Raw genomic sequence first — 106,959 nt, 5'->3', positions numbered from 1 at the left:
GGCCGGCCGCTGAGCCCGCTAAGCCGGAGCCTCTGCTCGGGTCTCGCACCCTCTAACCCCGGCCTCAGACCCCGTTACTCGGACAGGCTCCTAGCCGCTGCTCGTCGCCGGCTCTCCGGCCAATTCGCACCACGATAGGGAACATGAAGAATGCTCCGGAGCATCTCCCAGTCCGAATACCGCTCCGGCGGAGGTCGAGAAGATCGGTTAAGTGGTGCTGCGCAACGCTGCATGCCGTCAGGGGATCAAGCGCCTTCAAGTTGGGTATCTTGCCCTGCCAGAGATAGTCGAGACTGGCCTCGCGATCGCCTGTTTCCACCAGTAGGCCGCCCCTCACGCGAACATCACTCTACCGGTGCTCGTGAACCGTGCCGGCAAGGATGGTTTGCTTAGGTCCCCTCCTGACTGGGAACCTCGGGGGCACAGTTCGAGGCCTTCCGACCTTGACTCGACAACCAAACAACCAGCTTCCGCACCACGTATCGAACGTGGGTTCGGACCTCGGCCTTTCTGAGGGAGCTGTCTGATGGCTGATCTTCGCCCGCTGGCACACTCGCATAGCCCATCGTCCAGAACTCCAAGCTGACGCCTCGATGAACCGAGGCCATTCGCTCCGAAGAAAAGATGGCTGCCTCACCGGACCGTACAGTGAAACTAATACCACACTTAACCCTGAAGAGTCATGCTGGCCAGCGTGCATCAACCGATGGGCTGGTTGACGACACATGGCGCCCTTCGACCAACTCCATCGCCTGGGTTTCCGATTCGTATCGCGGAGGCCGGAGACCAGATGATCGATGGTGCGGAGGTTTTATTTCGATCTAACGGATGGTCGAACTACTCTATTCGACACTGAGGGCGTGCTGGCTGCCGATCTGAATGAAGCCATCGTCGAGGCGCTGGAGGGTTTGCGAGAGATGCGGGCCAGCGGAGAAATCGATGAGAAGGGAGACAACTGGAAGCTCGTCATCCGAGATGAGAACGGCTCTACGCGGAGGACGTTCTCAGTTTGATAGTCCCTGCGGCACCAGCATCCAGAGCGCTCTGCGCCCATACCAGCCTCGCTCCGCTCGCGGCCATAGCTCCAGATTACTGAGCCTGCCTCTGGCCCCACTAGCCCCGAGAGCCGACCAGCTGGTGATCCTCCTTGTTGGCCTTGTGGTAAACCAACAGCACGGCCACCCGCCCCGTTCTCCAAGTCTCTCGCGCCTACTTCAGCAACTCGGCCGGCTTCGGCTCGGGTGCTGCCGGTCCCCGTTGGGCAGGCTGCGATGAGGCTGGCTGATCCGAGAGCTGCTGGCGGGTTTCAGCAAGCTTGCTCTGCGCATTCGCGAGTTCCTGGCGGGTGGACTTCAGGCGTTCCTCAACGGTTGCCAATTCTTTGTTCCGTGCAGCCATATTCTCCGTGAGTGTTGCGAGCTGAGCCTGTGCCTCTGCCTGCCGCTTCTGGAGCGCTTCCAGCTCAGACGCTTGGCGCTGGCGGTCACCGCTCAGCTTCTTGATGGTCTCCCCGGTCTGACCCCGTTCAGCAGCAAGACGGTCGCGCTCTGCCTGCACAGCAGCGACCTCCTTCTGCGCCGATGCGAGCCTGTCCTGGGCCTGCTGGATTTGCTGCTCGCGCTGCTTCAGGTCAGCAGTTCGCGCTGCCAACTCCTGACCTAGGGTCGTGAGATCGTTGCGCAGCTTCGCCTCCTGCTGGCGAACCTCTCCGAGCTGGTCCCGCGCCTGCTGGGTCTGCTGCTCAGCCTGTTTGCTCTCAGCCGTCAGTCTTTCCCGGCTGGCTGTCAGCAGGGTGATGGCTTGCTGAAGCTCAGTCCGCTGCTGCGACAGCCGCTCGGCCTCCGCTCGGGCTCCGGTGAGATCCCGCTGTGCCGCTTCCATCTCAGAGCGAGCTTGCCGCTGGCGCTGTTCGGCTTCCGAGATCGCAGTACCCTTGGTGCTCGCCTCTTGCGTGAGCGTCGCAATGTCTTTGCGCAGCTTGGCTTCCTGCTGACGGGCTTCCTCAAGGCGGCGCCCACTCGCCGCAAGGTCTTGCGTGTGGGTGCTCGCTGTCTGTTCCGCGAGGGCTGCAGCGGCTTGGAGGGCTTTCAGGCTTTGCTCCGCCTGTTGCCCCTGCGTCTCCAAGGCGGAGAGCCGCTGGCTCTGCGCTGCCGTTACCTGTTCGATCTCCACAGCCTTGCGCTCGGCCTCTGCCCGGCGCTCCTCTAGGCTGGATATCTGGGCGCGGGTCAGTGCGAGAGTTTGGCTGGCGTCTTGGATGTGCCGCTCCCCGGTGACGATGCGGGTCTGCACCTCCGTCGCCGTACCGGCCAGCGATTTCAGGCGATCAAAGTCGGCCTGAATGGCCGCCTGAACGCCGAGGAGACCCGCGACCTCATCCTGATGCTGGCGGCGGTCCTGAGATCGAACGACGGCTAAAACGATCGTGGTGAGGAGAAGCAGCCCGGCAAGAGCCGCAAGCGCCAGCGTGACCGGTCGCCTAAGTTCTGAGCGAACGTCCAGTGGCATGGCTTGTCTCGCAAGGCGGTGGGGAAGGCCTCGATCAACGCGATGCAGTGGCCGGAAGCTCCGCACTAAAGCGCATTTTCTTGAAGGGCGCTGCAGGAACAGATGTGTCGCCGCAGACGCCCAGCAAAGTTCCTCAGCCAAAACGCGCGTGCACGCTGAGGCGCATTGCTTAATCCAAGCCCTTGACGGACCGAGCTACTACTCCATCCGGCACAGCGAATGTCACGCTAGGTCTTGGTAGCCCGCGATAACTTTTTGGAACGGTTTCTCAGCACCCCGCATTGAGGGGGCGACTACTCTTGGAGGGAGCCTATGCGCCAGACACTCACCACTCTCGCGATGCTGACCATGCTCAGCGTCAGCCCAGCGCTTGCGCAGACGACTGTGACGGGCAAACCCGCATCCGGCGCCGAGACTAGCGAGAAGTCCGGTGGCCAGCAGGCCGTCACACGTCCGAACACCGACAGGCCGGATGCGAAGAACCCCGCCACCACCGGCGCTGCGTCCAGCGCCAAGCTCGAAGAGGGCTCCAACAGCTTCACCGAGGCGCAGACCCGAAAGCGCCTTGAGGACGCGGGCTACAAGGACGTGAAAGACCTCAAGAAAGACGACAAGGGCATCTGGCGCGGCACGGCGATGCTCGATGGCAAGTCCGTCAAGATCGGCGTGGACTTCAAGGGCAACGTCGCAGCGCAGTGACGCTCGACGCCGAGCACAGACCCAAAAACGAGAACACAGGAGGCCGCCTTGGCTCAGCAAACCATTACTGCTCTCTTCGATCGCTACGATGATGCGAGCGCCGCTGTCACAAAGCTCGAAGCAGCAGGCGTCCCGCACTCCGACATCAGCATCGTCGCCAACAATGAGGGAGATCGCCATTCAGGCCTGACCCGTCGCAGTGATGGAGATCGTCACGAGGCCAAGCAAGGCGCCGAGACCGGTGCGGGAACTGGGGCAACACTCGGTACGCTGGCGGGAGGTGCACTGGGCCTTCTGACCGGACTTGGTCTCATGGCCATCCCCGGCGTTGGGCCTGTGGTGGCAGCCGGTTGGCTCGTCACAACCCTGACGGGCGCAGGCATCGGTGCAGCTGCCGGCGGCCTCATCGGTGGTCTGACCGGAGCCGGCGTCAATGAGGCCGACGCTCACACCTATTCGGAGGGTGTGCGGCGGGGTGGCACCCTCGTCACCGTCCGGGCCGATGACGCTCGCTCTGTTGCGGTCATGGATATCCTGGAGCAGCACGGCTCGGTGGATGTGCATGAGCGGGCTCAAACCTGGCGATCGGAAGGCTGGACCGCACCGACTGTCGCGGAAGGCAGCGGGCCGACCGGTTCGACGTCTGGAGCGGGTCTGTCACCAGCCGGTGCTGTCGAGGGGCGGACGCGCGTCCGGTCTTATCCTACCATGCCCTGAGGCTTGTTGGCCGCAGGCAGTCAAGCGTCCTTCTAACGTGGTGACCGGGGTCACCTACCTGATGCTCCCGGCCATCCCCTTGCTCTATCCGCTGGTCGATCGACGGAAGACATCCAAGCTGATTGGCGCCCACTTGCCCAGACATCGGATGGAGATTTTGTGATTGTTCAGACCGAAGAGGTTCTCGCCCGGTTATAAGCATGGGCAAACCAGGCCGTTGCTTAGTCTGACGGCTTGTAGCGCATTCCGGTCAGGCCACCGAGTGCGAGCGTCCTCTGCACCGAGGAGACCGACGGGGTTCCGGTGCGGCCGCGGAAGCAAACCTGAGCGATAAGCGCCTTGGTTGCGCCGAACTAGGTTGGCATGAGGCCGGCATGAAAGCCAAAGTCCCTACCGTGTGCGAGGTGAAGGCAGATGGCGTCTGGAAGGCCGCAACTCTTGCCGAGGCGCACAGCACCTACCGGATGGTACCCAGGCGGTGCCCGGCATGCCACGGAGCGGTGGTCGTGTACGGCGCTTACGCGAGTGATCGACGCCTGACACTTGGCCATCGCAAGGGGCACAGCGGATGCCCGCGGACACCCAAGCTCTACTCGGGCACTCCATCGCCTCATCCGGACGCTCTAGCGTGATCCACAATGCCCTCGCCGAGCACCTGAAGGCGAGGGACGATCTCTGAAGTGAGGCGCCGAACTCAGCTACCTGTGCCATGCACTCTCCCGTCGGCAATCGACGTCTGGGCGCCTCGCTTGCTGCACGCAATCCGGTCGATCATATCCTCACGATCGTTGGTGAGAAACAAGTGTCCTCTGCCTGCCGAAAGCGGCATAAACCGGCAGAGAGCCCTCCCTGGAAAACATGCTAATCGTCGCTTCTGCGAGAGAGCTCTGCAATGCCGCTGGATCGGCAACACAGTGGATCATAATACAAAGCTCTCCGAAGGCCTCGCGAGGCGGTTTGTGCCAAGCAACTGAAATGATAAGGCCGGATCTGTCCGGCCGCATTGCATCCGGCAGCTCTCCTATCCGTCGCCACAAGCAAAACCACGTTCTGCACCCGCTCGGGCGGTCTCCGTGAATGCTACAGCCGCGCCCGGTATTATGCTTACACAAGACGCCGGCCTCCTTCTTCAGATCGTCCCAATCGATTTCCAAGGCCTCGCAGCATGCCACGCAGTCGCCGCACTCGCGGCCGGGTGCTAGGCCGGAAAACACTGATGTTCTTGCCGATATCTCTCTTCTCGTTTCTGATGGATGCACCAAAGAGCCTCATGTTTGAGCCGCGTTCGCGGATAGTGGGTGGCGCGGCTCGGGCAATCTGACCAGCCGACATGAATTCTTGAATCCGAGTGTCCGTCCAGCCTGTACGCCCTCGCGGCCGCTGCATGTGCGGGCCGCATCGCTGCCAGGGACAGGCTCGACGATACAGCCCGGAAGCCCGGTAAACGCCCCGGGAGCGCGATGCCGACCTGCTGGAGGAACGATAGGCGGCTGGATTTTGCCCCTGCGATGGGGTAGGTAGCTCGCGAGGTTGATGACCGGTTCGTAATAACGTTTCAGGACCCGGGGGCGGTACCCGGCGCCTCCACCATGAGCACATCGCGATGTGCTTTTGTTGGGGGCGAAATAGGATCGACTGGACGGTAAAAGGACCGCGAGTTCTATCTCGCTTCGGCGAGAGACGATGCGACTTTCGGTAAGGACTCGACCGGCCTGACGCAGGAGACCCCTGGTTCAGGTACCTGACCAAAACTCTAAATGCCAACGATAACGTTGTCATGGATGCCCGCCTCGCGGCGTAAGCATCTTGCGGTAGGGTAACCGTAGAAACAGAACCCGGAGCTTCGGCTCCGGGACCCACCACTTCTTCCTGTCTCGGCGCGCCTTCGGAGGCTGGCTCTTGGCTGCGAGGGCTGATTGCCACGTTGCCGTAGGCACCGGGTTGGCCCAAGCTGCCGTTATGACGGAAACTCTGACGACTGCAGCCCTGTGCGGACTCAAGCTCATCGGCGACACGGAGGTGGAGGCGGCCGTCGACGCCTTCCTGGCGGATCGGATGACCCCGCCGTTCGTGTTCAAGGAAGGCTACCGGCTGAGCCTCAGCAAAGCGGTTCGAAGGCATCCCGGTGCCAACGACCTCGTGACCCGCAATGCCGGCCCTTCCTTGACACGCCCCTTCGTGCGGGCGGCAATCCTGCAGGCCCGCCCAGCGAGAGGTTAGGCGCACGCGTCCGATCGCTGAATGCGGCGACCGACTCCTCCCGGCAACAGCCGGGGCGGCTCGGCGAGGGTGGCTTCCGGGGCGAGGATGCTCATCGGGCGGTCATCCCGGCCATGATCCGGCCCATCATGCGTACGCGGCCCGGCCGGGGCACCGGATTCAGGGCGCCCTCTAGCGCCTTTGCGAGGAAGCCCGGCCGCACCCTCGGTCGCCGCCCCAGCGCGTTCTGGCTGCTGGCCGCGATCGCGTCCGGCATCGCGCCGGAGCCCATCCGCATCGTCGCTCGCCGTCCGAAACCGGTCAGAATGGGGCCGGGCGCCGAGGACAGGACATCCCCTGCGTGGCCGCAACTCGGCGTGGAGGCCCTCGGCGAGGGTTTGCACGTAGGGGGCATGCCGGCGGCGTCGTTCGCCGCCCGCGGCACCCCTGGAACGCCACGAGCGAGTTCATCAGGACGATGCCGCCCCGTCTGGGCTCGCCGAAGCGCCGCGCGAAGGCCTGCGTCGCCTGCGCCAGCGCCCGGCAGTTCACCGAGCCAGGAGCCACCCAGGGCACGCAACGTCGTGCTCGTGCACGGCCTCGCTTGGAGAAGGATCCGCTGAAATCGCTCTGAGGTTCGCCTTCTTGGCGGCGGGGTGCAGGGGTAGCTCCAAAATCGAGCCGACTGATTTTCGAAGCGAGGACTACGGAGGAAGGATGCCGCCGGCATCCTCCTGCCACGAGAAGCGCAATATGCCCGCTGGTGCGCATAGTATGCGCGCAATCGGATTGCGCAATCTCCTCACCACAGCGTCCAAGAGAAATCATTTCGCCATTGCGCAAGTTCGTCTTTTGAAAAATCTAGATTAAAATTTCGATCGAATATATTCACCGACAGAATCAGACCTTAGACAGCAAACAAGCCAAATAAAAACCGTTAATACAAGCAGTACAGTCAGGATATTAGTCCGATATCAATCGGTACTGAAAATATACGTCATGGTGCTTCAGCCGAAATCATTGAGTCCCTCACACCCATCGGCTGGCTGCCAAGCTGAGATAATTCTCAGTCCATTGCCGTTCCGACGAAAGGGTCCGCGAAACCGACCGATGGACACTCTTCGTGACTGACGGGGCACCGCTATGCGGCGGCGTTCGGGACGGGACGAACGATGCTGTAGATCTCGATACCAGCGTCGAACCCTTTGAGAACACGCGGCCCGAGGGGGGCGGCATCGAAGAGTCCTTGGACCTGATCGGCCAGCGCTGAATCGATCAGGATCTGCCCGTCTTCGGCTGCAGCGCAGAGGCGCCCGGCCAGATTGACCACCGGCCCGATCGCCGTGTAGTCGAGCCGGTTCTCATACCCGATCTGCCCGACCGTCGCCGGTCCCATCGTCGCACCGACCCCGAAGCCGATGGCGTAGCCTCGGTGACGCCATTCGGCGACGAGGCTCTGCACAGCGTCCTGCATATCGATTGCCAGTCGCATCGCGGTCGGGCTGGCCTCCGGGCAGATAACGGGCGCATTGAGGAGAACCATCAGCCCGTCGCCGGTGAATTGTGTGAGGGTGGCACCGTGCTCGGTGATCACGCGACCCAGCGCCTCGAAATACGCAGCGAGGACGTGCATTACCTCGTCGGGAGCCGCTTTCGCCGAGAACGGCGTGAACCCGCGCAGATCGCAGAAGATCACCGCCACCTCCACGCGCCGCCCCTCGAGGAGGCTGTCGTCGCCCGTTCGGTCGACGAGTTCTGCGACCTGCGGCGCGAGGAAGCGCCGAAGGCGGGAGATGCGCTCCTGCCGCTCCTGCGAGAGGGCGAGTTCGCCCGCCATGGCGTTGAAGCGCTGGGCCAGCCGGCCGAGTTCGTCCGCCGAGGAGACCGGGATGCGATGGTCGAAATGCCCTGCGCCGATCTGCTCCGTGCCGTACTCGATCTGCCGTATCGGACCTGTCATCCGACGTGCCAGCCAGAAGGCGAGGATGCCGGCGAACGCGCTGCCGAGAAGGAGCAGGGCGCCGGTTCGCCGGAGCGCCTTGTCTATCGGCCCAAACGCTTCGAGCAGGGGCTGATGCACGATGACGGTCCAGTCGACGCCCGGAACCACGGCCATGGCAGCGACGACCGAAGCACCCGCCGTGTCACGACCGATCGCCGATCGGCCCTCGGCCCGGATCGCGTCGCGGAGCATCCGCAGCGGGCGCGCTGCGGCCGCGTCTCCGCCCCGGAGAACGAGGCTGATGTCGGGATGCGCGATGAGCCGGCCCTCTGCATCCAAAACAAACGCATGTCCGGTGCGGCCTACATGGATGGCCGAGATCACGTCCCAAATGAGTTTGAGATTGATCTCCGCGACCGCGACGCCGACGACGGCGCGATTGCCGGCGACCGCGATCCTCATGAAGGGCTCCGAGTCTCGAAAATAGGTCACCGGCCCGTACCAGATGCGGACCATGCGAGCTCCCGCAACCGCCGGATCGGCGGATCGGTCTACGAGGCTGCCCACTTGGTTGAGGCCGATGCGCGAGATGCGCAGCTGTTCCCTGCCAGCGCCGTCGACGAGCGTGAGGCTCACGATGGCCGGAACCTGACGCAGGAGCCGCAAGGCATCCAACCGTTGCCTCTCTTCAGCGCCCGCGCTCCAGGGAAGCTGGACCATCCAACCGAGCTGGTCGCCGATACCGTCGACGAAACTCTGGATCCGAGACGCGGCGGCCCGCGCCTCAACGCCCAGCAGCTCGTCCAGGCGTTCGCGCTGGTCTTGATAACCGAACCACGCCTCCATGCCCCCGCTCCCGAGGAGCGGCATCACGGCAGCCGCGAACAGCGCGAGGAAATACTTGCGCAGGAGGGACTGGCGAAAACCGGACGCGCCGGCCCGCCCGGGAGAGTCCGTCATGATCGGGAGAACGAGGCCCGCCTGCCGCTGCTGAGGGCACGCGTGTCACGCCTGCGTCTCCCCGGGAGAGTTGCACTCCGCTCCATGGGATGACCTCCCAGCGGCCCGAAAGCGTGCGCCGACTATGCCATGGGCGGAGCACCCCGTCAGTGCAGCGTTCGCGGACGGACCTTGTGGCGGACGCACGAGCTTTCCCGTCCGGAGGCTGAGTCGCGCAAGCGTGGGATCGACGGGCCGTACCTGCTCCGCCTCGATCGGCCTGCGCCGCGCGGAGGAAGCCCACAAGCCGAAGTGCTGCCGCTGTCGGATCGGAGTGTTAACCTGCCCCACGACCGCTATGCTGCGGATGCATGCGGTGGGCATCCCGCTGCGGGAAAGCGCCATCGTCGGCTGCGTGTCGGTTGTGCGCCTGAAGGCTCGCTCGACGTCGAGATCCTGATCGGACGATGGGGATCCCATGAGGCGGCGTGAGATCATCCTTGTGTTCGGGGCCGTGTCCGCCCTTCCGGTCTGGGCACGACAGCCGGCGATTCCGGTCGTCGGATATCTCGGCCTTGAGTCGCCTCAGATCTATGCCAGCCGTCTCGCAGCCTTCCGCCAGGGGCTGGCCGAGGCCGGGTTCCGTGAGGACCGCAACGTCGTGATCGCGTTCCGGTGGGCCGAGGGGCGTTACGACCGGCTGTCCGCGCTCGCGGCGGAACTCGTCCAGCAGCAAGTCTCGGTTCTGGCAGCACCGGGAGGTGCGCCCGTGGCCCTCGCGGCACAATCCGCCACGACGACGATCCCGATCGTGTTCGAGATGGGAGGCGATCCCGTCGCGCTCGGCGTCGTCGACAGCTTGTCGCGGCCGGGCGGGAATCTCACCGGCGTATCGAGCCTCAGCGTCGAGGTCTCACGCAAGCGACTGGAATTCCTGCATGAAATCCTGCCGGATGCTGGCATCGTCGCGGTTGTCGCCAACCCGACCAGCCCGACCGCAAACTCGCAGCTGCGCAACCTCCAGGCTGCCGCGGACACGATCGGGGTTCAGCTTCAGATTTTTCAGGCAAGCACCGAGGAAGAGTTGAGAGCGGTCTTTACAGACCTGCCGCGGGCGCAGGTGGGGGGTCTCGTCTTTACCTCCGATCCGTACTTCGCCAACCGCAGCAGCACCCTGGCGGATCTCGCGCTGCGCCACCGCATTCCAGCCATCACGCAGTCCCGCGATTTTCCCCTGGCGGGCGGTCTCATCAGCTACGGCGGTGACTTCGCGCAGTCGCACCGCAACGCCGGCATCTATGTCGGGCGGATCCTGAAGGGCGAGAAGGCCGCTGACCTGCCGGTTCAGCTCGTCACCAAGGTAGAGCTGTTCATCAACCTGAAGGCTGCAGCCGACCTGCGGATCAGCGTTCCGCCGGCTCTGATGATCAGTGCCGATCAAGTGATCGAGTGAAAATCTGAATTTTGGTCGATCACGGAAGCGGTCGAGCCTTTTTTGGCAAAGCTTGCTCACGAAACAATCTGCATGAACGGCTGAAATGCACCCATTCCTGCCATTCAGCCGATTCGGGCGATGTCTTCGAAGCGGATGTTCGCGGGCTGGGCGTCCTGTATGGTCCCGGCCTGCCGCTTGTCGCTGCCCGCAATCGGATTCAAAACGTGAAGTCGTGGCGAACCAAGATCGCGCGCCCAGCGGGCAATAGAATGAATGCGGTAGTCATCCGTGAGGATGAAGCTCGGCCGCGACTGTGGATTTGATCAAGCCACAGGGAGCTTGCGCCCCAACGCATTCAGCACATGCCGGGCCACTTGTTCAGACGATTGCGGGTTCTGACCTGTGATGAGGTTGCCGTCCTGAACCGAAAAGGACTGCCAGTCGGGACCGCGCTCGAAGCGGGCTCCGAGTTCCTTCAGCCGATCCTCCAGAAGGAAGGGCACGACGTTTGTCAGCCCGACCGCATCCTCTTCCGTGTTGGTGAAGGCACTCACTTGGCGGCCCTCCACGATCGAGCGCCCATCCGCACGCTGAGCGCGAACGAGGCCCGCTGGCCCGTGACAGACGGCTGCGACCACTTTGCCGCCCTCGAACATCGCTCCGATGACCTGCGCGAGCGTGTCGTCGGTGGCCGCATCCCACATCGGCCCGTGGCCGCCGGGCAGGAACACAGCATCGAAGGCGGCCGGGTTCACGCTGCCAAGGGCAGGCGAGTTCCGGGAGACTTGCAGCGCCTGCGCGTCAGCGATGAAGCGGCGTACCGAGGCTGGTGTTTCCTGCCGCTCGGCCGGTTCCTCACCGGGCCCATCGCCCGCCTCCGCCGGCAGGCTGCGCGGATCAAAGGGAATCTCTCCACCCCGTATGGAGACCAGCGTTATGTCGGCGCCTCCGTCAAGGAGCGCGTAGTAGGGTGTGGCAAGTTCCTCCAGCCAAACACCCGTCCGGTGACCGCTGGAGCCCAACTCGGCATGAGAGGTCGCAACAATCAGAACCTTATGACTGGGCATTGTGAGGCTCCGAGGCTGGGGATGTCGCAAATCAACCCCGGTGCGCACGGATGGGTTCTACGGGAGCCCAGTTGCGCCGTTCGTCAGTCCGACCGGCCGCATACGCTCACGACAGAGCTTTGGGCGCCTTCGCCACCCGCGCGAGCATCGTGAGCTGTTGCCTTCGAGGCGAGCCTGCCGCTTCGGCGGATTTGGGGACCTGTCGCAAACTCGGTTGCAATCCGCAGAAGAACCGTGTTGCCTCGCTTCCACGCTTTGTTCGTGACGGGACGTCCGAAGCTGCGTAAGAAACGAATGCCACATTTCCAATTCGGAGAAAGAGCTTCAGAGGTCAATTCCCGATTTGTTTGCTTCGTACCGTATGAGAGAGTGGAGCGATCTACTTTCGATCGACCCCGTTTAATTTGTACGCAATCAACTAACATAGTTGGTTGCGCTCCCTGCGGATCGAATTTACCGAGCTGGCCAACAATGGTGGCCACCGGTCCAAGTCTCGAATCTCCTGCGCCTCTCCAGCTTGGCAGAGTGCCGCCACTGAAGAAGGCCGATTCGAGGGTGCGCCAGGACATATCGCCCGAGCCTGATGACACGCTGCCCGGCGCGCGCCGGAACCAGCGAGCCTGCGAAGCGGCACAGGGGCTGCGATGGCGCGACCGCTCGATCCTCTGTTCGCGGCCGTCGTCTGCCCATGAGCAGGGATTCATCGGCATCGCCGACACACATCGCAGATCGGACTTCCTGAACGCGGCCGGGCGCAAGACGGTCGGACTCCAACCTGACGACGGCATCCCGGCCACCCCGATCTCGGCCTTCCTGCACCCGGCTGACCGAGCCGCCATCCGCGACGCGGCGCTGCCGAGACTGGTGGCGGGACGGCCGTTGGGACGACAAGTTCCGGTTCCGGCATTTCAGCGGTGCGCCCAGGACGAGAGTCTGCGGGCGCGGCTTCGAACTCTCCGATGAGTGCAGAGCCTTCAAGCCGTCTCTCAGACCCGCTGGCCGCCACTTCGACACGAGCCCGGACGGAGGAGACCGTGGAATCCGGGAATTTCCTCACGGGTGGCGGTCATATGTCCATCCGCATTCGACAGCAGGACTGGAGACCCACGCCGCTCGGCCCCATCGAGGCGTGGTCACACGCGTTGCGGCACACGTTGGGCAGCATGCTCAACTCGGCCTTTCCGACTTACCTCGCCTGGGGACCTGACCTCATCAGCTTCTACAACGACGCGTACCGGCCCATCCTCGGCATCAAGCCAGAGGCGCTCGGGCGTCCCTTTCGCGAGGTCTGGGGCGAGGCATGGGACCAGATCGGGCCGGTGGCGGAGCGCGCGCTCCGGGGAGAGGCGAGTTACCAGGAGGATTATACCGTTACGGTGGATCGCCATGGGTCTCAGGAGGAGACCCTCTGGACCTTCGCCTACTCGCCGGTCCGGGATGAAGGCGGCAGCGTGCAAGGCGTGCTCTGCCATGTGTACGAAACCACCGCGCGGGTCCGCACGGAGGAGCGGCTCCGATCCGCCTTGCGCGAGATCGAGGCGCAGCACGCGCGCTTTGGCGCACTGATCGAGCATCTCCCTTTCGCAGCCGGCCTGTTCGGGGCCGATGGAAGAGCACTGCTCACCAATCCGCTTTGCCGGCAGTTTCTTCCCGGCGGCAGGGCTCCCTCCATCGATCCGGACGTGCAGCCTCAGTGGACCGGCTTCGACACCGAGGGCCGGATCCTCAGCCCATACGAGTACCCCTTCGCGCGGGCGACGCGGGGCGAGATCGTGCAGGACGTCAGCTTCCTGCACCGGACCGAGGACGGCAACGAGCGCTGGATGCGAGTCAGCGCCATTCCGGTGCGGGAGCAGAGTGGCAGTATTCGGCAGGCCATCATGGTGGTGCAGGACGTCGATCGGGAGAAGCGCGCCGAGGTGGCCCTGCGCGAGAGCGAAGAGCGCTTCCGGCGGTTCGCCGCGCATTCGGCGAACGTGCTCTGGCTCGCCAACTTGGAGAGCGGGCAGCTCGATTATCTCAGCCCGGCCTTCGCGCAGGTTTGGGGCATGCCCACCGAGGATATGCCGGATGTCGCGAGTTGGCTCGCAAGCGTCCACCCGGAGGACCAAGACGGCGCGGCGCGAGCGCTGGAGCGGGTCGGTCGTGGCGAGACGCTGGTCCTGAAGTACCGCATCCTGCGTGGCTCGGACCGCGCCGTGCGCCGCATCCGGGACACCTTCTTCCCGATCCCAGCGGTCGACGGGCACGCTCGACTGGTGGGTGGGATTGCGCAGGACGTCACCATCGACACCGGCCTGCGCGCCTACGTGGTCGCGGTCGGAGATGACGCCCGGCGCGGCCTTGTTGCTGCCCTGCAGGCCGCCGGGTACGAGGTTCAGACGTTTGTGAGCGGTCAGGCCTTCCTCAAGATGGCGAACTCGCTGATGCCCGGCTGCGTCGTGCTCGACCTGGAGGAGGGCGGCAGCTTGGGTGTCGCGAGTGAGCTGAAACCCTCGCGCTCGCACCTGCCCGTGGTGGCGGTCGGTGCGAGCGCGGGCGACCTCGGCTTCGGGGTACGCGCCATGAAGGCGGGAGCGGTCGATTTCCTCGAAGCCCCCTGGACACCGGAGGTGCTGCTGTTCGCGGTCAAGACAGCGCTGGCCGAAATCCGCGACGCGGCGGAGCGGACACACGCGCGCGATGAGTCCCGTGATCGGATCGCCGCTCTGTCGGCACGCGAGCGTTCGGTGCTGGAGGGGTTGCTCGGGGGCGGCACCAACAAGAGCATCGCCCGGACGCTGGGCCTGAGTCCGCGCACGGTGGAGATCTACCGCGCCCGGGTGATGGAAGCGCTCGGAGCCCACACCCTGCCCGAGGCCGTTCTCATCGCGACCGAAGCTGGGGTGCGGCCCGCCCTCCAGGACGGCGACTAGAGCTGTTCCCGATCACATCGCGACGGTCGAATCGTCTTCTTATCCGGCTGCGCCGCGGTCGTTGCGGCACTCCTGCGGGGTGACGCAGGTGAAAGCCTGTCGGATCGCCGCCCAGAGATCCGGGATGATGCGAGTTGCCGCGCTGCGCAGCAGCGCCTTAAGTTTTGCGAAGACACGCTGAGGGGTCCCCAACCGACAGGCCGGTTGGGGGGGCCCCTGATCGGGTGGAGATCAGGGCTGTAGGACGGCAGGTCCATGAGCCTGGCTCCCGCGGCCTCGATCGCGTCCTGTACGCCCGCGATCTTGTGGGCTGGCAGGTCGTCCATGACGACGAGGTCGCCAGGCTGCAGCACCGGGATCAGGGTCTCGGTGACGTCGCTGCGGAAGCGCCTGCCGTTGGTAGGGCCATCCAACAGCGCGGTGGCACACAGCCCGCGGGTGCGCAGGACGGCTGTGACGGAGGTGGTTTTGTCGTGGCCATGCGGCGCTGCGAGCCGGCAGCGCTCGCCGCACGGAGCCCAGCCGTGGCGGCACGCCAGGTTGGTGTCTGCGGCCGTCTCGTCAAGGAACACCAGCCGGTCCGGGTCGAGCTCGCGCAGGAAGAGACGCGGCTCCTGCTGGGAGATCGCCAGGATCAGGCCGGCATGCGGCTTGATCCGCTGCAAGCTGTGATCGCAGCCCATCGGCTTGGTGACGCGTTGGCCCTCGTGGCGGAGCGCTCCGCCCAGGGGCTTGCGCTCGACACGCTGACCCCGAAGCGGGCTGCGGCGCGATGGCAGGAGGCCAGTTGCTGCCACCGCAGCAAAGACACGCTCGCGCAGGTTCACAGACAGCGGCGAAGGCAGGCGCAAGCTCCTTCAGCCGTCAACGCCCCGCCCGCAAACCCGTCTCAAGCGGCGCGGGACCTGCTCGAAAACCCGTCTGATGCCGGTCGCGATCCCGGCAGGGGCGGGCTCAACATCGCATACCTCTTGCGCGTCCACTCAAACGAAAAGGAAATCACCCGAGTTGAGATCAGCCTTGTGCACGCCGAGCAAAGTGACCGTGTTGCCTCCGCCAAGTTCGATAATGGCATCGTGTGCAGCGTTCTCGCTAATATGCGACTTGAGCGCAGTGTAGCTTTTTGTCCATGATGCGAGGGATTTTGCCAGCTCGATGTACTCACCATTCTGACGCGGGTTGAAATCTTCAATGATGTCTTTGCCCACTGGAGCAGGTCCAAAATGAAATATATCGGCGCCTGGCCCACCATTGAGGTGATCGTTGCCTGGACCTCCATCCATCCAATCGTTCCCCGTTCCCCCAAACAGCCAATCGTTTCCGCCACCGCCCGAGAGTTTGTCGTTCCCCGCCAAGCCAAACAGATGATTAGCGCCTGCTGTGCCCCTCAGCGTGTTGGCAGCAGCAGTGCCGGTGAAATCCAACGTGTCGAGGCTTTGCTGCGGAGTAAAATATGGTAAGAAGCTATTCTTTGCATCCTGGCCGATTACATCAGTGATACTTGACTCCTGCCCAAGGTACTCGATATTTAAGACGGTTTTGCCTGCTGATTTTGCTGTTTTGAGCAACCCTTCGCTGTAACTTACCATGGCCGGATCGTTATGAATGCCGAGACCAGGGACGCCATAATATAAGCTTTCCTTATTAATGCCATCAATAGCATTCAAAAATTGGGCTTGCGGGACAAGATCCTCGCCGCCGTTGCTATAAATATGGAAAGCAGGATTTATTTTCTTCGCATATGCGGAGATCTGGGCGACAAGATCAATCATGCGCTCTGCAGAGGTTTTGGTTGACCCGTCTGCAAACGCATAATTGTCGTACTGATGGAATATACTCACGTTGTCGAGGAAAACTCCGTCGAAACCTGCCTTTATGATACGGTCAAGATAGGCGGCTGGACTGCCGAAAAGGATGTTTTTCCATCCTTGTTCCCAATAATGCACGGAAAAACTTCCAGCCCAATTAGGATCATAACTGTCGAGCCAAGGCGGAGGCGCCGAATTCCAGGATGGATTCCAATAATCACGATAGCTTGATGCTTGTCCGACGCTCATATATGAGAGTATTTCACGATGGCCGACGCCGTTCGCGGGTGTTTCCATAAGTTTGACTTCTGAGGCGTAGTACGACCGGATAGACGTCCCGTCCCACCAATCGCGATCCACTACTGCCATCTCATATGGGGATGAAGCAATCTCGTTCGGTTGTGCGTTCTGCAGTTGGATAGCCCAACTCTTGAATGCCATGACCGCCTCCCGCTTATCTGTCTGGGCGCTCCCGTTACTTTCCCTCAAAGCGCATCAAGACACTTCGGGTGCAGATCAATCCGTGAGCAGGGCAGAAATCTCTGGCTGTATATGGCAGAATGGCAACCCATAGTACGGAGCACGACCAATCAACGGATTTTTCGGATCGTTGCCGAACTTTGGTATTCGGCCCCATGTTTTATCCCCGGCCTGTCCGAGGGCGCGCGTCCACGAACGGTTCCAGATCTGTAGAAAACCTTCCGGCAGACCTTCGCTCGCTTCACGGTCGATGAGTGCCGCAACAGCCTCGCCGCCACCGGCTACGATAACGACTTGGCCGTCGCTAAGATGAACGGTCATGGCTCTAGGTCGCAGCTTGGCGCCCGCGAAGGAAGCAGGCCGCAATGGCCCCGGAGACAGCCGGCGAACGCTTAAAGGTAGCCGGCCTCGAACTCCGCGAGCTGACGCAGCCGCTGCGGTTCGAGTATTCGCAGGCAGCTTCCCCGCAGCGAGATCAGCCCGTCGCGCCGCAGGACTTGCAGCACGCGGTTCACGTGCACGCTCGACAGGCCGAGCGTGTCGGCCAGATCCCCCTGCGTCAACGGCAGATCAAACTGACCGTCCGAGACTTGGCCAATCGAGCCCAGGCGCTCCAGCAATTCGCACAGGAGATGCGCGGTGCGCTCAGGACCCGAGCGCATGCCCATATTGGCGATCCACTCGCGGGCCGTCGCCTCTTCGGCAAGCCTTGCGCGCTGCAGCGCCAGCGCGATGCGGGGATGCCGGCCGAGCAGGTCGACATACGCCGGGCGCGGGACCTTGGCGATCCGGCAGTCGGTCAGAGCCTCGATCGCGTGGTCGAGCGGGTACCTGTGGAGCGCGCCTCGGTCACAAAGATCACCGGGGATGAGATAGGCCAAGATCTGGCGCCGGCCCGACAAGCGGCGCTTGAAGCGGCTGGCAAACCCGGCGAAGACGATGAGCGCGTGCTCGGCCACGCATTCCTGCTCCACGAGAACGGCGTGCCGCTCGACCGATCGGACGTAGCCGGTCAGCCCTTCAAGCGCCGCTCGATCCTGCACCGTGAGTGGGGCAAAGCCATCGAGCTTCCGAGCCAGCGTACAGACGGGGCCGCCCCCTTCCGGTACCGGAGCCAGGTGCCGTGGCACGCGAGCGGCTCCCGAGATGGTGGGATCCATCGCGGCGATTGGGGCGAATATCACTATCGGGCCTCCTCCTATGAGGGTGCCCTATTCACCCTTTGCCGACGGGCGAGTATATCCGGCCCATCCCTTAGGAGCCCTCCGATGCGCGGGCTTCGATGCCCTCTCCCCGGTAGGCCATCGCAGGGGAAGGCCGGCGCAGCTGCCCCCCCTCGCCCGACCGCGATGCCTGACTTGGAAAGGCGGGACGCGGCCCACTCCCGATGGGCGCGCCACCGCTGCCGTTTACAAGGTTCAATGCCCGCCCGGACCAGCGGATCACCCTGCAGGGAAGCTGTCTCAAGCGTGACAACCACCAACTGGGCCACGCGCTTCTCCGCCGAGGCGTTCAGCGACACGCGCTTTGCACCCTCTTCCCGCTCTCGGTTGGACGCGCTTGCGGCGCCGGATGCACACTGGGCGCGAGCGAGGTCTGGTCGTAGCGGCTGCGGGTTGCAACGTGCTTGGGAGTCGTTCTAGCCCGTTGCTTCGCAGGCCTGCAGCTCCGGCAGGCTGGTACAACCGTCAGCCTCGCCAGCGTGTTTCCAAAGGGGCGGAAGCAGGGCTTTGAGACCCTGCGCAACGCCGTTCTGGACCGGCCGAGATTCCTTCATGCTCATCGGAGATCCGGAAGGTGCCCGGTAGAGGAGATCCACGGCATTCCAAAAGGCGGCGCGCTCGGCGGGCGTCAGGCGGCTTAGGACGATCCGGATCTCGGCCATTGCGGTGGCAGCACAGGCGCCAAGGTCATCGGGAGTGAAGGGAGCCTGGGATTTGGCCATGTGAAGCCCTGCGGACGCTTCGAGTTCTCCGGGACATGAGTGTGGTGCTGCGGGCGACAATTCGGGCGGCTCCTAAGGCAACTTCCTGAGCAGCTTGCCCGTCCGGCATCTCACCGAGGCTGGATCGGGATGCCATGCCGGCTATCGGCGGCCGGGCGGCCACCCCTGTGGACGCAGAGGTGTTACTGCGCGTCTCACAGGGCGATCAGGGCCGGCCCCCAGGTCTCACGCGGATCCCGCCCACAGGCGAAGCAAGCCCGTTCCGGACCGGAGAAACCTGCTCACATAGGAGGCTTCCTAAGGCGTTGTCCTTAGGAACGAGGCGGCGCTCGGCCGGTTCGCACCATTGCAACCCCGACCGACGTCCCCGCGGGGGCTCCAGCCCTTTCGCGCCGTACAGCTTCGAAGTTGACTCTCGCACATCAGCTGATGGGAGAAGAATGCGATGCGAGCCTTGGTTTGGCACGGCAAAGAAGACATCCGGTGCGATACCGTTACTGACCCTGAAATCGAGCAGCCACGCGACGCCATCATCAAGGTAACCAGTTGTGCGATCTGCGGCTCGGACCTGCACCTGTTCCATAACTTCATCCCGGCGATGCTGCCCGGTGACGTCATGGGACACGAGATGATGGGGGAGGTCGTCGAGGTCGGGCCTGAGGCCAAGCACAAGCTCAAGGTCGGCGAGCGGGTGGTGGTTCCGTTCACCATCATCTGCGGCGAGTGCGACCAGTGCAAACGCGGCAATTTCTCGGTGTGCCAGACCACGAACCGCAAGAAGCACCTCGCCGACAAGGTGTTCGGCCACGCGACGGCTGGCCTATTCGGCTACACGCATCTGACCGGCGGCTATCCTGGCGGGCAGGCCGAATATCTTCGCGTTCCCTTTGCCGATGCGACGCACATCAAGGTGCCGGATGGCATCCCAGATGAGAAGGTCCTCTTCCTCGGTGACATCTTACCAACCGGATGGCAGGCCGCTGTCCAGTGCGACATCCAACCGACCGATACGGTCGCGATCTGGGGCTGCGGTCCCGTTGGTCAGATGGCCATCCGCAGCGCCGTCCTGCTCGGCGCCAAGCAGGTAGTCGCCATCGATCATTTGCCGGAGCGCCTGGAAATGGCGGAAGCCGGCGGCGCCATCACGATCAATTTCGATGACGAGAGCGTTATTGAGCGTCTGAACGAGCTCACGGGCGGCGAGGGCCCGGAGAAGTGCATCGACGCCATCGGGTTGGAAGCCCATGTCTCAGCCTCGCAGCCCGATACGGTCTACGACCGCGCCAAGCAGATATTGGGAGTGGAAAGCGACCGCCCGCACGTCCTTCGCGAGATGATCTACGTCTGCCGCCCGGCTGGGGTGATTTCGATCCCAGGTGTGTATGGCGGGTTGGTAGACAAGATGCCGATGGGCCAGTTGATGAACAAGGGGCTGACCATCCGGACTGGCCAAACGCACGTCAACCGTTGGACCGATGACCTTCTACGCCGCGTCCAAGAGGGGCAGATCGACCCATCGTTTGTCATCACTCACACCGTGGGCCTCGATGAGGGACCCGAGATGTACAAGGTGTTCCGCGATAAGCAGGACAGCTGCATCAAGGTGGTTTTGAAACCCTGAAGACCCGGGGGCAGAAGACATGGCTTACTACATCTCGAACATTGCCCGGTCCAAAGGCGATCCGAAAGTCATCCACTCGGGTCCCAGTTCGCTGGGGACTGCTGACCGCATGGCCAAAGCACTCGGCTGGTTCAGCATCGGGCTCGGCATGACGGAGCTGATTGCGGCTGAGCGCATCACCCGTGCACTCGGGATGGAGGGCAAAGAAGCGCTCGTGCGAGCGTTCGGCGTCCGTGAACTCGGGCACGGCTTCTTATCCCTCTCCCCAGACAAGCACGTTGGATTGTGGAGTCGCGTCGTCGGAGACGGGCTCGACATCGCCACCCTGATGAAGGCCATGCGGCATGACAATCCGAAGCGCGACAACGTCGGGATTGCTCTTGCAGCGGTTCTGGGGGTGACGCTGCTCGACATCATCAGCGCGCAGGGGGTGACGGCCCGCCACAGCCGTCCCCGTGGCCGGCTACGCTCCTACCGGGATCGGACAGGCTTCCCGCAGGGCACTCAAGCGGCGCGAGGCGCAGCCAAGGACTTCCAAGTGCCTCCGGACATGCGGGCCGTGCCAACCCTCGCAGCGGTCTCCCAACGTGCACCGCAAGAGAAGGCACGGCCTCACTGACCGATCGACGATACGGCTGCGTTCGAGCCGCGTTCACGCTGCAAGGTGGCAGCTGCATCCTGCACGAACATCGCCATGCGGTGGAGGCAAGCGTGATCAGGCTCAGAACAGTGACCCTGTTCTTTGGAACGCTCCTGACCCCCACATGCATGGCACAGCAGAGTGTAGCGCCGCCTCAGGGTCCAGCGCGATTGCGCCAGGTCGCCAGCTTCGACCGCCCAGTGACTGAAGTGCCCGTTTCGACGGAAGGGCGCATCGTCGTCAACTTTCCGCGTTGGACGGAGAATGTACCGATCTCGGTTGCCGAGGTAGCACGCGACAGCCAGATCAAGCCCTACCCGGATGACGATCAACGGCTCTCTCGTGAAAGGTGAGCGCGTCAAGCCATTCACAAACAACTGTGGAGAGTGCGCCTCGTGCAAGCGCGACTACTTCTGCGCCTGCGGACGCCAATAAGCCTACCGCCGACAAGGTTTTCGCGTGCTGACCAACGCCTGAGACTGGAAGGTTGGCTAGTCTGATGCTGCCTGTGCTCGAACGGGCGTTGGGCGCGCTCGTCATGGGCTTCGTCCTCGCCGACATCTTCCTGACAGTCCTTTACGCGCGCATCGGGACGGGCCTGATCGCGGACCGGGTCGCCCATCTCACATGGGCGATCTTCCGCCGTGCCGCCGATCAGTTCGGGCAGAAGCGGGACGTCGTGCTCTCGTTCTGCGGGCCGGTCATCCTGATCGCCTTCGTCCTGCTTTGGGCACTGGGACTGACCCTCGGGGCCGGCCTGATCATCCACCCCGCGCTCGGGACGGCCGTTCGAGCGAGCACCGGCGAGACCCCGGCTGACTTCATGACCGCCCTCTATGCCGGCGGCAGCAGCATGGCGATTGTGGGGGCCAGCGACTTCAAGCCGGTCACGGACGCCTACCGCCTCCTCTATCTGGTGAACTCGCTCGTCGGAATGTCGGCGACGTCGTTGGTCCTGACCTACGTCATGCAGGTCTACACCGCGCTTCGGCAGCGCAACGCGCTGGGACTGAAGCTCCATCTTTTGGCGGGTGAAACCGCGGATGCGGCCGAACTCCTGGCTCGGCTGGGGCCGCAGGGGCAGTTCACGTCAGGCTACACCCACTTGGCCGACGTTGCGGGGTCCATGGCCGAGATGAAGGAGGCGCACCACTTCTATCCCGTGCTGTTCTACTTCCGCTTCCGGCAGTCCTTCTATTCGGTCTCGGCACAGACCTTCATCGCCCTCGACGCAGTGTCACTGATCCGCAGCGGGATTGCAGACCGGCAGGCAGCATGGCTGAAGGAGACAGCCGCCGTCGATGCAATCTGGCGCGTTGCCATGCTGCTCGTCGTCACGCTCGAAACGACGTTTCTGCCCGGACATCTGCCGGCCCCGGCCGAGGTGAACAGCGCCGAGAGCGAGGCATGGCGCACCCGCTTCGCAGCGGCTGTCAGGCGGCTCTCAGCAGCCGGTGTCGAGACGATGCCGGGTGAGGCAGGGGCTGAGACTTATCTCGCGCTGAGAGCACAATGGCAGCCGCATATTGCGCGACTGGCACCCGCGATGGACTACCACATCGGCGAATTTGAACTGGCTGGAGAGAAGCGCCGCTGATCCGCTGCGTCGCTCCGGGACTGGTACTCCGGCCGTTTCAGGCTTCGAGAAGGGTGGTCCAAGCCTGCATGTCTGAGGCCGTGCGCTGAAGCGCTAACCTTGCAGGTCCTGGGAAGTAGCCACCTGCGCGCCACGCCGGAACTCGCTGGGCAGCATCCCGAACAAGGCTCTGAATCGACGTCCGAAGTGGCTCATGTCCGAGAACCCCCAGCCATACGCGATCTCGCTCACCGTCCGGTGCGCCTGCGCCGGATCTGCGAGCGCTTGGCGGCAACGCTCCAGACGCCGCGTCTGAAGGAGTTGCATGATCGACGTACCGTCATCCGCGAGCACGGCGTTGGCGTAGCGGACGCTGACGCCCGCTGCTTGTGCGGCGGCGGCAACCCCGAAGCTTCGATCGCAGAGGTTCGCCTCGACCGCCGAGCGCACCCTCGTGCGGACCAACGAGCGCGCCGAGGAGCCCTGCGCCGAACCCCCACCGGGTGCCCGGCTGAACGAGAGGGCGATGAGGTCCAGAATGTGCGGCTCGACGCATTCCCCTACCGCCGCGCTGAGGCCGTTCGCGTGGAAGGGTAGCAGGCTGAGATACGCGGATGTTAACCGGCCCTCGGCATTCGCCGGGAGGGCCCGCGCCGTCAACTCGCGCGCCCTCCCGACGCGGCCTTCCAAAGCGTTGCGCGCGACCTTGAACACAAGCAGTTCGGAGCCGCCCGAGAACTGGGCCGCGTAGGGAACAGCAGGGTCGAGCAACGTGACGTCCCCGGGCTCCAGCCCGACCTGATGGCCATCCTGCTCCAGCATCAATCGTCCGCTGAACTGACGGCAGACGAAGATCTCGTCGGTGGCGCCGCGCGCGATATGCCGCCTCGTGCGCGAGACGATCATGTCCGAACTCTTGAAAAAGGCGACACCGTTTGTGCCGATCGCGCCGACGTGAAGCTCCGCTTGGAATGATTTGCGGCAGGTCGGCTTGGCGTCGTGGTCGACGATGCCTTGCCGAGCGATGTCATGCCAATGGGCGAACCGATCGCGCACATGAATTCGGTCGGTCGTGAAGATGGTCCGCATTTTAGTCTCCCATCAGCCCTGGCAGTCGATGGTTTGTGCCGGCTCAGTCGATCCCGTTGCGTCGTGAGCATCATATAAGCCCTGCAGTTGAACCGCGGGTGCATACCGCCTCGCAACCGGACGAAGGCCCCGTGCCACGCTTTTTCTTCGACATCGACGATGGCGAAAGGATCCGGGATACCGAGGGATATGAGCTTCCCGACTTGAACGCGGTCCGTGCGCTTGCGCATCGGGCGGCCGGTGAACTGGTCGCACACGAGCTACAAAAGACAGGTGCGAGCCGTGTCCGTGTGGACGTTCGGAATGAAAATGGGGAGCGCATCCTCAGCGCTCTCGGTCATGGCGCTGTGGTGATTGCGGCACCGGCTGACGCGCTGGATGCCATTGGGGCAGGTGGTGAAGGCGGTGCTCCGAGCCCCCTGGATCGGACAACCCGGCCTACCATCGGGTCTCGTCTGGCCAGCGATGAAGACGGGAGAGCATCGCTGCGTCATCTCGTGAGCATGCTGTTGGACGAGATCAGGCGCAGGGTCGCGCGGAGTCTTGGCGCCGCTCAGCACAAGAAGATGAAAGTCAAAAAAGAGGAAGATCGTGTTTCAAAATTCCCACCTTCGGAACGCTGATCTCATTGAAATGACCGGCGAGATCGTGTCGGCCTATGTAACGCGCAACCATGTGTCCGCAGCAGAAATTCCGCCTTTGTTGAGCAGCGTCCACGCGGCGTTGACGGGCCTCGCCAGCGGGGCTGCGCCGACCGTTGCGAAACAGGAGGAGAAGCCGACACCTTCGCAGGTGCGCAGGTCGATCACGCCGGACGCGCTGATCTCGTTCATCGACGGCAAGCCCTACAAGACGCTCAAGCGCCACCTCGCGATGCATGGGCTCGATCCCTACAGCTACCGCCAGCGCTACGGCCTGCCGAGCGATTACCCGATGGTCGCTGCCGCTTACGCCGAGCAACGCTCTGAAATTGCCAAAGCGAGCGGCCTGGGGCGCCCGGGCAGGATGGCGGAGGCCGAGCGAGCAAGCAGCGGCGGAAGCCGGAAGGAACGGTGAGGCTCGGCACACGCGCCACACCTCAAGGTTTCTCGCGATGCGCTCGGCAACTGCGATCAGGGCGATGTGACGGCCAGCGCGAGAGGCGGGAGCGGAAGGTCGGCTTCCGCGCAAGGCCGTCGCTCATGAGGGAGTGGCCGGGCGAGTTCGGATGTTTCGCCTGATGTTCGCTGCGATCCTGGGCGGTGTGGGGACCATCACCCTGCTCTGGCCCCTGGGCGAATGCATCGCGCTTCTCAGCGTGCCGTTCGGCGGCAGCATCTCGGCCATCGGGGCGGCGGCCTATCCGGTCACCCAGCCGCAGGAGGGCGAACAGAACGCCGAGATCGCGCCGGAAGGCCGGCGGAAGCCGGCTCGCTCAACGGCAGAGACGCCTCGGGCACGGGCGGAATGAAGAACAATGCACTCCACGCGCGTCGAGGGAGGTCGTGCCTTGGCTAACGCCTTCATCCGCCGCCTCGAACAGGCGGGCACGCTGGCAGACCTTGAGCAGAAAGTGCTGCTGTCACTCGAGTTCGATACGCAAGAGCTGGCAGCCCATCAGGCCATCATCGGCCAGCAGGCTGAGCCTGTCCTTTGTCTGATGATGCGCGGCCTCGCCTGCCGCTACGCAACACTGCCGGACGGCACACGGCGGATTGCCGCTTTCCTCATCCCCGGAGATCTCTTCGGGCCGCCGGCGGGCTTCCCCTCCGAACTGGCCTGGCGCGTCGGCACCCTTACCAGATGCAGCGTTGCCGAACTGCCCCGACCAGATCTGTGCATGCTGAGCAGCTATCCCGGCATCAAACGCGCCCTTCGCTGGCTGATGCGGGACGAGCTCAACCGCGCCCGTGCATGGCTCTTGAACGACAGCCAGGCGTCCCTGCAACGCGTGGCCCACCTCCTGTGTGAGTTGCAGGCCCGCCTTGAGGCTGTCGGGCTCGCAGGACAAGACGGATGTGAGTTGAGCCTGTCTCAGGCGGATCTGGCTGACGCCGCGGCAACCTCCCATGTGCACATCAGCCGGATCCTGCAGACCCTCTGCAGTCACCAGCTTGTGTCTCTGGGACGCCAGAAGTTGACCATCACAGATGTCCGGCGACTGCGTGATCTGGCAGGGTTCGATCCCAGCTATCTCGCCGCTCGAAGGGCTGAGTTCGAGCCTGACGATCTGCTCGTCAGCGGCTTGACCTGACCGATATTTTGGACCGGTCCAATTGGGAGGCGACTGCACGGTCGTGACCATGAACAGCCGGAAGGCCAGGTCGCGTCGCGGAGATCGCGTCCCACGTACGGCAGCCTTCCGTCGGGCACCGGGCGCCGTCAATTCGTCCGACGATGCGTTCCGATTGCGACCGGACGGGTGGTCCAGCGAAGGCTGGATGCCCCGGATGCAGCTGTCGAAGCGTGCAATGCGTCCGGGCAATCCGGCCTCGTCGACGAGCAGTCGTCGCTTGGGCGGAGCCCCAGACCGGCAGCAGACGCAGTCAGGAATTGTAGGTGACGAGCGAGGTCACCAACGCGCCGTGCTCGCGGAGCAGAGCCTGCGCCTCCGCATCGCTCGCCGCGGCTCGACTGGGAGCGGAGGGCGGGATTTCGTAGACGTCGTAGTGTGCGGAATCGCTGTCGGGCTTGACGTAGCCGAAGCCGCGCGGAGCGCGGCCGGCGTGGCGGTCGAACAGGCAGACTGCGTCTGCCGGCGAGACCACGTTCCCGGCCGAGCCGAAACGGGCCGTGTCGCCGTAGACGCGGTCTGTACCTCTCTCAATCGCAACGAAGCGTGCCATACCGATCCTTCTCTATCCTCTGAGGGAGCTCTCATGCGGGAGGGCAGGCAGGAGCCGCGGCCCCCGCCGGAGCCGGGGTCAGGCGGCCGTCAACCGCTTGGTGTTCGCGGCGACATGCTCGCGGTAGCGCGCCACCACCGTCTCGCAGGAGCCGCCCGTCATCAGCGTACCGGATGCTTCGATGAAGGCGCTGACCTTCTCGCTCACCATCTGCTGGGCTTCGACACAGCCCTCCGAGCCGCCCCAGGCGAGTTTCACGAGCCGAAGCTCAACGACCTTCTGGGCCTCGAGGGCCAACAGGGCGACGGCAAAAGGGTTGTACATGCAGGCTCCGCGTTGCGCGGTTCCGGAGACACGCGCCTGAGAAAAAGAGAAGGGGCGGCCGAAGCGACCGCCCCTCTGACAGGGAGTGAACGCCGGACACTTGCCCGGGGTTCAGATGCTTTTCTCGCCTCAGCGAACCAGCGTCGGAGCCTGCGCGACGCTGGCGAAAGCCTTGCTGGCCTCCTCGACGGCGCGGGCGGAGGTCTCGGTGATCGCCCGGCTGTCCTGAACGATGTGCTGCAGGTTCTCGCGCGCCAACTCGCTCTGGATCGCGGCAAATTCCTGGACCGACTTGGCACGGGTCAGCTTGTTCAGCCCCTCGAGGTTGCGCTGCCACTGGCTCTGCGCCAGACCGAACCAGCTACGCGAGGCATCCTGGAAGGCTTGGGTCAGCACCGTGCCGCAGCGCGCGACCGCTTCCAGGTTCTGCTTCGACTGGCGGGCCAGACGCTCGCTGTCCTCGCCCGTGAAGCCCAGCGTCTTCGTGAAGCGCTCCGCGACCTCACGCGCCTGCTGCGAGGCCGTCTCGACACTCCGCTGCACGATCTGCTTGGTATTCTGAGCGGCCTGCTCCTGCAGATTGGCCAGCTTGTTCACGCCGTCGCGTGCCGCATCGGCGAATTGCCGGCCCTGCTCAGCGGTCTGGTCGACATTCGCCTTCGCAGCGTCCGCGGCTTGGCCGGTTTGCTCGGCCTGCTTGCCCTGATTGATCGCCATCATCGCTCCTTCGGCTAAAAGTTATGTATTCATAGCGACTGCAATAAGATTATAAGCACATATGCTTTGCTGACGAAGCATAGCAATGCTCTTACCGCACTGCACCTAAGTCACATTTTGGGGCTCTCGTTCAAGCCCGATCAATGCTTTTTGATCCGTATTAATTTCCAGCGTATTGCGTCAAATGTTATAGCCTTCCGCAAGCTTCTGACCGCATTGCACAATATCGACGCGGTTTTCGAAGGACGGAGCGGACGGATGCGGCCGGTGCCTGCACCGATGCTGCAGCCGGTCGTGCCGCATGGGGCCGCGCCAGCAGAAGGCCGCGAGAATGCTGTCCGCGTTGCTGCCTGTGTCGTGGTCCCGGTCAGGCGGTCACGCGCACGACCTTCGTCATTCGGACGGCAGCGATCTCCTCGACGGCTGGCAAGCAGCGCAGAGCCTTACGTCGTGCGTCCCGCCACACGCCGGTCGCAGCGTCCCACCAGCGGCCGTCACCCAGTGAACGGCACGATGTCCCGGTGCGCTCTCCTGGTTCTTGTTCAGGAGACGAGGGTGAGTTCGCCTTCGAGCACAGCGCGCTCGCCAGTGGCTGATTTGACCCGGTACGCCGGCTCGCCCGTCCGCTCTTCCGGCATGAGCCGAATGATCTCGAAGGTGCTGCTCGTCGCGCTCCCGCTATCCGCGGAACCGAACCGCCGAGCCTGACGCACCCGCTGGCCGATCTTGAACTTGTGAGACATCTTCGATCCTCCTGAATGGGCCACTCTGCGAATCGTGGCCGCTCTAACGTCGCGCTCTGGCCTTGCGCGCCGCAAAGCGCGCATCGCGTGCGGCCTTCTGCTCGGCAGCGAGCGCGGCTTGCCGCTCCGCCTTCTCGGCAGCCTGACGGGCATGCTGAGCGTCCTGTCGCTCCCGTTCAGCAAACTCCTCAGCCGCGCGCTGAACCTCGGCAGCGAGACGCGCAGCCTCCCGCTCGTTGAGCCGAACCTCCCGGGCCTGGATGACAGCTCGACGCGCTGACTGCCGCGCCAGAACGATCGGGTCATCGGCGGAGGGGCGGGCCCGGAATCGGGCGACCGTGGCCTGCCGCGCCTTCGAAGCGGCGACGAGGCGATCAACGAGCTGGTTGGCTGTGAACTGACCCACGTACGATCCTTATGCGCATCGCGGCGGGGCGCAGATGGCGAGAAACAGAAGAAGCCGCCCCGAAGGGAGCGGCTTCACAGCATGTCGTGGGGGTGTTGGGCTCACGCAGCCTTCAGGTTGCCGGCCGCCTGCTTCCCTGAGCGACGGTCCGTCTCCATCTCGTAGGAGACCTTCTGGCCTTCGACGAGGCTCTGCATGCCGGAGCGCTCGATGGCCGAGATGTGAACGAACACATCCTTGCTGCCATCCTCGGGCTGGATGAAGCCGAAGCCCTTGGTCTCGTTGAACCACTTCACAGTACCGGTATTCATAGGTATTTCCGTGTATCGAGTCAGCAAAAAGATAGGACAAGCGCATGCAAGCACGCGCTCAGTCGATCGTCGTCGAAAAAGGGGAGAAATGCAGAACGCGCGCCCATCGGGACGGCACGGCCGGATATCTGGCCGAAGTTCGATGTTTATGATGTAGGCCGTGATGCGGAAATTTACAAGCCGGCCGATGTATTTTTGGCAAAACGCACACAAACATTCTCTGTCCGTCGACGTGGAACGCTGCCTTCTTCTTGCGTTTCACATCTGCTCAGAGCTTGGAATCGCGAGGGCTCATTCCAGAAACGCGCCGCACGATCATTCACATCCCTTGAAAGGGTCCGCCCCTTGATGTGGCTCTCAAGCCCGAGAAGGTCGTTGCCCCCCGGCAGCAGGCCGGTGTTCCGGTCGATGCAGGTCACAGCGTAGCGGTGGCGATCCTGGCGAGGAGATTGTCGGATGACCTGGGACGACGTCGTGGCGCTCGGCCGGAAATTGCCGGAGGTGGAAGTCTCGACCTCCTATGGCACGCCTGCCCTCAAAGTCCGGGGCAAGCTTCTGACGCGCCTGCGCCCGGAAGACGATAGCTTGGTGCTGCCTGAAGTGCCGGCGGAGGAGTGCGAGATGCTGATCGACGCCGATCCGGACACCTTCCACACGACGCCGCACTACGACGGCTATGCGATCGTGCTGGCGCGGCTGGGCACCCTGGACGCGGCACGGCTGATGCCGTTCCTGGAGCGCCGGTGGCGCGCGATCGCGCCGAAACGACTGGCGGCCAGCTTCGTCGCGCGAGGTGCGCGCGGCTAGCGCACGGCCTCGATGCCGATCATCGACAGATGAACCTCCCGCGGCAATCCGGTGTCGACGCTCGCAGGGGAACGGCCCGTACAGCCCAGCCTTCGCCCATCGGATGGTCGAAGCGCTCGTTCGGGCCGCCCGGAAACCGTCGGTGGATCGTGCTGAACCTCGGCGCCGCCCCGCCAGGAGCCTTCACGCCTTGGCGTCCAGGGCGACGATGAGCGCGTCCAACTGCTCGAATTGCTCGCCCCACCCGCTTGTGCTGCCGGAGGCCATGGTGTCGTCGAGCGCTTCCTTCGAGGAATAGTGCTCGTGCACGTCGACACGTGTCGCGCCCTCCGTCTCCTGAAGGTCACCGTGGTGATTGCCCCACCCTCACCCCCTTCGTCATTGGTCCAGACGAGGCGCGAATGTGGCGTCACCTCGATGTATCGACCGAAGAACGCCATCGGCTGCTCGGAGGACGAATGGCCCATCGACAGACGGTATACGCCGCCCGCGCGAATATCGGCCTCGTAGGAGAGCAGGGAGAGGCCGAACGATTGGGGTACCCACCAGCGCTGGAACAGCTCCGGCTTGGACCATGCTTCGAAGCACTGGCGCTGCGCAAAAGCCATCCCGCATGCGGCCCTCTCCCGCCCGCCCCTCCCCGCAGAGCGCCGCATCGAACCAATTGGGAATGCGCTCTTGCGTGAAGCCTCTGACGCATGGATCGTTCGGTGCGGGCAGACGGGGCTGCACATGACACACGATGCCCCCGATGGGCTGACGATCCGGGTCATGACCCGGCATGACTTGGATCGAGCCATCGACTGGGCTGCAGGAGAGGGCTGGAACCCAGGCCTGAAGGATGCCGGCTGCTTCCGGGCTGCCGACCCGACCGGTTTTCTGGTCGGCGATCTTCGGAACGAGCCCGTCGCCGCGATCTCCGCAATCCGCTACGGCGATACCTTCGGCTTTCTAGGGCTCTACATCGTTCGATCGGACCTGCGCGGGCACGGCCTCGGCGTCTCCCTTTGGCAGGCCGGCATGGCCTATCTCGAGGACCGCGTCGTCGGACTCGACGGCGTCGTCGCGCAGCAGGCGAATTACACGCGATCCGGTTTCGTCCTCGCCCATCGCAACGTGCGCTTCGGCGGCATGCCTCAGGTCGAAGCGCCACGGGATGAGCGATTGCGGATCGTCGGCCCGGGTCTGATCGAGGCTGTCCTGGCCTACGACCGGCCGTACTTTCCCGCCCCGCGCGAGGCCTTCCTGCGCTGCTGGCTGACGCCGGATACGCGAACCGCCATCGCCTTCGTCGAGGACGGAACGATCAAGGGCTACGGCGTCATTCGAGCCTGCCGAAACGGGCACAAGATCGGACCCCTGTTCGCCCATGGAAGACGCGAGGCCGAAGCGCTCTTCCAGGCGCTCGCAGCCCGCGCTGCGGGTCAGCCCGTCTTCCTCGACCTACCCGAGGCGAACCGGGCCGCGATCGGACTGGCAGCCGATCATGGTCTATCCCCGGTGTTCGAGACCGCTCGCATGTACCGCGGCACGAGGCCCGACCTCCCTCTTGCCCAGACTTACGGGATAGGAACCTTCGAGCTGGGATAGCTGCGCACCTGGCCCCTTGCTCAGACAAGGGTCGCGAGCCAAGTCGCGTCGTCGAGATGGGAGATTTCCCCGCATTTGCGGGAGCGCGGCCCTTCCCTCGTCGGTTCGAGAAGCGGTCATTCGTGCAAGAGGGAGACCGCTCTCTGTGGGGACGCCTCCATCGATCCCACCTCTCAGCCCCGTCGCCTGAGAAGCGTGGTCGCCAGGATCAAGTCCCGCGCCGGCGCGACGCATCCTGCCGCCACTGAGCCGCGCGAACACCCGTCGCGCGGCCGATTTTGTCCGACGACAGCCGCTCGAGCCCGAAATGTTCGAGGTGAACGCTCGCCTGCAGGCGGTGGCGCAGATGCGCGATACCGTCACCGGCGCCCGCATCACGGTGGTGAACGAGGGGGCTTCCTTCAGGGCCGCCCTTGGTTCGGTGAAGCGTGCCGGTGTCGATGCCTTCAGGGCATCCTCCCTTCGATCCCGGCAGCCGCCCGTCTGAGGAGGGGAGCTGGGTGTTCCTCGATCATCTCGACCTGCCAGGGTGGCGGCAACGCAGGCGCGATCTGTCGATCGGTGGTCCGACACCGCCTCCAGACGTCGGCGCCGTGGGTCGGGTTCCGCTCACTTCGAGGCGGCCGCTTGACGTCGCCTGATCGTCCGTCCTGGATGACGTGTCCTGCGGCGCGACCGCTCCTCCGTCGTCGCGGCGCCGGGCACCCCGGGCAGAGCGCGAGGTCGACATGCTGTCATGCACGTCGGGCGACGAGGTTCTTCCAGGCCGCCCCATCGGTTGCCTCTGCCACCGGCCGGAGTTCCGGTCCCTCGCACGGCGGATCGGCACGGGCATGTCGCGTCGCGGCTTCGTGACCGGCATGGGCGCCATGCTCTCGGCGGCCGGCCTGTCCGGACCCGGCTTCGCACACCCGGCACCGGCACGGCCGCAACCGCCGATCCTGTTCACGAATGCACGCGTGTTCGATGGCCGCTCGGACACGCTGCGGGACGGTCTCCAAATCTTCGTCGAGGACGGCCGGATCAGGGCCCTGGCGAGCGGCAACGACCCGGCCCCGGACGGTGCACGCGTGATCGATTGCGGCCATCGGGTGCTCATGCCCGGCCTGATCGATGCCCATTGGCACTGCCTGTTCGCTGGCCTGCCGCTGGCAGCCGCGCTGACGGCGGACCTCGGCTACGTCTTCCTCGCCGCCGCAGCGGAAGCGCGGCGCACCTTGATGCGGGGCTTCACCACCGTCCGGGACCTCGGCGGTCCCGCCTTCCCGCTGCAGCAGGCGATCGACCAGGGCCTCGCGACGGGGCCGCGGATCTATCCGTCAGGCGCCATGCTGACCACGACCGGTGGGCACGGCGACATGCGGCCGTTGTCCGACCTGCCGAGGAGCCCCGGCGGGCCGGTGAGCGCGCTGGAGAGCACCGGTGCCGCCGCGGTTGCCGATGCCGCCGCCGAGTTGCGGCTTCGCGTACGCGAGCAACTCCTGCAGGGTGCCTCGCAGATCAAGGTCGTAGGCGGCGGCGGCGTCTCGACTCCGCGCAGCCCGCTGGACATGACGACGTTCGGCCTGGATGAGTTGCGCGCTGCAGTCGCGGTTGCCGAGGATTGGAACACCTACGTGACCGTGCACGCCTACACGCCGCGGACCGTCCAGCGGGCCATCGCGGCCGGCGCGCGCTGCATCGAACACGCCCAGCTGATGGATGAGGCGACCGCCGCGCTCATGGCGGAGAAGGATGTCTGGCTGAGCATCCAGCCCTTTCTCGGGGAGGAGGATTCGATCCCGCTGACCGGCCCGAGCCGAGACAAGATGCGGGAGGTCTTCGCCGGCACGGACAACGCGTATCGGCTGGCGAGGAAGCACGGCATCCGAACGGCGTTCGGGTCGGACCTCCTGTTCTCCGACACGCTGAGCGCGCGCCAGGGGACCATGTTGACCCATCTGACCCGCTGGTACGGCAACGCCGAGATCCTGCGCATGGCGACCAGCGGCAACGCCGAACTCCTCGCCTTGTCAGGTCCGCGCAACCCCTACCCCGGCAAGCTCGGGGTGGTCGAGGACGGCGCGCTCGCCGATCTGCTGCTCGTGGACGGCGATCCCACCGCAGACATCACGCTCCTGGCAGACCCAGGCAAGAACGTCCTCATGATCATGAAGGCCGGCGTTCCCTTCAAGGACAGCCTCAAATCGTAGTGGCTCTGCTTTGGAAACCGACTTCCCTTACCGGAGCCCGTTCAGGGGGCGCGGCGTGACGATCATCGATGGACGCCTCGGCGCGATCGAGGGCGAGCGCTCCCGCACGAAGAGGCGGTCGAGGCTGTCCCTCGCGGGCGAACTGCGCGCGGAGGTCAGCCTTCCGCGGTGACGCTGCTGAGGGCGAGGAGGATCGCAAGCGCTCCGATCGGAGCTTTCATCTCCGCCTCCCTCGTCGCCCCGGCCTCATGACAGGCGCGGGGCCGGCAGGGATGTCGCTCGACATTGTGGGCGAACCTTGCAAGTTGGGAGCAATAGATCAGTGCGGTTCTGATCACATACCGGCCCAATCCTGCCGCTCTGTAATGGTACAGTGTGTTCTCTTGCGCTCAAGTGCTCCCGCTTCATCTTGACGGCACCCCGGCACAGGCGCAGGGTTTGGCCACAAATCGCCCCGAGAGGCGCATCCTTCGCCCCTGACGCAACCCTCGAATTCTGACAGGCGGCGGATCGGGGTGGGTTTCATCGGTCCTGAAGCGCGTGTTGCTCGCGCTTTCGAGAAGGTCAGGCAGGCCCCGATCCGAAGCAAGGGAGTTCTCCATGACAGAACTCGATCGCCGCGCGGTGCTCCAGGGAATGTCGTCCGGAATCCTCTCTGCACTCGCTGCATCTGTCGGCTTGGTTGCCATGCCGAAGGCCACGGAGGCCATGGTGTTGTCACCCGGCACGTCCGATCTCGCCGCCGCGGATCGAGCGATCCCCGACAACCTCGTCGAGGAGGCCCAGGTCGTGGTCGTGCATCCTCGCCGTCGTCGCCGCAGCCGCCGACGCCGCCGCCGGGTTTGTTGGTGGCGCCGTGGACGCCGAGTGTGCGAGTGGCGCTGGTAGACAGGCCGCCGTTCCCCGGCGTCGAGGTGTTGATCTGAGGCGGCCTGCGCAACGGCATCCGCGTGATGGCGCCCCTCAAAACGAGCCGAACATCGAGCCGAGCAGGATCACGACCAGCAGCGCGGCGATCGGACCGGCGATGCCGACCACGACGATGTCGCGATAGCTGTCGCGATGGGTCGCGCCGCAGACCGAGAGCAGGCTGATCACGGCGCCGTTGTGCGGCAGACTGTCGAGGGTTCCGGCCCCGATGACCGCGACGCGATGAAGAAGGTCGGGGCTCAGCCCGATCGCCGTCGCCCGTTCGAGATATGTCGGGCCCAGGGTGTCGAGCGCGATGGTGAGGCCGCCGGAGGCCGAGCCGGTCAGGGCCGACAGCACGTTGGTCGACGCCGCCAGCGAGACCAGAGGACCGCCGCCGATCCCGAGCACGGCGTCGCGGACGACAGCGAACGCGGGCATCGCCGCCACGACCGCGCCGAACCCGACGAGGCTCGCCACGCTGAGAACCGGGAGCACCGACGCGTTGGCGCCGGCATCCATCGTCTCGCGCAAGCTCGGCAACCGGGTCCGGTTGAGCGCGACAACGGCGGCGCAGGCGCTGGCGAGGGCCACGGCCACCGACCACACGCCCGCAACCGCCGCGAAGGAGGTGCCGCCCCAGCCGGCATCGCCGAGATAGGAGAAATCCATGCGCGGCAGCACGATCAGGGACAGCGTGAGGTTGACCAGGATCACCAGGGCAAGGGGCAACGCTGCGATGAGGACGTGAGGCTCGGAAGCAGGCCGGCCATGGCCGATCTCGGCCGGGTCGAACTCACGGGCGACGATGGCCCGCTCGCGCAACGTGTCGTCGGCGGCAAGCTCCCGTGCGGAGGCGAGCGTACCCGCGCCGAAGGCTTCACCGGCTCGGCGGGCCACGCTCTCTTCTCGCATCAGCCACCAGAGTCCGAAGACCAGCATGACGGCCGAGGCGATCAGCCCCAGGCCGGGAGCGGCAAAGGGCGTCGTGCCGAAGAACGGCATCGGAATCGCGTTCTGGATCGACGGCGTCCCGGGCATCGCCGACATCGTGAAGGTCGACGTGCCGAGGACGATCGCCGCCGGCATCAGGCGCCGTGGAATGCCGGACGCCTGGAATATCGTCTGCGCCATCGGCGCCAGCACGAAAAACGCGACGAAGAGGCTGACCCCGCCATAGGTGACGAGCGCTCCAGCCAGGATCACGGCGAGCATCGTGCGACTCGGCCCCAACCCAGCGGTGATCGCGTTCGCTACGGCCGTCACCGAGCCGCTATCCTCCATCAGCTTCCCGAACAGGGCGCCGAGAAGGAAGAGCGGGAAGTATTGCCCGACGAAGCGGGCGGCCGCGCCCATGAAGGTCTGCGTCCAGTGCGCGAGCAGCGGCTCTCCCGCGAAGAGTGCCGCGACGAGCGAGGCCGCCGGCGCGAGGAGCAGGATGCTCCATCCGCGATATGCCAGGCCCACCAGCAGCCCGAGACCGACCAGGATGCCGAGCAGCCCCATCGATCAGATCCCGTGGAGAAAGCCATCGAGGTCGAGAGACGAGCGCCGACCGAGGTCGACGTGATGCCGGCCCAGGAAATCGGAGGCTGCCCGTCGCCCCTCGTCGCGAAGCAGGACGAGAAACGGCCATTCGGCATTGAGCTTGGATGAGGAGCCGAGCTCCAGCATCATCGCGCTGGAGATCCGGTGGATGCGCATCCGCGCCCATCGCGCGCCTTCGTCGTCGCTCGGGCTGGCCACGTGCTTGAGCAGCGCCATCATCCTGAGTTCCTTCATCAGGACGGCGTTGAACGACACCTCGTTGAGACGGTTGGTAATCTCCCGGGCCGAGGTTGGCGGTCCCGGCCGATCGATCGGATTGATCTGAACCAGGATCGTGTCCTGGGAGTCGCAATCGCGGATGAGCGGCGTCATCGTCGGGTTGCCGGCATAGCCTCCGTCCCAGTAGGCGTCGCCGTCGATCACGACCGCCTGGAACAGCGTCGGCAGGCAGGCGGAGGCCAGCAGCACGTCGGGAGTGAGGTCGGCGTTGCGGAACACGCGTCCTCGGCCGCTCTGGACGTTCGTCGCGGTGACGAACAGCTTGATCGGGCTGCGGGTCAGGCCTTCGAAATCGATCGTGTCCGCGAGGATCGCGCGAAGCGGATTGGCGCCGGCCGGATTGAGATCGTACGGCGAGACGACGCGCGCCATCATGTCCATGGCGGCGAAGAGCGGCGAATGGTCGAGGCTCCAGCGCCCCAGCAGGACGTCCAACGGGCCGCGGCGGAACGGGCTGAACCTCGCGGCATCGGAGACCTGTCGCCAGAAGTTTTCAAGCGCGGCCTTCGCTCCGGCCGGCCCGTCCTTCCCGTAGCCATGAGCCAGGACCGCGGCGTTCATGGCTCCGGCCGAGGTGCCGGAGATCGCTTCGATCTCCAACCGGCGCTCGTCGAGCAAGCGATCGAGAACGCCCCAGGTGAAGGCGCCGTGCGCGCCCCCGCCCTGCAGCGCAAGGTCGATGAGGAGCGGGTCGGAATCCTGCCGGGCGGGGGCGGGAGCCATGCGTGCCTCCGATACGGGGCCGGTACGCGGTTCGGGCCAACCGAGTTCGAGCGCAGGTGCCGGCTTCGTCAGCCGTCGCGCCTGGCCTGTGCGTCCTTGCCCGCCTGCGACGCGCGACCGATCTCGCCTGGCTCGATCGTGACCGTCCGCCGATCGCTCCCGACCGGCCGCATGCCATCCTTCGACCGATCGCCCGCGTCCGGATGATGTCGGACCGAGGAGCGCTTGCGCTTCAGGGCTTCATCGAAATTTCCACGGATCCGCTCGCGTCGGCGTTCGGCCCGCTCCCGGTCGAGACGCGCGTTCACGCGCCGGATGGCGCGGGCAAAGACCTGCTTCTTCTCGGAAAGCCCGCGCTCGCTGGCTTCGGGTGCCCCGATGCCGGATGACGGGGCCTTGCCTCGCCGAGCGCGCTGTCGCGTCGCCACGATGCCCCGGATGCGATCGCGTCTCTCGCGCAGCCATCTGGCCAGCGCGAGCGCTTCCTCCGGCTCGATCTTGCCGAGATCGGGATAATGGCTGAGCTTGACCCGCTCAAGCTCGTCTTCCGAGAGCAGCCGCCGTTCGGATGCCATGCCCACACCCATGTCGAGCCTCCTCAGCCATCGAGCCGATCAGGGATATTTTCGCCGTGGCGCCTTCCCGGTGCCGGCTCTGCGCTCGCGCTGAGTCCAGTGGCGATTGCCCCAGCCGAAGCCTCCACGGACAACGACGACACCGCCGGTTTCCGCCGACGGACGGACGATGGTGGCCGGCGCGCCGGGCGCGGCGCGTGCCGCGGGAGCCGGAACGAGCCAACCGAGCAGGAGGATTGCAGCCAATCGGCGGCCGCTAGCCTGTCCCCTGAGGATCAGAGACATGGGCGGATCCGGTTCATGAGATCAGATCAGGGCGCCCGAAACGCGGGCGGCCGATGGCGTTCTCAAGTATCCTTGGCGTCAGGCACAGGATGAGGGGCCAGTTTAGCACGAGGGGGCCGGGGCTCCACTACCAAGCGAGGCCGGCCGGCTTTCGTCCCGTACCGTATCCAGGCCGTCGTGGAGCCCATCACAGGTCGCTCCGCCCCGCGGTGACCATCGCAAGCCAAGGCCCGACCGGCATCCGTCTCGTCGGATCAAGCGTGGGTTCGCTGCCCGTGTAGATTGCGGCGGCATGTTCCAGGGAGGCGGCGCATGAGCGACGTGGCGGCCTTGAGGGATCAGAACGTTGGCGCGCGTCCCAGCCGATGGTGGTTCACGGCCGCGGGCGCCATTCTCCTCGTCCTGGGGGTGGCGGGCCTGTACATGACGGTGGCGTTCACCGTCGCCAGCACGCTCTGGTACGGCGTGCTGCTGCTGATCGCGGGTCCGGCGGAGATCATCGAAGCCGTGGCCCAGACGCGCGAGCCCTGGCACTCCCGCGCGGCTCGGGTCCTGGCCGGCGCGCTGTATGTCGCTGGCGGCCTGTACGCGGTCTTGCAGCCCCTTCAGGCCTCGGTCGCCCTGACCTTGGTGCTGGGCCTCGTCCTGATCGCATCGGGTATCGCCAGGGCTGTCTGGGCCGTCATCCACGAGGTGAAGACCTCCCGCGCCGCGGTCATTCTGTTGGCTTTGATCTCGGTGCTGCTCGGGATGGCCATCATTCAGCAATGGCCTTGGTCCGGGCTTTGGGCGATCGGATTGTTCGTCTCCTGCGATCTGCTGGCTGCCGGCCTGTCCTGGTGCTGGGCCGGGCTCGCCCGGGATCCGCGCGCGGCGATGCCGGTCGGAGCGCGTTTCGGATCGTTGGGTATCAAGTAGAGGCGCCTTCGCCGAACACCCTGCCGGCGCCCTCTGCCGCCCTGCGGTGGCGGGACGATCGTGAGCCGCGACGATGCCGCGGGCCTCTTCGATCGTCATGCCGAAGGTCAACAATTCCTGACGCGCGCCCAAGGCAGGGTTCTCTGCAGGCCGGTCGGGACATCCGCGAGAGCCGAACGCTGAAGCTAAGGCGGGCGGAGCCAGAATCGTCGCCGGAGCGCCTATCACAGCCCCAACCCGGAGTTCCGTCGCCGCAACGCCTCGCGGACGCTGCGAGCGACTCAGGAGGCGCGATCAGCGCGCATCCTCCAGAGCGGACAGCATGTCGTACTCGTCGGCCACGGCCCCCGGGTGGAGCAGGGTATCCACCATGATGCAGACGAGGGCGACCGCAATCAGCACCACCACCAGGACTTTCGTCAGACGCAGCGCATGCCGGCGCATCCTGTGGATCGCGATACATCCGAGCGTGAAGGCTGCGGCCTCAACCAATGCCGCCGCTGGCACATGCATCGTGCTCTCCTCCGATCCTTCCGTTTCGGGCCGTGAATGTCTCTCCGGATCCCGAGCCGGTCCGCCTGGATGCTATCGCCCTGAGGCGGCCCCCTCGATCGACGGACCTTTGGATGCTCCGGCTCGGAGAAGGTTTCAGGCCTACGGCCGCTCCGTGAAAAGCCGAACGGGCTCGGACATCGCCCGAGCCCGCCGTTTTCGTCGGACGTCGCTCCGGACCTATCGAGCGACCGCGACGCCGGCCTCAGCAGGAGCGGTCACGTCGGCCCGGGCATTGGCCACGACATGCTTGCGCCAAGGCTTGAGAACCGCGATCGCCAGGACCGAGGCGAGGACGTTGGCACCGGCCGCAGCCAGGAACACGTTGTCCCAGTTTCCCGAACTCTGCTGCATGTAGTTCGCGACGGGCACGAGCAAGGCTGCCGTTCCCTTGGCCGTGTAGAGCAGCCCGGCATTCGTCGCGGCGAACTTGGAGCCGAACGTGTCGGTGCAGGTGGACGGGAACAGCGAGTAGATCTCACCCCAGGCGAAGAACACGAAGCCTGACAGGAGGACGAACCACAGCGGATCGTGACCCCAGAGGTACAGCATGTAGATGCCGATACCTTCCATCGCGAAAGCGATGAACATCGTGTTTTCGCGCCCGATCTTGTCCGAGACCCAGCCGAAGAAGGGACGCGTCAGGCCATTCAGCACACGGTCGATCGTCGCCGCGAACGTGATGGCCACCATGGTGACGCCGAAGATCGTCACGGGCACCTTGTCGACATGGATGTCGGCGGCGATCGGCTTGAGGTTGGCGGTGATCATCAGGCCACCGGCGCCGACGATGACGAACATGAAGTACATCAGCCAGAAGATCGGCTGCCGCACCACCTCGCCCGGCGTGTAGTTCCGCCGCGACTGAATGTTGGCGGTGTTGCTCGAAACGTCGGGGATCTGGCCCTTCTTGGGCGAAGCCAGGAAGAAGGCGAGTGCGGCGACGACGACGCCCTGGCCGATGCCGAAGTAGAGGAAGGCCGCCTGGAAGCCCTTGTCGGCGATCATCCACTGGATGGGGGCCACGGTGAGGGCCGAGCCGGCGCCGAACCCGGCAGCGGTGATGCCGGCGGCAAGACCGCGCTTGTCCGGGAACCACTTCAGGGCGTTGCCTACGCAGGTTCCATAGACGGCGCCTGCTCCGAGACCCGCAACAACCTGTCCGATGTAGAACATGTTGAGGGTCGAAGCGTAGGCGTTAATGACCCAGCCCAATCCGCAGAGAATGCCGCCGAAGAGGACCACGACCAACGGGCCGTACTTGTCGACGAACCAGCCCTCGATCGGCACGAGCCAAGTCTCGAAGAGAACGAAGAGCGTGAACGCCAACTGGATCGCGGCGCGGTCGAAGCCGAACGCTTTCTGGATCTCGGGAACGAAGAAGGTCCAGCCGTATTGCAGGTTGGCGATCATCACCATGCAGATGACGCCGATGACGAGTTGCATCCACCGATAGCCATCGCTGACACGCTCAGCTGACGGCGCTCTCATAGTGCTCATTGCTTACCTCCCATTGCCCCACGCGGAGCGAGATTTCTTCCGCATCCCAGCCTCTTCGCGCTGCCGGATGCGAATTCGGTTGTTGGTTCCGTGAGACGAGAACGGCGTTGGAATCGGCGCGATCAGCGAGGCTCACTGCAACCCATAGTCGATATCTGCACTTGCCCCGGGCCGCGGCCCGAGGCATCTGCGATACCCGAGCTCAGCCAGAAGCTCGAGCACGTCCATCGAGGGAATTTCATCCTCCGTATTTTGTATGCCAGCATCTGTGCGAGAGGCCTCTCTGTCAAGCGAGGCTGAAATAAATTTCATTTTGCAGTGCACCATTATGCAGGCGCCGCGATCGCGGCTGCAGGGATGGCCTCTGAGAGCACTCGCTTTGGAGTGACGCCGCGGTGAGACAGGACGGAAAGGGCGGTCAGAGCCGAGAGTGCTCGAGAGCCAAAAGTGCTCGCGATCCTGCCGCGACGCGTAGCGCCCGCGGCCCGATCTCATCGCGGGCCGGCGGGGGTTCCGTGTCCGCGGAACGCGGACCCGGGTGAACCCTCATGCGGACACGCGCAGGACGTGCCCTACTTCTCCGTGCGGGCAATCGCCCGGCTGACCGAACGCATCGTGAGATGCCGGCCCAGAGGAGAGTTCGCTTGCGTACCCCAACCATCGTCGCGGTCTTGTTCGCCGCCGCTAGCGCCGTGTCGCTCAGCAGCCCTGGCATCGCCGCTCCGGCCGCACCCGCCGCCGCCCTGACAGCATCATCGGATCTTGTCACCGACGTGCGGATGCACCGCCACATGAAGCCTCATCGGATGCACCGTCGTCACATGTCGCGCCGGCAGTTCCAGCATCGTCGGATGTGGGGAAACTGATTGCCTGGGGCAGCTGCGGCTGCCCCTGTGCACCGTCCGAGCTCCGCCTGCGACCCGACGCGAGGGCGCATCACGCCGCACGATTCTGCCCTGCTCCGGCTGCCGGATCGGGTGGGAGAGTCCAAGTGGGAGATTTCGATGTACGCCGAGGGAGGATGGAAGCCGCCCGGAGAGCCACCGCCCGGCAGACCCCGCCTCACGAAGCGGGAGGAGCAGGTGCTCCTGTGGATCATCTCCGTGAACCTGTTGCTCTTGTTGATCGCACCGATCGGCGGCGCGACCGTCATCCACGCCGTCCTCGCGGCCCTACGGCAAGGCTAGATCGCGGAGCCGCCTGCGACGCATAGACGGACTGGCGGCAGGGGGGCGTCCGTGACGGGCGATGAGCTCCGTGCCCGGTGGGATCTCGGCCGAGCGCCAGCGCAGGCATCGCCGGACCCGTCGCAGCAAGACGGGCATCGTCACCCGATTTGATCCCTGCCGGATGTACGCACCGGCTGTGCGAGAGCCTTCCTGCGCCTCCTGCTAGGATGGCGGCGCCAATCTCTGCTCGATCCAGGCTCGCGCCTCGTCGAGGTCGGCGAATTTGGGCGCATCCGGGGTTTGCAAACGCCCGAACCCCGCCTCCAGGAACCACATCCCGGCCTCAGCCTCGTGCTCGTCCGACAATTGCACCAGCACCGCGACCAAGCGGCCGTCGGCGAATACCAGCTCGCCCGCCTCATCGCTGCTGTCGGTTTCAACCCGGACCGGCTGGACCTGGATGCTCATGCGGCGCGCGGCTCCAGATGCAGGTAGGTCGGGTCGAACTCGGCGGCCTGGGTCAGCCCTGACCAATCGTGGATCACCAACTCGCGGCCTCGCAGCGTGAGCAGCCCCCGGCTCCTGAGAACCTTCAGGGAGCGGTTGACGTGCACGTTCGTCAGACCAAGCCCATCGGCGATGTCGCTCTGGGTGATCGGCAGTTCGCAGCGGTGCTGCTGGGCGAGGCCCACCGCCTCCAGCTTCATATACATCTCGCAGAGCTGGTGCGCGATCCGGGCCTGAGCCGAGCGCCGGCCGATGCCGGTCATCCACTCGCGGAAGATGGCGGAGTCGATGAGCGTGTCGCGCCACAGGGCCGCCCCCAGGTTCGGGAAGCGAAGGATCGCATCGCGCATGTTCTCGTGCGGGATGAAGGCCAGACGGCTGGCGGTGACGGTGGCGAGGCTGTGGTCCATGACCGCGAGGTGCAGGCTCTGCAGGTCGGGCAGATCGCCGGGGACATGGTAGGACAGGATCTGGCGCTTGCCCTGATCCAGGAGCTTGTAGCGGCAGACCCAGCCGGAGAGGACGAGGCAGCAGTGGGAAGGACGATCCTTCTCGCTGACGATGTCCTGGCGCGCGTCGACCGCTCGGATGTTCGCGGGAAGGCTGAGGATGGCTTGCCGTTCCGCGTCGGCGAGCTGAGCGATGCTCTCCAGCTTGCGGATGAGCGGGATCAGATCGGCGTCGGAAGCTGGAGCCAAGTGCGTCTCGTCGAGCCTGTGGGGTGGAGGCACATCGCACCCCAGCCAGCAGCTGGGCCGCTGCTGGCAAGCTCTCGTCTAACCGTTGCCGAGCCGCGCTCATTGCTCTGGGTTAAAGGGAGAGGGCGCTCCATGTTGGGAAGCACTTTTGTGTGACACCCGACATTTCCCCAGATCTCAGGGCAGGATCGCATCCGCGGCCAGGGCGTGGATGGGTGAAGGAGCTTGCTCCTGCCTTCACCGAAATCTGGGGTCCTGCTCCGGGAGCGGGTCGTGAGGGGGATATCCGCATTCCGGGCGGAGCCAGACGGCGCTCGATCACCGCGTCAGACAAGCAGCCGGAGAATTCGTGATTGCGGGCGCCCCGGACGTTCGGCGGGGCAATGTCCGCGGGCGGTTGCGGGCGAAATCTCGACCTCTCAGCCGGCCCAGCCGAGAGGGACGGACCCGGCCCGCGCACGAACGGCGCGGACACCGGACCCGGCATCTCGATCGGGACGGGTGCGGTTCGGTCCGCCGGTCAGGGCCTGAACAGGGCCGCGAGCTCGTAGCTTAGGGCGACGAGGCCGAAGACCATGAAGGCGAGCAGCGCCACGATCGCGATCATCATGAAGAGGGCCGTCCAGTCACGACCCCAACTCGTCCAGAGTGCCATTGCACGCTCCCGCCGTCACGATCCGCAGTCGCTCGACCACTGCCTCCCAAGAAGATCATGGTTGCGGTGAGGCGCTGATGCGTTGGCGCACGCCGGGCCGCCCGTTTCGGGTGCCGTTCGGCACGGCATGCGGGTCAAAATCGATGAGTTTCGACTGCGCCGGCAAGAAGAGGCTGGCGCCTTGACCTTTCCCGGCCCGCGAAGCCGGGACATCTGTTCTGAGACGGCAAGTTATTGCGGTACCTTTGCGTACCGACCGATCTCGCGAATCGCGCGAGTCGGACGTTCGGGGGCAGGCAGGTTGCTGGTGCGCACCCGAACCCGCGCGCGGCTCACCTTCGCCCGACGCCGGCTTTCACGATCCGTCAGAGGTCGTCGCTCCTGCCCTGCCGCTCGCAGGCCGGACGGCGCGAACGCTCAGGGCGGGGGCGAGTTCTGGGGACAGGCCGGAGGGGGCGTCCCCGCTCCGGGCGGCGATGGCGGCCCGCAGGGGAGCTGAACCGCCGGCTTGCGCGACGGATCCTCCGGCGGACTACCGCGCAGGGTCAGGAGCACGCTTCCGATCACGGCCAGTGCGAGGGCGGAGACGGCGAGGATGAGGAGCCAGCGGGGCATCGCCTGAAACTAGGCCGCCGCCCCCGATGCGCCATCCCCTCGCGCAGGCAGCGCGCCGCCCGACAGGAGGCGAGCGGCGCGCATCCCCGCCGGAATCCGCGGCTCAGTCGCAGATCTTCCGGACCACCATGTCCCCGTCCTCATCGATGAAGCGCTTGACGTAGCAGGCGCCGACATAGGCCGGCACGAAGCCGACGACGCGCGTGCGCCAGCCCCATCGGTGACCGAAGCCGCCGTGATGATGGCCGAACCCGCCGAACCCGCCGTGAGGGCCGAAGCCCCGGCCGCCGCCGAACCCGCGCGCGGACGCTTCACCCGCGCCGAAGGCCGCGACGCCGATCACGAGAGCGGCGGCCAGAACACGTATCGAGCGAACCATGAGAACCTCCTCCAACCGGGCCGACCCTCTCGGCCCCGAGGTCCTTATGGTCGGTGCGCCCGGCCGCGACCGTGATCCGGGTCACGGTCTCGGAGGGGAAAGGATGCGCGTCGGAACGGGCGACTCGCCCGGCCGCCCGGTCTCGCGGGACATCGGCCTCAGGCCGCCCGTGTGCTGCGCTCCTCGGAATGCCAGGCCAGGGTCAGCCCGAGGGAGGCGGTCAGCACGACCTCGCTGTCGCTGGTCCTCACGATGATCCGGAGCTTCTGGTCGAGGTAGGACTCGGGACGGTCGCGGGCGATCTCGCAGAGGGCGCGGAGCACCTCCTCGGAGAGATCCGACCTCTGCGAACACTCCGCTCCCTCATTGTCGATGATCGACGCCCTGGGCTCATGCACGTCGAAGAAATAGCGGGCCATCCAGCAACTCTTTTGGGCCTGATGAACTCGGAAAGCTAAAACCTTCCGTCATGTCTTGGCCAGAACCTCACGAACTGAACAGTTATGAACAAACGTCCGGCAGTTCAACTTGCAAATAGGCTGCGGCATTGTACGGAGCCATACGCCAGACCAGGATCACGGCGACGGGTACGGTTCGCGGGAAACCGCTTTCTTCGATGGTTCAATGGTTTAGATATGAACCAACAGGAGCGCGGGGCACGGCGACGCGAAAGGGCGAGTGCGGAAGCGCACCGTCTCCGGCGAGCCGGCCGGGTCGCCGCGCGTCCTTGCCCCCCGGCCGGGGGAGACGCCGTCAGCCCATCTTCGCCTTCAAGTCCTGATAGAGCTTGCGGTAATCATAGGTCGGGTAGAACTCGGTGCGGAAACCGCCCCAGGCCGCCCGCTCGATGAGGATGTTGACCTCGCGAAGCCGCTCGGGCGCGAAGCGCAGCGTCACCACCTGCCCGATGCCCATCATCACGTACCAGCTCACCACCTCGACACCGGCGGGCGGGAAGTCGCGAAACCAGCCCGTGTGCTTCAGGTGCTCGTTGATCTGGCTGACGGTCTTCGTCTGATCGTGACGGAGGAAGACGGTGAGCATCGTGGTGCCGGGCGGCCCGGTCGGCGATTCCTCGGCCGGAGCCGCCGGCCCGTCCGCGGCGCGCGCCCCCGGCGCGAGGGTCCCGAGGAGCGGCAGGCCCGTCAGAAACTGCCAAACCGAACGCCGTGTCGTCATCGCGGATCCTTCCGGCCACTACCGGGCAGGAACGCGCGTCGGCCCTGCCCGGATGCAGGGCCTGCGCGATCCGATTGCGTCCGCGCCCTTCTCCCGCGGCGATCCCGCGGGCCGGGCCTTCAGGCTTCGCCCTGGACGATGTCCTGCAGGCGGGAGGGGCGCGTCAGGCGGATGACGGATTTGTCGACCGCGACGACGCCCTCGTCCTGGAAGCGCCGCAGCATCATCGTCACCCATTGCCGTGTCGAGCCGACCAGGGCGGCGATCTCGTCATGGGTGATCCGGCGCTGGATCACGACCGCCTCGCCCTCCCGCCGTCCGTAGAGGTCGCCGAGATTGAGGAGGAGCTGGGCCAGACGCTCGATCACCGAGCGGGTGCCCAGCATCTGCGCCATCGCCGTGTAGCAGCGGCCCTTCGCCTCCAGCGCCTCGATCAGGCACAGGGCGAAGCTCGGCATCTGGCGCAGCAGGCTCCGCAGGGTCGCCGAGGAGAGCGCGGTGAACCGGCAGGGCTCGATCGCCTCCCCCGACCATTGGTGGCTGCCGCCCCCGGTGAGGCTCGGGCCGCCGATGAAATGGCCCGGCGTCCAGTAGGCGAGCGTGATCTGCCGGCCCGAGGGACCCGTGTAGAAGACCCGCACCCGGCCCTCCTCGATGAGGAAGATGCCCGAATGGGGCTCGCCCTGCTCGAAGACGCTCTGCCCGGGCGCGAGGGTGAGGCAGCGGCCGGCCTCGCGCAGGCGCGCCGCCTCGCCGGGCGTCAGCCGGTCGAGGAAGGTGGCCCCGTCGTCGAGCCCCTCGCTGCTCTCGCTCAGGAACAGGGCGCTGGCGATCAGCGGCGCCGGCGTGCGGGACGGTGTGAGGGCGACGAGCGTCGACGGCATGGGCGGCGGCATTCCGGGGCTGGGACGGATCGGGCGGAGCGCCGCGGGAGATTCGGCCATCCATCCTCGGGAGGGGCCATTATCCCTCCGCGCCCGGTTCGAGCCATTCCAAAGAAGGACGCCCGGGAAGTAGGATCTTCCGAAAACATAGCTGACCGGGAGGTTTTTGTTTCCGACCACGGCCCCAAGGCCCGTCTCTGTTCGGCGTTACTGAGACAATGCAATTAATTGCTCGCCTCCGATGCTGAGCGCGGACGACGATCGACGGGTTGCCGCAGCGCGGTGCGTCGCATCCCGCCCGCCCGTTGCCGCGCAAAGCCCCTGTCGACGGAGCCTCCCCCCGTGATCCCCTTCCGCCGCCTCGCCGCCGCCCTGCTGGCGGCCACCACCCTCGTCGGCGCGGCCCGGGCCGAGACCATCCGGGTCGCCGTGGGCACGCAGGACACCACGATCAACTGCGCCACCGGCGGCCTCCTGATCCGCGAGCTGAAGCTCCTGGAGAAGTTCCTGCCGCAGGACGGCAAGTACAAGGACGCGACCTACGACATCCAGTGGCGCAACTTCACCAGCGGCGCGCCGCTCACCAACGAGATGGTCGCGGGCAAGCTCGATTTCGGCGCCATGGCCGACTTCCCCGGCTCCCTGAACGGGGCGGCCTTCGCCAAGGCCGGCCGCAAGAGCCTGTTCCTCAGCGTGCTGTCCGGCAGCGTCCGGGGCAGCGGGAACGGCATCGTCGTGCCGACGGCCTCGCCGGTGCAATCCTTCGCGGACCTCAAGGGCAAGACGATCTCCGTGCCCTTCGCCTCGACCGCGCACGGCCTGCTCCTGCGCGCCGTCAAGGCGCAGGGCTGGGACCCGGAGCGCGACGTCACCATCATCACGCAGGCCCCCGAGGTGGCGGGCTCGGCCCTGAAGGCCAACAAGATCGAGGCGCACGCCGATTTCGTGCCCTTCGCCGAGCTGTTTCCCTGGCGCGGCATCGCCCGCAAGATCTACGACGGCTCCCAGTCCGACGCCCCGACCTTCCACGGCTCCCTCGTCGACGGGGGCTACGCGGAGCGCTACCCCGAGATCGTGACGGCCTATCTCCGCGCCGCGATCGAGGCCGACCGCCTGTTCGCGGCGGAGCCGGAGAAGTATTCCGAACTCGTCGAGCGCGTCACCGGGATCGAGGCGGAGGTCGCCTACCTCTTCCACGGCCCGCTGGGCCTGCAGACCCGCGACGTCACGTGGAAGCCGGAATACCGGCAGGCGCTGAAGACCTCGATCGAGACCCTGAAGCTCCTCAAGAAGGCGGACGGCGACCTCGACGTCGACCGTTTCGTGGACGACCGCTTCATCCGCGCCGCCAGCGCGCAGGCCGGGATCGACTACGAGGCACGGCTCGCCGCCTACGCGCCATCGCCCTTGCGCAATCCCGACGCGGCGACCGGCCGGCCCATCGCGGACGTGTCGCGCGTCGCGGAGATCTGGGTGAAGGGCGAGGAACGGGTCCGCCCCTACGCCTCGCCCGAGGCGGCCATCGCCGCGCTGGCGGACCTCGAGAAGGCGGGCGGCAGCGCGCGGGTCGTCTACGCGCAGGACCGCAACAGCGGCATCAAGCTGTTCGCCGCGCAGGCTTGGTACGTGCGCGACCGCGAGCGGCGCCTCAACGCCTTCCTGCTCAAGGGCGACGCGGAGGCGTTCTCGAAGGCGCACGGGGGCGAGGTGATCGACTTCGCCGCCGCCCGCGCGGGCGAACCGCGGCTGAGCGCCCGATGAGCAGCGCGGCGATCGACGCGGCCGTCCCCGCTCTCGCGGCCCCGAGCGCGCCGGGGCGCCGCCGCCTCGCCCATCGGCCGGGGCTTCCGCTCCGGCGGCTCGCCCTGCGGGCGGGGGCGCTCGGCCTCGGCCTCCTCGGCTGGCACCTCGCCGCCAGCCACAGGCTCGATCTCGGCCTCGTGACCTTCCGCAACGTGCCGGCGCCGCTCGACGTGGCCCGAGCCCTCGCGGCCCTCGTCCAGTCGCCGAAGCTCGGCGCCCATATCGGCGCCAGCCTCGGCCGGGTCCTCGGCGGCTTCCTCGTGGCGCTCGCCGCGGGCGTCGGCCTCGGCCTCGCCATCGGGCGCTCGCGCACGGCGCGCGACCTGCTGCTGCCGCCCCTCGAGGTGCTGCGGCCGATTCCGGCCGTGGCCTGGATCCCCCTCGCGATCCTGATGTTCCCGTCCTCCGAGCTGTCGATGGTGTTCATCACCTTCACGGGCGCCCTGTTCCCGATCCTCCTCAACACGGTGCACGGGGCGGAGGGCGTGAGCCCGCGCCTCGTGGCCTCCGCCCGCAGCCTCGGCGCGCGCCACTGGGCGATCCTGCGGGAGGTCGTGATCCCGTCGGCCGCGCAGAGCATCGTCACCGGCGCGGCGATCGGCATGGGGACGGCGTGGTTCTGCCTCGTCACCGCCGAGATGATCTCGGGCCAGTACGGGATCGGCTACTTCACCTGGGAATCCTACACCTTGCAGAACTATGACGACATCGTCGTGGGCATGCTCCTGATCGGCCTGCTCGGCATGGGCTCGAGCGCCCTCGTCCGGGCCGCGGGCCGCCTCGCGATGCCCTGGACCCGCGCCGGGATCCGCTCGTGAGCGCCCTCGCGACATCCGCCGCGCGGGCCGGCCGCATCGAGCTCGCCGACGTCGCGATCCGCCTCGGCCAGGGCGAGGCCGCCTTCGACGTGGTCGAGAGCGTCCGCCTCGCGATCCCCGCCCGCCAGTTCGTCTGCCTGCTCGGCCCCTCGGGCTGCGGGAAGTCGACCCTGCTCGGCGCGCTGGCCGGGCACCTCGCGCCGAGCCGGGGCCGCGTCAGCCTCGACGGGGAGACCGTGGCGGGTCCCGACCCCGAGCGGGGCATCGTGTTCCAGCAGCACACCCTGCTGCCCTGGAAGCGGGTGATCGAGAACGTCGCCTTCGGCCCGAAGATGCGCGGCCTCCCGAAGGCGGAGCGCCTCGCGCGGGCGCGCGTCTTCCTGGCCCTGGTGGGGCTCGAGGATTTCGCCGAGCGCTACCCGGACGAGTTGTCGGGCGGCATGCAGCAGCGCGTCGAGATCGCCCGCGTCCTCATCAACGAGCCGCGGGTCCTCCTGATGGACGAGCCATTCGGGGCGCTCGACGCGCAGACCCGCCTGATGATGCAGGAGATGCTGCTCGACCTCTGGACCCGCCTGCCGACCACGGTCCTGTTCGTCACGCACGACATCGACGAGGCCCTGTTCCTCGGCGACCGGGTGCTCGTGATGTCGTCCCGCCCGGGCCGCATCCTCGAGGACATCCCGCTCGGCTTTCCCCGCCCCCGCGGGCGCGACCTCGTCACCGACCCCGCCTTCATCGACCTCAAGCGGCGCTGCCTCGGCCTGCTGCGGCCGCGGGACGGGAAGCCCCCGCTGCCGCGACTCTCGCCGCTCGGCCTGCCGGGCGCCGGTGCGGGAGCCGCTTAGAGCGTGGGACAAAACCGCGACTGAGCGGGCTGGGAGAGCATGGACGCTCTCGTACCTGACGATCTCTGGGCGGTGGTCAAGCCGCTTCTGCCGCCTGAGCCCGAGAAGCCGAAAGGCGGTCGCCCTCGTGCCTCTGACCGGGCGTCCCTGGCCGGCATCATCCTGGTGCTGCGGTCCGGCATGCAGTGGAAGCACCTGCCGCGTTCCGAGGTAGGCTGCAGCGGCAAGAGGAGTTGGCGGCGGCTGGGCACATGGCAGGCGGCCGGCGTCTGGGCCGCGTTGCACCGGGTGATGCTGAAGCACCTTCAGGACGCCGATGCGCTCGACTGGTCGCGGGCGGCTCTCGACAGCGCCAGTCTGCCGGCCAAAAAAGGGGCTGTGCAACGGGCCCGAACCCGACGAATCGGGGTAAGCCGGGCACGAAGCGCCACCTCGTCGTGGACGCCAGGGGCACGCCGCTCGGCCTGACGCTGAGCGGGGCCAACTGCAACGACAGCCGGACGCTGGCCGCCACGCTCGATGCGGTACCGGGCGTGCGCACGGGTCGGGGCGGCCGCCCGCGGCGCAGACCCGACATGCTGCACGCCGACAAGGGATACGACCATCGTCGCTGTCGGTGCGAGTGCCGGGCTCGCAGCATCACACCGCGGATTGCCCGGCGTGGCATCGAGAGCAGCGAACGGCTGGGTCGCTATCGCTGGATCGTGGAACGGACGCTGGCTTGGCTCGCCCGCTTCCGCCGTCTCGCCATCCGCTACGAACGTCGCGCCGACCTGCACCTCGCCCTCACCACCCTCGCATGCGCGCTCATCTGCCAAGCTCAGGCAAAGCGGTTTTGTCCCTGAATCTTAGGCAGGGGAGTCAGACGAGGTTGATGAAAGCCCAAGCAGTTCTGCCAGCCTCCTCAGCCTTTCCGTCGAGTTTAGCCCGGCGGCCGACATGACGGAGTGGGTACAGTGAAACGCTATCTTTCGCCCTTCCTCCGAAAGAGCGCCGACCTGCCCGCCCACATACCACTCGATATCATCCAGAGTGCCAGAATCCTGACCAACTAGAGAAGCCAGAGGTGCGCTGAATGGCTTGCCAAATATACTCTGCATCTGGTTGGAAATTTCGGCGGCTTCGGCTGGCGTCAGCGCGGTAGGAGTTTTGGTTCCTAGTAAAAGGCATGCTGCGAAGACGCGCTCGGCTGGAGACCAGTCACTTAGTCGCTGATCAATAAATACCGACCTTTGGGGCCCTGATAGCGAGCTCAACAAGCCTATACAGAACTGCACTACCCCAACACCGATTGCGCCGTAGGCGATTACATAGCGCCCACCCCCAGACGCCGCCGACCATGTCGCAGCTGTTACGACGATGCCGACGAGAAAGATGCCTGTTCCGATCGCCATGTTTGCAGGTCCAGATGCCATGTGCTCAGTCTCCTTGAAACGCTGTTATCCAATTCGAGTTATCTAGGTTCGCAGCGAAGTTGCAAGGCATGGCATCGATGCGCAAGTCGTCTATCTTTACCTTGTGAAATGGGACCTGTTGTAGATTAAAAGGTGAAAGGTGACTCTTAATAAGAAACAAACAGCGAGAGAGACACAGCTGCCGTGTCCGCCGCATAATTCCTACCGTATTGGAATCAACTAGGTCAACAGAGGCGGGGCTTTATGCTTGTATCTGTATAGTGCCCGAAGTGACAGATGTTGTGTCTCGGTGAGAGCCTCTGAGTGTGGGATCGGAGAAGGACGATGGGTGCGTATCTGGCGCGGGTCGTGTCCTGCGCGTCTCTCGTGCTCCTCGTGCTCGTTGGTAGCGGCACCACTACGGTCGATGCGATGAGCATCGTGACCCAACGTGAAATCCGTGAACCACCGGAATGGAAGGGCATGCTGGAGAAGCCAGACTCTCCTGTCTGTCCGTCGAATTTCACTAATCCTCGCAATGCACCGTTCATTTTCAAATTCAAGGCCGCCGTTATCGGCAGCGTCGAAAACGTCGGGGCGTTCACTCCGGGGCTATGGGAAGATAAAGGTGACCTAGATTGGGCTTTCCTTCGTCAATACTGGCGGACCGGAAAGCAATTTTACTTTAGCGCCACGCAATGCGACGGCGGGCAGGCTAAAATTGCGGATGCGGGTGCGAAAATGGAGGCCGAGCAATGGGCAAGGAAGCGTGTCACCCGCTGGAATAATGAACTCGGCAGGAGCAAGTTCAGGCCGTTTTTGGAGTTTCGACAGTCAAAAGTCGAGTACTCATGCATACCCGGTGTTTTGTCAAATCCGGGACCTACAGCTGAGGAACGAGAGGATGAGGAGGCTGAGGGCAAGGCCAATGCCATTGCCAACGCCAAAGAGGCGAAGGAGCGCGAACAATCAGCAAATGCTGTGAAATTCCAAATTACTAGCAACGATAAAAAAAGATACGGATAGCTTTTTATTCTACGGCTCGCCGGACCGCGTGGCCTTCTTTTGAAAAATCATACATTGTTGATGCATATGATACAAAAGACTACAATTATCCACTTTCTTGTATTCGAGGCGAGCAAATATGCTACGGAGCGTGGCGTGAGGACGATCGGTCCGTCTATTGGGGCGTCGGTTACAACAATGAGAAATCATGTACTAATTGCTGTACGACATGCGGCAAGGGAACAAAAGTTGTCAGCCTACAAGCAGGACCGGACGGACCGCCGCCCAACAGCCTTACTATACGGATGAGGAGCTTGGATCCTCGCAGGGTACAAGTGGAGTTCTACTCGCAATCTTATAGGAGAGCTTGGCCCGGAGGTGGCAAGGCCTACACCTTGGCTGACTCCGAGTATCACGAGTACAGCATCAATTGTCAGAAAGGCGAGAAGATCTGTTACGGTGCGTGGCGTGAGGGCAATTCCAATTCATATTGGGGGGTCGGCGTGAACGACCACGACGGATGCACGAATTGCTGCATGACTTGCGGTACCGGCACCCATTCGCATACGCTTCAGCCAGGGAGCAACTCGCCCGGTGGCGGCTCAGGTGGGGGTTCGAGCGTTTCGGAGGCAATCGGCGCTGGTATCGCCATCGGCTCGGCCCTTGGGGGCATCATCGGCGGCGGCGGCGGCAGAGGTGGTGGAACAGTCATACGGCGCCCCAATCCCCCGAATTACAGCGGAGACTACCAGCCCGGGCGGAGCGGAATTTCCGGAGGCCGTTGATGAGCTAGCACCTAGTCAGGGCGGACTGGGTGAATGCTGAGTTAAGGCGAGATGGAGGCCGGGACGCCCGATCCGAGGCGCGCGGCCGACCGCCTTCGGCTTCTCGGGCTCGGAGGGTAGAAGCGGCTTGACCACCGCCCACAGGTCGTCGGGTACGAGAGCGTCCATCCCCTCTCAACCCGCCAAAACCGGTTTTGTCCCACACTCTTAGAGCGAGGCCACTCCCGATCGCGGTGTCAGCGCGAGCGCACGCGAGGCCGCCCGCGCGCGGGCGCGGCCTCCTCCCACTCTCGGTCCCGCTCCGCGAGCGAGGCCGCCCGGCGCGCCTCCGACCCGTCAGCCTCCTCGGGCAGGGCAGCCGGCGCAGGGATGATGGGACCCCCCTCCCCCAAAAATCGCGCCAGCGTGGTGACGAGGCGATCGAGGTCGGCCGACGCGATCGCGGCCCGGTGGACCAGCGCCATGCGCGAATGAGCGGCGAGATCGGCGCAGGTCCGCGCGAAGGCGAGGCGCGCGATCTCGTCCGCCTCCAGCGGCAGGCGGTCGAGGGGGATCTCCCGAAGCCGGGCGAGCCGCCGCTCCGCCAGGGCCTCGGCCGCGTGCCGCACCCGGGCACCGGGCGCGGCGCGGGCGATCTCCTCCAGGATGAAGGCGCGCAGCGCCTCGACCCGCACCGGACCGAACTTCCTGACCTGCAGGATCGCGGCCGGGGCGGATTGGGCGATCTGGCCGAGATCGGCGAAGCCCGCCTTGCGGAGGCGGGCGCGCAGCGATGCCGTGAGCAGCCCCCGCCCGAGCCCGGCCGCCGAGAGGCGCACGATCAGCTCCGGGCGCAGATCCTCGAACAGCGGCAGACGCGCGCAGATCTCACAAAAGAGGCTCGGGAATCGGGCGGAGCGGAGCGAGGGACCGGGCATCGCCCGCCGCGGATACGGCGCATCGCGCCTCCCCGCAACCAGGGCCGAGCGGCGACCTGCGTCAGGGAATCAGCCGGAGGCGGCGGCCGGCGAATAGCGTGGCGGTGACGCCCGCGAACATCGCGAACCCGAACACCCAGCCCGAGACCGCGCCGGCCATGACGCCGGAGAGCAGGGTGCCGACGCTGCAGCCGAGGCCGGTCATCGCCCCCCAGCCGAGGAGCAGGCCCCCGAGGAGGCCCCGGACGGCCTGGCCCGGGCTCGGCCAGGCGGGGCGGAACTGGCCGGCGGCGAGGGCGGCCGCGAAGGCGGCGAGCACGAGGCCGCCGACGAAGAGGCCGTTCGGGGTGAGGAGCGCGTCGCGGACGGCCGTTGCGCAGCCGCGGAAGGTGTCGAGCCCTTCGAGGCGCTCGGGGAGCAGGCCGAGCTGCGCCGCCGCCTGACGGGTGCGCCCGCCGATCTCGGCCGTGACGCCGAGGGGCGCGACCCGGAGATAGGCGGCCGTGGCGATCGCGCCGACGGCGAGGCCGCCGATCCAGGTCGGCCAGCGCGCGACGAAGATCGCGGCCAGCGGAGAGGCCGGTTCCGCCGCCGCCCCTGGCACCCGGCCGAGGCGGTGGAGGAGCCACGCCAGCGCCGCCAGGGCGGCAAGGCTTGCGGCGAGCGAGCCCGCGTAGCCGAGATGGCGCGGCAGCCAGAGCACCGGCGCCTCGGACACGCTGGCGAGGTAGAGCGGATTCCAGGTCGCGAAGCCGAGCGCGAAGCCCAGGGCCGTGCCGAGGAGCGCGAAGGGCGCCGTCGGCGAGCCCTCGCCGAGCCGGTAGAGATGGGCGCTGATGCAGGAGCCGGAGACCGCCATGCCCGCGCCGAAGGCGAGGCCCGCGAGAACCAGGACGGGTCCGACCGGGCCGATATGCGCGTCCGGCGGCAGGCGGGTGCCGGACGGGTCCGGCATCCAGGCGCCGAGCACGACCGCGTAGCCGACGAGCCCCGCCGCCAGCGCCGTCAGGATGCCGAGCATGCCGCGCGGGTCGCCCGTGTCGAGAAAGTCCCGCCACAGGCAGAGGAAGCAGAAGCGGGAGCGCTGCAGGACGAAGCCGAACAGCGCGCCGAGCACCAGGGAGAGGCCGAGGCGCGTGCCGCCGGGTTCCGCGGCGAGGCGTTGGGCGGAGAGCGCGATGCCGAGGCCGAGCGCTACGGCGACAGCGATCCCGAGCGGTCCGGCGAGGCGCGCGAGCGAGGCCCGCGCCGCGGGGACAGGCGCCGGGGCGGGCCCTCGCGCCTCGCCGAACCCTGCCGTCACTTGCCGCCCCAGACCGTGCCGGCGAGGTTCACCACGGGCACGCCGACGGCGTTGCCGTACTCGGTCCAGGAGCCGTCGTAATTGCGCACGGGGTAGCCGAGGATCCGGCTCAGCACGAACCAGGAATGGCTGGAGCGCTCGCCGATGCGGCAGGAGGTGATGATCGGCTTCGAGCCGTCGATCCCGGCCGCGGCGTAGAGCGCCTTCAGCTCGGCCGTCGACTTGATGGTCCCGTCCGGGTTCACGGCCTTGGCCCAGGGTACGTTCACCGAGCCCGGAATGTGGCCGGCCCGGATGGCGAGTTCCTGCACGCCGGCCGGCGCGATCACCTTGCCGGAGAACTCGTCCGGCGAGCGGATGTCGAGGATCTGCTCGTCGCGCTCCTTGCGCGCCACGGCGAGCACGTCGGCGAAGCGCGCCCGCAGGCCGGCCGAGGGCTGGGCCGCCTGGAAGGTCGTGGCCTTGACCTCCGGGGTGCGGGTGTCGAGGGGGCGCTTCTCCGCCTCCCACTTCTTGCGGCCGCCGTCGAGGAGCTTGACGTTGTCGACGAGGCCGTATTGGGCGAGCACCCAGGCGCCCCAGGCGGCGAACCAGTTGTTGTTGTCGCCGTAGAGCACGACCGTGGTGTCGCGGTCGATGCCGAGCTTGCGAACGAGGGCGGCGAACTTCTCGGGCCCGGCGATGTCCCGGCTCACCGTCTCGACGAGATCGGTGTGCCAGACCACGTTCTGCGCGCCGGGGATGTGGCCGCGCTCGTACTGGCCGGGCTCGACGCTGACCTCGACGATGCGCAGCTTCGGGGCGTCGAGGTTCTTCTCCAGCCACTCGGTCGAGACGAGGGCGCTCGCGCGGGCGGGCTCCTTCGCCTCGGCGGAAGCGCGGGCCGCGACGGGCTCCTGCGCGGCGACGGGCGCGGTGAGGGCGAGCGCGATCAGCGCGGCGAGGCCGAGGGTGTGGGGGATGGGGCGCGGCACGGGACGGTCTCCGGCAGGGTAGTTGCGAGGGCGCATGGCATCGTCGGCGCCCCGGCAGCCGCGGGCGGCCACCGGGCGCCGCCGAAGGGCGCCGCTGCGGGAATTGGGCAGATCCGCGAGGTGTCCGGGGCCGGCTCGGGGACCGGGCTCTCGCCCGTGCACCGAACGCGGCTCCCGAACGTTTCGCGGACCGCGGCATGATCATCGCCGGAACATCGTCGGCGCGTCAACGAAACGGACTTTCGTTTTACTGTTCAGCGAGAGATCTGAGCCCTCCGCGCACGGGAAAGATGCGGAGGATTATCTTGTCCGATTCTTCGTGGCGCTCCGGCGCGCATCGGCCGAGCGGTCGGCCCTCCGCCCCGATCAGGTCGACTGGCCGAGGATGCCCAGGATCTCGCGGCGCAGGCGCACGAGCTCGGAATCGTCGCGGTGGCGCGGATAGGGCCGGTCGACGCGGATGTCGGCCCGTATCGCGGCCGGGCGGTCGCCGAGCACGATCACCCGCTCGGCCAGAACCAGCGCCTCCTCGACGTCGTGCGTGACGAGCAAGGCCGTGAAGCGCTTCTCCTGCCAGAGATGCAGGATCTCGGCCTGCATGGCGAGGCGGGTCAGGGCGTCGAGCTTGCCCAGCGGCTCATCGAGGAGGAGGAGCCGCGGCTCGTTGACGAGCGCCCGCGCGAGCGCCGCCCGCTGGGCCATGCCGCCGGAGAGCTGGTGGGGATAGACGTCGGCGAAGCCGTCGAGGGCGACGAGGCGCAGAGCGGCCTCGATCCGTGCGGCCCGACCGCTCCCGACGCCCTGCGCCTCGAGGCCGAGCGCCACGTTCCCGCGCACGGTCCGCCAGGGGTAGAGGGTCGGGTCCTGGAAGACGAGGAGGCGCGAGGGATCCGGCCCGTCGACGCGCCGCCCGTCGACGGCGATGCGGCCCTCGTCCGGCGGCTCCAGCCCCGCGATCAGCCGCAGCAGGGTGGACTTGCCGCAGCCCGAAGGGCCGAGCAAAGCCACGAAGCCGCCGGGCTCCACCGCGAGCCCGACCCGGTCGAGCACCGGGAGCGCCGCGCCGCGGATGTCGAAGGCGTGGCTGACGGCCTCGATCGTCAGCCGGGCTCCGATCGCGCCCGCCGGGGCCGCATTGGCGATCCGGGCGGCGGGGCGTTCCTGCGTCGCGGTCACCATTGCACCAGCCCCTTCTGCCAGGAGAGCACCCGGTCGCGCAGGCGGAACAGCAGGGTGATCAGCCCCGAGCACATCAGCGCCATCACGATGAGGGCCGCGTACATGTTGGCGTAGGCGGCCCATCCTTGCGCCCATTGCAGGTACCAGCCGAGGCCCGATTTGACGCCGAGCATCTCGGCGACCACCAGCACCGCGAAGGAGCCGCCGAGGCCCATGAACAGGCCGACGAAGACGTGCGGCAGGGCGGCCGGGATCGCGACCCGGAGCACGAGGAAGGCGGGCGAGGCGCCGAGCGTCCGGGCGACGTCGAAATAGGCCTTGTTGACGCCCGCCACCCCCGACCAGGTCAGCACCGTGACCGGGAATCCCGTGGCGAGCGCGACGAGGAAGGTGCTGGCCGACCAGGACGAGGGGAAGACGAAAAAGGCGAGCGGCAGCCACGCGGTGGCCGGGAGCGGCCCGACGAAGCGCAGGACCGGGTGCGCCCAGTAGCCCACCGCCCGCGACGAGCCGATCGCGACGCCGAGCGCGAAGCCCAGCGCCGCGCCGATCGCGTAGCCCCCCGCCAGCAGCTTCAGCGAGTTGAGGATGCTGCCGCCGAGCTTCGGCCAATCGTCGAGGAAGACCTCCAGGATCGCCTGCGGCGGCGGGAAGAACGGCATCGGCAGGAGCTCGAACTTCGCGGTCACGAGTTCCCAGGCGAGGAGCCCGAGCGCCAGGGCGGCGAGCCAGGGGCTCCCGTGGCGCAGCCGTGCCCCGGCCCGGCCGAGGCGGGAGGCGAGCAGGCTCGCGGGCAGGAGCGCGAGCCCGAGGAGGCCCGCCCCCGTCGCGAGGGATTCCGTGCGAGGGAAGTCGCCGCTCTCGGGCAGCGCCAGCGTCGCCCCCGCAAGAGCGAGCCAGGCCGCAGCGGCGACGAGCCCGCTCCAGGGCAGCGCCCGCGGCAAGTCGGGCAGGGAGGCGGCGCGGGGAAGCGCGCCCGCGAAGAGGGCGCTGCCCGTGAGGTTGCGCATGCCGCGCCCTCAGCTCAGCACGTCGGCATAGACGCGCTCGGCGAATTTCGCCGTGTCCGTCGTGCGCTTGAGGACGTTCACCTGCTTCAGTTCCTCGCCGTAGAGGACGAGCTGCGCCTTGAGGTCGCCGCCGACCGGGCGGTCGCCGTGCTCCTGGCTGCGCAGCATGGCGGCGAGGTCCTCCACCGAGCCCTTGCCGCCGTAGCCGGAGAAGATCCGCGCCGCATCCTCCGGGTCCTGGTGGACGCGGTGGCCCGCCTCCAACACGGCGCGGGTGAGCGCGGCCGCGGCGGCGCGGTCGTTGCGGATCAGGCTGCCCCGCACCGCGACCACGCAGCAGGTGCGGCTCGCGTAGCTCCCCGACAGGTTGGTCGCGACCTCGGAGAAGCGCGGATCCTTGAGCCAGATCCAGGTACGCGGGTCGGAATCGGCGAGCACCTGCGCCTCGCCCTTCTCCACCGCGAGGTTGAGGAGGTCGGCGGGGTATTGCCGCCACTCGACCCCGCTCTCCGGGTCGATGCCGGCCTGGGCGAGCAGCAGCCCGAAGAAGTTCTTGGCCGGGCTGGCATGGTCGCTGATCGCGATGGTCCTGCCCTTGAGCCCGGCAATGTCGGTGATGCCGGCGGATCTCGCCGCGAGCAGGCGCAGGCAGCCGCCGTGCAGCCCCGCGGTGATCTTCACGTCGAAGCCCTGCTCCAGGGGCTTCAGCCAGCGCAGCGCCATGCCGATCCCGGCATCGGCCTTGCCGGTGGCGATGGCCTCGAGCAGCGCCTCGGTCGAGCCGCCGAAATTCACGAATTCCACGTCGAGCCCGTGCCGGGCGAAGTGGCCGCGCTCCTTGGCGAGCGGCGCCGCGGCGGTGCAGATCGCCGTGGCGTTCCAGGCGAGCCGGATCGGTTTCAGGGGTCCCGCCGGACCCTCCGCGGCGGCCGGGCCGCAGAGCGGGCCGGGATCGAACGGCGCCGCCGGGCCGGGCCCCAGGCCCGGACGGCGCTCGCGCCGAAGCCCAGCGGCAGCGCCGCGGCGGCGGCTCCCGCGCGCAGCAGGAACCGGCGCGACGGCAGGGGGCCGGGGCGCGTGGGCTCGTCGGTCATGGCGGTCTCCGGTGCGCGGTGCGCGGCGGGTTGTTGGAATCGGACATGCGCGCGACGGGAGCCGCCCGCGGCCAGGCCGCGCAGGCGCAGCCCCGCTCGCTCGACACATGTTGCAACAAGTCTTCGTTCGCTTGCGCGCGAAGTCAATGGAAGCTTATTCTCAACATTTCTTCATGTGGACAAGAAAGTCCGCAGCAACGGCTCAAGATCGAGAAGGACTTCATCGGGACGCGCGCTCGCGGCCCGGCACGGCAGGCAGCGAACCAGGACCGGACGATTGCACGTCGTCCCGCACTGAGAACCGCGTATTCGTCCTGCGACGGGCAGTCGATAGAAGATCACACGTATATTCCCCTGGATCGCGACAAGAACAGGCTGCGCAGCCTCCCTATTTCGAAAGATCGTTTCGTTGACGGGACGCGGCGCGATGCGGGACGATGCGCGCATGGCCGCCGGACCTGTCCGGCCCCCCTTCCTCGAAGCCCGACATGACCGCCGCCGTCCCGTCCCTCGACGTTGCCCGAACCCTTGCCCAGAGCTTCGCCGAACGCGCGGCGGAGCACGACCGGACGGGCGCGTTCCCGCACGAGAACATCGCGGCCCTGCGCGAGGCCGGCCTCCTCGCGCTCTGCGTGCCGCGCCGTCTCGGGGGCGCCGGCGGCGGGCTCGCGCGGGCGGTCGAGACGGTCGGCGCCATCGGGGCGGGCGAGCCGGCGACCGCCCTCGTCCTCGCCATGACGCTCCTCCAGCAGGGCCTCGTTCTGCGGGACGGCTCGCCCTGGCCGGGTCCCGTTGCCGACGCCTTCGGCCGCGCCGCCGCAGCGCGGGGCGCCCTGATCAACGCGCTCCGGGTCGAGCCGGAACTCGGCACGCCGGCCCGGGGCGGCCTGCCCGCCACGATCGCGCAGCGCGACGGGGCGGGCTGGCGCGTCACCGGCCGCAAGATCTACTCAACGGGGGCGCCGGGGCTCGCCTACGGCCTCGTCTTCGCGCGCACCGACGAGGCCGAGCCGCGCACCGGCAACCTGCTCGTGCCCCTCGACGCCCCGGGCGTGCGGATCGAGGAGACCTGGGACCATCTCGGCCTGCGGGCCTCCGGCAGCCACGACGTCCTCCTCGAGGACGTGTTCGTGCCGGCCGACCACGCCGTCGACCTGCGCGCGCCGGAGGCGTGGGCGCGCCCGGACGCGCTGCAGCAGGCCTGGAGCTGCGCGCTGCTCGCCGCCCTCTACGACGGCGTGGCGCGGGCGGCGCAGGGCTGGCTCGTCGGCTTCCTGCGCGGCCGCCGGCCCGGCAGCCTCGGCGCGCCGCTCGCGAGCCTCGCCCGCTTCCAGGAGGCGGTCGGCGAGAACGAACGCCTCCTCAGCGTCAACGCCCGCCTCGTCGCGGGCCTTGCGGCGGAGACCGATTCCGGGCGCCTGCCGGCCGCGCAGGAATCCGGCTTCGTCAAGATCACCGTCACCGAGAACGCCATCGCCGCGGTCCAGCGCGCGGCCGAACTCGGCGGCAATGCCGGCCTGTCGCGCGCCAACCCGCTCGAACGGCACCTGCGCGACGTTCTCTGCGCGCGCATCCACTGGCCGCAGGGCGACGCGGTGCGGATGCAGGCCGGCCGCGCCGTCCTCGGCGCCTGAAGCGACCCGCACCCGCCCGGTCCGGATACCGAAGGAGACATCCATGAGCCATCTTCCGCCCGACGCGGTCGAGTTCATCGGCTTCGCCGCCCCGCGCTACGTCTCCGAGACGCATGCGCCGGTGGGATCCGCGATCGACCGCGACTACCTCCGGCTGCTCGCCCAGGCCCATGAATGGGGCGGCTTCGACCGCATCCTCGTCGCCTTCTACGCGACGGCCCCGGACGCGCTCCTGCTCGCCGCCGAGATCGGCGCCGCGACGACGCGGCTCGGGCTGATGATCGCGCACCGCACCGGCTTCACGGCCCCCACCGTCGCCGCGCGCCAATTCGCGACGCTGGACCAACTCACGGGCGGGCGCGTCGCGATCCACGCGATCAGCGGCGGCGACGACCGGGAACTCGCGCAGGACGGCGACCACCTCAGCAAGGACGAGCGCTACGCCCGCACCGCCGAGTTCCTCGACATCGCCCGCCTCAGCTGGACCGCCGAATCCCCCTTCGACTACGCGGGCACCTATTACCGGGTCGCGGGCGGCTTCTCCGAGGTGAAGCCGGTCGGCGCCATCCCGGTCTATTTCGGGGGCGCCTCCCCGGCGGCGCTGGCGGTGGCCGGGCGCCACGCCGACACCTACGCCCTCTGGGGCGAGACCCAGGCGCAGGTGCGCGAGCTGATCGGCCGGGTGCGGGCGGCGGCCGCCCCCCACGGGCGCGATCCCCGCTTCAGCCTCTCCGTCCGCCCCATCCTCGCCGAGACCGAGGAACGGGCCTGGGCGCGGGCGGACGCGATTCTGGCCCGGACCCGGGACCTGCGCGCCGCCAAGGGCCTCGGCCCGGCGGCGAGCCCGCAGAACGAGGGCTCGCGCCGCCTCCTCGCCGCGGCCGCCGCCGGCACGCGCCTCGACAAGCGGCTCTACACCGCGATCGCCGCGGAGACGGGCGCCGCAGGCAATTCCACCGCCCTCGTCGGCACGCCCGAGCAGGTCGCCGAGGCGCTCCTCGACTATCACGATCTCGGGGTGCGCACCTTCCTGATCCGCGGCTTCGACCCGCTGGAGGACGCGATCGCGTACGGCCGCAGCCTGCTGCCCGCCTTCCGCAGCCTGCTCGCCCGGCGAACCGGCACGGCGGAGGCCGCCTCCGGCACGGCGGAGGCCGCCTGATGCCGGGCCGCCTCCTCGCCCTCGTCGCCCTCGTCGCCCTCGCCCTCGCGCCCGCCCGGGCCGAGGAGGTGCTGAGGGTCGGCGACCAGCGCGGCAATGCCCGCGCCCTGATGGAGGCCGCGGGCGTCCTCGACGGGTTGGGCTACCGGCTCGAATGGAGCGAGTTCCCGGCCGCCGCCCCCCTCCTCGAGGCGCTGAATGCCGGGGCGATCGATGCGGGCGGCGTCGGCGACGCGCCCTTCACCTTCGCGGCCGCCGCGGGCGTGCCGGTGAAGGCCTTCCTCGCCTTCCGCAACCGGCAGGACGGGCTCGCCATCCTCGTTCCCCCGGATTCTCCGATCCGCGCGGTCGCGGATCTGCGCGGCAAGCGCATCGCCACGAACCGCGGCTCGATCGGCCACCAGATCGTGCTGGCGGCGCTCGAGGAGGCGGGGCTGCCCGCCGACAGCGTCGCCTTCCGCTTCCTGCCGCCCGCCGACGCCAAGCTGGCGCTCGCCTCCGGCGCGGTCGACGCGTGGTCGACCTGGGAGCCCTACACCTCGGCGGCCGAGCTCGCCGGCCTCGTGCGCGTCCTGCGCGCCGGCAACGGCATCACGCCGGGCCTGAGCTTCGCGGTGGCGAGCGACACCGCGCTCAGGACGAAGCGCGCGCTGCTCGCCGACTACGCCGCGCGCCTCACCCGGGCACGGGCCTGGGCGCTGAGCGATCCCGCGCCCTACGCCGCCGCGTGGTCGAAGCTGATCGGCCTGCCGGAGGCCGTGCCGCTGCGCTGGTTCGGCCGCGCGCAATACCGCACGGTGCCAATCGATGCGGCGGTGATCGCCGACGAGCAGCGCATCATCGACCTCTATGTCCGCGCCGGCCTGATCCCGCAGGCCCGCGCACCGCGCGCCGAGGCCATCGTCGACACGGGGTTTTCCGAGGCGCTCGTCGCCGTGCGATGATGCGCGGGCGCACGCAGTTGGGGCAGAGACGACATGCACGACATCGGCGACGGACACGGCCACCACGACAACGCGGACGATGATCGCGATCTACGTTCCGAGGCCTCGAAACAGGATCGCTGGAAGCACGACGGTGTGCGCGTCATCCCCGGCGACCGGCTCGACCCGAACACCGCCCAGACCCCCGGCATGTTCCGCCAGGCTGCCATCAACGCGGCCCGGGTCGGCGCCCAGAAGATCTGGGCCGGGACGGTGGCGATCGAGCCCGACGCCAAGACCGGCGTCCACCATCACGGCGCCCTGGAGAGCGTCATCTACATCGTCTCCGGCCGGGCCCGGATGCGCTGGGGCGACCGGCTTGAATTCGTCGCCGAGGCCGGCCCTGGCGACTTCATCTTCGTGCCGCCCTTCGTCCCCCACCAGGAGATCAACGCCTCCACCGACGAGCCCCTGCACTGCGTGCTGGTGCGCTCCGACAACGAGGCGGTGGTCGTCAACCTGCCCGATGTCGAGCCCGTCGAGCGGCCCGAGGCCGTCCACTGGATCGACCCGATCCACAAGCATCCTTGAGGCCCGTCAAGGACTTGGCGCGGAGCAGCGCGCCCTAGGACGGCAGCGCCCCCGCGGCGTACCAGAGGGCGAGGTCGTCGGAGACGAGGGCCCTGCGCCGCTTGTTGACGATGGGTGAGACGGCCTTGAGAAGCCGCTCCAGCGCCGCGCGCGCCGCCTCCGTCTTCGCCGGATCCGACTGCAGGTAGGCCGTGCACAGGGCGCCCGCGGCCTCGTCCCAGAGGTCGCTGCGCGCCCCGTCGCGCACCTCGATCAGCGCCGCGCCGTAGAGGGCGGAGAGCCCTTCGGACACGGAGGCGATGCGGCGCTTGCCGAGTTCCGGCCGCCGCGGATTGACGTGAGCCATCAGGGGCGTGGCAAAAACCTCGTTGGACATGCGCAAACAGGCCTCATCGCGGTCCGGCATCCGTCCGTTTCGCCGCCAAGGATGCATTCGAGGGGTCGATGCAGCGCCGACGGAAAGCATTCGTCCGAAACGTCAGCCGAACGATTGTCATCTCTGACCATGCTGTCAGAGCCCGCAGGACGAAAGAAGACCCGCTGGTGGATAAACCTATTCAGTGGTTGGAAAATTCCCCTGCCGGAAGCGTGCCTCCGCCCGCAGAGGCAGATCGGGGGATCGGAATGATCGCGAATTTTCGACGGAAAATCCGATCAAATACAATGGAAATTCAATCGACCTATTGCGGTGACCGCATTCATGTATCGTTTACCAGCTCGATAGGCTCGTTGTAACCTGTTCTAAACTTCCGCATTAGTACCTATGGTTGTACTTGGACGGAAGGACAGGGCGGAGCCAACCGGCGTCCGCTGCAGGGGGGAGCCACGGCGATGCCAAGTCCGCAGATCCTTCGGGACATCGCTCTGTTCGTTGAAGTTGCCAAACGCATGAGCTTCAGCCGGGCCGCGGAGGCGCTGGACATGCCCGTGTCCTCGCTCTCGCGGCGGATCTCGCAGTTCGAGGCCGCCCTCGGCATTCGCCTGCTCGACCGCACCACGCGGAAGATCGCCCTGACGCCCGCCGGGGAGACCTACCTCGCTCAGGCCTCGCAGCTCGTGGAGGACGCGCAGCGCAGCTTCGACGCCCTCATCACCCAGGCACGGGGGCCGGCCGGCCTCCTCAAGGTTGCGGCACCGCCCGATTTCTGGGCCGTGCAGCACCTGTCCGACCTGACCGCGGAATTCTCGGGCCTGCACGAGCAGGTGCACGTGCATCTCGACCTTCACGCGTCCCAGGTCGACCTCGTGCAGGACGATTACGACCTTGCCATCACCAACGAGGAGCCCACCCAGGCCTCGCTGATCGTCCGCCGCGTCGGCGCGACGGCGAACGGGCTATTCGCGGCACCCGACTATCTCCGATCCCGCGGTCGCCCCGGGCACCCGCACGAGTTGTCGGAGCACGACATCGTCCTGCCCGTCGCATCGTCCACGGCGACGTGGCAGTTCACCCGCCGGGACGAGGTCGTCAACACGACGGTGTCCGGGCGCCTCTCCTGCAACAGCCGCAGTCTTGCACGGCGTCTCGCGATCACGGGGCGTGGCATCACGATGTCCAGCGACATCAATGTGCAGCGCGATGTGCACAGGGGCCGGCTTGAGCCGGTCCTGCCGGACTGGCAGCTGCCGGCCACGCCGGTCTACATCGTGACCACATCGCGGCTGCTTCCGGCCAAGGCCAGAAGCTACATCGACTTCATCTCCAAGCGCCTGAGCGGCGTCCTCCTCGACGCCGGGGTGACGGCCCGGCGCGATGCGGACCGGCATCCCGTCGGGTCACGCGCGCTCTGACGCTTGCCGGAGCCAGGGCGGTTCAGGGACCCGACCCCACCGCCAGCGGACGTTTCACGCCTCACGCGCGGTCCGGGCTCCGTCGGAGGGCGGTGTCCCGCACGAAGTCGAGGCAGCGCCGGCGTGCCTCGGCATCGCCGATCCTGATGAAGGCCTGCAACAACTCGGTGGCCTCTGCCAGCCTGACGCGTCCGCTCCCGTCCGTCACGGCCGAGGGGTCCTGGCTCAGCAACGCGTTCGTCACGCCGAGCGCTTCCGCGATCTGGTCGAGCGAGTGCTGTGCGGCCGCCGGCAGACGCACGGCCGCGCGTTCCTTGCCGGCGCCCTCCACGCCTGCCTTCTCGCGCGAACCGTGGGGATCGAAATTGGTCATGTGCGTTCCTTGCGACGCCGTGCGGCCGCGCGCAGGCACGGGCGCCATCTCTGGCAGGGCGGTTGGGCTAAATGCATACAATGTGCGAAATTCAGATTGTGCGCAAGCTTGTTGTGCCCCGTCCCGGAAAAATTTGGGTCGCCCGACCCGCCGCTCCGCGCGGGCCGCTCAGTGCGGCCGGGCCGAGGGTTGAGCCTAGTTGAGGTGCCTGCGGCGCGATTGATCCTCCCGCCCCGCCAGCCTGCGGCCGACCTCGAAGAGCAGCATGTCGGCGAGGAACTGCAGATCCCGGTCTCCGACCTTCTCGACTGCCTTCTGGGCGGCAATGCAGCGGTCGGCCGCCGCGTCGAGGGGATCGTGCGACGAGAACATCTCGGTGGAGACATAGGCTTCGTCACTCATCCGTGCGGGCGTGATGTCGATGACGATGCCGCGCCCGCGCTTGGGCTGGCCGGACCGGTCGAGGTCGAAGCGCCCGCGCGCCAAGAGCCACCGGATCTGCCCATCCGCGGCGCAGACGCGGTACTCGGCGACGTAGGCGCCGCCCGCTCGCGCGCACCGGCCGATCGCCCGCACGACCCGCTCGCGGTCCTCCGGATGGATGCCGGCCATGAAATCGCGCAGCGGCGCGCCGGCCTCGGCTTGCTCCGCGTCCACGCCGAAGAAGGCGGCGACCAGAGCGTCCGCGACCAGAACGTCGCTGCCGATATCCCAGTCCCAGCTTCCGACCGCGTCCAGCGTCTGGACGATCTCCTGGAGCGGGCTCTTGGCCGTCGGGGTGGCATCCGTCTTCCGCTTCGGCACGGGCATCTTTCCGTCGCGTCGTTACCAGGCAACTCAGGGAACCGGTGTCGCTCGTCGGGCCGCGGCCGCCGAGTGCTCTGTGCGGTGCCGGATCCGGACCGAGCGAGGGTGCCGGGTCGCGGCCCCTGTCGGTATCGCCGGTTGTACTCGCTTCCGTTCTCCGATGGAGGGGAAGAGGGACCGAAAAAATCGTCTGGCGGTCGAGGTGACGGGCCGCCGTGACCTGACGGCAACGGAATTCGCGCAAAGGTCGTGCTCGGCCTTTCAATCCCACCCGGCGTTCACATCTGATGGGACCACCCGAGCTTCCAAGCCTGCCAATCATGGATTGCGCCACGACGAGTGAGAGTGAAGCCGTGCGCCTTCGGGCGCTGGACCGCTATCGGCTGCTCGACACGCCGCGGGAGCAGGATTTCGACGAGATCGCGGAAGCCGCCGCGGAACTGTGCGAGACGCCGATCGCGGTGGTCAATCTCGTCGGTGAGGGGCGGCAGTTCTTCAAGGCCGAGGTCGGGCTCGGCGTTCGCGAGACCCCGCTCGAGACCTCCTTCTGCCGGCAGGCGATCCTGCAGGAGGAGTTTCTCTACGTGCCGGACGCCGCCCGCGATCCGCGCTTCGAGAACAACCCGCTCGTCACCGGCGAGCCCGGCCTACGCTTCTACGCCGGCGCCCTTCTGAAGACCGCCGAGGGGCAGCCCATCGGCACCGTCTGCGTGCTCGACACCGAGCCGCGGGAACTCTCGGAGCGTCAGCGCCGGGGACTGGCGCGGCTCGCCCGGCAGACCATGACGCAGATGGAGTTGCGTCGATCCCTGCGCGAGCAGGCGGAGCAGCGCCGGCTTCACGAACGCATTCTCGACAGCGCCACCGATTACGCCATCGTGGCCGCCGATCCGCAGGGGCGCGTCACCCGCTGGAACGCCGGCGCCGAGCGCATCCTGGGCTGGACCGAGGCGGAGATGCTCGGCCGGCCGGTCGCGACCCTCTTCACGCCCGAGGACCGCGCCGAAGGCAGGCCGCCGGCGGAGATGAATCTCGCACTGGGGACCGGGAGCGCACCCGACGAGCGCTGGCACCTGCGCAAGGACGGCAGCCGCTTCTGGGCGGCCGGCGAGATGATGCCGCTGACGTCGGAGGACGGCGAACACCTGGGATTTCTCAAGATCCTGCGCGACCGCACCGAGCACCGCGCCTCCGAGGCCGCGCTGCAGGAGAGCGAGTTGCGCTACCGCTCCCTCGTCGAGGTCAGCCCGCAGGTGGTCTGGTTCGGCGACGCCGACGGCACCATCACCTACTGCAACGCCTACTGGTACGATTACACCGGCCTGCCCCCCGGCGAGACCGGGGAGGCGAGCTGGATGGGCGCGATCCACCCGGGCCACCGCGAGCGCGTCCGCGACGCGTGGCTCGCGGCGGCGAAGGGCGAGCGTGTCTACGAGGTCGAGTTCCCGCTGCGTCGGGCGGATGGACAATACCGCTGGTTCCTCTCGCGCGCACGACCGGTCCGCGATGCAGCGGGGGTCCTGACGAGCTGGATCGGCACCACCCTCGACATCCACGAGCGCAAGGTCGCCGAGGAGCGCTTCGAGGCGCTGACCGAGCTGGCCCCGGCGATCATCTGGTTCGGCAACCCCGATGGCAGCCTCAGCTACCTGAACAATCGCTGGTACGCCTATACCGGCCAGACGCCGGAGCAGGCGCTGCCGCTCGGCTGGGGCGAGGTCATCCACCCGGACGACCTGCCGGGCCTGATGCGGGCCTGGGAGAATGCGCGCACGCGTGAGGCCGTCTACGACACCGAGGCCCGCCTGCGGCGCGTCGACGGGACCTTTCGCTGGTTCCTGATCCGGGCCGAGCCGCTGCGGGACGCGAGCGGCGCGGCGATCGGCTGGCTCGGCAGCAACAGCGACATCCACGATCGCAAGGAAGCCGAGGCGGCACTGCGACGGGCGCAGGAGCAAGCGCGGCTCGCCGTCGAGGCCGCGAATACGGGCATCTTCGACTACGATCTCGTCACCGGCGATCTAGGCTGGGACGGGCGCACCCGCGCCCTGTTCGGGCTGCCGCCCGACGCGGCCGTCTCGTACGAGATCTTCCTGGCCGGACTGCATCCCGAGGACAGAGGCTGGGTCGACGACGCCGTGAGGGCCGCCCTCGACCCGACCGGGAGCGGCACCTACGACATCACCTACCGCACCGTCGGGCTGGAGGACGGCGTCGAGCGCTGGGTCGCGGCCAAGGGGCAATCCTTCGTCCGGGATGGCCGCACCGTGCGCTTCATCGGCACGGTGCGTGACGTCACCGAGAGCCGGCAGGCGGAGGAGGCGCTGCGCGAGACCGAGGAGCGCTACCGGCTGGCGGCCCGCGCCACCAACGACGCGGTCTGGGACTGGGACCTCGCCACGAACCACATCCTCTGGAACGAGGCGCTGCTGACCGCCCACGGCCACGCCCCGGACGCCGTGGAGCCGACCGGCGACTGGTGGATCTCCCACATTCATCCCGACGACCGGGTCCGCATCGACGCCGGCATCCACGCCGTCATCGACGGAACCGGGGCGGCCTGGGCCGACGAGTACCGGTTCCTGCGCGCGGACGGCTCCTACGCCCACATCCTCGACCGCGGCTACGTCATCCGCGACGAGTGCGGCCGCGCGATCCGGATGATCGGCGCCATGCTCGACATCACGGAGCGCAAGCGCGCCGAGGAGCACCAGCGCCTGCTCACCGGCGAGTTGCAGCACCGGGTCAAGAACACGCTCGCCCTCGTCCAGGCGATCGCGAGCCAGACCTTCCGCAACGCGCCCGACCAGGAGCAGGCGCGCGAGGCCTTCGCCGCACGCCTCATCTCGCTCGGCCGTGCGCACGACATCCTGACCCAGTCGAGCTGGACCGCGGCGCCGATCGCGGACGTCATCGAGGGGGCGCTCGCGGTGCATCGCGGATCCGCCGCGAACCGAATCCGCATGAGCGGCCCGAACGTGCACCTTTCCGCCAAGGCCGCCCTCACCCTGGCTCTCGCCCTGCACGAGCTCGCCACCAACGCGGCCAAGTACGGCGCGCTCGCGAACGAGAGCGGGGTCGTGGATCTGCGCTGGCACGTGGTGCACGAAGGCGAGGCGCCGCGGTTCTGCCTGACCTGGGCCGAGCAGGGCGGACCGCCCATCCTCGCGAAGCCGACCCGGAAGGGGTTCGGATCTCGCCTGATCGAACGCAGCTTCGCGGCCGAGGTCGGGGGCGAGGTCAAGCTGACCTACGCGCCGACCGGCCTCGTCTGTCGCCTCGAGGCCCCCCTCGCCTCCATGCAGGAGCATCAGAACGACAAGGCCGCCTGAGGGGGGCGTCCGTTGATCGTTCTTCGCCCCGCGAACGCTGTTCTGGCAGCCGGTCGGAGGCGCGGGCACCGACAGGTGCGCGGCGGCTGCGCGGTGGATCGGGAGCCTTCTACCGACAGGCCGGATCAGGACGAGCCGGCGTGCGGCAGTCGCGAAGGACGTCGAGCCGGTATTCGGGCGTCCGCGCCTGCCGTGAGACGCCGAGGAATCCGGCCGCATTCCGGATGAAGGTCTCGGCTGCCTCGTCCCCCGTGAGCGGGTAATGCGTCCGACCCGTCCAATGCACCAGGAGGACGTCGCCGCCCGGCCGGAGGCAGTCCGCGATCCGCCCGGCCAAGCGCGCCACGTCGTCCGCATCGAGATAGTAGACGACCTCGGACAGGAGGATCAGATCGAACCGGCTTTCGGGCCAGCGTCCGGGCACCTGAACACACGCGAAGCGGACATGCGGGAGCGCGCGGCACCGCTCCCGGGCCTGCGCCAGGGCACGCTCCGCCACGTCGATGCCGACGAGCGCGTCGCATCGCCCGGCCAGCGCCTCGGTGAGCACGCCGATCGAGCAGCCCACTTCCAGAGCGGACCCGTAGCGCTGCCGCGGCAGGGCATCGAGCGTGGCCGCGTACTTCGCCCGCTCATACGCGCTCGTGGCGAATTGCCAGGGGTCGGGATCGCGCGCGTATCGCTCGTCGAAATAGCTCGGCGGCAGGGAGGCTTCGTGCCGGGTCACGGATGCACTTTCAGGAAGATCTCGAAGGGCCGGGCGAAGCGCGCCAGCATGGCCGCGTCGAGGCGGAAGCCGTCGGGATCGTCGACGATCAGGTCGGTGGTCTGCGAGCGGTGGGCCGCGATGGCGGCAGCCTTCGCCGCGAGCTGCCCGGTCACGTCGAGGCGGACGCCGTCCGGGCCGGGGCCGACCTCGGTCTCCGCCGGCAACGACCAACCCCAGACCGGGTAGGCGAACAGGCGGACGCCGTCGAGGTGCCGCAGGGCGAGGCCCGCCAGGGCGGCGCAGGCTTGATGGTCGCAGTGCGGGTCGTGCGCCCAGGTCACGAACAGCGCCCCAGCCCCGCATTCGCGCGCGGCCGCGGCGATCGCACCTGCGGCAGCCTCCGCCTCCGGACCCGTCGACGGCACGGACCGGTCCGGAAGGCGCAGGAAGCGAACGTGTTCCGCGCCGAGCCCCAGGGCGCGCGCCGCAGCGAGCGTCTCCGCCTCGCGCAGGGCACGCAGGCGCGCGGGCGGATAGCTCGCCGAATTCGGGTGCGAGCCGACCCCGTCGCTCACGACGACCAGCCGCACCGGCCATCCTCGGGCACGCGATTGCGCGATCAGGCCGCCGCAGCCGAGGCTCTCGTCGTCCGGGTGGGGGGCGACCACGACGAGGCCGCGTCCCGCGGTGATCTCGCTCAATTCGGCGTAGGGAAGCGTCTCCGCCGCGGAGAGGAACGCGTCGGCCCGCATCACTCGGCGCTCCCCTCCCAGAGGTCGCCGGCCCGTCCGCCTGCCGCGAGGATCTCGCCGGCGGCCGTGGTGAGCGCGCGGTCGGGCGCGGGCTGGCGCAGGTAGGTGGCGAGGTCGCGGGAGAGCCGCTCCAGTGGGTGGCCGCGGAGGAAGCCCTGCAGGCCGACCGATCGCTGGGCGAGCTGCAGCACATCGAGACCGGCCCGTTCGACGGCGAGGCGGGCGAGATTCACGTAGGCGACGACCCGCTCCGGCTCGAGCGTCGCGCCGGTGGCGATTTCCGCCGCCCGCATGGCCCATAGCCGCGCGCTCTCGACGGCGATGGCGCCGTCGCCGAGCCGCGCGAGCTGATGCGGGTCGCTCCCGCGCCCCGACGCCGCGAGATGCGCGCGCCAGGCGTCGAACACCGCCTCGATGCCACCCGATTGCACCGCCGCGAACCGCCACGCACCGCCCGAGAAGGCGGGTTGCCGGTGGTAATCGTCGGGGCCGCCGAGGATATCGTCGCCCGCGACCGGGAGGCCGGTGAAGTCGACGGTGCCCGTGGCCGAGGCCCGCATGCCATGCGCCCGCCATGCCGACAGATCCGCCCGCTCGCCCGGTGCGAGTGGGAGGACGAGCATCAGGGGCTCGCCCTGCCCGGCTCGTCGCGCCGTCACCAGTGCACGCGTGACGAAGCCGGCGCCGGAGGCGAAGGTCTTCACACCGCGAAGGGTGGGACCGGCCGCCGCCTCGTCGAGGGTGAGACCGCCTTCCGGCGGCTCGGTGTTCCAGACGCCGAACAGGTGGCCGCCGCTCGCATCGGCGAACAGGCGCGCGCGCTGGCTTGCATGGCCGTACCGGGCGACGAGCTGGATCGCGTTGACGTGGCCCTCGTAGAGCCGCCCGAGCGCGAGGCTGCCGTAGCCGACGAGCCGCAGCACCTGCGCGAGCTTGGACGAGCCCGGCTCCTCGCCGAGGCCGGCGCCGCCCTCCGCGGCGGGAACCGGCGCTGCCAGCAGCCCGAGACGCGCGAGGTCCGAGACGTCGGCGGCCGGGAATCCGTCGTCGCGATCTTCGGCATCCGCGCGCGCCGCGGCCGTCTCCGCGACCGCTCGCGCGGCCGCGAGGGCGTCGTAGGCGAGGTCGAGCGGTGTCCTCCGGTCCATTTCCCTGCCTCCGTCAGGCCGCCTGCGCCGTGTCAGGCATTGCCGGGACGCTCCATCGGCGGCTGGCCGGGTGCTGCCACCGGTGCGGCGAGCCGCGGCACCCTGGGACGGACGCGGCGACGGGCAAGGGCGCGAAGCAGGCTCAGCGCCGCCCGCGCCGACAGGATCTGCGCGGGAAGCTCGGCCGGCAGCAGCGGCCTGTAGGCCAGGGAGGGACTTGCCGCCTCGACGGCCGCGAGCCGGGCACCGGGGCCGGGCAGGCAGGCGATGCTGTGCGCGAGATCGTCCGGGATGCCCAGCCACGGTGCCCACAGACGGGTGCGGTCGAAGCGCCCGGCCGTGTTCAGCCGCCGCAGGCGGCGTCGCCAGGCGAAGCGGAAGAGGGCTCGCGGCAACGGCTCCAGGCGGACATCGCACGGGCTCTCCGGCACCTCGCACCGCAGCTTCATCGTGTCGGCGGCCCCGCCCGGCGCGCGCCCGTCGAGCCGGCCGGAGGTGACGACGATCACCTGCGGATCGTGGCGGACCCGCGCGTCGCTCGTCAGGAGCGAGGAGACGAAGGCCCGGTCCTCGCCGATCGCCAGGGGCGGCATGCCCCCGACCTGCCGGTAGGCCGCGAGGCGAACGGCGAGCGAGGCGCCCGAGGTGGTCCAGTGCCGCGGCCAGGGATCGTGCGGGAGAGGGTCGATCCGCGCCTCGATCTCGGTGAGGAGGGCCTCATAGGTGCCCTCCAGCCGTCCCCGTGCGTGCAGCGCCGCCGGCAGCCGCGCCGCCTCGTCCGCGTCGAGGGCGATCCGGCCCGCCACGGCGTCGACCCCGTCGGTGATGGCAGCGAGGTTCCTGGCGACCCAGTCGGCGGGCACCCGGCTGTCCGCGTCGGTGGTCAGGATCACCCCGTCCGGTGCGTCGCCCTCCTCGAGCCACAAAGCCGCGGCCTCCATCGCCTCGCGCCGCGCCCAGCCCGCATTCGCCTGCGCGAATGCGCGCTCGACCACGCGGACGGGCATGCGCAGGGAGGGCCGCAGGGAGGCGACCACTCGCGCCGTGCCGTCGCTGCAATTGTTGAGGCACAGCACCACGCCGAGGCCGCCCGCCCCGATCCCCTCCTGGGCGGCGAGCGCCCCGAGGCAGGCTCCGATCCGCTCGGCCTCGTTGCGCACCGGGATGGCCACCACGGCCCGGAGCCTACGGCGTTCCGCGTCGGCCTCGCACCAGGATGCGGTTCGGTCTACTCCCAGCGACATCAGCCCCCCCGCACGAGCCGGAAGGCGATTGCCGGCAAGCGCGGCGATAACAAGTTGCCGACAATTAAGTTCTGCAATTGCTAGTTGATGCGCCAACGTGGCGCAGCAGATGGGACGCGCCATGGCCTCGCCGCGTCGGACGGCCCGGATCCGATCCCGGGATCTTCAGCGGCGACGCTTCCTTCGCGCCGTTTGGCGCCTTGCCCGGCGCCGCACGTCGAGGGATCAGGACGCGCCGGCGGCCGCGCGCTCCAGGGCTGCGAGGTCGAGCTTCACCATCCCCTGCATGGCCTCGAAGACCCGGGCGGCAACGGCTGGATCCGGGTCGGCCAGAAGACGCGGCAGGGCTTCGGGAAAGATCTGCCAGGGCACGCCCCAGCGGTCACGCAACCAGCCGCACATGATCTCCGCGCCGCCATCCGAGGTCAGCGCCGCCCAGAGGCGGTCGATCTCCGCCTGATCCGAGCACGAGACGGCGATCGAGGCCGCCGTGCCGTAATCGGCCGGCACGCCGCCGTTCAGCGCCTGGAAGCTCTGCCCACCGAGCGTGAAGGTGAGCAGGATCGCGTCGCCCGGCTCTCCGCCCGGCCAGGGCCCCGGCGCGTGCAGCGTCCGTTCGAGACGGGAATCGGGCACGAGCGAGACGTAGAACTGAACGGCCGCCTCGGCATCACGCGCGAACCAGAGGCAGGTGCTCACATTCGGCATCGAAGGTCTCCATCCTGATCGGCCGACGCGGAAGCCGCGCGAGGCGCGGGCTCTTCCGCAGCCTCGCGCGCCGTCTCACGCGGCCTCGACGATGCGGATGTCGCGCTCGGCTCCGCCGGCGAGCAAGGCCAGCGCATTCTGATAGGCCGGACTATCGTGCGCGGCGCGCGCCTGCTCCACGCTGTCGAACTCGATGAGGACGACGCGCTGCTGCTGGCCGGATTCGTAGACCTGGGCCGGCAACCCGCGCGCGAGGATGCGGCCACCGGCAGCGGCGATCGCCGGGCCGCTCCGCTGGGCGTAGGCGGCCAAGGCATCGGGATTGCTGACGGACCGGTAGGTGGCGACCCAATAGGCTTTGGCCAACGTGACTGTCTCCTCGTGTTGGATCCGACGTCGCAGGCAGGGCGAACCGGAGGGTTCGGCCTCGCGCCGCTCGGCGCGGGGGCCAACCTCGGCTTCCGGGCGCGATCACGCAAGGTCTCCGCGTGGCCGCCCTGCGGCAAGGGGGAACCTCGATCACCTCCGCCGCGCCGACTTCGTCGACGGCGGCGAACCCGCGCGCGCCGCGAACGTTAGCGCCTGCACCGGGAGAGGACACCTTGGATGTAGCAACGCTGGCCGAGCCGGATCTGGATCGTCCGCCACGGCGAGAGTGCCGGCAACGTCGCCCGCAACGCGGCGCACGGGGCGGGCCTCTCGCGGATCGAGATCGCCGAACGCGATGTCGACGTCGCTCTCAGTTCGCGCGGCGAGCAGCAGGCCCTGGCGCTCGGGCGCTGGTTCGCCGCCATGCCCTCCGGCGAGCGCCCTGAGGTCGTGCTGACCTCGCCCTACCTGCGCGCACAGGGCACGGCGGCTCTCATCCGGCGGGCGGGCGGCCTCGCCGACGGCGCGGGCGAGCCCATCATCGACGAGCGCCTTCGCGAGAAGGAACTGGGAATCCTCGACCGCCTCACGCATGCGGGCGTGGCGGAACTGCATCCCGATCAGGCCGAGATGCGCGCCCGCCTCGGCAAGTTCTATCACCGCCCGCCCTCCGGCGAGAGCTGGTGCGACGTCATCCTGCGCCTCAGGAGCGCCCTCGACACCGTCTCCCTGCATCATGGCGGGCAGCGGGTGCTGGTGGTCGCCCATCAGGTCGTGGTGCTGTGCCTGCGCTACCTCCTCGAGACCATGACCGAGGCGGAGATCCTGGGCATCGACGCGCAGGCCGAGGTCGCGAATTGCTCCGTGACGGAATACGCGTTCACGCCGCGGGAGGGCACCACCGGCGGGTTGAGCCTCGTGCGCTACAATTTCGTCGCGCCGGTCGCGCGGGGCGGTGCCCCCGTGACGGTCGAGCCGGACGCGGAGGCCGCCGTGCGATGACGGAGCAGCACCTGACCCTCGACGGGCTCCGGGCCCGGCCGCTCCCGATGCCGCAGGACGGCAGCAAGGAGCAGCGCGGCACCGTCCTCGTGCTCGGCGGATCCGTCGAAGTTCCCGGAGCCGCGCTCCTCGCCGGCGTCGCGGCCCTGCGGGCGGGAGCCGGACGATTGCGGATCGCGACCGTCCGAAGCGTGGCGATGGCCATGGCCCTCGCGGTGCCCGAGGCCCGACTCATCGGGCTCGCCGAGACCGAGAACGGAGAGGTGGACCCGGCCGAGGCGGGACGGCGCGTTCCGGCGCTGGCGGAGGCTTGCGATGCGGTTCTGATCGGCCCCGGCCTGAGCGCCGGCGAGGCCACGGACGCGCTCACCCTCTCGCTCCTGCAGGGACGGCCTTCGCCATCTTTCGTGCTCGATGCGGGGGCCGTCTGCGGTCTCGGTGCCGCCGCCGATTCGGTTCGGCCCTGCGGCAGCCGCGTGGTGATCACGCCCCATGCCGGCGAGATGGCGAAGCTCTTGCGGATCGACCGGGACGCGGTCGAGGCGGATCCGCTCGCGGCAGCGCTGAAGGCGGTCGATCTGCTCGGATGCGTCGTGATCATGAAGGGCGCGAAGAGCTGGATCGTGAACCCGGCGGGCGAGCGATGGCTCTACGAGGGCGGCGGCGTCGGGCTGGCGACGTCGGGATCCGGTGACGCGCTGTCCGGCATCCTCGCAGGCCTCCTGGCGCGGGGCGTCGACGCGATGACGGCCGCGCTCTGGGGTGTCTGCCTGCATGGCGAGGCGGGGCGTCGGCTGGCTGCCCGCGTCGGGCGGATCGGCTTCCTGGCCCGCGAGATCGCGGAGGAGGTTCCAGCCCTCCTGCGGGACGCGACGCCGGGTTCCTCGCCCTGAACCCGATCCCGGCGCGGCCTGAGGAGGAGAGCTTCGGCCGCGGCGCGCGTTCTCGGCAGGCGCCGGGGAACATCGCCAGGATGTGGGCGGTTCTCCCAACCCTGAACGAGGGAGCGCAGCATGACGAGCGCAGAGCCCACGAAACCCGGAGACGAGGCTCAACCCGGAACACCGGGCACGGGCGAGAATCTGTGCCCGCGCTGCGCGGGGTCGGGCCAGTTCGAGGCGAAGACCTGCCCGGATTGCAACGGCACCGGAAAGGTCGTCACCGGCATCGGCGGAGGCTGATCGCCGACGCCCCCGTTCCCGACGACGCTTCGGGCCCGAGCCGGCACGGTCCCGCCGGTCCGGGGCGCCTCGGCGGCTCGGCCTGCCCGCGCGAGACGGCGCCGATCAGCGACCTGTGAGGCGCCGCAGCGTCGGCACGAGGTTTGCCACCACATTCGGCTTGAGGATGAACTCGGCGCCCTCCGGGAGGGGGCCGGATGTCGGATCGGAGTGTCCCGACATCAGCACGACGGGGAGATCCGGCCGGAGGCCGCGTGCCCTCTGCGCCAGTTCCCAGCCGTCGATCCCACCCGGAACATGGGCATCCGTGACGAGCGCCGACGCCGCGACGGATTCGAGCAGGTGCAACGCCTGGTCGGTCGTCTCCGCCTCCACGACCGAGAAGCCGGCCTCGCGCAGCAATCCCGACATCGCTGCCCGCTCGTCGGGCTCTTCCTCGACCAGGATCACCGTCGCGCCGTCCTGCTCAGCCGCTGCGTTCACCGCGTTCGCCTCCCGTGCACGTGTCAGATGACGTGAACCGCGCGACCGGCCGTCCGGTTCAGCCCTTAAGCCCGGTTCAGTCCCTCAGGAAGGCGAGGAGATCCGCGTTCAGCCGGTCCTTGTGGGTGAAGGGAACGGCGTGCGGTGCGCCCTCGTAGACCACGAGCTGCGCACCCGGGATCGCGGCGGCCGCGGCCTTGCCGCTGACCTCGAACGGCACGGTCTGATCCGCGTCCCCGTGAATCACGAGGGTGGGTACGCGGAAAGCCGCCAGGTCGCGGCGGAAATCCGTCCAGCCGAAGGCCCGCACGCAATCGACCGTGGCCTTGGGCGAGGCCAGCATGGCGAGGTTGCCGGTCCAGGCGATCAGCTCGGTGGAGGCGGGCGAGCTGAACATGCCGACCCCGAAGAAGGTCTTGGCGAAATTCGCCAGGAAGTTCGGCCGGTCCTTCTCGAGGCCGGCGATCATGCCCTCGAACACGCCCGGGTCGATGCCGTCGGGATGGTCGGGGGTTCTCGCCAACATCGGGGTCACGGCGGAGACGAGCACCACCCGCGAGACCCGTGCGCCGCCGTGGCGCGACAGGTAGCGGGCGATCTCGCCACCGCCCATGGAGAAGCCGACGAGGGTCGCATCCCGGAGATCGAGCCCGTCGAGGACCGCCTTCAGGTCGTCGGCGAAAGTGTCGTAATCGTACCCGGTCCAGGGCTGGTCGGAGCGTCCGAAGCCGCGCCGGTCGTAGGCAATCGTGCGGAAGCCCGCCTGCGTCACGGCGGGCTGCTGGTACTCCCACATGTCCGCATCGAGGGGCCAGCCGTGAAGGAACACGACCGGCCGCCCGCTGCCCCAATCCTTGTAGAACAGGCGCGTGGCATCCGAGGTCTCGATGAAGGGCATGTCCGGTCCTGGTCCTGGAGGTTGAGACGGCATCAGCCGGTGGCGGGGAGAGGTTCAGGCCGGGACCTGATCGCCATCCCGCGATACGGGGACACGCTGTCCTTGAGGGACTCGCCCGGCCCCTGCGCAAAGCGGACGACCACCGGATGGTTGCCCGGCGCGGCAATCAGCCCCTGGCGCAGATCCGGAAGGACCTGCAATTGCCCCACGGCGACACCGCTGACCCTGGCGCGGAAGGCCCGGACAGCGTGGTGATCGCGGTTCGCGGGCGTCACCCTCTCCCGCGTCATCGACGCGATCATCTCCTCGATGGTCTCGGCCTCGTCGGGTGCGGCCGTCTCGGTGCCGCCGTAATGCCGGATGGGTCTTCGAGCTTCGGGCGCCGGTCATCGGGCACTTCCCTGAACAGGCAGCCTCGGCCGACAGGCTTCTCGAGGGGAATGGAATTCGGAACCGGGTTGCCGAGGGTTTGGCCCGAAGGCCGGGCGGTCGTCGGGCGGCCGCCCGGGATCGCTCGCGGAGCGCGCTCCGGGCAATTCTCCGAGGTCGGTTGCGTTCACCCAGCGACCGGCCGGGACTGCCCGCTGGATCGCCAGCCCTGCGTGCAGCGGCCCGCTCCCCTGCACCCACCAGCCCGTGGGAACGGGAACCTCGGGGGGTGCGATCGGTTGGCCGCAGCAACCGGAGACCGTGATGCCCGAGAATTCCGCCCGCCCGTTCTCCGTCGTCACCGGCGGTTCGAACGGCATCGGCTTCGAGCTCGCCCGCACCTTCGTCGAGAACGGCTACGACGTGCTCATCGCCGCCGAGACGGCCGGCCACCTTGCCGAAGCCGCGGGTCGCCTGTCGCGCGGAGGGGCCGCCGTGCTCACGTACGCCGCCGACCTCTCGCGGGAGGAGGGTGTCGACGAGCTCTATCGGGCGATCCGCGAGAGCGGCCGCCCCGTCGACGTGCTCTGCGTGAATGCGGGCACCGGCCTCGGCGGCCCCTTCTCCGAGACCGACCTGCGGCGCGAATTGCGGATGATCGATCTCAACGTCCGCGGCGCCGTCCAGCTCACCAAGCTCGTGCTCGCGGACATGGTCGCGCGCGACAGCGGCAAGCTGCTCTTCACCTCCTCGATCTCGGCGGCGATGCCGGACCCTTACGAGGCGGTCTACGGCGCCACCAAGGTCTTCCTGCGCTGGTTCGGCGAGGCGCTGCGCGACGAATTGCGGGACACCGGCATCGACGTGACCGTCCTGATGCCCGGCCCGACCGAGACGAACTTCTTCAACCGGGCCGAGATGCTCGACACGAAGGTCGGCGCCTCGCGGAGCAAGGACGACCCGGCCGAGGTCGCCAGGGCGGCCTTCGCGGCGCTCCAGGCTGGCCGGGACAAGGTCGTGCCCACCCTGACGAACAGGGTGCTCAGCGCCGTGACCGACGCGCTGCCCGACACGGTGGCGGCGCGGCTCCACCGCAAGATGGCCGAGCCGGGCTCCGCCGGCTGAGCCGCGGGCGCCCGAGCCCGCTCGAACGACTCCCTCAACGCACCAGACGCGAGGCCCCATGAACCGATACGCGATCTCCCTCCTGCTGGCCCTTGGCGCTGCGGCGCCGACCCTGGCCCAAGCCGCGCCGGCGGGCCGGGCACCGGCTCTCCTCCTCCACGGGAATTACTGCGGCCCCGGCAATAACGGGCCGCTCCCGCCGATCGACGCCCTCGACGCGGCCTGCGCGCGCCACGACGCCTGCACGCCCGATCAGGGACTGCCGTCGCGCGCCTGCAACGCGCGGCTCCAGCACGAGGCCGAGGCGATCTCACGCGACCCGCGCCAGCCCGAGGATCTCCGCACCCTGGCCGGCCTCGCGGCCCTCGGCGCCGGTCTCATGCCAGCGGAGCAACGGCTCGCGGCCGGGCCGGCCGTCACGCCCGCGACGGGCGGGATCGAGCAGGACACGCTCGCTCCGCGCCGGCTCGTGCCGGTGCCCGACGCGACCGACGATCAGGACGAGGCGGACGACGAGTAGGCTCGGCCGGTTCCGGCAAGCCGGCTCTGCAGGAAGGCCCGGAGCGGACATCCCGCTCCGGGCCTTTCGCATGAACGATCCGGATCGCCGCTCCGCAGACGGCACACACAAAAGCGGCGGGGCTCACGCCCCGCCGCTTCATCGAACCGGTGCTGCGGTCCGCCTCAGTAGGCGGTGTAGGCCGGGGTGCCGGTGCGGCCGTACTGCGCCGGACGGTCGAACGCGTCGGCGGCGCCGGAGCGGGCGGAGGTGTCGACACGGCGCGGAGCGACCGAGCCCGTCACGATGTCCTCGGCCGCGCCCACGGTGCCGCCGACGACGCCACCCACGGCGCCGGTCACGCCGCCGACCACGTTGCCGACGCCGCCGATGAGGCCGCCGCGCGGGCCGACCGGGTCGATATGGGCGCCCCACACGTTCAGCGTGCCGTCACGGTTGTAGCTGGCGCTGTCCGGGTTGAAGGTCTGGGCGAAGCTCGGCGACGCGGCGAGGCCGAGAGCCAGGGCGGCAGCGGCGATCTTGATGCGTTGGGTCATGATCAATCCTCATTCTGTGTGAGCGGGCCTCGGACGATCCCGGCAGCATCGTGCTGCCCGTGTCGTCGCCTTGTAGGTCGGCCGCTCGACTGCGATGGGTATCGATCTGGTGAGGATCTCGGCATCGACAATACCGCCTTTGTCGCAGTGCAGTATAAGAATAATGCCAGATTTTGCCGAATTGGCAGCACTTTCATGCCGCGACACCTGCGCGAGGCGATTTCTCTCTTGTTCGCCAGTGGGTTTCCTGCCGCGAGGCGACACCTGTGCGTGCGGTGCACCATCGCACATGGGCGAGCTCGGCGCGTCGGGAATCCCGCGCCTATCGCCGATCGGGCCGCTATCGCCCGTGACCGAAGGGCGGGAGTGTCGCGCGAGCGGCGTCATGCGCGATTTCGCAGCTCGGTCTCTTGGCATACAGAACCGGAGCGGCGCCGCGCGCCGATCACGCCGTTGCGTCAGCCAGGCGCGGACCCGAGGGACGTCCATCGTGGATCACTACCTGTCATCCTCCTTCCTGCTGTCCCTGCTCCAGATCGTCTGGATCGACATCATCCTGTCCGGCGACAACGCGGTGGTGATCGCCCTCGCCTGCCGCGGCCTGCCGGAGCGGCAGCGGCGGATCGGCGTGTTCCTGGGCGCGCTGGCGGCGGCGCTGCTGCGCATCGTCTTCGCCGTGATCATCTCGTACCTGCTCGCCGTCCCGCTCCTCAAGGTCGTCGGCGCGCTCATCCTCCTGCACATCGCGGTCAAGCTCGTGCGCGGCGAGGAGGAGGGCGAGGGTGCGATCAAGGAGCATTCGAGCCTGCCGAAGGCGATCTGGACCATCGTCGTGGCCGACGCCGTGATGAGCTTCGACAACGTCGTCGCCGTCGCGGGCGCCGCGAAGGGCCACGACGAACTCTTCATCATCGGCCTCGCCCTCTCGGTCCCCCTCCTCGTCGTCGGCGCGAGCCTGATCACCCGGCTGATCGACCGTTTCCCGGTCCTGATCTGGTTCGGCGGCGGCCTGCTCGGCTGGGTGGCCGGCGAGATGATCGCCTCGGACCGGCTCGTCCAGGAGCACCTCGTCGAGGCGCTGCCCGCCTCGCTGCAGGGCGGGGTCCATTACGCGGTCGCCGCGCTCGGGGCCGCCCTCGTCGTCTGTGTCGGTGCGCTCCTCAAGAGCCGGAGCGACCGGGAGATCGCGCAGGAGCAGGCCGAGGCGGTCGGCAAGGCCGAGGCCGACGTGCTGGGGGGTTGAGGGGCCGTCGGCGCCCCACCCTCAGGGCGCCAGCGGCGCCTCCCGTCCCAGGCCGATCTTGCGCGCGACGAGCCTGCGGATATCGCCCAGCGGCCCCCAGAACAGGAGCAGCAGGGCGAGGATCATCAGCGTCGAGACGAGGCCGTTCGAGAAGAACACCGACAGGTCGCCGCCGGACCCGAGCAGGGCCTGGCGGAAGGCATCCTCGGCGCGGTCCCCGAGCACGAGGGCGAGGACGAGCGGTGCGAGCGGATAGTCGAGCTTCTTGAACACGTAGCCGACGATGCCGAAGGCCAGCATCAGCCAGATGTCGAAGCGTGACGACTCGACCGTGAAGGCGCCGATGGCGCAGACGACGAGGATGATCGGCGCGACGAGGGCGAACGGGATGCGCATGATCGCGGCGAAGACGGGCACCGTGGCGAGCACGATCAGCAGGCCCGCGACGTTGCCGAGATACATCGAGGCGATCAGACCCCAGACGAACTCCTTCTTCTCGACGAACAGCAGGGGTCCGGGCTGGAGGCCCCAGATCATCAGGCCCCCGAGCAGGACCGCCGCGGTGGCCGAGCCCGGTATCCCGAGCGCCAGCATCGGCAGGAGGGCGGAGGTGCCGGCCGCGTGGGCGGCGGTCTCGGGGGCGAGGACGCCCTCGACCTCGCCGCGACCGAAGGCGTCGGGCCTGCGCGAGAAGCGCTTGGCGAGCCCGTAGCCCATGAACGAGGCCGCGATCGCCCCGCCCGGCGTCACCCCCATCCACATGCCCACGACCGAGGAGCGAATCAGCGTCGCCCAGTAGCGCGGCAGCGTGGCCCAGGTCCGCAGGACAACGGCGAGATCGATGGCGGCGCGCTTGCCCTTGAAGTGCAGCCCCTCCTCGATGGTGAGCAGGATCTCCGACACGCCGAACAGGCCGATCACCACGACGAGGAAGTCGAAGCCCTTCATCAGTTCGGGCGAGCCGAAGGTCAGGCGGAGATCACCGGAGATGGTGTCGAGCCCCACCGCCGCGAGGAGGAATCCGAGGGCGAGCGAGGCGACGATCTTGGCCTTGTTCTCCCGCCCCATCCCGATGAACGAGCAGAAGGTGAGGAAGAACACGCCGAAGAACTCGGCCGGCCCGAAGCGCAGGGCGAACTTGGCGACGAGCGGCGCCACGAAGGTGATGAGCACCACGCCGGAGAGCGCGCCGATGAAGGAGGCGGTGAAGGCCGCCGTCAGCGCCTCGCCGGCCCGGCCCTGCTGGGCCATCGGATAGCCATCGAAGGTCGTGGCCACCGACCACGCCTCCCCGGGGATGTTGAACAGGATCGACGTGATGGCGCCGCCGAACAGCGCGCCCCAGTAGATCGACGAGAGCAGGATGATCGCCGAGGTCGGGTCCATCCCGAAGGTGAGCGGCAGGAGGATGGCGACGCCGTTCGGTCCGCCGAGGCCGGGCAGCACGCCCACCACGATGCCGAGCAGCACGCCGACCACCATGAAGAGCACGTTCTGCCACGTCAGTGCGACCTGGAAGCCCAGGAGAAGCTGGTTGAGGTCGTCCATCGCTGATCCTTCGTGGATGCCGCCGACGTGGCGCTCAGTAGCCGAGCATGGCCTCGATCGGCCCCTTCGGCAGGGGGACCCGGAATTGCAGCTCGAACACCCAGAAGATGATGAGCGGCGTGAGCACGGCCGCGAGCAGCGTCTGCCACCACCGGAACGAGCCCAGCATCACCATGAACAGCACCAGGAACAGGGCCGAGGCGACGTAGATGCCGACGAAAGCGATCGCGAGCACGTAGAGGAAGAGCGGCACGAAGACCTGCGCCACGAGGCGCAGCTGCCCGTAGGTGACGAAGACGCTCTCCTCGCGGCGCAGGGCGCTCCACAGGGTCGCGACGGCGGCGATCGCCAGGATCCAGGCCACGCGGGCGGGGAAGAAGCCGTTCTCCGGGCCGTTGTCCCAGCCGGCGCCGCGCCCGTAGGAATCCCAGAGCGCGAGCGCCGCCACGCCGAGCAGGAGGAGCGAGACCAGGGTCTCGACGAGCCGTCGCGAGATGCCGCGCTCGGAGGCCGGAGGAGAATCATCCGCCGGGTGGGAAACGTCCGCCATGAGAGCTCTTCCGCTGATCGATCGTCCGCGCGAGGGAGCGGCGGGCCCGTCGCCGGACAGGCCGCGCCGGGAGCGTCGCTAGTTCGTCGCGATGAAGCCCGCCTTGGTCATCAGCTCCTTGTGCTTGCGCTCGTCCTCCGTGAGGAAGTCGACGAAGGCCTGGCCCGAGCGGAAATCGGGCACCAGGGCGTTGCGCTCGAGATACGCCTTCCAGTCGGGCGTCTCGGCGACCTTCCGGAACAGGTCGACGTAGTAGGCCTGCTGCTCGGGCGTGACCTTGCCCGGCATGAACATGCCGCGCAGCATCTGGTAGGTGACGTTCAGGCCCTGGGACGCACAGGTCGGGATGTCGGACCACGCCATGTCGGCCGTCACCTTCTGGGTGTACTCCATCGGCTTCAGCGAGAAGGCGCAGAGGGGCTTCACGGCGCCGGAGCGCCAGTTAGCGACCTCCTCGGCCGGGTTGTTCACGTTCGCGTCGATGTGGCCGCCGGCGAGCTGCACCGAGGCCGGGCCGCCCCCCTGGTAGGGCACGTAGGTGATCTTGACCCCCGCCGTCTGCTCCATCGTCACGGAGATGAGATGGTCCTCGCGCTTGGAGCCGTTGCCCCCCGTCTTGAGGGGCGGGGCCGCCGCCTTGGCGGCGTCGAGGAAGTCCTTGGCGGTCTTGTAGGGCTTCGCCGAATTGACCCAGAGCACGAACTCGTCCTGCGCCATCATCGCGACGGGCGTGAAGTCCTTCCAGCTCACGGGAAGCTTGGTGGCCAGCGGCGTCATGTAGATGCCGCTCGACGTCGTGATGAGCTTGTGCGGGTCGCCGGCCGATTTCTGGATGTCGAGCATCGCCTCGCCGCCGGCCGCGGCGGGCTTGTTCACGATGATGATCGGCTGCTTGACGAGGTTGTTCTTCTGGATCGCGCCCTGGATCGTCCGCGCCATCTGGTCGGACGAGCCGCCGGGCGGGAAGGGCACGATGATCTCGATCGGCTTGGTCGGCTCCCAGGCATGGGCCGAGGCAACAGGCAGCATCGCGGCCGCGATCGCGACCTTCACGGCGAGTCTCATGGCATTTCCTCTCGAAGTGCTCTTGGCGGCACCGTAACCGTCCTGGATGCTCGACGATCGTCCCGGCCCACCCAGCGCCCCTTCAATCGAGCTGTCTGCGCGGACGGCACTTCGAGCGGCCATCCCGTCGCGTGAACAGGCAATCGTCAGACCTTCATCGGGTGCTGCCGAGGCGTTTGCCCGCCGGACTTCTGAACTCTGAATTATATGCAGTAGACACGCAAGCGCCCCGTCACGCTCCAGCGCCGCGGGCGGGCGCTTTTCCCGCCCCGAGAGCGCAGCCAGGGCACGGTCGCGGACCGAGGGGAAGCCGACGGGCCGACATCGCGCCGCCTTAACCCCGCGCTTACCCTCTTGGCCGAGGTTGCCCGTCCTGAACCGAGGAAGGAGCCACCATGGCGGACGACACGATCGGCATCGCGGGCGACCGCATCCGCTCCATCGTGGAGCGGATCGAGAAGGTCGAGGAGGAGATCAAGGATCTCATGGAGGCCAAGAAGGAGATCTTCCTGGAGGCCAAGAGCGAGGGTCTCGACGTGAAGATCCTCAAGGAGATCATCAAGCTGCGCAAGCAGGACAAGGACGAGCGCGACGAGCACGAGACCCTGCTCGAGGTCTACCTCCGCGCGATGGATGCGCCCTCCCCCGCCCCCATGGCGCAGGCGGCCTGAGGCGGGGGCCGGATCGGCGGCCCCGTCCGCGCGCCGGGCGGCGCTGCTCGCTCGGGATGCATAGACGATCGACGTGAGACCTCCGCGTGCGCCGCCTGCGCATCAGCGCCCGGCGCGCGCGGAGCGGAGGGCTCCTCCGGGCCAGCCCTCACAGGCCAAGATGTTCTTTTCAACGAACGGCTGCCGAAGAGAATTTTCTTCGCGGCAGCATCGGGTGCGCGGCCGTAGCGTTCTCTCAAACCACTGCTCCGGCCTCGCGACGACACGAGTGTTGGCGCGCACGCCCTCCCCCGAAACCACCGAGCCTTGTTCTTTTAAACGAACGTCGTTAGCGTGCGGCCACGAGTTTGCCGGCCACGGCTCTCGTGGTGGCCCAGGGCCGCGGGCGGGTCGAGGCCCGCTCTCCCCGAACCATCGCGCCTATGGGCCGGCCCGCGAGGGACGAGCCACGATGACCGCGATCGACCACGCCCTTCCCATCGCCGTGATCGGTGCCGGATTCAGCGGTACGATGGCGGCGATCCAGCTTCTCGCCGCGCTGCCGAGGAGCCGGCCGGTGCTGCTCTGCGAGCGGGCGGACGCGTTCGGGCGCGGTCTCGCCTACGCGACGCGGGCGCCAGCCCACCTCCTCAACCTGCGCGCCGCCAACATGAGTGCCTTCTCCGACAGGCCGCACCATTTCGAGGCTTGGCTCGCCGAAGAAGGAGCCGAGGGCGTGCGGCGCACGCCGGCCGGCACCTTCGCGCCGCGCGGGGTCTACGGGCGCTATCTCTCCGAGTTGCTGCGCCAAGCGTTGACGGCCGACGGTCTGCCGCGCCTGCGCCTCGTCAACGACGCGGTCACCGATCTCGAGCCGTCGGGTGGCGGCTTCGTCCTGCGCACCGAGGGCGGGCAGGCGCACCCCGTCGCCGGAGCCGTGCTCGCTGCCGGCAACCTCGCGGGACCCGGCGAGCCGGCAAGCCGCCACCGGGTCGATCCCTGGCAGCCGGAGCGCTTCGGCCGGCTGCATCCGCACCTGCCCGTCCTCATCGTCGGGACGGGCCTCACCATGGTCGATACCGTGGCGACGCTGCGCGGCCAGGGATTCTCGGGGCACATCGTGGCGGTCTCGCGCCGGGGCCTCCTGCCGAACGTGCACGAGCCGGCCGAGGCGTGGCCGGCACCGAACCTGACGACCGGGGACCTCGCCTCCCTCTCGGCGCTCGTCGGCCGGATCCGGCGCGAGGTCGCCTCTGCCCGCGCGGCGGGCGTTGACTGGCGCGGCGTCGTCGACGGGCTGCGCCCCGTCACCGACTTCATCTGGCGCAGCCTGCCGGCGCCGGAGCGCGACCGCTTCCTGCGCCACCTGCGGCCTTTCTGGGACGTGCACCGGCACCGCACGGCGCCCCCCGCCGCGCAGGCGATCGACGAGGAGATCGCCCGGGGCAGCCTCACGGTGCTCGCCGGGCGGATCCGCGCGATCGCCGACGAGGAGGCGCACGCCGTCGTGACGCTGCTGCCCCGCGGCGAGGAGCAGCCGCGCGACCTCGAGGTCCAGTGCATCCTCGACGCGACCGGCATCGGCCGCGTCTCCGAGACCCAGGACCCGTTGCTGCGCCGTCTGATGGCCCGTGGCCTCGTCCGGCCGGGCCCGTTCGGTCTCGGGCTCGATGCCGGGCCCGATTACCGCGCCCTCGGCACGCGGGGCGGCGGGCGCCTCTGGACGCTCGGGCCGCTGCTCCGCGGCGTGTTGTGGGAGTGCATCGCGGTGCCCGACATCCGCAACCAAGCCGCTGAGGTCGCGGACCTCGTGGCCATGGACCTCGAGCGGGCCGAAGCCGCCTGAACCCCCTCCACCGAGCCGGCCGCTCGGCCAACGACGAGACAACGACACGATGAGCCACCGCATCACCCGATTCCTCGCCTGCCTCCTCGGCTGCCTCAGCCTCGCCGGGGCGGCCGCCGCGGCGGAGCCCTCCGCCCTCCGGATCGGCTATCAGAAATCGTCCACGCTGATCGCCCTGCTGCGCCGGAACGGCGACCTCGAGAAGGCGCTGGAGCCGCTCAAGGTCACCGTCTCGTGGCACGAATTCACGAGCGGCCTGCCGATCATGGAGGCGCTGAACGCCGGCAGCATCGACGTCTCGGCGGACGTGGCCGACACGGTCCCCGTCTTCGCGCAGGCGGCGCAGGCCCGCATCACCTATCTCGCCGAGGAGACGCCCTCGCCCACCGCCCAGGCGATCCTCGTGCCCGCGGATTCGCCGCTGCGCAGCGTCGCCGACCTGAAGGGTCGGAAGGTGGCCGTCACCAAGGGGGCGGGCAGCCACTACCTCCTGCTGGCGGCCCTCGGCAGCGAGAGCCTGCCCTTCAAGAGCATCGCGCCGGCCTACCTTACGCCCGCGGACGGGCGCAGCGCGCTCGCCTCCGGCAGCGTCGATGCCTGGGTGGCCTGGGACCCCTTCCTCTCGGCGGCGCAGGCGCAGACCGGAGCCCGGATCCTGCGCGACGGGACCGGCCTGTCCCTCTACAAGCGCTACTATCTCGCCTCCGACGCCTATGCGGGCGCGCATCCGGACGTGCTGTCCGTCGTCTTCGAGAAGCTGCGCGAGACCGGCACGTGGGTGAAGGCGAACCCGGATGCGGCCGCAGCCGAGCTCTCGAAGCTCTGGAAGATCGAGCCCGAGATCGTGCGGCAGGCCAACGACCGGCGCTCCTACCGGGTGGAGCGCGTGACCCGCGAGGGATTGGCCGAGCAGCAGAAGATCGCCGACGCCTTCCGGGCGGAAGGGCTTCTGCCGCGCGCCGTCGACACCTCGGCGCTCGGGTTGTGGGAGCCGCCGACCCGCTGAGGCCGAGCGTCGCTCAGCGGAGCGTTCGCGCCGTCCGGCGCCCCTCGTCGCCCATCATCTGGGCGCCGACGCGCCTCAGATCGAGGATGGTCTCGAGGGCGATCCCGATCAGCTCGGCCTGGCTCGAGACCCGGAACTTGCCCCGCAGCGTCGCGCAGGCGCTGACGACGCTGCGGTAGCCGATGGTCAGGATGTCGGCGATGCCCTGGTAGGTCTTGCCCTCGCCGAGCAGGATCAGGATCTGGATCTCGCGCGCCGTGAGGTCGGACAGGGGCGCCCGGCAGCGGGAGGCGTCGAGCAGCGCGAGGTCCCGCGCGAGCGCGTGCGGCAGGTAGTTGCGGCCGCCCAGAACCGCCTCGAACGCCTCGATGAAGGCGGGGGCCGGCATGTCCTTGAGGGCGTAGCCGGTGGCGCCGCTCTGCAGGGTCCGCGAGACGATGACGGGGTCGCGGCTCGCGCTGAAGGCGAGGATGCGGGCCTGCGGCTCCAGCGCCCGCATCCGGCGGATGAGCGAGAGGCCGGCGAGCCCGCTGCCGCGGAAGGCGAGATCCACCACCGAGACCTGCGGCCGGATCCGGTGGAACAGCCGGTATCCGGAGACGGGGTCGCTCGCCTCGAAGATCATCTCGACGCCGGCATCCTCGACCATGCGCCGGAAGCCCTGGAGCACGATCGGGTGGTCGTCGACGATCAGGACCCCGGTCATCGGGTCCCGTCCTGCGCGGCGTAGCGCTCGGCGAGCCGCGCCAGCGCCGCCTCCCGGCCGAGCCCGGCCCGCCGCACGGTGACGTAGTGCTGGCACATCTCGCCGTAGAGCCGCCGCCGGCCGCTCGCCGCCGCGACACCGGTGAGCCCGGCGACGAGGCTCGCCGGCTCCTCGGTCTCGCCGATCTCGGCGAGCATCGTCTCGAGCTGCGCCGTGCGGTTGGCGATCATGCGGCGGTCCTCCACGAAATGCGGCTTCGCCTCGTCGAGGGCCTTCCGCAGGCCCGCCAGCTCGGACGCGTCGGGCCGTCCCTCGCCCCCCGCGGCGCGCCGGGCGAGCCAGAGGGCCGGCTCGGTCCGGTCGGTCGGCGCGAGCCACGCCGTCTCCGGCCGGCCGGACTCCTCCGGCGTGGCCACCACGGAATCCGGCTCCCGCTCGGGATCCTCGCCCCTGCCGCAGGCGGCCAGCAGCGCGACGAACCCGATAAGCCCTGCGGCGCGCCGCCTCAACGGTCCGCCTCCCCGCGGCCCCGGAGGGGCACGGCGACGACGGCGCGCGGCCCGTCCGGCACCGGGCGGCGCTCGATCTCCCGGAGCCCTGCCAGGTCGATGATCGAGACGTCGTTCGAGTACCAGTTTGCCACGTAGGCGCGGTCCCCCGCCACCGCCACGCCTTCGGGATAGCGCCCGACCGGGATCCGCGCACGCGGGACGAGATCGTGGCCGAGCACGGAGACGCTGCCCGATTCCTGGTTCGTGACGAGGATCAGGCCGCCGTCGCGGCTCGTCGCGACGCCGTAGGGGCTGCGGCCGGACGGCACCGTGGCGAGCACGAGGAGCCCGCGCGCATCGATCACTGTGAGGTCGTTGCTGCGGACGTTGCCGACATAGAGCCGGTCCCCGTCCGGCGACAGCGCGAGGGCGAAGGGCGCGCGGCCGACGGGCAGGCGCGCCCGCAGCGCCATCGTGTCGGCGTCGAGGATGGAGACCGAATCGCCGCCGCGCTCGGACACGAAGACGCGGGCCTCGCCGTCGAGCACGATCCCCGCGGGCTCGCGCCCGACGGGGGCGGCGGCCTCGACGCTGCCGGTGCGGGCGTCGATCCGGCTCACCGTGCCCGCCTGCCAGTCGCCCACGAAGAGGCGGCGCCCGTCGGCGGAGGCCGCGATGCCGAAGGGCTGGCCGCGGAACGGCAGGGCGCGCAGGTCCCCTCCGCCCGGCACCACGACGGTGATCCTGCCCGCCTCCGGATGCGTGAGGAAGAGCGTGCCGTCCGCCGTCGCCGCGAGCCCGGCGGGGCCGGAGCCGAGGCGCAGCCCCACCACTGCCGGTCCGTCGAGCCGCGTCAGGGCGCCCGCCTCCTGGCTCGCCACGTAGATCGCGGGCTCGGCGCGGCCCCCCATCCCGAGGCCGAGCGCGAGGATCGACGCCGCTGCGAGGGCTCTGATCACGGAGCGGGTTTCCCCTCGACCTTCGCCTTCAGGCCCTTGAGCCCGTCCGCGAAATAGCGGTTCATCGCGGTGCGGCCGGCCTCGTCGCTCAGCGCCTCCGGCGGCTCGTTGCCGGTATCGCCGCGGTAGAACCGGCCGATCCACGAGACCGTCGCGCCCGCTCCGTCCGGTACCACCGTCACGGTGGCGGAGTAGGACGAGACGGGGAGCGCCTTCAGGTCCGGCTCGCCCATGCGGTAGGAGTAGGTCATCCCATCCGCCTTCCACTCGTCGAGGCTCTCCTGCAGCGTGCCGCCGCTCCGGAGGGTGAGCGTGCGGGTCGCGCCCTCCCCGTTGCCGCCGCTGCCCTCGCCCCTGGCCACGTCCGGGTGCCAGGTGCCGATGCCGGCGAAATCGCCGAGCACCGCCCAGACGGCCGCGGGACTCGCCGCGACGGCGATGGATTGCTGGATCTTCTGGGGCGTCGGGCCGTGGGCGAGGGCCGCGTTCGCGGCGAGGGCGAGGAGGAACGTGGCGAGGAACAACCGCATGCGGGATCAAGCCTTTCGGAGGGTGAGGCGCCCGCCGCGGGCGCGCAGCGGTCCGGCCGCATGGGCCGCGAGCACGAGGAGGAGGGCCGCCGCGCCGAGGACGGGCCGCAGGTCGAGCCGCCCGGGTACGGGGCGCGGCGTTGCGGCGGCGGAGAGCGGCGCGGCGAGAGAATCCGGCCCGTCAAGATGCGCGTAGGCGAGGCCCGTGCGCGCGGCGAGGTCCTTCAGGTGCGCCTCGCGCAGGGCGGAGAGGTGCTCGGTACCCCGCGCCGCCGAGCTGCCGAAGGGCGCGTTGCGCGGGTTGTAGCCCTCGCGCGATTCCGCGTCGGCAGGGGCCGGGCCGAACCGGTTCTCCTGCTGCACGTCGGTCTCGGCGTAGAAGCCGACCTCGCGGCCGCGATCGTTGAATTTCGGGATCGGGGAGAGGGCGTAGCCGCCGGCCCCGACGATGAGGCCGCGCACGGCACCGACGCGCCCGTCGAAAGGCGGCGTGCCCGTGGCGGGGAGAGGCGGCGCCTCCTGCCCGTCCGTCACGAAGACGAGGTCGGCGTCGAGCTCGGCCGCCATCGCGACGGCGCGGTAGAGGCCGGCGGACACCCGGCTGTCCGCCTCCCAGGCCATGCGCCAGTCGAGGGCGGCGATCGCGCCGTCGAGGGGCGCGAACTCGGCGCAGACCTCGACGGGCTCGAACAGGAGGAAGGGGCGCCTCTCCGTGAAGAGGCCGAGCGCCACCTGCGAGCCGCAGGGCAGCCCGGCGACGAGGCGGCGAAGCGCGGCCTTCGCCGCCTCGAGCCGGCTCTGGGGCCGCCGCTCCGCCGCGTAGTCGCGCACGTTCATGCTGCCCGTGATGTCGACGACGGCGAGCAGCCGGACCCCGTCGCGGGAGAGCCGCAGCGGCGGCACGAGGAAGGTGGCGAGCACGAGGAGGCCGGCGGCCGCGAGAGCCCGGAAGCGCCACCCGCCGAGATTCCTGCGCCAGGGCAGGCCGAGCCTCATGGCGCCCCCCGCGGCTGGCCGGGAATGTCGGTCCAGAGCTTCTTCGGCTCCGCCTTCATCTCGTCGCCGATCTGGCGGTCGAATTCGGGGAAGTCGCGGATCAGGCGCGAGGCCACGTCGAGGTTGAACTTCGCGTCCCAGAAATCCGGCCGCACTTGCAGGGCGCGCCGGTAATCCTGGCGGGCGAGGTTGATCAGGGGGCCTGCCGGGTCGAGCTCGCCGCGCTCGATATGCGCGAAGGCGCGCCGCAGCCGGGCATTGGCGAGGGCGTAGCGGGCCCGGGCGACGAGGGCCGGCTCGGCCTCGCTCGCGAGCGCGTCGATCAGGCCCTCGGCCTCCTCCGTCCCGCCGCGGCGGGCGAGGAGCAGGATGCGGGCGAGGAGGAGCGGCGCGGGCGCGTCGGCGGCGACGGGCAGGTCGCGCCCGGCCTCGATCGCGGTAATGCCGGCATTCGTCCGCTCCATCCGCCACGCCGCGATACCGGCCGCGAGCGCGCCGGCGAGGAGCAGGACCGGCAGGCCGGCGAGGATCGGGGATTTGGCGCGGGCCATTGCGGCCGCGAGCACCGGGGCGAGGCGTCGGGTCATGCGGCGATCCTCCGCTCCGGTGCGCGCGTCGCGGCGGGAGCCGGGGCGCGGCCGAGATCCGCTTCCGCGAGTTTGCCCAGGATCAGGAGAACGAGGCCGAGGAGCGCGGCGGCGTAGGCGGCCCCGGTCAGGTCCCGGCGCGGGCGACGCTCGATGTAGGGGATCGGGTCGCGCTCCAGCCCCTCGATCTGGCGGATCGCGGCGGCGACCGCCTCCGGCCCCTCCGCCTCGAAGGCGCGGTAGGGCGCGCCGAGGCTCTTGAAGAACAGGTCGAGGTGGCGCTCGGGCGCGGCCTGCGGCGTGTCCTCCCCCGCCGGCCGGTCGGCGATGCCGGGTGAGCCCTTCGTGCGCAGGAACAGCCAGTAGAGGTTCGGGCGGACCTTGGCGAAGGCGGCGCGCAGCGCGTCCTGCACCCGCGGATCGATCACCGCCGCACCGTCCGAGACGAGGAGCAGCACCCTCGAAGCGGTGCCCGGACCGCTCCCGAACTGCGCGAGCGCCAGGGCAAGACCGCGGCCGACATTCGTGTAGTCGAGGCCGGGCCGGTCGATGGCGCGGATCGCGGCGCGCACCGCCTCGTGGCGGTCGGTCATCGGCAGGACGAGCATCGGCGCGGTCGAGAAGCCCGTCACCGCGAAGAGGTCGTGCGCCCGGCTGCCCACGAAATCGCCGAGGATCCGGCGGGAGGCGGCGGCCTTCGATTCCTCCGCGCCCGAAGGTTGGCGCCCGGCGAAGGTCTCGTTCATGCTGCCCGAGCGGTCGATCAGCATCGAGATCTCGGCGCCGATGCCGGTGCGCGTCACTTCGGCACCGTTCCGGTAGGGGCCGGCGAGGGCGACGACGTGGCCGGCGAGGGCGAGGCAGGCCGCCGCCCGCAAGGCCCCGTCGAGCGCGCGCGAGAGCGGGTCGGCGGGCACGGCGGAAAGGCTCGGCAGGGGCGTGCGCCGCCGGGGCGCCGCGACGAGGGGCAGGAGCGCCAGCGGCAGCAGCCAGAGGAGCGCCGGCCGCTCCGCGCCGCAGCGCGCGATCAGGTCGAGGACCGCGCTCACGCCGCCCGCTCCGCCGCCGCGAGGCGCCGCGCCGTCGCCGAGACCTCGGCGAGCGGCAGGCGCGCCCGGGCGGCCTCGGTCGCGCCGCCGAAGAAGGCGAGGCGCGACGCCGCGAAGAAGCGGTCGAGCCCCTCTTCCTGCCCCCGGAAGGCTTCGTGGCGGGCGAGGAAGGCCGGCAGGTCGTCGGCGAGCAGCCGCTGCCCGGCCGCCGCGTCGAGGCCGCGATGCAGCGCGGTGAGGCCCTCACGGTAGGTCTCGTCGGTCTGCGGCCCCCGCGCCAGGGCCGCGAGGCGGCGCGCGGGCCGCGCGAAGGCGCGGGCGGGCCGGGCCCGGAAGGGCCACCACGCCCGGTCGCGGGCGAGCAAGCCGAGGGCCGCGAGCGCCAGGGAAGCGAGCGCGAGGCTCGCATCCCGCATCGGCTCGGGCCGGAGGCGCGGCCCGCGCCCGTCCGGCCGCAGGTCATCGGCCGGGTCGGCGCGGCGCGGCGGCTGGACTTCCCGCAGGGGCGAGACGCCGAGGCTCCAGCCCGGCACCTCGACGCGCGCTGTGGTGGCGCCGTGCGGGCGCTCGCTCGCGAGCACCAGGGCGAAGCCCGGCACCTCGAGGCTGCGGGCGTCGAGGGCGGCGTAGAAGGTCTGGTAGGTCAGGCGCAGGCGGTGGCGCGTGCCCGCCGTCTCCTGCTCGACCGCCCGCAGGTCGAGCCAGTAGGTCACCGGGCCGGGGCTCGGCAGGGAGGCGGCCTGCAGGGCGAAGCCCGGCTCCGCCTCGATCTCCACGGTGCCGGGCACGAGGTCGCCGAGGAAGTGGCCGAAGGGGCGCGGCGTGCGCACCTCGACGCTCCGCACCTGGGCGATGGCCGGGGCGGCGGCGAGGCAGGCGATCAGGCAGAGGACGCGGCGCACGCGCTTCAGGCTCCGAGGAGGTGCCGGCTCAGCGCCTCCGGATCGAACCGGTCGGCGAGGCGGAAGGGCTCGCGCCCGTTTCGGCGGGCGAGCCGGGCGAGGCGGGCCATGCGCTCGCCCTCCTGCGCCAGCCAGCGGCGGCGCAGCGAGGGGCGCATGAGGACGAGGCGGCTTCCCGCCCCTTCGAGATCCTCGAGCTCCAAGAGGCCCCATTCCGGCAGGGCCTCGGTCTCGCGGCTGTCGGCGAGGAGCACGGGCACCACGTCGTGGAAGCTGAGGCTCGCGAAGACCTGCTCCAGGAGCGCCTCGGGCCAGCGGAAATCCGAGATCAGGAAGACGAGCTTCGGCCGGCCGGCGATGCGGGCCGCCGCCGCGAGGAGGCCGGCGGCGCTGCGCCCCGTAGGGCGTGCCTGCCCGATGCGCGCGGCAGCCTCCGCGGCGCTCGCCCGCCGCCGCGTCGCGATGAGCGACAGATCCTCGCGGATCCCGGCATCGCAGGCGATGAGGCCGAACCCGTCGCCGATGCGGGTGGCCGAGGCCGCGAGCCCCTGGCAGAGGGCGCCGACGAGCGCCATCCGGTCGGCCGCACCCGAAAAGCGCATCGAGGCCGAGAGATCGACGAGCGCCCAGACCTCCACGGCCATCCGCGCCTCGAACCGGCGTACGTGCACGCCCTCGAAGGGGTCGCGCAGCGTCGCGCGCAGGTCGATGCGGCGGGCGTCCGGCAGGCGCAGGAAGGACACCTGGTCCTTGAAGGTGCCGAGCCCTCCGGTCTCGCGGGCCCGGTGCGCCCCGGCCCGGGGCCCGCGGGCGCGCCAGCGCGGCAGGTAGACGATGTCGGCGCTCATGGGTCCCGCCTCACGGCGCCGGCACCGTCTCGAACACCGCCCGGCAGAGGTCCGGGACGATCGCGGAGCGGCGCAACTCGTACACGGGCTCCAGGAAGACGCGGTGGGCCATCACCTCGGGGAAGATTGCGCGCACGTCCTCCGGCACCAGCCAGTCGCGGCCCTCGAGCCACGCGCGGACGCGGGCGGCGCGCACGAGCGCGGCGACGCCGCGCGGCGAGGCGCCGCCCTGGACTAGGCCGGCCATGTCGTCGATGCCGGGGAGCCGGATCCCGGCTGCCTGCGGGCGCAGCAGCGCCTCCCACAGGGCGACGACGTAGGCCTCGATCGCCGCGCTCGCCCGCACCCCGTGCTGGATCGCGGAGGCGATGCCGGCGAGCGCGGTGGGGTCGAGGAGGTTCGGCTCCACCTCCGCGATCAGCGCGTCGGTGTCGTGGAAGCGCGGGTCGAAGACGAGGGCGCGGCGGCTCTGCGGATCGCGCGGCGCCTCGACCGGGATCTCCATCAGGAAGCGGTCGCGGGCGGCGGCCGGCAATTCGAAGGTCTCCTCGCGCTCGACCCGGTTGCGGTCGGCGAAGACCTGGAGATGCGGGAACCGGTATTCCCGGGCGAAGGCGGTAAGGCTGCGCTCGGCCATCAGGCGGAGCAGCAGGGCGTGGACCTGGGGCCGCGCCCGGTTGATCTCGTTGAAGAAGAAGATCGCGAGGTCTTCGGAGGCGCGCAGCACGGGCCCCGGCTCGACCCGCGGGCGCCCGTCCTCGGCGAGGTAGGTGTGGTAGACGAGGTCCGTCGGCATCAGGTCGACGGTGCCCTCGATCCGCTCGTAGGCGCCGCCCATGGCGCGGGCGACCGCACGCAGGAGCGTCGTCTTGCCGACGCCGACATCGCCCTCCAGCAGCACGTGCCCGCGGGCGAAGATCGCGATGGTGACGAGGCGGATCGCCCGGTCCTGGCCGAGGACCGCGCCGGCCACGGCCCGCTCGAAGCGGGTGGCCGCCGCGCGCCAGTCGGTGAGCATCGCGTCGCCGCGGCGGATGTCGTTCATGGCTCGGGAACTCGTGTCGCGTGCCCCCTCCCCTGGTGGGAGGGGGCCGCCGGGCGGCGCGCTCAGTTCGCGGAGATCTTGGTGACGTCGTACTCGAACTTGCCGGTCTTCCTGGCGTTCTCGATGCGCTTCTTGTTGCGCTCCTCCATGCCCTTGATCGCCTCGGCCTGCTTGCTCAGCTCCTTCGGGTCGTGCTTCGGATCGTATTTCGAGCCGGCGATCTTCTCCGGGAAGCCGGGCTTGGGCTCCCAGCAATTGCCCGGCGCCTTGCACTTGGTGCCGTCGTAGGCCAGCGCCGGCAGGGCGACGAGGGCACCCGCGCCGAGAAGGGCCGCGTAAACGAATGTCCGCATGATGTTTCCTCCAGTCTTGCGGCGCTCCCGCGCCGCGCTGGCGCCGTCCTGTTCCGTTGAGCGCGGCGCGAACTCCCCCTCGGACTAGTTGTCCAGCGGCTTGCACTGGCCTTTCACGTCCTTGGGGAAGGTCTCTCCTTCCTTGTAGGGCTTGTAAGCCTTCTTCTGCTCGTCGTTCAGCCACGCGGCATCGCGCACAGGCCCGGTGTAGAGGTGCCGGATCCAGGTGACGACTTGCAGGATCTCGTCCGGATTGAGGTTCTCGTTGTGCGGCCCCATCATTCCGTTGGCGCCGCCGAAGATCGTCGAGAACAGGCCCGTATCCTCGGTGTTGGCCGGATAGGTCCAGTAATTGTCGTTGAGGCCGGGACCGAGCTTGCCCTCGGCGAGATGCCCGTGGCAGCCCGAGCAGGAGGTGGCGAACAGGCTCTCGCCGTTGCGCAGGCAGGACTTGTCGTCGATGTAGGGGTTCCGGCCCGTCTGCAGGAAGGTCTTCACGGCGTCCGTGTCGCGCCCGCCCTCCTTGCCCTGGCCGATGTCGAGGGTCTCCCCGGTGACGGTGTTGCGGAAGACGATGCCGGTCTGCGGGCCGGCGCTCGGCTGCGCCAGGGCAGCGAGGCCGCCCGTGGCGAGGGCGAGCCCGAGAAGGGCGGCGGCGCCCCGTGTGCTGGTCATGATGCTCATCGAACTCTGCGGGAACTCGTCCTGTGCGGGAACTCTGCGGTCGGCCTGCGGGCGCGTCAGTTCGAGGCGGCCATCACGGGCACGCCCTCCTGCTTCAGGATGGCGTCGATCCGGGGCTTGGCCTTGGCGAGCGCGGCGTTGAGCGCGTCGCGCAAGCCCTCGTCGCCGCGGCGCACGCCCATCGCCTGGTCGAAGCTCTGGGGCACGCGCTGGCCGTCGCTGCGCACGGTGTCGTCGGGCACGGGGACCATCCGCAGCGGCGTCTGGGAATCCCGCACGTAGCGGGCGACGTCGGGGGCGAAGGCGACGCCCACATCGGCCTTGCCGCTCGCCACCTCGCCCACCATCCGGGCCGGGTCGATCTGGGTGTATTGGTTGCGCGGCGCGCGGAAGTTCACGAGCGAATAGAGGTAGGCCATGTCCTCCTCGTAGCGGCCGATATCCTTGAGCATCGCCTCGCCGGGCGTTCCGAACCCGACCACCATGTGGCCCACCTCCCTGAGGCGCGGGTCGGCCCAGGATGTCACGTCGAGGCCGCCCTCGGCCTTCGTCAGGAAGACGTAGCCCGAGCGGTAATAGGGCTTGGTGGTCAGCACCCGCGGATCGTCGGCATCGAGGCCGACGACGACATCGCAGGTGTTCTTGTCGAGCCCGTCGCGCACGAGGTAGATCGCCGGCTTGCCGGACCAGACGAAGACGGCCTTGCGCCCCATCGCCTCGGCGACGGCGGTCGCGATGCGGTTCTCCAGGCCCGACCCGTCCTTGATCGAGAGCGGCGGCTGCTCGGCCGCGCAGATGCGCAGGGTGCCCGCATCCGCGGCCGGCGCGGCGCCGTCCCGCTGCGGCTGCTCTTTCGCCTGCTGTTCCTTGGCCTGGGGCTCCTGCGCGGCGGCCGGCCCCGCGAGACCGAGGGCGAGGAGGAGAGCGGCCGGGGCGGCCGCGCGGAGACGTCGGGTGACGCGCGCCATGGGACTTCGTTTCCTCTGAGGTTCGTCGCGGCGCGGCGGCCGGGGCATGGCGTGCCCGTCTGACGGCTTCGTCTCGCGCGGGGTGGGACGGGCGCCCCGCCGGTTCGACCGGCGGAGCGCCCCTGACGGCCTTGCGGCCTTACTTCGAGGCTTGGCGCTCGTACTCGCCGACATTCGGGTCGTCGTAGGGACCCTTGCCGTCGAGGGAGAACACGACCACGCCGCCGCCCATCTGGGTGTAGTTGGCGAGCTTCTTGAACGCGCCCACCGCGCCGAGGCCGGCGGTCGGGTCGGCGAGATCGAAGACGAGGCCCACGCCCGGCCAGCCGCCGACGCCGTAATAGATGGCGACGTATTGCGTGCCCTTGTGGGTGTAGGTGATCGGGTAGCCGATCGCGCCCGACGGCAGCTTGTGCTTCCAGAGCAGGTCGCCGTTGTCCGAGTCGCGGGCCTTGATGAAGCCGTCGAGCGTTCCGTAGAGGACGATGTTGCCGGCGGTCGCCGTCGTCCCGCCCCACACGGCGAAGCGCTCCATCTTCTCCCAGTTGAACTTGCCCGTGATCGCGTTGTAGCTCTTGATCTGGCCAAGTCCCTCGTAGTTCTGCCGGTCACCCTTCGGGCCCGGGTACATGTTCAGCGTGGCGCCCACGAAGAACTGACCCGCCCGGTAGGGCAGCATGAAGGGCTCCCAATCCATGCAGATATGATTGATGCCCATGTAGAAGGCCTGACGCTTCGGGTCGTACGAATCGTGGCCCTGGTTGTGGTAGCCCATCGCCGAGGGGCAGATGTCCTTGGCGAGATGGTCCATGCGGGTGCCGTATTCGGGGTCGCGCACCGGCTGGCCGCTCTTGAGGTCGACCGACTTGAAGACGTTGACGGTGTCGTCGATCTTGTTGGCCGAGACGAGCGAGCCGTCCGTCCGGTCGAGGGTGTAGACGATACCGTTGCGGTCGGGGTGGGTGAGGAGCTTCCTCAGCTTCCCGTCCTTGTCCTTCTGCTCGGACAGCATCATCACGTTGACGCCGGCATAGTCCCACTCGTCGTGGGGGGTCTTCTGGTAGCCGAACTTGGCCTCGCCCGTGTCGACGTCGCGGCCGAAGATCGTCATCGTCCACTTGTTGTCGCCGGGCCGCATGGTCTCGTTCCACGGCGCCGGGTTGCCGGTGCCGAAGTAGATCAGGTTCGTGCCCGGATCGTAGGCGTACCAGCCCCAGTTCGTGCCGCCGCCGATCTTCCAGGCATCGCCCTCCCAGGTGGAGGTGCCGAGGCCCTTCTGGCCGTAATGGGCGTTCCTGATGTTGAAGTCGGAGGCCAGCAGCAGGTCGGCATCCGGGCCCGTGGCGTAGGCGCGCCACTTCTGCTCGCCGGTCTTCACGTCGTAGGCGGTCAGGTAGCCGCGCACGCCGAGCTCGGCGCCCGAGGAGCCGATGATCACCTTGTCCTTCACGACGTAGGGGGCGATCGTGAGCGTCGAGCCGACCTTGATGTCGGAATTCTCGACCTTCCAGACCGTCTCGCCGGTCTCGGCGTTGAGGGCCGCGACGTTGCCGTCGAGCTGCGTCTTGAGGATGAGCGCCGGGCTCTTGCCGTCACCCGGCCAGTAGGCGAGGCCGCGGTTGACGAGATCGCAGCAGGCGACCGCGCGGGCGGCCGGGTTCTGCTTCGGCTTGTCCTGCCAGAGGATCTTGACCGGATCGTCGAGGTCGAGGGCGAAGGTGTTGTTCGGGAAGGAGGTGTGGACGTACATCTTGCCGCCGACGATCAGCGGCGCACCCTCGTGCCCGTTGAGCAGCCCCGTCGAGAAGCTCCAGGCCGGCTTGAGGTTCTTGACATTCTCCTTGTTGACCTGCGTCAGCTCGCTGTAATTGTTCGAGTCGTAGTTCTTCCCGGGCATCACCCAGTTGTCTTCGCTCTTCGCCATGTCGACGAGCTTGTCGTTGGCGGCGGCGCCGCCCGCCAAACCGATCGGTGCCAGCGCCATCACGGCGAGCACCGAGACCGAACCCAGAAGCCTGCTCATCCTCGCGTCTCCTAGCCTTGCCATTCCGTCTCTCGGCCCTGCGGCCTCGCGGAACCTCGTTCGGGGCGTGAAGCAGGTCTCGGTCTCGATCCGACCCGAAAGCATTCATAAGAAAATATGAAAGATCATCTCTTATAAATGACTTATTACTGCTTCAGCCACCTTCGTTTCTAGGCAGGGAATGCGGTCCTTGTCTTTAGACGGTCGGTCATTTCTGGCTGGGACCATTCGGCAATCGCCCGGAGATATTTGAGCAGCGGCGAAGTCGATACTTGACCGGCCGTCCGCCCGCGCCACAACTCGTCGCAGGATGCCGCCCCGCCCGAAGACGGAGGCGGCGCCTCCAGGGGGATCGGCCGATGCGGACGGGTCGCGGGCGACGGGGCATGGGCGGGAGCGGGCGAAAGGGGGCCGGGCTTCTCCTCGGCCTCCTCGCCCTCGCGCCCGCAGCCGCGGCGGAACGGACCCGGCAGGCGGCCCTCTACCCGCAGGACGCGCGCCGGGAGATGGGCGGGGCCGATCACGCGCGCTTTCCCGGCGCCGGCATCCTGTATTGCCGCCGGCCGGACGGCGTGCCCCAGAAGGCCGCGGCGGCCTGGCTCGTCGGGGCGCCCGACCTCGTGGTGCTCAACGCGCACAATTTCCGCGACCGGCGCCTCGACGTGACGCGGCAGGTCGCCGATTGCCACTTCCAGATCGCCGGGCGCAACTACGCCTTCGTGGCGGGCTCGCTCAAGCTCGGCACCGCGCCCGGCGCGACGCGCCTCCACATCACCGACGATTGGGCGCTCCTGCGCCTCGCGGAGCCCGTCCTGGGGGCGCCGGCCCAGCCGGTGCCGCAGGTGCCGGACCTGCCCGTCGGCCCGGCGAGCCTGCCCGTGACCATGGTCTCACCCGCCGGGCACGAGAACTTCCGGGGCGGCAGCAGCCTTGAGGACTGCGTGATCCGGCAGGTCGACCCGCCGGAGGAGGACGCGATCCGCCGGGTCCGGCACGATTGCAACAACGGCTACGGCGGCTCGGGCTCGGGCCTGTTCGACGCCTCCGGGCGCCTCATCGCGCTCCAGAGCGCCTCGCTGTCGATGAACTCGCGCCGCGCCTTCGACGCCGAGTTCCACTACGGCTCGGCGCTCCTGTTCGAGGGCGACCTGCTCGCCGCGATCCGGGCCGCGACCGAGCCGGAGAGCGGCGCGCGCCGCACGGGGCCGTGAGGCCGCCCGCTCACTCCGCCGCTTCCGGATAGGCCGCTCGCGCCCGCTCCGGCGGCGGGCGGGCGGACCGGGGCGCCCGGCGGGCCGAGGCGTCGGTGCGGGCGGCCTTGCGGGCGGCCAGCAGCAGGAGGGCGGCGAGGCCGAGCATCGCCCCGTCGAAGACGAGGAAGAGCGCCTCGGGCGAGGCGCCGCCCGTGATCGCCTCCCGCAGGAGGCGGACGCCGTCCGCGGCGGCGACGGCCGCGTAGAGCCCGGCGGCGGCCGCCAGCATCTCGGGCCAGGCGCGCCGCTGCGGCCGGAGCGGAGCGAGCGCCGCGACGAGAAGCCAGGCCCCGAAGAACGCGCCGACTTCCCAGCCGGCCCTGTCGGGCAGGCCAAGGGGCAGGAGGCGGTTCGCCAGGAAATAGGCGGCGATCGCGGCCGGCAGCCCCGCCACCGTGGCGATGTTGAGCGTCTGGACGAGCCGCAGCCCGAAGCTGCCCGGCGCCTCGCCCCTCGGCAGCCGCGCGACCGACCAGAGCACGAGGCCGGTCGCCACCATGGCGGAGCCCGCGAGCCCGCAGAGGAAGAACAGCAGCCGCAGGGCGGCTCCCGCGAAATGCGCCTCGTGCAGGCCGACCATCGTGATGAAGGTCTTCGAGGCCGGCTGCAGCCCCCCGGCCCGCACCTCCAGCACGCGCCCCGTCGCCCCGTCGAAGGCGACCTGCGGATGCTCGTGCGAGAGGCCGTGCGGCTCCTCGAAGACGGCCACCACCGTGGCGTTTGCGTCCCGCGGGTTGACGATCGAGAGGCGCTCCAGGGGCTCGGGGATCGTCGCCATCGCCTCCCGCACCATCGGGCCGAGGGGGGCGAGGGTCCCGGGCCGGCCTGCGGGCGGGCGCGGCGCGGTGATCTGGCCCGACTCGGCGAAGAAGGCCTGCGCGTCGCCCCGGTAGGCCGTGTTCACGCCCCAGGGCACGTACATCAGCATCAGGGTGGCGAGGCCCGTATAGGTGATCATCAGGTGGAAGGGCAGCGCGAGCACCCCGGTGACGTTGTGCGCGTCGAGCCACCCGCGCTGGGCCGACTTGTCCCGGCGGAAGGTGAAGGCATCCGCGAAGATGCGCCGGTGCGTGACGATGCCGGAGACGAGCGCCACCAGCATGATCAGGGCGCAGATCCCGACGATCCAGCGCCCCCAGAGCGGTGGCATGTTGAGCTCGAAATGGAACCGGTAGAGGAAGTCGCCGCCCCGCGTGTCGCGCACGGCGGCCGGCGCGCCGGTCTCGGGATCGAGGAGCACGTGCCCAGGCGGCCGGCCGGGGCCGGTGCGCCAGAACAGATCGAGCAGCGGCTTCTCGGCACTCGGCAGGCCGATGAACCACGTCCGCGCCCCGCCCGCATGGGCCTGGAGATGGAGGACGGCGCGCTCGGCCGCCGCCGCCATCGCCTCCGGCCCCGGCGCCGCCTCGCGGCGGAGTTCCGGCCGCATCCAGTGGGAGATCTCGGCCCGGTAGTAGCTTGCGGTGCCCGTGACGAAGACGGCGAACAGCACCCAGCCGACCACGAGGCCCGACCACGCGTGCAGCCACGCCATCGACTGGCGAAACCCCTTGCGCATGCCCGGGCGCCTACCAGCGGTAGCGCAGCGTGGCGTAGACCGTCCGCGGCAGGCCGTAATAGCAGCCCGAATAGGCGAAGCAGCCGGTCACGTAGCGCTCGTCGAGCAGGTTCTGGGCATTGATCTGCATGGTGAATCCCTGCAGCGTCGCGTTGAGGTGCTTCAGGTCGTAGGAGACGACCGCGTCGACGAGGACGCTCTCGGGCACCTGGAAGGTGTTGGCCGGGTCGCCCCAGGAGGGGCCGAGATAGCGCACGCCGCCGCCGATGCCGAGCCCGAGGAGCGGCCCCTCGGTGAAGCGGTAGTCGACGAAGAGCGACGCCGTCTGGTCGGGCACCTGAACGGGCCGGCGCCCGACGAGGGGCACCTGCTGGCGCGTCAGGTCGTTCAGCGTGAAGCCGATGTCCTGCGTGTTGCGGATGTCGAGCAGCGAGAAGCCCCCGATCAGGGTCAGGCCCTCGGCGAGGTTCGCCCGCGCCTCGAACTCGACGCCCTGCACGCCGACCTCGCCGGTCTGCAGCACGAAGCCCGGGTTCGCGGGGTCGGTGTTCGTCGCGTTCGAGCGGCGGATGTCGAAGAAGGCGGTGGTGAGCAGGATGTCGGTGCCCGGCGGCTGGTACTTGATGCCCGCCTCGTACTGGTTGCTGGAGATCGGGTCCGGGATGCGCCCGGTCGCGCCGAAGGCGGGATCGAAGATGCGTCCGGCCGTGATCGGCTCGAACGCCTCGCTGTAGGAGACGTAAGGCGCGACGCCGCTGTCGAACAGGTAGAGCAGGCTCGCCCGGCCGGTGAAGGCGTCCGCGGGCACGTCCTGGTTCGCCGTCACGCCGGTGGCGAGCGTCCGCGTCGGGCCGCTCTGCCGGGCGATGTCGTAGCGGCCGCCGAGGGTGAGGACGAGCCGGTCGAACTTCACCTGATCCTGAACATAGACGCCGGTCTGCTCGGCGGAGATCCGGGATTGCGTGGTGAAGGCCGGGAACGGGATGGCCATGTCGTAGTTCGGCGCCAGCGCGTCGAGGGCGGGCGCCGCCGGGAAGGGGCCGGCGAGCGTCCGCGTCTTGATCGTGCGGTGGTCGACGCCGAGGAGCGCGGTGTGCGCGAAGGGGCCGGTGTCGAAATTCGCGACGACATTGTTGTCGATCGTGAAGGCGTCGATCTCGACCTTGGTGCCGCCCCGCGAGCGGCTGATCACCGGGCCGGTCGTGAACGGGCCGTTGAGGTCGCTGAAGGCGGTGAAGACGCTGCGGTAATCGCCCTCGGAATAGAGGTAGCGGCCCGCCGAGTGGAAGCGCAGGTTTTCGCTGATGCGGTGGTCGAGCAGGTAGCCGATCGAGCCCTGCGTCCGGTCCGAGCGCTCGAAGTTGCGGTCGCCGTCGTAGAAATCGACCGGCAGGCGGCCGGTGACGCCGCTGCCGAAATTGCGCGGGAACACGGTGCCGACCGCGGGGAAGCCCCCGTAGAAGCCCGAGAACGGGTCGCGCTGGTAATTGCCGATGACGGTGAGCGAGGTGTCGGTCGAGGGCCGCCACGTCAGGCTCGGGTTGATGAAGGCGCGCTCGACGCGGGTCGTCTGCGCCGGGCCGTCGCCGTTCCAGCCGAGGCCGATCAGCCGGTAGGCGAACTGGTCGGCGAGCGGGCCGGCCTCTGCGGGGATCGGCCCGCCGACGTCGAAGCCGCCGCGCACCTCGTTGAAGCCTCCGCCCTGGATGAAGGTCTCGCCGTGGCGGACGAAGTGCGGGACCTTGGAGACGAGGTTGACGATGCCGCCCGGACCGGACTGGCCGTAGAGGACCGAGGCCGGCCCCTTGATGATGTCGACGCGCTCCAGGCGGAACGGGTCGACGGTGGGAAAGGCGTCGCGGTTTCCGGGCAGGAGGAGGCCGTCGAGGAAGAGCGGGGCCTGGAAGCCGCGGATGTAGAACTGCTCCAGCCGGGTCGAGCCGGCGCCGCCGCGCTGCTCCGTGGTGACGCTCGGCGTGTAGCGCAACGCCTGGTTGACGCTGAGGGCGTTCTGATCCTCGATCTGCTTGCGCCCGATGACCGAGACCGATTGCGCCGTCTCCAGGATCGGGGTGTCGGTCTTGGTGCCAACCGTGCTGCGGCTCGCCACGTAGCCGGGGACCGGGCCGGTCGGGCCGCCGGGTCCGTAGAGGCCGGCGCCGAGGCTGCGGCCCGCGCCCTCGCCGGTGACGTTCAGCTCGGACAATTCGATGTCGGTCGTCGGCGCGGCCTGAGCCGAGGCCGCACTCGACGCGAGCAGCCCGCAGGTCGTCGAAAGCAACATTGTGCAGATCGGGCCGGACAACGCCCTGCCGAATGGCGAAGAGACCCTGTTATTCCGGCACCGACGCATTGCCCAAGACCCTCAACGCCACGAAATATCGCACGATCGTGCCGCTTCTTGTCATGTTTTTCGGCGGCATGACTTCGTTGATAGCGTCG

General features: G+C 68.5%; 105 protein-coding genes, 1 other RNA gene and 4 pseudogenes. 42 read left to right on the top strand and 68 right to left on the bottom strand.

The genetic code is table 11. The features are described 5' to 3' along the window. The first annotated feature begins 797 nt into the window (after positions 1-797). A complete protein-coding gene (locus J2X36_RS07110; protein ID WP_310347621.1) occupies positions 798-1,013 on the top strand; it encodes a DUF6894 family protein in 216 nt (71 codons plus the stop codon). Positions 1,014-1,209: 196 nt separating this feature from the next. Here the strand turns inward: J2X36_RS07110 and J2X36_RS07105 are convergent, their stop codons facing one another. Continuing rightward, entirely contained in the window at positions 1,210-2,508 is a 1,299-nt protein-coding gene (locus J2X36_RS07105) for a chromosome partitioning protein ParA (protein WP_310347619.1), read from the bottom strand. Positions 2,509-2,820: 312 nt separating this feature from the next. Here J2X36_RS07105 and J2X36_RS07100 point away from each other — a divergent pair, with 312 nt between their 5' ends. The 4 genes from J2X36_RS07100 (at position 2,821) to J2X36_RS07085 (ending at position 6,144) form a co-directional block, all read left to right on the top strand. Beyond that, complete coding sequence (locus J2X36_RS07100; RefSeq protein ID WP_132253348.1) at positions 2,821-3,207, top strand: PepSY domain-containing protein; 387 nt, start codon at positions 2,821-2,823, stop codon at positions 3,205-3,207. Between the two features lie 48 nt (positions 3,208-3,255). After that, positions 3,256-3,924, top strand: a complete 669-nt coding sequence (locus J2X36_RS07095) for a general stress protein (protein ID WP_310347616.1) — start codon at positions 3,256-3,258, stop codon at positions 3,922-3,924. Between the two features lie 1,512 nt (positions 3,925-5,436). After that, positions 5,437-5,758, top strand: a transfer-messenger RNA (tmRNA) gene (ssrA, locus tag J2X36_RS07090). Between the two features lie 125 nt (positions 5,759-5,883). Continuing rightward, the gene (locus J2X36_RS07085) at positions 5,884-6,144 is read left to right on the top strand and encodes a hypothetical protein (RefSeq protein ID WP_310347614.1); all 261 of its coding nucleotides are present in this window, start codon (positions 5,884-5,886) and stop codon (positions 6,142-6,144) included. A 1,120-nt stretch (positions 6,145-7,264) separates the two neighbouring features. On the opposite strand, the gene J2X36_RS07080 is transcribed toward J2X36_RS07085, so the two are convergent. Then, positions 7,265-9,025, bottom strand: a complete 1,761-nt coding sequence (locus tag J2X36_RS07080) for a HAMP domain-containing protein (protein ID WP_310347613.1) — start codon at positions 9,023-9,025, stop codon at positions 7,265-7,267. Between the two features lie 457 nt (positions 9,026-9,482). Between J2X36_RS07080 and J2X36_RS07075 the strand changes: the two genes are divergently transcribed. Next, a complete protein-coding gene (locus J2X36_RS07075) occupies positions 9,483-10,457 on the top strand; it encodes an ABC transporter substrate-binding protein (RefSeq protein WP_310347610.1) in 975 nt (324 codons plus the stop codon). 305 nt (positions 10,458-10,762) lie between these two features. Here the strand turns inward: J2X36_RS07075 and J2X36_RS07070 are convergent, their stop codons facing one another. After that, positions 10,763-11,506 (bottom strand): type 1 glutamine amidotransferase domain-containing protein, encoded by a 744-nt coding sequence (locus tag J2X36_RS07070; RefSeq protein ID WP_310347608.1) that lies wholly within the window; start codon positions 11,504-11,506, stop codon positions 10,763-10,765. 1,034 nt (positions 11,507-12,540) lie between these two features. Here J2X36_RS07070 and J2X36_RS07065 point away from each other — a divergent pair. Next, positions 12,541-14,421 carry a PAS domain S-box protein gene (locus J2X36_RS07065; RefSeq protein ID WP_310347606.1) on the top strand — a complete coding sequence of 627 codons (1,881 nt, stop codon included), beginning with the start codon at positions 12,541-12,543 and terminating at the stop codon, positions 14,419-14,421. Between the two features lie 39 nt (positions 14,422-14,460). On the opposite strand, the pseudogene J2X36_RS07060 reads toward J2X36_RS07065, so the two are convergent. The 5 genes and pseudogenes from J2X36_RS07060 to J2X36_RS07040 all read right to left on the bottom strand — a co-directional run bounded on the left by J2X36_RS07060 (position 14,461) and on the right by J2X36_RS07040 (position 18,654). Further along, positions 14,461-15,266: pseudogene (locus tag J2X36_RS07060) on the bottom strand (transposase). A 138-nt stretch (positions 15,267-15,404) separates the two neighbouring features. Beyond that, positions 15,405-16,718, bottom strand: coding sequence for an MJ1477/TM1410 family putative glycoside hydrolase (locus tag J2X36_RS07055; RefSeq protein WP_310347604.1), 1,314 nt, complete (start codon positions 16,716-16,718; stop codon positions 15,405-15,407). 27 nt (positions 16,719-16,745) lie between these two features. Then, a complete protein-coding gene (locus J2X36_RS07050; protein ID WP_310347602.1) occupies positions 16,746-17,030 on the bottom strand; it encodes a hypothetical protein in 285 nt (94 codons plus the stop codon). Between the two features lie 71 nt (positions 17,031-17,101). Further along, positions 17,102-17,869, bottom strand: coding sequence for a Crp/Fnr family transcriptional regulator (locus J2X36_RS07045; RefSeq protein ID WP_310347600.1), 768 nt, complete (start codon positions 17,867-17,869; stop codon positions 17,102-17,104). A 479-nt stretch (positions 17,870-18,348) separates the two neighbouring features. Continuing rightward, positions 18,349-18,654 (bottom strand): hypothetical protein, encoded by a 306-nt coding sequence (locus J2X36_RS07040; protein WP_310347598.1) that lies wholly within the window; start codon positions 18,652-18,654, stop codon positions 18,349-18,351. Positions 18,655-19,099: 445 nt separating this feature from the next. On the opposite strand from J2X36_RS07040, the gene J2X36_RS07035 reads away from it, so the two are divergent. The 3 genes from J2X36_RS07035 (at position 19,100) to J2X36_RS07025 (ending at position 22,512) form a co-directional block, all read left to right on the top strand. Beyond that, positions 19,100-20,275: a zinc-dependent alcohol dehydrogenase gene (locus tag J2X36_RS07035; protein WP_310347596.1), complete on the top strand. Its 1,176-nt coding sequence runs from the start codon at positions 19,100-19,102 to the stop codon at positions 20,273-20,275. Between the two features lie 19 nt (positions 20,276-20,294). Further along, positions 20,295-20,894, top strand: coding sequence for a hypothetical protein (locus tag J2X36_RS07030; RefSeq protein WP_310347595.1), 600 nt, complete (start codon positions 20,295-20,297; stop codon positions 20,892-20,894). Positions 20,895-21,414: 520 nt separating this feature from the next. After that, positions 21,415-22,512, top strand: coding sequence for a two pore domain potassium channel family protein (locus J2X36_RS07025; RefSeq protein ID WP_310347592.1), 1,098 nt, complete (start codon positions 21,415-21,417; stop codon positions 22,510-22,512). Positions 22,513-22,605: 93 nt separating this feature from the next. Here J2X36_RS07025 and J2X36_RS07020 read toward each other — a convergent pair whose 3' ends face one another. Then, on the bottom strand, positions 22,606-23,580 hold the full coding sequence (locus J2X36_RS07020) for a helix-turn-helix domain-containing protein (protein ID WP_310347590.1): 975 nt from the start codon (positions 23,578-23,580) through the stop codon (positions 22,606-22,608). Positions 23,581-23,711: 131 nt separating this feature from the next. Between J2X36_RS07020 and J2X36_RS07015 the strand changes: the two genes are divergently transcribed. The 4 genes from J2X36_RS07015 to J2X36_RS07000 all read left to right on the top strand — a co-directional run bounded on the left by J2X36_RS07015 (position 23,712) and on the right by J2X36_RS07000 (position 25,813). Continuing rightward, positions 23,712-24,203: a DUF6894 family protein gene (locus J2X36_RS07015; RefSeq protein ID WP_310347589.1), complete on the top strand. Its 492-nt coding sequence runs from the start codon at positions 23,712-23,714 to the stop codon at positions 24,201-24,203. Positions 24,204-24,213: 10 nt separating this feature from the next. Next, complete coding sequence (locus J2X36_RS07010) at positions 24,214-24,636, top strand: MucR family transcriptional regulator (RefSeq protein WP_310347586.1); 423 nt, start codon at positions 24,214-24,216, stop codon at positions 24,634-24,636. 151 nt (positions 24,637-24,787) lie between these two features. Beyond that, on the top strand, positions 24,788-25,030 hold the full coding sequence (locus J2X36_RS07005) for a hypothetical protein (protein WP_310347585.1): 243 nt from the start codon (positions 24,788-24,790) through the stop codon (positions 25,028-25,030). A gap of 39 nt (positions 25,031-25,069) precedes the next feature. Beyond that, a complete protein-coding gene (locus J2X36_RS07000; RefSeq protein WP_310347583.1) occupies positions 25,070-25,813 on the top strand; it encodes a Crp/Fnr family transcriptional regulator in 744 nt (247 codons plus the stop codon). Between the two features lie 292 nt (positions 25,814-26,105). Here the strand turns inward: J2X36_RS07000 and J2X36_RS06995 are convergent, their stop codons facing one another. The 6 genes from J2X36_RS06995 to J2X36_RS06970 all read right to left on the bottom strand — a co-directional run bounded on the left by J2X36_RS06995 (position 26,106) and on the right by J2X36_RS06970 (position 28,906). Next, on the bottom strand, positions 26,106-26,405 hold the full coding sequence (locus J2X36_RS06995; RefSeq protein ID WP_310347582.1) for a hypothetical protein: 300 nt from the start codon (positions 26,403-26,405) through the stop codon (positions 26,106-26,108). Positions 26,406-26,483: 78 nt separating this feature from the next. Continuing rightward, positions 26,484-26,729 carry a hypothetical protein gene (locus tag J2X36_RS06990; protein WP_132253299.1) on the bottom strand — a complete coding sequence of 82 codons (246 nt, stop codon included), beginning with the start codon at positions 26,727-26,729 and terminating at the stop codon, positions 26,484-26,486. Positions 26,730-26,858: 129 nt separating this feature from the next. After that, positions 26,859-27,446: a phasin family protein gene (locus tag J2X36_RS06985; RefSeq protein ID WP_132253371.1), complete on the bottom strand. Its 588-nt coding sequence runs from the start codon at positions 27,444-27,446 to the stop codon at positions 26,859-26,861. A 542-nt stretch (positions 27,447-27,988) separates the two neighbouring features. After that, positions 27,989-28,189: a hypothetical protein gene (locus J2X36_RS06980; protein WP_132253296.1), complete on the bottom strand. Its 201-nt coding sequence runs from the start codon at positions 28,187-28,189 to the stop codon at positions 27,989-27,991. A gap of 43 nt (positions 28,190-28,232) precedes the next feature. Continuing rightward, on the bottom strand, positions 28,233-28,595 hold the full coding sequence (locus tag J2X36_RS06975) for a DUF6481 family protein (protein WP_132253294.1): 363 nt from the start codon (positions 28,593-28,595) through the stop codon (positions 28,233-28,235). Between the two features lie 101 nt (positions 28,596-28,696). Then, positions 28,697-28,906, bottom strand: a complete 210-nt coding sequence (locus J2X36_RS06970) for a cold-shock protein (RefSeq protein ID WP_132253292.1) — start codon at positions 28,904-28,906, stop codon at positions 28,697-28,699. A gap of 456 nt (positions 28,907-29,362) precedes the next feature. On the opposite strand from J2X36_RS06970, the gene J2X36_RS06965 reads away from it, so the two are divergent. Continuing rightward, the gene (locus J2X36_RS06965) at positions 29,363-29,713 is read left to right on the top strand and encodes an MmcQ/YjbR family DNA-binding protein (protein WP_310347580.1); all 351 of its coding nucleotides are present in this window, start codon (positions 29,363-29,365) and stop codon (positions 29,711-29,713) included. Positions 29,714-29,896: 183 nt separating this feature from the next. Here the strand turns inward: J2X36_RS06965 and J2X36_RS06960 are convergent, their stop codons facing one another. Together J2X36_RS06960 and J2X36_RS06955 are read right to left on the bottom strand one after the other, a co-directional pair. Beyond that, the gene (locus J2X36_RS06960; RefSeq protein ID WP_310347640.1) at positions 29,897-30,022 is read right to left on the bottom strand and encodes a hypothetical protein; all 126 of its coding nucleotides are present in this window, start codon (positions 30,020-30,022) and stop codon (positions 29,897-29,899) included. 83 nt (positions 30,023-30,105) lie between these two features. Further along, positions 30,106-30,321, bottom strand: a pseudogene (locus tag J2X36_RS06955) (SRPBCC domain-containing protein); the annotation flags it as partial. A gap of 124 nt (positions 30,322-30,445) precedes the next feature. Between J2X36_RS06955 and J2X36_RS06950 the strand changes: the two are divergent. The 4 genes from J2X36_RS06950 to J2X36_RS06935 all read left to right on the top strand — a co-directional run bounded on the left by J2X36_RS06950 (position 30,446) and on the right by J2X36_RS06935 (position 34,383). Beyond that, positions 30,446-31,303, top strand: a complete 858-nt coding sequence (locus J2X36_RS06950) for a GNAT family N-acetyltransferase (protein ID WP_310347638.1) — start codon at positions 30,446-30,448, stop codon at positions 31,301-31,303. A gap of 307 nt (positions 31,304-31,610) precedes the next feature. After that, positions 31,611-31,790, top strand: coding sequence for a hypothetical protein (locus tag J2X36_RS06945; RefSeq protein WP_310347578.1), 180 nt, complete (start codon positions 31,611-31,613; stop codon positions 31,788-31,790). 583 nt (positions 31,791-32,373) lie between these two features. Beyond that, a complete protein-coding gene (locus J2X36_RS06940; RefSeq protein ID WP_310347576.1) occupies positions 32,374-33,495 on the top strand; it encodes an amidohydrolase family protein in 1,122 nt (373 codons plus the stop codon). Positions 33,496-34,095: 600 nt separating this feature from the next. Then, positions 34,096-34,383 (top strand): hypothetical protein, encoded by a 288-nt coding sequence (locus J2X36_RS06935; protein ID WP_132253281.1) that lies wholly within the window; start codon positions 34,096-34,098, stop codon positions 34,381-34,383. A gap of 75 nt (positions 34,384-34,458) precedes the next feature. Here the strand turns inward: J2X36_RS06935 and J2X36_RS06930 are convergent, their stop codons facing one another. From J2X36_RS06930 to J2X36_RS06920, 3 genes are all read right to left on the bottom strand, one after another. Further along, on the bottom strand, positions 34,459-35,910 hold the full coding sequence (locus tag J2X36_RS06930; RefSeq protein WP_310347572.1) for a GntP family permease: 1,452 nt from the start codon (positions 35,908-35,910) through the stop codon (positions 34,459-34,461). A gap of 3 nt (positions 35,911-35,913) precedes the next feature. After that, the gene (locus tag J2X36_RS06925; RefSeq protein WP_310347570.1) at positions 35,914-36,954 is read right to left on the bottom strand and encodes a patatin-like phospholipase family protein; all 1,041 of its coding nucleotides are present in this window, start codon (positions 36,952-36,954) and stop codon (positions 35,914-35,916) included. 68 nt (positions 36,955-37,022) lie between these two features. Then, positions 37,023-37,541, bottom strand: a complete 519-nt coding sequence (locus J2X36_RS06920; protein ID WP_132257101.1) for a hypothetical protein — start codon at positions 37,539-37,541, stop codon at positions 37,023-37,025. Positions 37,542-38,126: 585 nt separating this feature from the next. Here J2X36_RS06920 and J2X36_RS06915 point away from each other — a divergent pair. Continuing rightward, a complete protein-coding gene (locus J2X36_RS06915) occupies positions 38,127-38,732 on the top strand; it encodes a DUF308 domain-containing protein (protein ID WP_310347568.1) in 606 nt (201 codons plus the stop codon). A gap of 294 nt (positions 38,733-39,026) precedes the next feature. Here the strand turns inward: J2X36_RS06915 and J2X36_RS06910 are convergent, their stop codons facing one another. Continuing rightward, on the bottom strand, positions 39,027-39,245 hold the full coding sequence (locus tag J2X36_RS06910) for a hypothetical protein (protein WP_132256935.1): 219 nt from the start codon (positions 39,243-39,245) through the stop codon (positions 39,027-39,029). A gap of 219 nt (positions 39,246-39,464) precedes the next feature. Then, positions 39,465-40,730 (bottom strand): oxalate/formate MFS antiporter, encoded by a 1,266-nt coding sequence (oxlT, locus tag J2X36_RS06905; RefSeq protein ID WP_132256933.1) that lies wholly within the window; start codon positions 40,728-40,730, stop codon positions 39,465-39,467. 698 nt (positions 40,731-41,428) lie between these two features. On the opposite strand from oxlT, the gene J2X36_RS06900 reads away from it, so the two are divergent. Continuing rightward, positions 41,429-41,650: a hypothetical protein gene (locus J2X36_RS06900; protein WP_245516754.1), complete on the top strand. Its 222-nt coding sequence runs from the start codon at positions 41,429-41,431 to the stop codon at positions 41,648-41,650. A gap of 525 nt (positions 41,651-42,175) precedes the next feature. Here J2X36_RS06900 and J2X36_RS06895 read toward each other — a convergent pair. The 7 genes from J2X36_RS06895 to J2X36_RS06865 all read right to left on the bottom strand — a co-directional run bounded on the left by J2X36_RS06895 (position 42,176) and on the right by J2X36_RS06865 (position 46,870). Then, positions 42,176-42,421: a hypothetical protein gene (locus J2X36_RS06895; protein ID WP_132256929.1), complete on the bottom strand. Its 246-nt coding sequence runs from the start codon at positions 42,419-42,421 to the stop codon at positions 42,176-42,178. Further along, positions 42,418-43,158: a Crp/Fnr family transcriptional regulator gene (locus J2X36_RS06890; RefSeq protein ID WP_207919293.1), complete on the bottom strand. Its 741-nt coding sequence runs from the start codon at positions 43,156-43,158 to the stop codon at positions 42,418-42,420. Before J2X36_RS06890 ends, J2X36_RS06895 begins: the two co-directional genes overlap by 4 nt. Before the next feature lie 520 nt (positions 43,159-43,678). Beyond that, on the bottom strand, positions 43,679-43,813 hold the full coding sequence (locus J2X36_RS06885) for a hypothetical protein (RefSeq protein WP_281024597.1): 135 nt from the start codon (positions 43,811-43,813) through the stop codon (positions 43,679-43,681). A gap of 718 nt (positions 43,814-44,531) precedes the next feature. Then, positions 44,532-44,807 (bottom strand): hypothetical protein, encoded by a 276-nt coding sequence (locus J2X36_RS06880; protein ID WP_310347562.1) that lies wholly within the window; start codon positions 44,805-44,807, stop codon positions 44,532-44,534. Positions 44,808-44,965: 158 nt separating this feature from the next. Continuing rightward, a complete protein-coding gene (locus tag J2X36_RS06875; protein WP_132252303.1) occupies positions 44,966-45,226 on the bottom strand; it encodes a DUF6894 family protein in 261 nt (86 codons plus the stop codon). A 334-nt stretch (positions 45,227-45,560) separates the two neighbouring features. Continuing rightward, positions 45,561-45,986, bottom strand: a complete 426-nt coding sequence (locus tag J2X36_RS06870; protein WP_310347560.1) for a hypothetical protein — start codon at positions 45,984-45,986, stop codon at positions 45,561-45,563. 119 nt (positions 45,987-46,105) lie between these two features. Then, positions 46,106-46,870: a Crp/Fnr family transcriptional regulator gene (locus J2X36_RS06865; protein ID WP_310347558.1), complete on the bottom strand. Its 765-nt coding sequence runs from the start codon at positions 46,868-46,870 to the stop codon at positions 46,106-46,108. Positions 46,871-47,215: 345 nt separating this feature from the next. Here J2X36_RS06865 and J2X36_RS06860 point away from each other — a divergent pair, with 345 nt between their 5' ends. The 5 genes from J2X36_RS06860 (at position 47,216) to J2X36_RS06840 (ending at position 52,759) form a co-directional block, all read left to right on the top strand. Next, positions 47,216-48,631 carry an ABC transporter substrate-binding protein gene (locus J2X36_RS06860; RefSeq protein ID WP_132252318.1) on the top strand — a complete coding sequence of 472 codons (1,416 nt, stop codon included), beginning with the start codon at positions 47,216-47,218 and terminating at the stop codon, positions 48,629-48,631. Beyond that, a complete protein-coding gene (locus J2X36_RS06855; RefSeq protein ID WP_310347556.1) occupies positions 48,628-49,491 on the top strand; it encodes an ABC transporter permease in 864 nt (287 codons plus the stop codon). Before J2X36_RS06860 ends, J2X36_RS06855 begins: the two co-directional genes overlap by 4 nt. Beyond that, positions 49,488-50,339 (top strand): ABC transporter ATP-binding protein, encoded by an 852-nt coding sequence (locus tag J2X36_RS06850; protein ID WP_310347555.1) that lies wholly within the window; start codon positions 49,488-49,490, stop codon positions 50,337-50,339. The genes J2X36_RS06855 and J2X36_RS06850 overlap by 4 nt, the downstream gene beginning before the upstream one ends. A 39-nt stretch (positions 50,340-50,378) precedes the next feature. After that, positions 50,379-51,184 (top strand): IS5 family transposase gene (locus tag J2X36_RS06845; RefSeq protein WP_310347553.1). Its coding sequence is split into 2 segments (ribosomal slippage): positions 50,379-50,706 and positions 50,706-51,184, totalling 807 coding nucleotides; the frame shifts between segments, so codons are not numbered across the junction. A gap of 894 nt (positions 51,185-52,078) precedes the next feature. Further along, positions 52,079-52,759 (top strand): hypothetical protein, encoded by a 681-nt coding sequence (locus J2X36_RS06840; RefSeq protein WP_310347551.1) that lies wholly within the window; start codon positions 52,079-52,081, stop codon positions 52,757-52,759. Between the two features lie 825 nt (positions 52,760-53,584). Here J2X36_RS06840 and J2X36_RS06835 read toward each other — a convergent pair. The 7 genes and pseudogenes from J2X36_RS06835 to J2X36_RS06805 all read right to left on the bottom strand — a co-directional run. Then, positions 53,585-53,691: pseudogene (locus J2X36_RS06835) on the bottom strand (IS5/IS1182 family transposase); the annotation flags it as partial. Positions 53,692-53,759: 68 nt separating this feature from the next. Next, entirely contained in the window at positions 53,760-54,440 is a 681-nt protein-coding gene (locus J2X36_RS06830; RefSeq protein WP_310347549.1) for a hypothetical protein, read from the bottom strand. Between the two features lie 61 nt (positions 54,441-54,501). Continuing rightward, positions 54,502-55,650, bottom strand: a complete 1,149-nt coding sequence (locus tag J2X36_RS06825; protein ID WP_405029744.1) for a YeeE/YedE family protein — start codon at positions 55,648-55,650, stop codon at positions 54,502-54,504. An 89-nt stretch (positions 55,651-55,739) separates the two neighbouring features. Then, on the bottom strand, positions 55,740-56,717 hold the full coding sequence (locus J2X36_RS06820; RefSeq protein WP_405029737.1) for a sulfurtransferase: 978 nt from the start codon (positions 56,715-56,717) through the stop codon (positions 55,740-55,742). A 366-nt stretch (positions 56,718-57,083) separates the two neighbouring features. Further along, a complete protein-coding gene (locus J2X36_RS06815) occupies positions 57,084-57,896 on the bottom strand; it encodes an ABC transporter ATP-binding protein (RefSeq protein ID WP_310347545.1) in 813 nt (270 codons plus the stop codon). Next, positions 57,890-58,906: an ABC transporter permease subunit gene (locus J2X36_RS06810; protein ID WP_310347543.1), complete on the bottom strand. Its 1,017-nt coding sequence runs from the start codon at positions 58,904-58,906 to the stop codon at positions 57,890-57,892. Before J2X36_RS06810 ends, J2X36_RS06815 begins: the two co-directional genes overlap by 7 nt. Positions 58,907-58,915: 9 nt before the next feature. Then, positions 58,916-60,000 (bottom strand): annotated as a pseudogene (locus J2X36_RS06805) (ABC transporter substrate-binding protein). Positions 60,001-60,488: 488 nt separating this feature from the next. Here J2X36_RS06805 and J2X36_RS06800 point away from each other — a divergent pair. From J2X36_RS06800 to J2X36_RS06785, 4 genes are read left to right on the top strand one after another with little or no spacing between them, the layout of a single operon-like run. Beyond that, positions 60,489-61,634, top strand: a complete 1,146-nt coding sequence (locus J2X36_RS06800; RefSeq protein WP_310347635.1) for an acyl-CoA dehydrogenase family protein — start codon at positions 60,489-60,491, stop codon at positions 61,632-61,634. A 43-nt stretch (positions 61,635-61,677) separates the two neighbouring features. Continuing rightward, positions 61,678-62,796, top strand: a complete 1,119-nt coding sequence (locus tag J2X36_RS06795; protein WP_310347541.1) for an LLM class flavin-dependent oxidoreductase — start codon at positions 61,678-61,680, stop codon at positions 62,794-62,796. Further along, a complete protein-coding gene (locus J2X36_RS06790) occupies positions 62,796-63,740 on the top strand; it encodes an ABC transporter substrate-binding protein (protein WP_310347539.1) in 945 nt (314 codons plus the stop codon). Before J2X36_RS06795 ends, J2X36_RS06790 begins: the two co-directional genes overlap by 1 nt. 33 nt (positions 63,741-63,773) lie before the next feature. Next, positions 63,774-64,310, top strand: coding sequence for a cupin domain-containing protein (locus J2X36_RS06785; protein ID WP_132252279.1), 537 nt, complete (start codon positions 63,774-63,776; stop codon positions 64,308-64,310). Positions 64,311-64,344: 34 nt separating this feature from the next. On the opposite strand, the gene J2X36_RS06780 is transcribed toward J2X36_RS06785, so the two are convergent. Further along, positions 64,345-64,686 (bottom strand): hypothetical protein, encoded by a 342-nt coding sequence (locus J2X36_RS06780; protein WP_132252277.1) that lies wholly within the window; start codon positions 64,684-64,686, stop codon positions 64,345-64,347. Between the two features lie 455 nt (positions 64,687-65,141). Here J2X36_RS06780 and J2X36_RS06775 point away from each other — a divergent pair, with 455 nt between their 5' ends. Further along, on the top strand, positions 65,142-66,101 hold the full coding sequence (locus J2X36_RS06775; protein WP_310347534.1) for a LysR family transcriptional regulator: 960 nt from the start codon (positions 65,142-65,144) through the stop codon (positions 66,099-66,101). Positions 66,102-66,162: 61 nt separating this feature from the next. Here J2X36_RS06775 and J2X36_RS06770 read toward each other — a convergent pair whose 3' ends face one another. Both J2X36_RS06770 and J2X36_RS06765 read right to left on the bottom strand, forming a co-directional pair. Continuing rightward, complete coding sequence (locus J2X36_RS06770) at positions 66,163-66,474, bottom strand: hypothetical protein (protein ID WP_310347532.1); 312 nt, start codon at positions 66,472-66,474, stop codon at positions 66,163-66,165. A gap of 195 nt (positions 66,475-66,669) precedes the next feature. After that, positions 66,670-67,278, bottom strand: coding sequence for a PAS domain-containing protein (locus J2X36_RS06765; RefSeq protein ID WP_310347531.1), 609 nt, complete (start codon positions 67,276-67,278; stop codon positions 66,670-66,672). A gap of 323 nt (positions 67,279-67,601) precedes the next feature. On the opposite strand from J2X36_RS06765, the gene J2X36_RS06760 reads away from it, so the two are divergent. Next, a complete protein-coding gene (locus tag J2X36_RS06760; protein ID WP_310347529.1) occupies positions 67,602-70,613 on the top strand; it encodes a PAS domain S-box protein in 3,012 nt (1,003 codons plus the stop codon). Positions 70,614-70,722: 109 nt separating this feature from the next. Here the strand turns inward: J2X36_RS06760 and J2X36_RS06755 are convergent, their stop codons facing one another. The 6 genes from J2X36_RS06755 to J2X36_RS06730 form a co-directional block, all read right to left on the bottom strand. Then, positions 70,723-71,340, bottom strand: a complete 618-nt coding sequence (locus tag J2X36_RS06755; protein WP_310347527.1) for an SAM-dependent methyltransferase — start codon at positions 71,338-71,340, stop codon at positions 70,723-70,725. Beyond that, complete coding sequence (locus J2X36_RS06750; protein WP_310347525.1) at positions 71,337-72,074, bottom strand: PIG-L family deacetylase; 738 nt, start codon at positions 72,072-72,074, stop codon at positions 71,337-71,339. Before J2X36_RS06750 ends, J2X36_RS06755 begins: the two co-directional genes overlap by 4 nt. Next, complete coding sequence (locus J2X36_RS06745) at positions 72,074-73,222, bottom strand: acyl-CoA dehydrogenase family protein (protein ID WP_310347524.1); 1,149 nt, start codon at positions 73,220-73,222, stop codon at positions 72,074-72,076. The genes J2X36_RS06750 and J2X36_RS06745 overlap by 1 nt, the downstream gene beginning before the upstream one ends. A 32-nt stretch (positions 73,223-73,254) precedes the next feature. Next, positions 73,255-74,394: a glycosyltransferase gene (locus tag J2X36_RS06740; protein ID WP_405029743.1), complete on the bottom strand. Its 1,140-nt coding sequence runs from the start codon at positions 74,392-74,394 to the stop codon at positions 73,255-73,257. Positions 74,395-74,691: 297 nt separating this feature from the next. After that, entirely contained in the window at positions 74,692-75,174 is a 483-nt protein-coding gene (locus J2X36_RS06735; protein ID WP_132252260.1) for a VOC family protein, read from the bottom strand. A gap of 75 nt (positions 75,175-75,249) precedes the next feature. Then, a complete protein-coding gene (locus tag J2X36_RS06730; protein ID WP_310347519.1) occupies positions 75,250-75,540 on the bottom strand; it encodes a DUF1330 domain-containing protein in 291 nt (96 codons plus the stop codon). 264 nt (positions 75,541-75,804) lie between these two features. On the opposite strand from J2X36_RS06730, the gene J2X36_RS06725 reads away from it, so the two are divergent. The 3 genes from J2X36_RS06725 (at position 75,805) to J2X36_RS06715 (ending at position 77,726) form a co-directional block, all read left to right on the top strand. Next, a complete protein-coding gene (locus J2X36_RS06725; protein ID WP_310347632.1) occupies positions 75,805-76,545 on the top strand; it encodes a histidine phosphatase family protein in 741 nt (246 codons plus the stop codon). After that, on the top strand, positions 76,542-77,438 hold the full coding sequence (locus J2X36_RS06720) for an NAD(P)H-hydrate dehydratase (RefSeq protein ID WP_310347517.1): 897 nt from the start codon (positions 76,542-76,544) through the stop codon (positions 77,436-77,438). The genes J2X36_RS06725 and J2X36_RS06720 overlap by 4 nt, the downstream gene beginning before the upstream one ends. A 120-nt stretch (positions 77,439-77,558) precedes the next feature. After that, on the top strand, positions 77,559-77,726 hold the full coding sequence (locus J2X36_RS06715; protein ID WP_165937816.1) for a hypothetical protein: 168 nt from the start codon (positions 77,559-77,561) through the stop codon (positions 77,724-77,726). Positions 77,727-77,831: 105 nt separating this feature from the next. On the opposite strand, the gene J2X36_RS06710 is transcribed toward J2X36_RS06715, so the two are convergent. The 3 genes from J2X36_RS06710 to J2X36_RS06700 form a co-directional block, all read right to left on the bottom strand. Further along, a complete protein-coding gene (locus tag J2X36_RS06710) occupies positions 77,832-78,209 on the bottom strand; it encodes a response regulator (RefSeq protein ID WP_132252252.1) in 378 nt (125 codons plus the stop codon). Between the two features lie 76 nt (positions 78,210-78,285). Beyond that, positions 78,286-79,107 (bottom strand): alpha/beta hydrolase, encoded by an 822-nt coding sequence (locus J2X36_RS06705; protein WP_310347514.1) that lies wholly within the window; start codon positions 79,105-79,107, stop codon positions 78,286-78,288. A 32-nt stretch (positions 79,108-79,139) separates the two neighbouring features. After that, positions 79,140-79,409, bottom strand: a complete 270-nt coding sequence (locus J2X36_RS06700) for a hypothetical protein (RefSeq protein WP_310347513.1) — start codon at positions 79,407-79,409, stop codon at positions 79,140-79,142. A gap of 391 nt (positions 79,410-79,800) precedes the next feature. On the opposite strand from J2X36_RS06700, the gene J2X36_RS06695 reads away from it, so the two are divergent. Beyond that, positions 79,801-80,601 (top strand): SDR family NAD(P)-dependent oxidoreductase, encoded by an 801-nt coding sequence (locus tag J2X36_RS06695; RefSeq protein ID WP_310347511.1) that lies wholly within the window; start codon positions 79,801-79,803, stop codon positions 80,599-80,601. 58 nt (positions 80,602-80,659) lie between these two features. Beyond that, positions 80,660-81,121 carry a hypothetical protein gene (locus J2X36_RS06690; RefSeq protein WP_310347509.1) on the top strand — a complete coding sequence of 154 codons (462 nt, stop codon included), beginning with the start codon at positions 80,660-80,662 and terminating at the stop codon, positions 81,119-81,121. Positions 81,122-81,285: 164 nt separating this feature from the next. On the opposite strand, the gene J2X36_RS06685 is transcribed toward J2X36_RS06690, so the two are convergent. After that, positions 81,286-81,657: a hypothetical protein gene (locus J2X36_RS06685; protein WP_310347508.1), complete on the bottom strand. Its 372-nt coding sequence runs from the start codon at positions 81,655-81,657 to the stop codon at positions 81,286-81,288. A 490-nt stretch (positions 81,658-82,147) separates the two neighbouring features. On the opposite strand from J2X36_RS06685, the gene J2X36_RS06680 reads away from it, so the two are divergent. Continuing rightward, positions 82,148-82,900 carry a TerC family protein gene (locus J2X36_RS06680; protein WP_310347506.1) on the top strand — a complete coding sequence of 251 codons (753 nt, stop codon included), beginning with the start codon at positions 82,148-82,150 and terminating at the stop codon, positions 82,898-82,900. A gap of 21 nt (positions 82,901-82,921) precedes the next feature. On the opposite strand, the gene J2X36_RS06675 is transcribed toward J2X36_RS06680, so the two are convergent. From J2X36_RS06675 to J2X36_RS06665, 3 genes are all read right to left on the bottom strand, one after another. Then, positions 82,922-84,448 (bottom strand): tripartite tricarboxylate transporter permease, encoded by a 1,527-nt coding sequence (locus J2X36_RS06675; RefSeq protein WP_132252242.1) that lies wholly within the window; start codon positions 84,446-84,448, stop codon positions 82,922-82,924. Positions 84,449-84,482: 34 nt separating this feature from the next. Then, positions 84,483-84,998, bottom strand: a complete 516-nt coding sequence (locus tag J2X36_RS06670; RefSeq protein WP_310347503.1) for a tripartite tricarboxylate transporter TctB family protein — start codon at positions 84,996-84,998, stop codon at positions 84,483-84,485. Between the two features lie 78 nt (positions 84,999-85,076). Continuing rightward, positions 85,077-86,063: a tripartite tricarboxylate transporter substrate binding protein gene (locus J2X36_RS06665; protein WP_310347501.1), complete on the bottom strand. Its 987-nt coding sequence runs from the start codon at positions 86,061-86,063 to the stop codon at positions 85,077-85,079. 395 nt (positions 86,064-86,458) lie between these two features. Here J2X36_RS06665 and J2X36_RS06660 point away from each other — a divergent pair, with 395 nt between their 5' ends. From J2X36_RS06660 to J2X36_RS06650, 3 genes are all read left to right on the top strand, one after another. Next, entirely contained in the window at positions 86,459-86,734 is a 276-nt protein-coding gene (locus tag J2X36_RS06660) for a DUF2312 domain-containing protein (protein WP_310347499.1), read from the top strand. A gap of 451 nt (positions 86,735-87,185) precedes the next feature. Then, a complete protein-coding gene (locus J2X36_RS06655) occupies positions 87,186-88,559 on the top strand; it encodes an FAD/NAD(P)-binding protein (protein WP_310347497.1) in 1,374 nt (457 codons plus the stop codon). Between the two features lie 49 nt (positions 88,560-88,608). Next, positions 88,609-89,565, top strand: a complete 957-nt coding sequence (locus J2X36_RS06650; protein ID WP_310347496.1) for an aliphatic sulfonate ABC transporter substrate-binding protein — start codon at positions 88,609-88,611, stop codon at positions 89,563-89,565. Between the two features lie 13 nt (positions 89,566-89,578). Here the strand turns inward: J2X36_RS06650 and J2X36_RS06645 are convergent, their stop codons facing one another. The 14 genes from J2X36_RS06645 to J2X36_RS06580 form a co-directional block, all read right to left on the bottom strand. Beyond that, positions 89,579-90,271 (bottom strand): response regulator transcription factor, encoded by a 693-nt coding sequence (locus J2X36_RS06645; RefSeq protein ID WP_310347495.1) that lies wholly within the window; start codon positions 90,269-90,271, stop codon positions 89,579-89,581. Next, complete coding sequence (locus tag J2X36_RS06640) at positions 90,268-90,780, bottom strand: MxaH protein (RefSeq protein ID WP_310347493.1); 513 nt, start codon at positions 90,778-90,780, stop codon at positions 90,268-90,270. The genes J2X36_RS06645 and J2X36_RS06640 overlap by 4 nt, the downstream gene beginning before the upstream one ends. Next, the gene (locus J2X36_RS06635) at positions 90,777-91,721 is read right to left on the bottom strand and encodes a YncE family protein (protein ID WP_310347491.1); all 945 of its coding nucleotides are present in this window, start codon (positions 91,719-91,721) and stop codon (positions 90,777-90,779) included. Before J2X36_RS06635 ends, J2X36_RS06640 begins: the two co-directional genes overlap by 4 nt. Beyond that, on the bottom strand, positions 91,718-92,251 hold the full coding sequence (locus tag J2X36_RS06630) for an SRPBCC family protein (RefSeq protein ID WP_310347490.1): 534 nt from the start codon (positions 92,249-92,251) through the stop codon (positions 91,718-91,720). The genes J2X36_RS06635 and J2X36_RS06630 overlap by 4 nt, the downstream gene beginning before the upstream one ends. Before the next feature lie 6 nt (positions 92,252-92,257). Further along, on the bottom strand, positions 92,258-93,247 hold the full coding sequence (locus J2X36_RS06625; RefSeq protein ID WP_132252220.1) for a vWA domain-containing protein: 990 nt from the start codon (positions 93,245-93,247) through the stop codon (positions 92,258-92,260). Beyond that, positions 93,244-93,834, bottom strand: a complete 591-nt coding sequence (locus J2X36_RS06620; protein ID WP_310347489.1) for an MxaK protein — start codon at positions 93,832-93,834, stop codon at positions 93,244-93,246. Before J2X36_RS06620 ends, J2X36_RS06625 begins: the two co-directional genes overlap by 4 nt. Beyond that, positions 93,831-94,883, bottom strand: coding sequence for a vWA domain-containing protein (locus tag J2X36_RS06615; protein ID WP_310347488.1), 1,053 nt, complete (start codon positions 94,881-94,883; stop codon positions 93,831-93,833). The genes J2X36_RS06620 and J2X36_RS06615 overlap by 4 nt, the downstream gene beginning before the upstream one ends. Next, positions 94,880-95,794: a nonribosomal peptide synthetase MxaA gene (locus J2X36_RS06610; protein WP_405029742.1), complete on the bottom strand. Its 915-nt coding sequence runs from the start codon at positions 95,792-95,794 to the stop codon at positions 94,880-94,882. The genes J2X36_RS06615 and J2X36_RS06610 overlap by 4 nt, the downstream gene beginning before the upstream one ends. Next, positions 95,791-96,633, bottom strand: a complete 843-nt coding sequence (locus tag J2X36_RS06605) for a DUF58 domain-containing protein (protein ID WP_310347485.1) — start codon at positions 96,631-96,633, stop codon at positions 95,791-95,793. Before J2X36_RS06605 ends, J2X36_RS06610 begins: the two co-directional genes overlap by 4 nt. 10 nt (positions 96,634-96,643) lie before the next feature. Continuing rightward, positions 96,644-97,678: a MoxR family ATPase gene (locus J2X36_RS06600; RefSeq protein WP_310347483.1), complete on the bottom strand. Its 1,035-nt coding sequence runs from the start codon at positions 97,676-97,678 to the stop codon at positions 96,644-96,646. A gap of 62 nt (positions 97,679-97,740) precedes the next feature. Further along, a complete protein-coding gene (locus tag J2X36_RS06595; protein ID WP_132252214.1) occupies positions 97,741-98,031 on the bottom strand; it encodes a methanol dehydrogenase [cytochrome c] subunit in 291 nt (96 codons plus the stop codon). Positions 98,032-98,115: 84 nt separating this feature from the next. Continuing rightward, positions 98,116-98,706, bottom strand: a complete 591-nt coding sequence (gene moxG / locus J2X36_RS06590) for a cytochrome c(L), periplasmic (RefSeq protein ID WP_132252212.1) — start codon at positions 98,704-98,706, stop codon at positions 98,116-98,118. 65 nt (positions 98,707-98,771) lie between these two features. Continuing rightward, positions 98,772-99,683 (bottom strand): methanol oxidation system protein MoxJ, encoded by a 912-nt coding sequence (gene moxJ / locus J2X36_RS06585; RefSeq protein ID WP_132252210.1) that lies wholly within the window; start codon positions 99,681-99,683, stop codon positions 98,772-98,774. 139 nt (positions 99,684-99,822) lie between these two features. Next, the gene (locus tag J2X36_RS06580; RefSeq protein WP_310347479.1) at positions 99,823-101,706 is read right to left on the bottom strand and encodes a methanol/ethanol family PQQ-dependent dehydrogenase; all 1,884 of its coding nucleotides are present in this window, start codon (positions 101,704-101,706) and stop codon (positions 99,823-99,825) included. Positions 101,707-102,092: 386 nt separating this feature from the next. On the opposite strand from J2X36_RS06580, the gene J2X36_RS06575 reads away from it, so the two are divergent. Beyond that, on the top strand, positions 102,093-102,917 hold the full coding sequence (locus J2X36_RS06575) for a trypsin-like peptidase domain-containing protein (protein ID WP_405029741.1): 825 nt from the start codon (positions 102,093-102,095) through the stop codon (positions 102,915-102,917). 10 nt (positions 102,918-102,927) lie between these two features. On the opposite strand, the gene J2X36_RS06570 is transcribed toward J2X36_RS06575, so the two are convergent. Together J2X36_RS06570 and J2X36_RS06565 are read right to left on the bottom strand one after the other, a co-directional pair. Beyond that, entirely contained in the window at positions 102,928-104,517 is a 1,590-nt protein-coding gene (locus tag J2X36_RS06570) for a PepSY-associated TM helix domain-containing protein (protein ID WP_310347475.1), read from the bottom strand. Between the two features lie 10 nt (positions 104,518-104,527). Beyond that, the gene (locus J2X36_RS06565; protein ID WP_310347473.1) at positions 104,528-106,801 is read right to left on the bottom strand and encodes a TonB-dependent siderophore receptor; all 2,274 of its coding nucleotides are present in this window, start codon (positions 106,799-106,801) and stop codon (positions 104,528-104,530) included. Between the last annotated feature and the right edge of the window lie 158 nt (positions 106,802-106,959).

It is taken from the genome of Methylobacterium sp. BE186, from assembly GCF_031457035.1.
Taxonomy (GTDB): domain Bacteria; phylum Pseudomonadota; class Alphaproteobacteria; order Rhizobiales; family Beijerinckiaceae; genus Methylobacterium; species Methylobacterium segetis.
The sequence above is the reverse complement of the archived record's forward strand: the minus strand, read 5'-3'. Positions and strand labels throughout refer to the sequence as shown.

Bases quoted from the DNA above. Each gene is read 5' to 3' on its own strand.
- J2X36_RS07110 (WP_310347621.1), top strand. From the start codon at position 798: ATGGTGCGGAGGTTTTATTTCGATCTAACGGATGGTCGAACTACTCTA.
- J2X36_RS07105 (WP_310347619.1), bottom strand. From the start codon at position 2,508: ATGCCACTGGACGTTCGCTCAGAACTTAGGCGACCGGTCACGCTGGCG.
- J2X36_RS07100 (WP_132253348.1), top strand. From the start codon at position 2,821: ATGCGCCAGACACTCACCACTCTCGCGATGCTGACCATGCTCAGCGTC.
- J2X36_RS07085 (WP_310347614.1), top strand. From the start codon at position 5,884: ATGACGGAAACTCTGACGACTGCAGCCCTGTGCGGACTCAAGCTCATC.
- J2X36_RS07080 (WP_310347613.1), bottom strand. From the start codon at position 9,025: ATGACGGACTCTCCCGGGCGGGCCGGCGCGTCCGGTTTTCGCCAGTCC.
- J2X36_RS07075 (WP_310347610.1), top strand. From the start codon at position 9,483: ATGAGGCGGCGTGAGATCATCCTTGTGTTCGGGGCCGTGTCCGCCCTT.
- J2X36_RS07070 (WP_310347608.1), bottom strand. From the start codon at position 11,506: ATGCCCAGTCATAAGGTTCTGATTGTTGCGACCTCTCATGCCGAGTTG.
- J2X36_RS07050 (WP_310347602.1), bottom strand. From the start codon at position 17,030: ATGACCGTTCATCTTAGCGACGGCCAAGTCGTTATCGTAGCCGGTGGC.
- J2X36_RS07045 (WP_310347600.1), bottom strand. From the start codon at position 17,869: ATGGATCCCACCATCTCGGGAGCCGCTCGCGTGCCACGGCACCTGGCT.
- J2X36_RS07040 (WP_310347598.1), bottom strand. From the start codon at position 18,654: ATGGCCAAATCCCAGGCTCCCTTCACTCCCGATGACCTTGGCGCCTGT.
- J2X36_RS07035 (WP_310347596.1), top strand. From the start codon at position 19,100: ATGCGAGCCTTGGTTTGGCACGGCAAAGAAGACATCCGGTGCGATACC.
- J2X36_RS07030 (WP_310347595.1), top strand. From the start codon at position 20,295: ATGGCTTACTACATCTCGAACATTGCCCGGTCCAAAGGCGATCCGAAA.
- J2X36_RS07025 (WP_310347592.1), top strand. From the start codon at position 21,415: ATGCTGCCTGTGCTCGAACGGGCGTTGGGCGCGCTCGTCATGGGCTTC.
- J2X36_RS07020 (WP_310347590.1), bottom strand. From the start codon at position 23,580: ATGCGGACCATCTTCACGACCGACCGAATTCATGTGCGCGATCGGTTC.
- J2X36_RS07010 (WP_310347586.1), top strand. From the start codon at position 24,214: ATGACCGGCGAGATCGTGTCGGCCTATGTAACGCGCAACCATGTGTCC.
- J2X36_RS07005 (WP_310347585.1), top strand. From the start codon at position 24,788: ATGTTTCGCCTGATGTTCGCTGCGATCCTGGGCGGTGTGGGGACCATC.
- J2X36_RS06995 (WP_310347582.1), bottom strand. From the start codon at position 26,405: ATGGCACGCTTCGTTGCGATTGAGAGAGGTACAGACCGCGTCTACGGC.
- J2X36_RS06990 (WP_132253299.1), bottom strand. From the start codon at position 26,729: ATGTACAACCCTTTTGCCGTCGCCCTGTTGGCCCTCGAGGCCCAGAAG.
- J2X36_RS06985 (WP_132253371.1), bottom strand. From the start codon at position 27,446: ATGGCGATCAATCAGGGCAAGCAGGCCGAGCAAACCGGCCAAGCCGCG.
- J2X36_RS06980 (WP_132253296.1), bottom strand. From the start codon at position 28,189: ATGTCTCACAAGTTCAAGATCGGCCAGCGGGTGCGTCAGGCTCGGCGG.
- J2X36_RS06970 (WP_132253292.1), bottom strand. From the start codon at position 28,906: ATGAATACCGGTACTGTGAAGTGGTTCAACGAGACCAAGGGCTTCGGC.
- J2X36_RS06965 (WP_310347580.1), top strand. From the start codon at position 29,363: ATGACCTGGGACGACGTCGTGGCGCTCGGCCGGAAATTGCCGGAGGTG.
- J2X36_RS06950 (WP_310347638.1), top strand. From the start codon at position 30,446: ATGACACACGATGCCCCCGATGGGCTGACGATCCGGGTCATGACCCGG.
- J2X36_RS06945 (WP_310347578.1), top strand. From the start codon at position 31,611: ATGTTCGAGGTGAACGCTCGCCTGCAGGCGGTGGCGCAGATGCGCGAT.
- J2X36_RS06935 (WP_132253281.1), top strand. From the start codon at position 34,096: ATGACAGAACTCGATCGCCGCGCGGTGCTCCAGGGAATGTCGTCCGGA.
- J2X36_RS06930 (WP_310347572.1), bottom strand. From the start codon at position 35,910: ATGGGGCTGCTCGGCATCCTGGTCGGTCTCGGGCTGCTGGTGGGCCTG.
- J2X36_RS06925 (WP_310347570.1), bottom strand. From the start codon at position 36,954: ATGGCTCCCGCCCCCGCCCGGCAGGATTCCGACCCGCTCCTCATCGAC.
- J2X36_RS06920 (WP_132257101.1), bottom strand. From the start codon at position 37,541: ATGGGTGTGGGCATGGCATCCGAACGGCGGCTGCTCTCGGAAGACGAG.
- J2X36_RS06915 (WP_310347568.1), top strand. From the start codon at position 38,127: ATGAGCGACGTGGCGGCCTTGAGGGATCAGAACGTTGGCGCGCGTCCC.
- J2X36_RS06910 (WP_132256935.1), bottom strand. From the start codon at position 39,245: ATGCATGTGCCAGCGGCGGCATTGGTTGAGGCCGCAGCCTTCACGCTC.
- oxlT (WP_132256933.1), bottom strand. From the start codon at position 40,730: ATGCAACTCGTCATCGGCGTCATCTGCATGGTGATGATCGCCAACCTG.
- J2X36_RS06895 (WP_132256929.1), bottom strand. From the start codon at position 42,421: ATGAGCATCCAGGTCCAGCCGGTCCGGGTTGAAACCGACAGCAGCGAT.
- J2X36_RS06885 (WP_281024597.1), bottom strand. From the start codon at position 43,813: ATGGCACTCTGGACGAGTTGGGGTCGTGACTGGACGGCCCTCTTCATG.
- J2X36_RS06880 (WP_310347562.1), bottom strand. From the start codon at position 44,807: ATGGTTCGCTCGATACGTGTTCTGGCCGCCGCTCTCGTGATCGGCGTC.
- J2X36_RS06875 (WP_132252303.1), bottom strand. From the start codon at position 45,226: ATGGCCCGCTATTTCTTCGACGTGCATGAGCCCAGGGCGTCGATCATC.
- J2X36_RS06870 (WP_310347560.1), bottom strand. From the start codon at position 45,986: ATGACGACACGGCGTTCGGTTTGGCAGTTTCTGACGGGCCTGCCGCTC.
- J2X36_RS06865 (WP_310347558.1), bottom strand. From the start codon at position 46,870: ATGCCGTCGACGCTCGTCGCCCTCACACCGTCCCGCACGCCGGCGCCG.
- J2X36_RS06855 (WP_310347556.1), top strand. From the start codon at position 48,628: ATGAGCAGCGCGGCGATCGACGCGGCCGTCCCCGCTCTCGCGGCCCCG.
- J2X36_RS06840 (WP_310347551.1), top strand. From the start codon at position 52,079: ATGGGTGCGTATCTGGCGCGGGTCGTGTCCTGCGCGTCTCTCGTGCTC.
- J2X36_RS06830 (WP_310347549.1), bottom strand. From the start codon at position 54,440: ATGCCCGGTCCCTCGCTCCGCTCCGCCCGATTCCCGAGCCTCTTTTGT.
- J2X36_RS06815 (WP_310347545.1), bottom strand. From the start codon at position 57,896: ATGGTGACCGCGACGCAGGAACGCCCCGCCGCCCGGATCGCCAATGCG.
- J2X36_RS06810 (WP_310347543.1), bottom strand. From the start codon at position 58,906: ATGCGCAACCTCACGGGCAGCGCCCTCTTCGCGGGCGCGCTTCCCCGC.
- J2X36_RS06800 (WP_310347635.1), top strand. From the start codon at position 60,489: ATGACCGCCGCCGTCCCGTCCCTCGACGTTGCCCGAACCCTTGCCCAG.
- J2X36_RS06795 (WP_310347541.1), top strand. From the start codon at position 61,678: ATGAGCCATCTTCCGCCCGACGCGGTCGAGTTCATCGGCTTCGCCGCC.
- J2X36_RS06790 (WP_310347539.1), top strand. From the start codon at position 62,796: ATGCCGGGCCGCCTCCTCGCCCTCGTCGCCCTCGTCGCCCTCGCCCTC.
- J2X36_RS06785 (WP_132252279.1), top strand. From the start codon at position 63,774: ATGCACGACATCGGCGACGGACACGGCCACCACGACAACGCGGACGAT.
- J2X36_RS06780 (WP_132252277.1), bottom strand. From the start codon at position 64,686: ATGTCCAACGAGGTTTTTGCCACGCCCCTGATGGCTCACGTCAATCCG.
- J2X36_RS06775 (WP_310347534.1), top strand. From the start codon at position 65,142: ATGCCAAGTCCGCAGATCCTTCGGGACATCGCTCTGTTCGTTGAAGTT.
- J2X36_RS06770 (WP_310347532.1), bottom strand. From the start codon at position 66,474: ATGACCAATTTCGATCCCCACGGTTCGCGCGAGAAGGCAGGCGTGGAG.
- J2X36_RS06760 (WP_310347529.1), top strand. From the start codon at position 67,602: ATGGATTGCGCCACGACGAGTGAGAGTGAAGCCGTGCGCCTTCGGGCG.
- J2X36_RS06750 (WP_310347525.1), bottom strand. From the start codon at position 72,074: ATGCGGGCCGACGCGTTCCTCTCCGCGGCGGAGACGCTTCCCTACGCC.
- J2X36_RS06745 (WP_310347524.1), bottom strand. From the start codon at position 73,222: ATGGACCGGAGGACACCGCTCGACCTCGCCTACGACGCCCTCGCGGCC.
- J2X36_RS06735 (WP_132252260.1), bottom strand. From the start codon at position 75,174: ATGCCGAATGTGAGCACCTGCCTCTGGTTCGCGCGTGATGCCGAGGCG.
- J2X36_RS06720 (WP_310347517.1), top strand. From the start codon at position 76,542: ATGACGGAGCAGCACCTGACCCTCGACGGGCTCCGGGCCCGGCCGCTC.
- J2X36_RS06715 (WP_165937816.1), top strand. From the start codon at position 77,559: ATGACGAGCGCAGAGCCCACGAAACCCGGAGACGAGGCTCAACCCGGA.
- J2X36_RS06705 (WP_310347514.1), bottom strand. From the start codon at position 79,107: ATGCCCTTCATCGAGACCTCGGATGCCACGCGCCTGTTCTACAAGGAT.
- J2X36_RS06700 (WP_310347513.1), bottom strand. From the start codon at position 79,409: ATGATCGCGTCGATGACGCGGGAGAGGGTGACGCCCGCGAACCGCGAT.
- J2X36_RS06695 (WP_310347511.1), top strand. From the start codon at position 79,801: ATGCCCGAGAATTCCGCCCGCCCGTTCTCCGTCGTCACCGGCGGTTCG.
- J2X36_RS06690 (WP_310347509.1), top strand. From the start codon at position 80,660: ATGAACCGATACGCGATCTCCCTCCTGCTGGCCCTTGGCGCTGCGGCG.
- J2X36_RS06685 (WP_310347508.1), bottom strand. From the start codon at position 81,657: ATGACCCAACGCATCAAGATCGCCGCTGCCGCCCTGGCTCTCGGCCTC.
- J2X36_RS06675 (WP_132252242.1), bottom strand. From the start codon at position 84,448: ATGGACGACCTCAACCAGCTTCTCCTGGGCTTCCAGGTCGCACTGACG.
- J2X36_RS06670 (WP_310347503.1), bottom strand. From the start codon at position 84,998: ATGGCGGACGTTTCCCACCCGGCGGATGATTCTCCTCCGGCCTCCGAG.
- J2X36_RS06665 (WP_310347501.1), bottom strand. From the start codon at position 86,063: ATGAGACTCGCCGTGAAGGTCGCGATCGCGGCCGCGATGCTGCCTGTT.
- J2X36_RS06660 (WP_310347499.1), top strand. From the start codon at position 86,459: ATGGCGGACGACACGATCGGCATCGCGGGCGACCGCATCCGCTCCATC.
- J2X36_RS06655 (WP_310347497.1), top strand. From the start codon at position 87,186: ATGACCGCGATCGACCACGCCCTTCCCATCGCCGTGATCGGTGCCGGA.
- J2X36_RS06650 (WP_310347496.1), top strand. From the start codon at position 88,609: ATGAGCCACCGCATCACCCGATTCCTCGCCTGCCTCCTCGGCTGCCTC.
- J2X36_RS06645 (WP_310347495.1), bottom strand. From the start codon at position 90,271: ATGACCGGGGTCCTGATCGTCGACGACCACCCGATCGTGCTCCAGGGC.
- J2X36_RS06630 (WP_310347490.1), bottom strand. From the start codon at position 92,251: ATGCGGTTGTTCCTCGCCACGTTCCTCCTCGCCCTCGCCGCGAACGCG.
- J2X36_RS06625 (WP_132252220.1), bottom strand. From the start codon at position 93,247: ATGAGGCTCGGCCTGCCCTGGCGCAGGAATCTCGGCGGGTGGCGCTTC.
- J2X36_RS06620 (WP_310347489.1), bottom strand. From the start codon at position 93,834: ATGACCCGACGCCTCGCCCCGGTGCTCGCGGCCGCAATGGCCCGCGCC.
- J2X36_RS06605 (WP_310347485.1), bottom strand. From the start codon at position 96,633: ATGAGCGCCGACATCGTCTACCTGCCGCGCTGGCGCGCCCGCGGGCCC.
- J2X36_RS06600 (WP_310347483.1), bottom strand. From the start codon at position 97,678: ATGAACGACATCCGCCGCGGCGACGCGATGCTCACCGACTGGCGCGCG.
- J2X36_RS06595 (WP_132252214.1), bottom strand. From the start codon at position 98,031: ATGCGGACATTCGTTTACGCGGCCCTTCTCGGCGCGGGTGCCCTCGTC.
- moxG (WP_132252212.1), bottom strand. From the start codon at position 98,706: ATGACCAGCACACGGGGCGCCGCCGCCCTTCTCGGGCTCGCCCTCGCC.
- moxJ (WP_132252210.1), bottom strand. From the start codon at position 99,683: ATGGCGCGCGTCACCCGACGTCTCCGCGCGGCCGCCCCGGCCGCTCTC.
- J2X36_RS06580 (WP_310347479.1), bottom strand. From the start codon at position 101,706: ATGAGCAGGCTTCTGGGTTCGGTCTCGGTGCTCGCCGTGATGGCGCTG.
- J2X36_RS06575 (WP_405029741.1), top strand. From the start codon at position 102,093: ATGGGCGGGAGCGGGCGAAAGGGGGCCGGGCTTCTCCTCGGCCTCCTC.
- J2X36_RS06570 (WP_310347475.1), bottom strand. From the start codon at position 104,517: ATGCGCAAGGGGTTTCGCCAGTCGATGGCGTGGCTGCACGCGTGGTCG.
- J2X36_RS06565 (WP_310347473.1), bottom strand. From the start codon at position 106,801: ATGTTGCTTTCGACGACCTGCGGGCTGCTCGCGTCGAGTGCGGCCTCG.